Source organism: Serratia fonticola, from assembly GCF_001006005.1.
In the GTDB taxonomy this organism is placed as follows: Bacteria; Pseudomonadota; Gammaproteobacteria; order Enterobacterales; family Enterobacteriaceae; genus Chania; species Chania fonticola.
This window is the reverse complement of sequence record NZ_CP011254.1, coordinates 5,468,043-5,583,385: the sequence shown is the minus strand read 5'-3', so window position 1 is coordinate 5,583,385 and position 115,343 is coordinate 5,468,043. Positions and strand designations below refer to the sequence as shown.

95 protein-coding genes, 4 tRNA genes and 4 pseudogenes (2 of these 103 cut by a window edge) are annotated in these 115,343 nt (G+C 53.4%); 57 read left to right on the top strand and 46 right to left on the bottom strand.

Going from position 1 to position 115,343, the window contains the following annotated elements:
• Positions 1–459, top strand: partial view of a GMC oxidoreductase gene (locus WN53_RS24830; RefSeq protein WP_244887732.1) — the final stretch only. It extends 576 nt beyond the left edge of the window; the window shows 459 of its 1,035 coding nt (coding positions 577–1,035); the start codon falls outside the window, past its left edge; the stop codon is at positions 457–459.
• Between the two features lie 62 nt (positions 460–521).
• On the top strand, positions 522–1,868 hold the full coding sequence (locus WN53_RS24825) for a cytochrome c (RefSeq protein WP_244887731.1): 1,347 nt from the start codon (positions 522–524) through the stop codon (positions 1,866–1,868).
• Positions 1,869–1,922: 54 nt separating this feature from the next.
• Here the strand turns inward: WN53_RS24825 and WN53_RS24820 are convergent, their stop codons facing one another.
• Positions 1,923–2,231 (bottom strand): monooxygenase, encoded by a 309-nt coding sequence (locus tag WN53_RS24820; protein ID WP_024487099.1) that lies wholly within the window; start codon positions 2,229–2,231, stop codon positions 1,923–1,925.
• Positions 2,232–2,274: 43 nt separating this feature from the next.
• Positions 2,275–3,018 (bottom strand): DsbA family protein, encoded by a 744-nt coding sequence (locus WN53_RS24815; RefSeq protein ID WP_024487100.1) that lies wholly within the window; start codon positions 3,016–3,018, stop codon positions 2,275–2,277.
• Positions 3,019–3,123: 105 nt separating this feature from the next.
• On the opposite strand from WN53_RS24815, the gene WN53_RS24810 reads away from it, so the two are divergent.
• Positions 3,124–4,062, top strand: coding sequence for a LysR family transcriptional regulator (locus WN53_RS24810; RefSeq protein ID WP_046808364.1), 939 nt, complete (start codon positions 3,124–3,126; stop codon positions 4,060–4,062).
• Positions 4,063–4,137: 75 nt separating this feature from the next.
• On the opposite strand, the gene gadC is transcribed toward WN53_RS24810, so the two are convergent.
• Both gadC and gad read right to left on the bottom strand, forming a co-directional pair.
• The gene (gene gadC, locus WN53_RS24805; protein WP_024485172.1) at positions 4,138–5,676 is read right to left on the bottom strand and encodes a glutamate/gamma-aminobutyrate antiporter; all 1,539 of its coding nucleotides are present in this window, start codon (positions 5,674–5,676) and stop codon (positions 4,138–4,140) included.
• Positions 5,677–5,776: 100 nt separating this feature from the next.
• Positions 5,777–7,177 (bottom strand): glutamate decarboxylase, encoded by a 1,401-nt coding sequence (gad, locus tag WN53_RS24800; RefSeq protein ID WP_024485171.1) that lies wholly within the window; start codon positions 7,175–7,177, stop codon positions 5,777–5,779.
• 490 nt (positions 7,178–7,667) lie between these two features.
• Between gad and WN53_RS24795 the strand changes: the two genes are divergently transcribed.
• The 6 genes from WN53_RS24795 to WN53_RS24770 all read left to right on the top strand — a co-directional run bounded on the left by WN53_RS24795 (position 7,668) and on the right by WN53_RS24770 (position 14,610).
• A complete protein-coding gene (locus tag WN53_RS24795) occupies positions 7,668–9,134 on the top strand; it encodes a metal-dependent hydrolase family protein (protein WP_024485170.1) in 1,467 nt (488 codons plus the stop codon).
• 107 nt (positions 9,135–9,241) lie between these two features.
• Positions 9,242–9,487 (top strand): YtcA family lipoprotein, encoded by a 246-nt coding sequence (locus WN53_RS24790; protein ID WP_037375583.1) that lies wholly within the window; start codon positions 9,242–9,244, stop codon positions 9,485–9,487.
• A gap of 11 nt (positions 9,488–9,498) precedes the next feature.
• Positions 9,499–10,548 (top strand): multidrug transporter subunit MdtN, encoded by a 1,050-nt coding sequence (gene mdtN / locus WN53_RS24785; RefSeq protein WP_024485168.1) that lies wholly within the window; start codon positions 9,499–9,501, stop codon positions 10,546–10,548.
• On the top strand, positions 10,538–12,409 hold the full coding sequence (locus tag WN53_RS24780) for an FUSC family protein (RefSeq protein WP_037412484.1): 1,872 nt from the start codon (positions 10,538–10,540) through the stop codon (positions 12,407–12,409). Before mdtN ends, WN53_RS24780 begins: the two co-directional genes overlap by 11 nt.
• Positions 12,406–13,887, top strand: a complete 1,482-nt coding sequence (locus WN53_RS24775; RefSeq protein WP_024485166.1) for a TolC family protein — start codon at positions 12,406–12,408, stop codon at positions 13,885–13,887. Before WN53_RS24780 ends, WN53_RS24775 begins: the two co-directional genes overlap by 4 nt.
• Positions 13,888–13,932: 45 nt before the next feature.
• Positions 13,933–14,610, top strand: coding sequence for an SDR family oxidoreductase (locus tag WN53_RS24770; protein WP_024485165.1), 678 nt, complete (start codon positions 13,933–13,935; stop codon positions 14,608–14,610).
• Between the two features lie 111 nt (positions 14,611–14,721).
• Here WN53_RS24770 and WN53_RS24765 read toward each other — a convergent pair whose 3' ends face one another.
• Together WN53_RS24765 and WN53_RS24760 are read right to left on the bottom strand one after the other, a co-directional pair.
• Complete coding sequence (locus WN53_RS24765; RefSeq protein ID WP_024485164.1) at positions 14,722–16,044, bottom strand: 6-phospho-alpha-glucosidase; 1,323 nt, start codon at positions 16,042–16,044, stop codon at positions 14,722–14,724.
• Entirely contained in the window at positions 16,041–17,663 is a 1,623-nt protein-coding gene (locus WN53_RS24760) for an alpha-glucoside-specific PTS transporter subunit IIBC (protein WP_024485163.1), read from the bottom strand. The genes WN53_RS24765 and WN53_RS24760 overlap by 4 nt, the downstream gene beginning before the upstream one ends.
• Positions 17,664–17,958: 295 nt before the next feature.
• Here WN53_RS24760 and WN53_RS24755 point away from each other — a divergent pair, with 295 nt between their 5' ends.
• From WN53_RS24755 to WN53_RS24745, 3 genes are all read left to right on the top strand, one after another.
• Positions 17,959–18,672: a GntR family transcriptional regulator gene (locus WN53_RS24755; RefSeq protein WP_037412480.1), complete on the top strand. Its 714-nt coding sequence runs from the start codon at positions 17,959–17,961 to the stop codon at positions 18,670–18,672.
• A 696-nt stretch (positions 18,673–19,368) separates the two neighbouring features.
• Positions 19,369–21,600, top strand: coding sequence for an AAA family ATPase (locus tag WN53_RS24750; RefSeq protein ID WP_046808362.1), 2,232 nt, complete (start codon positions 19,369–19,371; stop codon positions 21,598–21,600).
• Positions 21,582–23,480 (top strand): UvrD-helicase domain-containing protein, encoded by a 1,899-nt coding sequence (locus WN53_RS24745; RefSeq protein WP_046808361.1) that lies wholly within the window; start codon positions 21,582–21,584, stop codon positions 23,478–23,480. Before WN53_RS24750 ends, WN53_RS24745 begins: the two co-directional genes overlap by 19 nt.
• Before the next feature lie 791 nt (positions 23,481–24,271).
• Here the strand turns inward: WN53_RS24745 and WN53_RS24740 are convergent.
• The 4 genes and pseudogenes from WN53_RS24740 to WN53_RS29005 form a co-directional block, all read right to left on the bottom strand.
• The gene (locus tag WN53_RS24740; protein WP_046808360.1) at positions 24,272–24,922 is read right to left on the bottom strand and encodes a hypothetical protein; all 651 of its coding nucleotides are present in this window, start codon (positions 24,920–24,922) and stop codon (positions 24,272–24,274) included.
• Positions 24,923–24,972: 50 nt separating this feature from the next.
• Positions 24,973–25,233, bottom strand: a pseudogene (locus WN53_RS28075) (tyrosine-type recombinase/integrase); the annotation flags it as partial.
• Positions 25,234–25,321: 88 nt separating this feature from the next.
• Positions 25,322–25,661: pseudogene (locus tag WN53_RS29010) on the bottom strand (integrase); the annotation flags it as partial.
• A 2-nt stretch (positions 25,662–25,663) separates the two neighbouring features.
• Positions 25,664–25,798, bottom strand: a pseudogene (locus WN53_RS29005) (Arm DNA-binding domain-containing protein); the annotation flags it as partial.
• On the opposite strand from WN53_RS29005, the gene WN53_RS28755 reads away from it, so the two are divergent.
• A complete protein-coding gene (locus tag WN53_RS28755; RefSeq protein ID WP_158645295.1) occupies positions 25,792–25,968 on the top strand; it encodes a hypothetical protein in 177 nt (58 codons plus the stop codon). The pseudogene WN53_RS29005 and the gene WN53_RS28755 sit on opposite strands and share 7 nt — an antisense overlap.
• Positions 25,969–25,971: 3 nt before the next feature.
• On the opposite strand, the gene WN53_RS24735 is transcribed toward WN53_RS28755, so the two are convergent.
• Positions 25,972–26,047: transfer RNA gene (locus WN53_RS24735), tRNA-Asn, on the bottom strand.
• A 666-nt stretch (positions 26,048–26,713) separates the two neighbouring features.
• Between WN53_RS24735 and WN53_RS24730 the strand changes: the two genes are divergently transcribed.
• Positions 26,714–27,130 carry a hypothetical protein gene (locus tag WN53_RS24730; protein WP_024485160.1) on the top strand — a complete coding sequence of 139 codons (417 nt, stop codon included), beginning with the start codon at positions 26,714–26,716 and terminating at the stop codon, positions 27,128–27,130.
• Positions 27,131–27,439: 309 nt separating this feature from the next.
• On the opposite strand, the gene WN53_RS28750 is transcribed toward WN53_RS24730, so the two are convergent.
• Positions 27,440–27,586, bottom strand: coding sequence for a hypothetical protein (locus WN53_RS28750; protein ID WP_099049941.1), 147 nt, complete (start codon positions 27,584–27,586; stop codon positions 27,440–27,442).
• 102 nt (positions 27,587–27,688) lie between these two features.
• Here WN53_RS28750 and WN53_RS24725 point away from each other — a divergent pair, with 102 nt between their 5' ends.
• From WN53_RS24725 to fucO, 11 genes are all read left to right on the top strand, one after another.
• Positions 27,689–28,807 (top strand): branched-chain amino acid ABC transporter substrate-binding protein, encoded by a 1,119-nt coding sequence (locus tag WN53_RS24725; RefSeq protein ID WP_024485159.1) that lies wholly within the window; start codon positions 27,689–27,691, stop codon positions 28,805–28,807.
• Between the two features lie 105 nt (positions 28,808–28,912).
• Complete coding sequence (locus tag WN53_RS24720) at positions 28,913–29,827, top strand: ABC transporter permease subunit (RefSeq protein WP_021180268.1); 915 nt, start codon at positions 28,913–28,915, stop codon at positions 29,825–29,827.
• Between the two features lie 8 nt (positions 29,828–29,835).
• Positions 29,836–31,122, top strand: coding sequence for a high-affinity branched-chain amino acid ABC transporter permease LivM (gene livM, locus WN53_RS24715; RefSeq protein ID WP_024485158.1), 1,287 nt, complete (start codon positions 29,836–29,838; stop codon positions 31,120–31,122).
• The gene (locus WN53_RS24710) at positions 31,119–31,994 is read left to right on the top strand and encodes an ABC transporter ATP-binding protein (protein WP_024485157.1); all 876 of its coding nucleotides are present in this window, start codon (positions 31,119–31,121) and stop codon (positions 31,992–31,994) included. Before livM ends, WN53_RS24710 begins: the two co-directional genes overlap by 4 nt.
• Complete coding sequence (locus tag WN53_RS24705; protein WP_024485156.1) at positions 31,991–32,707, top strand: ABC transporter ATP-binding protein; 717 nt, start codon at positions 31,991–31,993, stop codon at positions 32,705–32,707. The genes WN53_RS24710 and WN53_RS24705 overlap by 4 nt, the downstream gene beginning before the upstream one ends.
• A gap of 375 nt (positions 32,708–33,082) precedes the next feature.
• Positions 33,083–33,937: an amidohydrolase family protein gene (locus WN53_RS24700; RefSeq protein ID WP_037412474.1), complete on the top strand. Its 855-nt coding sequence runs from the start codon at positions 33,083–33,085 to the stop codon at positions 33,935–33,937.
• Between the two features lie 12 nt (positions 33,938–33,949).
• A complete protein-coding gene (locus tag WN53_RS24695; RefSeq protein WP_024485154.1) occupies positions 33,950–35,329 on the top strand; it encodes a PTS transporter subunit IIC in 1,380 nt (459 codons plus the stop codon).
• 27 nt (positions 35,330–35,356) lie between these two features.
• Complete coding sequence (locus tag WN53_RS24690) at positions 35,357–36,352, top strand: aldo/keto reductase (protein WP_051346316.1); 996 nt, start codon at positions 35,357–35,359, stop codon at positions 36,350–36,352.
• 48 nt (positions 36,353–36,400) lie between these two features.
• Positions 36,401–37,501 (top strand): mandelate racemase/muconate lactonizing enzyme family protein, encoded by a 1,101-nt coding sequence (locus WN53_RS24685; RefSeq protein WP_024485152.1) that lies wholly within the window; start codon positions 36,401–36,403, stop codon positions 37,499–37,501.
• 65 nt (positions 37,502–37,566) lie between these two features.
• Positions 37,567–38,457, top strand: a complete 891-nt coding sequence (locus WN53_RS24680) for a dihydrodipicolinate synthase family protein (RefSeq protein WP_024485151.1) — start codon at positions 37,567–37,569, stop codon at positions 38,455–38,457.
• 109 nt (positions 38,458–38,566) lie between these two features.
• On the top strand, positions 38,567–39,718 hold the full coding sequence (gene fucO, locus WN53_RS24675; protein WP_046808359.1) for a lactaldehyde reductase: 1,152 nt from the start codon (positions 38,567–38,569) through the stop codon (positions 39,716–39,718).
• 52 nt (positions 39,719–39,770) lie between these two features.
• Here the strand turns inward: fucO and WN53_RS24670 are convergent, their stop codons facing one another.
• Complete coding sequence (locus WN53_RS24670; protein ID WP_024485150.1) at positions 39,771–40,382, bottom strand: GntR family transcriptional regulator; 612 nt, start codon at positions 40,380–40,382, stop codon at positions 39,771–39,773.
• A gap of 321 nt (positions 40,383–40,703) precedes the next feature.
• On the opposite strand from WN53_RS24670, the gene WN53_RS24665 reads away from it, so the two are divergent.
• The 5 genes from WN53_RS24665 to WN53_RS24645 all read left to right on the top strand — a co-directional run bounded on the left by WN53_RS24665 (position 40,704) and on the right by WN53_RS24645 (position 45,274).
• Entirely contained in the window at positions 40,704–41,891 is a 1,188-nt protein-coding gene (locus WN53_RS24665) for a sugar transporter (RefSeq protein WP_024486064.1), read from the top strand.
• 257 nt (positions 41,892–42,148) lie between these two features.
• Positions 42,149–42,502: a type II toxin-antitoxin system RelE/ParE family toxin gene (locus WN53_RS24660; RefSeq protein ID WP_024486065.1), complete on the top strand. Its 354-nt coding sequence runs from the start codon at positions 42,149–42,151 to the stop codon at positions 42,500–42,502.
• A gap of 3 nt (positions 42,503–42,505) precedes the next feature.
• A complete protein-coding gene (locus tag WN53_RS24655; RefSeq protein WP_024486066.1) occupies positions 42,506–42,808 on the top strand; it encodes a helix-turn-helix domain-containing protein in 303 nt (100 codons plus the stop codon).
• A 143-nt stretch (positions 42,809–42,951) separates the two neighbouring features.
• Positions 42,952–43,812: an aldo/keto reductase family oxidoreductase gene (locus tag WN53_RS24650; protein WP_024486067.1), complete on the top strand. Its 861-nt coding sequence runs from the start codon at positions 42,952–42,954 to the stop codon at positions 43,810–43,812.
• Positions 43,813–44,071: 259 nt separating this feature from the next.
• Entirely contained in the window at positions 44,072–45,274 is a 1,203-nt protein-coding gene (locus WN53_RS24645) for a Bcr/CflA family multidrug efflux MFS transporter (RefSeq protein WP_024486068.1), read from the top strand.
• A 72-nt stretch (positions 45,275–45,346) separates the two neighbouring features.
• Here WN53_RS24645 and WN53_RS24640 read toward each other — a convergent pair whose 3' ends face one another.
• The gene (locus WN53_RS24640; protein ID WP_024486069.1) at positions 45,347–46,291 is read right to left on the bottom strand and encodes a p-hydroxyphenylacetate 3-hydroxylase reductase component; all 945 of its coding nucleotides are present in this window, start codon (positions 46,289–46,291) and stop codon (positions 45,347–45,349) included.
• 20 nt (positions 46,292–46,311) lie between these two features.
• Positions 46,312–47,481 carry a p-hydroxyphenylacetate 3-hydroxylase oxygenase component gene (locus tag WN53_RS24635; protein ID WP_046808358.1) on the bottom strand — a complete coding sequence of 390 codons (1,170 nt, stop codon included), beginning with the start codon at positions 47,479–47,481 and terminating at the stop codon, positions 46,312–46,314.
• A gap of 259 nt (positions 47,482–47,740) precedes the next feature.
• On the opposite strand from WN53_RS24635, the gene WN53_RS24630 reads away from it, so the two are divergent.
• The gene (locus WN53_RS24630; RefSeq protein WP_024486070.1) at positions 47,741–48,373 is read left to right on the top strand and encodes a TetR/AcrR family transcriptional regulator; all 633 of its coding nucleotides are present in this window, start codon (positions 47,741–47,743) and stop codon (positions 48,371–48,373) included.
• An 882-nt stretch (positions 48,374–49,255) separates the two neighbouring features.
• Here the strand turns inward: WN53_RS24630 and WN53_RS24625 are convergent.
• From WN53_RS24625 to WN53_RS24595, 7 genes are all read right to left on the bottom strand, one after another.
• A tRNA-Asn gene (locus tag WN53_RS24625) sits at positions 49,256–49,331 on the bottom strand.
• 284 nt (positions 49,332–49,615) lie between these two features.
• Positions 49,616–50,674: a ferric ABC transporter ATP-binding protein gene (fbpC, locus tag WN53_RS24620; RefSeq protein WP_037412998.1), complete on the bottom strand. Its 1,059-nt coding sequence runs from the start codon at positions 50,672–50,674 to the stop codon at positions 49,616–49,618.
• A gap of 25 nt (positions 50,675–50,699) precedes the next feature.
• Positions 50,700–52,778: an ABC transporter permease gene (locus tag WN53_RS24615; RefSeq protein ID WP_024486072.1), complete on the bottom strand. Its 2,079-nt coding sequence runs from the start codon at positions 52,776–52,778 to the stop codon at positions 50,700–50,702.
• A gap of 74 nt (positions 52,779–52,852) precedes the next feature.
• The gene (locus WN53_RS24610; protein ID WP_024486073.1) at positions 52,853–53,884 is read right to left on the bottom strand and encodes an ABC transporter substrate-binding protein; all 1,032 of its coding nucleotides are present in this window, start codon (positions 53,882–53,884) and stop codon (positions 52,853–52,855) included.
• 201 nt (positions 53,885–54,085) lie between these two features.
• Positions 54,086–55,378: an MFS transporter family glucose-6-phosphate receptor UhpC gene (gene uhpC / locus WN53_RS24605; RefSeq protein WP_024486074.1), complete on the bottom strand. Its 1,293-nt coding sequence runs from the start codon at positions 55,376–55,378 to the stop codon at positions 54,086–54,088.
• 88 nt (positions 55,379–55,466) lie between these two features.
• Entirely contained in the window at positions 55,467–56,999 is a 1,533-nt protein-coding gene (locus WN53_RS24600; protein ID WP_046808357.1) for an MASE1 domain-containing sensor histidine kinase, read from the bottom strand.
• 12 nt (positions 57,000–57,011) lie between these two features.
• Positions 57,012–57,641, bottom strand: coding sequence for a response regulator transcription factor (locus WN53_RS24595; protein WP_024486492.1), 630 nt, complete (start codon positions 57,639–57,641; stop codon positions 57,012–57,014).
• 485 nt (positions 57,642–58,126) lie between these two features.
• Here WN53_RS24595 and WN53_RS24585 point away from each other — a divergent pair, with 485 nt between their 5' ends.
• The 4 genes from WN53_RS24585 to WN53_RS24570 all read left to right on the top strand — a co-directional run bounded on the left by WN53_RS24585 (position 58,127) and on the right by WN53_RS24570 (position 62,619).
• Positions 58,127–59,062: an autoinducer 2 ABC transporter substrate-binding protein gene (locus tag WN53_RS24585; protein WP_235167058.1), complete on the top strand. Its 936-nt coding sequence runs from the start codon at positions 58,127–58,129 to the stop codon at positions 59,060–59,062.
• Positions 59,063–59,136: 74 nt separating this feature from the next.
• Positions 59,137–60,618 (top strand): sugar ABC transporter ATP-binding protein, encoded by a 1,482-nt coding sequence (locus WN53_RS24580; RefSeq protein ID WP_024486489.1) that lies wholly within the window; start codon positions 59,137–59,139, stop codon positions 60,616–60,618.
• Between the two features lie 76 nt (positions 60,619–60,694).
• The gene (locus WN53_RS24575; protein ID WP_037413257.1) at positions 60,695–61,633 is read left to right on the top strand and encodes an ABC transporter permease; all 939 of its coding nucleotides are present in this window, start codon (positions 60,695–60,697) and stop codon (positions 61,631–61,633) included.
• A gap of 2 nt (positions 61,634–61,635) precedes the next feature.
• Positions 61,636–62,619: an ABC transporter permease gene (locus WN53_RS24570; RefSeq protein ID WP_024486487.1), complete on the top strand. Its 984-nt coding sequence runs from the start codon at positions 61,636–61,638 to the stop codon at positions 62,617–62,619.
• A gap of 76 nt (positions 62,620–62,695) precedes the next feature.
• Here the strand turns inward: WN53_RS24570 and dpiA are convergent, their stop codons facing one another.
• On the bottom strand, positions 62,696–63,382 hold the full coding sequence (dpiA, locus tag WN53_RS24565; RefSeq protein WP_024486486.1) for a two-component response regulator DpiA: 687 nt from the start codon (positions 63,380–63,382) through the stop codon (positions 62,696–62,698).
• Positions 63,383–63,705: 323 nt separating this feature from the next.
• Here dpiA and citC point away from each other — a divergent pair, with 323 nt between their 5' ends.
• The 9 genes from citC (at position 63,706) to WN53_RS24520 (ending at position 72,568) form a co-directional block, all read left to right on the top strand.
• Positions 63,706–64,776 (top strand): [citrate (pro-3S)-lyase] ligase, encoded by a 1,071-nt coding sequence (gene citC, locus WN53_RS24560; protein ID WP_024486485.1) that lies wholly within the window; start codon positions 63,706–63,708, stop codon positions 64,774–64,776.
• Complete coding sequence (gene citD / locus WN53_RS24555; RefSeq protein WP_021180301.1) at positions 64,776–65,084, top strand: citrate lyase acyl carrier protein; 309 nt, start codon at positions 64,776–64,778, stop codon at positions 65,082–65,084. The genes citC and citD overlap by 1 nt, the downstream gene beginning before the upstream one ends.
• Before the next feature lie 7 nt (positions 65,085–65,091).
• A complete protein-coding gene (citE, locus tag WN53_RS24550) occupies positions 65,092–65,985 on the top strand; it encodes a citrate (pro-3S)-lyase subunit beta (protein ID WP_046808519.1) in 894 nt (297 codons plus the stop codon).
• A complete protein-coding gene (gene citF, locus WN53_RS24545; RefSeq protein ID WP_021180303.1) occupies positions 65,985–67,490 on the top strand; it encodes a citrate lyase subunit alpha in 1,506 nt (501 codons plus the stop codon). Before citE ends, citF begins: the two co-directional genes overlap by 1 nt.
• 4 nt (positions 67,491–67,494) lie before the next feature.
• A complete protein-coding gene (gene citX, locus WN53_RS24540; protein ID WP_046808355.1) occupies positions 67,495–68,043 on the top strand; it encodes a citrate lyase holo-[acyl-carrier protein] synthase in 549 nt (182 codons plus the stop codon).
• Positions 68,024–68,917 (top strand): triphosphoribosyl-dephospho-CoA synthase CitG, encoded by an 894-nt coding sequence (citG, locus tag WN53_RS24535; RefSeq protein ID WP_046808354.1) that lies wholly within the window; start codon positions 68,024–68,026, stop codon positions 68,915–68,917. Before citX ends, citG begins: the two co-directional genes overlap by 20 nt.
• 31 nt (positions 68,918–68,948) lie before the next feature.
• A complete protein-coding gene (locus WN53_RS24530) occupies positions 68,949–70,412 on the top strand; it encodes an anion permease (RefSeq protein WP_046808353.1) in 1,464 nt (487 codons plus the stop codon).
• A 144-nt stretch (positions 70,413–70,556) separates the two neighbouring features.
• Positions 70,557–71,789: a bifunctional glucose-1-phosphatase/inositol phosphatase gene (gene agp / locus WN53_RS24525; RefSeq protein WP_024486905.1), complete on the top strand. Its 1,233-nt coding sequence runs from the start codon at positions 70,557–70,559 to the stop codon at positions 71,787–71,789.
• An 83-nt stretch (positions 71,790–71,872) separates the two neighbouring features.
• Complete coding sequence (locus WN53_RS24520) at positions 71,873–72,568, top strand: 4'-phosphopantetheinyl transferase family protein (RefSeq protein ID WP_046808352.1); 696 nt, start codon at positions 71,873–71,875, stop codon at positions 72,566–72,568.
• Between the two features lie 106 nt (positions 72,569–72,674).
• Here the strand turns inward: WN53_RS24520 and rarD are convergent, their stop codons facing one another.
• Positions 72,675–73,553 (bottom strand): EamA family transporter RarD, encoded by an 879-nt coding sequence (rarD, locus tag WN53_RS24515; RefSeq protein WP_024486904.1) that lies wholly within the window; start codon positions 73,551–73,553, stop codon positions 72,675–72,677.
• Positions 73,554–73,813: 260 nt separating this feature from the next.
• Between rarD and alkB the strand changes: the two genes are divergently transcribed.
• Positions 73,814–74,461, top strand: coding sequence for a DNA oxidative demethylase AlkB (gene alkB / locus WN53_RS24510; protein ID WP_046808351.1), 648 nt, complete (start codon positions 73,814–73,816; stop codon positions 74,459–74,461).
• On the opposite strand, the gene WN53_RS24505 is transcribed toward alkB, so the two are convergent.
• Complete coding sequence (locus WN53_RS24505; protein ID WP_218918944.1) at positions 74,423–75,379, bottom strand: LysR family transcriptional regulator; 957 nt, start codon at positions 75,377–75,379, stop codon at positions 74,423–74,425. The genes alkB and WN53_RS24505 overlap by 39 nt on opposite strands.
• A gap of 84 nt (positions 75,380–75,463) precedes the next feature.
• Here WN53_RS24505 and WN53_RS24500 point away from each other — a divergent pair, with 84 nt between their 5' ends.
• From WN53_RS24500 to WN53_RS24470, 7 genes are all read left to right on the top strand, one after another.
• The gene (locus WN53_RS24500; protein ID WP_024486268.1) at positions 75,464–76,093 is read left to right on the top strand and encodes an alanyl-tRNA editing protein; all 630 of its coding nucleotides are present in this window, start codon (positions 75,464–75,466) and stop codon (positions 76,091–76,093) included.
• Positions 76,094–76,230: 137 nt separating this feature from the next.
• Positions 76,231–77,856 (top strand): TIGR04028 family ABC transporter substrate-binding protein, encoded by a 1,626-nt coding sequence (locus WN53_RS24495; RefSeq protein ID WP_024486267.1) that lies wholly within the window; start codon positions 76,231–76,233, stop codon positions 77,854–77,856.
• 208 nt (positions 77,857–78,064) lie between these two features.
• Positions 78,065–79,009 carry an ABC transporter permease gene (locus tag WN53_RS24490; RefSeq protein ID WP_024486266.1) on the top strand — a complete coding sequence of 315 codons (945 nt, stop codon included), beginning with the start codon at positions 78,065–78,067 and terminating at the stop codon, positions 79,007–79,009.
• Positions 79,006–79,896 carry an ABC transporter permease gene (locus tag WN53_RS24485; RefSeq protein WP_024486265.1) on the top strand — a complete coding sequence of 297 codons (891 nt, stop codon included), beginning with the start codon at positions 79,006–79,008 and terminating at the stop codon, positions 79,894–79,896. Before WN53_RS24490 ends, WN53_RS24485 begins: the two co-directional genes overlap by 4 nt.
• The gene (locus tag WN53_RS24480) at positions 79,893–81,536 is read left to right on the top strand and encodes a dipeptide ABC transporter ATP-binding protein (RefSeq protein WP_024486264.1); all 1,644 of its coding nucleotides are present in this window, start codon (positions 79,893–79,895) and stop codon (positions 81,534–81,536) included. Before WN53_RS24485 ends, WN53_RS24480 begins: the two co-directional genes overlap by 4 nt.
• Positions 81,533–82,579: a putative FMN-dependent luciferase-like monooxygenase gene (locus tag WN53_RS24475; protein ID WP_024486263.1), complete on the top strand. Its 1,047-nt coding sequence runs from the start codon at positions 81,533–81,535 to the stop codon at positions 82,577–82,579. Before WN53_RS24480 ends, WN53_RS24475 begins: the two co-directional genes overlap by 4 nt.
• Positions 82,576–83,676: an alkylhydroperoxidase domain protein gene (locus tag WN53_RS24470; RefSeq protein WP_024486262.1), complete on the top strand. Its 1,101-nt coding sequence runs from the start codon at positions 82,576–82,578 to the stop codon at positions 83,674–83,676. Before WN53_RS24475 ends, WN53_RS24470 begins: the two co-directional genes overlap by 4 nt.
• A gap of 60 nt (positions 83,677–83,736) precedes the next feature.
• Here the strand turns inward: WN53_RS24470 and WN53_RS24465 are convergent.
• A tRNA-Asn gene (locus WN53_RS24465) sits at positions 83,737–83,812 on the bottom strand.
• Between the two features lie 1,030 nt (positions 83,813–84,842).
• Here WN53_RS24465 and WN53_RS26960 point away from each other — a divergent pair.
• The 3 genes from WN53_RS26960 (at position 84,843) to nac (ending at position 91,027) form a co-directional block, all read left to right on the top strand.
• Positions 84,843–85,283, top strand: coding sequence for a hypothetical protein (locus tag WN53_RS26960; RefSeq protein ID WP_024486261.1), 441 nt, complete (start codon positions 84,843–84,845; stop codon positions 85,281–85,283).
• A complete protein-coding gene (locus tag WN53_RS26955) occupies positions 85,280–89,860 on the top strand; it encodes an FKBP-type peptidyl-prolyl cis-trans isomerase N-terminal domain-containing protein (protein WP_080949253.1) in 4,581 nt (1,526 codons plus the stop codon). Before WN53_RS26960 ends, WN53_RS26955 begins: the two co-directional genes overlap by 4 nt.
• Before the next feature lie 243 nt (positions 89,861–90,103).
• Positions 90,104–91,027 (top strand): nitrogen assimilation transcriptional regulator NAC, encoded by a 924-nt coding sequence (nac, locus tag WN53_RS24445; protein ID WP_024486211.1) that lies wholly within the window; start codon positions 90,104–90,106, stop codon positions 91,025–91,027.
• 30 nt (positions 91,028–91,057) lie between these two features.
• On the opposite strand, the gene WN53_RS24440 is transcribed toward nac, so the two are convergent.
• The 11 genes and pseudogenes from WN53_RS24440 to WN53_RS24385 all read right to left on the bottom strand — a co-directional run bounded on the left by WN53_RS24440 (position 91,058) and on the right by WN53_RS24385 (position 103,230).
• Positions 91,058–92,515, bottom strand: coding sequence for an AMP nucleosidase (locus tag WN53_RS24440; RefSeq protein ID WP_024486210.1), 1,458 nt, complete (start codon positions 92,513–92,515; stop codon positions 91,058–91,060).
• Positions 92,516–92,641: 126 nt separating this feature from the next.
• Positions 92,642–93,211, bottom strand: a complete 570-nt coding sequence (pagP, locus tag WN53_RS24435) for a lipid IV(A) palmitoyltransferase PagP (protein ID WP_024486209.1) — start codon at positions 93,209–93,211, stop codon at positions 92,642–92,644.
• A 227-nt stretch (positions 93,212–93,438) separates the two neighbouring features.
• The gene (gene gap, locus WN53_RS24430) at positions 93,439–94,449 is read right to left on the bottom strand and encodes a type I glyceraldehyde-3-phosphate dehydrogenase (RefSeq protein ID WP_024486208.1); all 1,011 of its coding nucleotides are present in this window, start codon (positions 94,447–94,449) and stop codon (positions 93,439–93,441) included.
• 77 nt (positions 94,450–94,526) lie between these two features.
• Positions 94,527–95,507, bottom strand: a complete 981-nt coding sequence (locus tag WN53_RS24425) for a GlxA family transcriptional regulator (RefSeq protein WP_024486207.1) — start codon at positions 95,505–95,507, stop codon at positions 94,527–94,529.
• 116 nt (positions 95,508–95,623) lie between these two features.
• Positions 95,624–96,517 carry a transporter substrate-binding domain-containing protein gene (locus tag WN53_RS24420; RefSeq protein ID WP_024486206.1) on the bottom strand — a complete coding sequence of 298 codons (894 nt, stop codon included), beginning with the start codon at positions 96,515–96,517 and terminating at the stop codon, positions 95,624–95,626.
• A gap of 8 nt (positions 96,518–96,525) precedes the next feature.
• The gene (locus WN53_RS24415; protein WP_024486205.1) at positions 96,526–97,305 is read right to left on the bottom strand and encodes an amino acid ABC transporter ATP-binding protein; all 780 of its coding nucleotides are present in this window, start codon (positions 97,303–97,305) and stop codon (positions 96,526–96,528) included.
• Entirely contained in the window at positions 97,289–98,215 is a 927-nt protein-coding gene (locus WN53_RS24410) for an amino acid ABC transporter permease (protein ID WP_024486204.1), read from the bottom strand. The genes WN53_RS24415 and WN53_RS24410 overlap by 17 nt, the downstream gene beginning before the upstream one ends.
• Positions 98,216–98,226: 11 nt before the next feature.
• Positions 98,227–98,736 carry a GNAT family N-acetyltransferase gene (locus WN53_RS24405; protein ID WP_024486203.1) on the bottom strand — a complete coding sequence of 170 codons (510 nt, stop codon included), beginning with the start codon at positions 98,734–98,736 and terminating at the stop codon, positions 98,227–98,229.
• 10 nt (positions 98,737–98,746) lie between these two features.
• Positions 98,747–101,017, bottom strand: a pseudogene (locus WN53_RS29000) (NtaA/DmoA family FMN-dependent monooxygenase).
• Between the two features lie 67 nt (positions 101,018–101,084).
• Entirely contained in the window at positions 101,085–102,206 is a 1,122-nt protein-coding gene (locus WN53_RS24390) for an amidohydrolase (protein WP_046808348.1), read from the bottom strand.
• Between the two features lie 10 nt (positions 102,207–102,216).
• Positions 102,217–103,230 carry an LLM class flavin-dependent oxidoreductase gene (locus tag WN53_RS24385; protein ID WP_046808347.1) on the bottom strand — a complete coding sequence of 338 codons (1,014 nt, stop codon included), beginning with the start codon at positions 103,228–103,230 and terminating at the stop codon, positions 102,217–102,219.
• A 701-nt stretch (positions 103,231–103,931) separates the two neighbouring features.
• Between WN53_RS24385 and WN53_RS24380 the strand changes: the two genes are divergently transcribed.
• Both WN53_RS24380 and arcA read left to right on the top strand, forming a co-directional pair.
• Positions 103,932–105,452: an amino acid permease gene (locus WN53_RS24380; protein ID WP_046808346.1), complete on the top strand. Its 1,521-nt coding sequence runs from the start codon at positions 103,932–103,934 to the stop codon at positions 105,450–105,452.
• Positions 105,453–105,468: 16 nt separating this feature from the next.
• Positions 105,469–106,743 (top strand): arginine deiminase, encoded by a 1,275-nt coding sequence (gene arcA / locus WN53_RS24375; RefSeq protein ID WP_046808345.1) that lies wholly within the window; start codon positions 105,469–105,471, stop codon positions 106,741–106,743.
• 257 nt (positions 106,744–107,000) lie between these two features.
• Here the strand turns inward: arcA and WN53_RS24370 are convergent.
• From WN53_RS24370 to WN53_RS24330, 9 genes are all read right to left on the bottom strand, one after another.
• A tRNA-Asn gene (locus WN53_RS24370) sits at positions 107,001–107,076 on the bottom strand.
• A gap of 93 nt (positions 107,077–107,169) precedes the next feature.
• The gene (gene mtfA, locus WN53_RS24365) at positions 107,170–107,958 is read right to left on the bottom strand and encodes a DgsA anti-repressor MtfA (protein WP_024486222.1); all 789 of its coding nucleotides are present in this window, start codon (positions 107,956–107,958) and stop codon (positions 107,170–107,172) included.
• A 335-nt stretch (positions 107,959–108,293) separates the two neighbouring features.
• The gene (locus tag WN53_RS29090; RefSeq protein ID WP_315902241.1) at positions 108,294–108,950 is read right to left on the bottom strand and encodes a sugar phosphotransferase; all 657 of its coding nucleotides are present in this window, start codon (positions 108,948–108,950) and stop codon (positions 108,294–108,296) included.
• Positions 108,951–109,605: 655 nt separating this feature from the next.
• Complete coding sequence (locus WN53_RS24355) at positions 109,606–110,721, bottom strand: hypothetical protein (RefSeq protein ID WP_024486220.1); 1,116 nt, start codon at positions 110,719–110,721, stop codon at positions 109,606–109,608.
• Positions 110,722–110,840: 119 nt separating this feature from the next.
• Complete coding sequence (locus tag WN53_RS24350; protein WP_024486219.1) at positions 110,841–111,776, bottom strand: MTP-1 family protein; 936 nt, start codon at positions 111,774–111,776, stop codon at positions 110,841–110,843.
• A 16-nt stretch (positions 111,777–111,792) separates the two neighbouring features.
• Positions 111,793–112,848 (bottom strand): glycoside hydrolase family 130 protein, encoded by a 1,056-nt coding sequence (locus WN53_RS24345; protein WP_024486218.1) that lies wholly within the window; start codon positions 112,846–112,848, stop codon positions 111,793–111,795.
• On the bottom strand, positions 112,841–114,424 hold the full coding sequence (locus WN53_RS24340) for an alpha-glucosidase (RefSeq protein WP_024486217.1): 1,584 nt from the start codon (positions 114,422–114,424) through the stop codon (positions 112,841–112,843). The genes WN53_RS24345 and WN53_RS24340 overlap by 8 nt, the downstream gene beginning before the upstream one ends.
• Positions 114,425–114,435: 11 nt before the next feature.
• Positions 114,436–115,260 (bottom strand): carbohydrate ABC transporter permease, encoded by an 825-nt coding sequence (locus tag WN53_RS24335; RefSeq protein WP_024486216.1) that lies wholly within the window; start codon positions 115,258–115,260, stop codon positions 114,436–114,438.
• Positions 115,261–115,343, bottom strand: partial view of a carbohydrate ABC transporter permease gene (locus WN53_RS24330; protein ID WP_046808344.1) — the 3' end only. It continues 793 nt past the right edge of the window; only the last 83 of its 876 coding nucleotides appear in the window; its start codon lies off the right edge, out of view; the stop codon is at positions 115,261–115,263.

Here is a 115,343-nt window from a genome sequence, read left to right as displayed (position 1 = left end):
GAACTGGACAAACAGATCCGCCATCAGGCGGCACGCTGGGTCGATATCTCCACGGTGTTTGAAACCCTCCCCCAGGCAAGCAACACCGTACGCCCAAGTACCACACGCAAAGATGCATTGGGCATTCCGATGCTGACGGTGAATTACGAAGTCGATGACTATGTCAAAGCGGCAAAACCCGTGGTGGAGGCGGATTACAAAAGATTCGTCGCTCTGATGGGGGGCACCGTCATTAATGACAATACTGGCTGGCAAAACCGTGACCATTTAATGGGGACCGTCATCATGGGCGATAACCCAAAAGATTCAGTGGTAAACCACGAGTGCCGGTGCTGGGATCATAGCAACCTGTTTCTCGCGACGACTGGGGTAATCCCCGCTTCGGGAGTCGTCAATCCCACGTTGACGGGCGTAGCTCTGAGTATTCGCGCAGCTGAAATCATTGAGCGTGAGATTTGAATATGAAGATACTTTTCAGGTTTCTCGCTATAACCGTGTTGTTTATTGGGTTTAGCCACTCTTTGGCTGTACTTGCCGCCGATAAAGCGTTGGTTGAGCGTGGCAGATATATTGCGATCGCTGCTGATTGTGGTGCCTGCCATCGCCAGGCTCTCAATAATGGCGTTCCCTTTGCTGGGGGATACGCGATCGAGTCACCGATGGGGCGTATCATCGCCAGTAATATTACCCCCTCGAAGCAGTACGGCATCGGTAATTATAGCGAACAGCAGTTTGCCAAGGCTGTGCGTGAGGGTATCGCCGCTGATGGCAAGAATCTCTATCCAGCTATGCCATACACGTCATACCGTGATATGACTACGGCGGATGTACAGGCGCTTTATGCCTACTTTATGCAGGGGGTTGAACCCGCAGATATTCCCCCTTCGGCACGTACCGATCTGAGTTTCCCGTTTAATATCCGGCAGATTATGTGGGGTTGGAATCTGTTGTATCTCAGCGGCGCTTCTGCTGATAAGGCAGAGGCGCTTACTGGTTCATTGGATCGCGGTAAGTATTTGGTTGAGGTGTTGGCGCATTGCAGTGCCTGCCATACCCCACGCAATATCATGATGGCAGAGCAGAGTAGCCTTAACCTTGCCGGTAGCCCGCTTGGTGGCTGGTACGCCCCTAATATTACCCCTGATAAGAGTGGCATTGGCGATTGGAGCCAGCGGGATCTGGTCACCTACCTGAAAACCGGGCATCTGGTTGGCAAGGCACAGGCGGCAGGTGCGATGGCGGAGGCCGTCGAAAATAGCTTCAGCTTAATGACGGATGATGATTTGAATGCGATCGCTTCATGGGTTAAGCAGGTGCCAGCCATTCCTACGGCGGTAGCCAACATTGGGCTTCAATCGCCACGGGGTGGGGTTGATATCAATAGCGTTCTCACCGGGCAGGGAACCCTGACAGACAGCTCAACAACGGACGGAGCTAAACTTTATGAAAATGCTTGCGCTAGTTGCCATGGTCATGACGGTCAGGGAACCGACGATAGCTTTTATCCCGCATTAACTCGCAACCGCGCGGTTTCCGCATTCGGTCCGCAGAATTTGGTGATGGTCATCGTGGAAGGTATCCAACGTAAAACCAGTAACACCGATATCAGCATGCCCGCATTTGCTGAACAGTTAAACAACGCGCAAATTGCCTCAGTCAGTAACTATGTCCGCAGTCGTTTTGCCGGTATTGACGATAAAGTGACTGCGCAGGATGTACAGACCCTTCGTGATGGTGGGGAGCCTCCGTTTATAATGCGATACATAAACTGGCTAATGACCGCAGGGATATTGGTGATGGTGTGTTTGTTGGGCGGCTTTTGGTATTGGCGAAAAATAAGGCGTTCAGGCAGACAGCAAATTCGCTGACTCTATCAGTGTCACCCCCTTCCAAAAGGAAGGGGGAACGGATGTAGCGCAAAATTAATCACAGCGCCCATGGTTGATTTTGGTCAGGGGAAGGTTGATGTCGAATATTTTCAGATGAATATTTTTAGCCCCCATCGCCTCAGCCCTTTTGACGTGGTGTTCGGCATATTTTTCGGCAAACACTCGGTTTTCGAAAAAGTATATCCCGCCCGCCTCGCCGGTGTGCTCATTCTCAGTCCAGATCTTGGAGATGAAACCAGGTTCTTGATTGATGCTTTCGGCCAGCGATTGCGCATTTTTGGACAGGGTTGCACCAAGCTGGTCGGCTGGGAAACTAAAATCAATCTGTAAAATGACACTCATATCGTGATCCTTTTGGTGGCTGGTGGTTTTATAGCAAACAGGGTTATTCCGTGGTGTGTTCTGCAACAGGGGGTAACTGTGCGCTGAGACGGTTAAGTAATGTCTCTGAGTCCACATAACCCGTAGAGAGCAGGGATATTTCCCCATGGCGTTCTAGCAACAGGGTGGGGAAAGAGCGAACGCCCCATTGGCGGCACAGCGCAAAGTCTTGGCTAACCGCCACTCTGGCCCGTTGTGACGTAAAGGTTTGGCTGAATTCGTCAAATGGCAGGCCAACCCGATCGCAGATGTCATGATAAAACGCCTCGGTTTTAGGATCCTGCCCATCGACATAGAATTTGTACTGGGTTGCTGCGAGAAACGGCAACGCTGCAGAGGAAGGTAAACCTCGTTCAGCCAACAACAGGGAAGCCGTTGTGACTGCCCGGCAGGCCGGCTCGGTATCGTAGTTGAATTGTGCTGCTTCCAGCAGGCTGAAACCAAACGGTTGGTCGGTTTTTTTCTGGATGTGGCTCCACTCCTGCCTTAAGAAGGCTTTGAATGCCAAATTCCAAGGATCGCCGCCGCCAGCGCGCAAACCCCCCATGGTCATCACAAAACTCAGGCCATGTTGATCGCAATACTCCGCCAGTTGCTTCACCGCAGGTGAAATACCCCAGCACCAAGAGCACATCGGATCGCCGACGTAACGAATGACGATATCGCTGGACGTGGTTGTCTGCCGTTGAGTACCAGGGGACTCATCGGGCAGAAGACAACTGCCGGTGGTGGGATCGCATTGCATCATGATGGAGACTCCAAGCTGGGTTGATATCGCGATAGTCATGATATTTGACAGCAAAAATTAATAAATAGACTATAAAAGCTAACTCTGTTCAACATTTGTGAACAAATGGACAAACTTGCAGCCATGGCCACTTTTGTCAAAGTGGTTGAAACCGGAAGTTTCACTCGCGCGGCTATCGCCATGGGGCTTCCCAAAGCGCGGATCTCCCAGCGGATTAGCGATCTTGAGCGCGCCCTGAGCGTGCGCCTGTTGCATCGAACGACCCGGGCGTTGAGCCTGACGGAGGATGGCAGCGCCTATTTTGAGCGCTGCCAGCAAATTCTCGCGGAAATCGATGAATTGGAAGGGGGGCTCAGCGGCGGGGTAACAACGCCGAGCGGCAAGATCCGTATCGAGGCTTTGGCCTCGATTGCGCGTTGGATCCTTGCACCTCAGTTGCATGACTTTCAGGCGCGTTTTCCAGAGATCGTGGTGCGGCTTGCCAGCAGCGATCGCATCAGCAATTTGTTTGAGGAGGGTATCGACTGCGCTATCCGTGGCGGCATACTGGAGGACTCAACGCTGGTGGCCAGGCACGTTTGCGACGTGCAGATGGGCTTGTATGCTTCAGTGGATTACCTCCGTTCAGCGCGGGCTATCAGGCAGCCTGAAGATCTTCAGCATCATCGATGGGTTGGGGGTTTTGGCATTCAGCGCGGTAAGCAGCTTACCTGGCATCTGCAATCGGCAAACCGGAGCATTGCGGTAGTAGGCAACAGCAGTTTGCTGATCGAAGATCCTGATGTGGCTATGAGTGCCTGTCTTACCGGGGCAGGCATCTGCTCCGGAGCCCCCTTCGCGGTGGAAAGCTATGTGAAGAGTGGGCTCTTGCAGCCGGTGTTACCCGAGTGGCACTTTGCTCCACGGCCAATTCATATCATCTATCCCACCGGCAAGCATTTGTCGGTTCGGGTGAGAAGCTTTGTGGATTGGTCATTTGAGCTGATGAAAACCCATCCGCTGTTGGCGATGACGCCTCTAGCGCTGGCAAAATCACGGAATTGAGCCGCTTGCCGAGCTAATTAACCGGGGTGTAAAGAGGTGGATGGCGTTGCCGCACATCCACCCAATAATCGAGGATTAGTGAACCTTTTTACCATCGACAATGATGTGATGCGGGCTGCGAGCCTTCGGATGGATGAAGAAATGCCCTTCCTGAGCGCTATCCGTGCTGATTGGCACCAGCGTGATATTTTTCGCTCCGGCAGCTTTATTATGCAGTGCATAAATAATGAAGGGGATTACCAGCACCACCAGGAAGCACACGACCAGTAAACCGGCATAGACGTCGTTAGCTTCCCCACCCGGTAGCCCCGAAGGAGGGAAGAAGGAGACGACAAAGGCTACCAGAGAGGTCAGCAACCCAATGACCGCCACTGCAATTTTAACCCCATTGCCACCCGGTATATTAAAGGTGCGCTTGTTATTCGGCTGCTTGCGGATCAACTGGATATAAGCCAGGAATAACAGGAAATAGCTGCAAAGATAAATTACCACCGTCAGCGCCAGTGCAATCAGGAACGACATGTTATTGCCACCCCCGGTATTGGTCAGCACAATCAGTGCCACCGAGGTGATGAGTAACTGGGAAATGACCAGCACCACCGGGACGCCGTTTTTGTTCATTTTGGCAAAGCGGGCAGGCAGGATCCCTTGTTGTGCCGTCACTAACATCCCGCGGGAAGGCCCGACAATCCATGCAGCGATCTCAGCCAGCACTCCGAGGAGCAACAGCGCAGCGATACCGCGGATAGCCCATTCGAAACCCGTCCCCAAATGATTGATCAGCACCGTGAAGGTTTGCATCACGCCTGCAGAGAGGTTGATTTGCTCATGGGGTATTACGGCGGCAATGGACAACCCGCCGATTGAACTCAGGCAAATTGCCGCAAACATCAACAGCAGCATGGCGAGCGGATAATCGCGGCCCGGGTTTTTCATCTCATTGACGTGGGTAGCGGAGGCTTCCACCCCCATATAGCTCAGGATGAAGGCCACAAACACCACTAACGTGCTCATGCTGGTGAAGTCCGGCAAGAAGGTTTCGGCATTCATTTCAATCGCAATGGGAGCACCAGAGCGCAGATAAGTGACGGCCAGGATCACCAGAATTGCGGCTGGCAGCAGAATACCGGCAAAAAAACCAATCTTGGCGATGCGAGCGGTATTCTTGGTGCCACCAAACTGAGTCAAGGCCAGACCCCATAAAATAATCAGTGCGGCGACGGTCTTAACTATCGGATCGTTATTGAGTTCGGGCCAGTTAAGAATATAGGACAGCGCCCCTAGCACGAAGTAGAGCATCGGGATAAAGCCTATCGCGATTTGCAAATAGCCAAACGAAATAGCGGCAAACCCCCATTTCTCACCGAGGGTTTTAGAAACCCAGGTAAACACGCCACCTTCCTGCCAACCCTCAACCGTTGCCATTTCTGCGGCACACAATCCTACCGGAATGAACCACAGCAAGCCGCCAAGGATCAGGAAGAAGGTCAGTGAAAAACCAGAGGTTGCAAACGTTGGGTATTCGTAAACCGCCATCACCATTGATGCCGTTATGGCAAAAAAGCCCAACAGCGTGAGTTGTTTTGGCGCAGCGATGATTTGAGTGCTAGCCATGGCAATTCTCCTGGGACAAGCGAAGATGCTTGCCAGTTAATTTTTATGGTTAACAGGAGTGGCGAAGAGCAGGCCACTCCATTAACAGATCAGATGTGGATCAGCCGTGGTTAAAACCGGCCGCTTCATCTTCCGTAAGTGGATTAACGACCGGATGACTTTCGAAATGCTCAAGTGCTCGCTTCAGATCGTCAAGCAACAGGCTACCCAGGTCAAAACTCACGCCGTGGCGTACTAGAATACGCTGGATCACCAGATCTTCCCGATTAGCTGGCATGGAGTACGCAGGTACCTGCCAGCCGCGTGAGCGTAATTTATCGGCGAGGTCATACAACGTGTAGCCACCGATATTGGCGTCTTCTTTCAGTTTCCAGGCCAGCGCCGGGATGCCTTTACCACTGTCGCCATCAAACAGGATTTCAAACGGACCGAGCTTACCGATCTCGTCGGCAAGATACTGGGCCGTGGCATAGCAGGCGTTATGGACTTTGGCGTAGCCTTCGCGGCCAAGGCGTAAGAAGTTGTAGTACTGAGCGATGATCTGCCCACCAGGGCGTGAGAAGTTGAGCGCAAAGGTAGGCATATTGCCGCCAAGATAGTTGACGTTGAAAATAAGCTCTTCGGGCAAGTCTGCCGCTTCACGCCATACCACCCAGCCTGCACCCAGAGGGGCCAGCCCAAACTTGTGGCCTGAGGTATTGATGGATTTTACGCGGGGCAGGCGGAAATCCCATTCCAGATCGGGGGCACAGAATGGGGCAAGAAAGCCGCCGCTGGCACCGTCGACATGAATAGGAATATCCAGCCCGGTGTCTTGTTGCAGCTTATCGAGTGCGTCGCTGACCGCTTTTACCGGCTCGTACTGGCAGGTAAAGGTCACTCCGAGGGTGGGGACTACACCTATGGTATTCTCATCGACTCGTTTCAGTACCTCTTCCGGGCTCATGATCAGACGATCGCCTTCCAGAGGGATTTCTCGCAATTCTACATCGAAATAACGCGCGAATTTGTGCCAGCAAATTTGCACTGGTCCGCAGATCATATTGGGTTTATCGGTTGTCAGGCCCTGCGCGGCACGCTTTTTGCGCCATTGCCATTTCAGCGCTAACCCACCCAACATAGCGGCTTCTGACGAGCCAATGGTGGAGCAGCCCAGCGTAGTGCCCGGCGACGGTGATTTCCACAGGTCGGCCAACATGCGTACGCAGCGGGCTTCAATTTCGGCCGTTTGTGGATACTCGTCTTTATCAATCATATTTTTGTCGATGGACAGATCCATCAGGTCGCGAATTTCTTCATCAACCCAGGTCTGGCAGAATGTCGCCAGGTTTTGCCGTGAGTTACCGTCTAACATTAATTCATCGCGGATAGCACTAAATACGTGGCGAGGATTTCGCTCTGCGTCTGGAAACCCCGATTTCGGTAGTGAAATGGCCAAATCTATCGAGGAATAAACATCATCATTAACATTGCTGTTATTTTTCTGGTTGCTGTTACTCATAAAAACCCTCTTGATTTTTATATGTCAATATACTCGGCAGGATCACGTAAATCCGTCCCCTGTGCTCTACTAACGCCATCAAGTCTTGGCGTTAATTCTAGAACATTTTTTGAAAAAGACAGGGAATCATCATAAATATAATATTTAACCAGTAAAATCAGTAGGAAAGTGGCTTTTCTTGTTGGGCGTTTTGCCAATATTTTTTAAGCGGGAGTGTGGTAATTCATAGGGGTAGTTGCACTCGGATTTTTATGTCAGTAATTTAATCATTGTTACGTCATGGTTATAATAACATTAAATCTGTTAATGAGACTTTTCTCTCAATTGACAAGGTAATTCCCATGTTATCCACTGCAATCTAATGGTTTATTAATGAGGATATAAAATTATCGAAAAATAAAGCATTGTGAGGATTACGTTCTACAATTACTCTAAACAAAACCTGCAGTTACCCGCGAAGTCGGTTTGATTTGATAAGGAGTGATGTGTCATGCAGCAAAATCTCATGTTTCAGCCTGCCTGCGAACATTCTGAGGCATGCCTATGCCACAGCCCGGCATTTGTACGCATTAATACGGTATTAACCCGACAGGCGGCGAAAGCGCCGCCGATAACGACAGCCACGGTCGCAGCAGCAATACCTGCAGGACAATCCACGCATTCCAATGCCACCGCAAGCGCTACGCAGTTGAAAGCGTTTATCAACGTACGGATTTTTGACGGGGTTTCTGACCAACTGCGCGAGGGCATGCAGGTTATCGTTGAAGGCAACAAAATCAAATCGATTGAACCTGCTGATACGCCTCCGCCAGCGGAAGCAACGATTATAGACGGCAAAGGTGGCGTGCTGATGCCCGGCCTGATTGATGCGCACTGGCATGCCATCATGGCTCGCCCTTCCATGATGACGGCGATGACGGCCGATTTTAACTATATCCAGGCGCTGGCGATTGCCGAAGCACAGGCAACGCTGCTGCGTGGGTTCACCACGGTCCGCGATATGGGCGGGCCGGTGTTTGGTCTGAAACGTGCGATTGATGAGCAGATTACGGTTGGCCCGCGCATTTACCCGTCCGGGGCGTTCATTTCCCAGACCGGCGGCCACGGTGATTTTCGCATGCTCAGCGAAGTCCCACGCGCACCCGCGGATTCTCTGAGCTATATCGAACGGGTAGGGATAACTGCCATTGCCGATGGCGCCGACCAGGTGTTGTTGCGTGCCAGAGAACAACTGATGAGGGGGGCATCCCAGATCAAATTTATGGCCGGTGGCGGTGTCGCCTCGCTCTATGACGGCATCGACGTAACTGAAGGCTCCGTGCCCGAAATCCAGGCGGCGGTGACCGCTGCGGAAAATTGGGGTACCTACGTGACCGTTCACGCCTATACGGCCCGCGCTGTCACCATGGCAATCAAAGGCGGCGTGAAATGTATCGAACACGGCCAGTTGGTGGATGAGCAGACCGTGGAGCTCATGGCGCAAGAAAACCTATGGTGGTGCCTGCAACCTTTCCTGGACGATGAAGATGCCGTACCGATGGCGAATCCGGCTTCACGCGCCAAGCAACTGGTGATGTCCGCCGGAACCGATAACGCTTACCAACTGGCGAAAAAGCATCACATTAAGACCGCCTGGGGTACCGACACACTGTTCGACGCCCGGCTTGCCACACGTCAAGGAGCCCAGCTTGCCAAGCTGATCCGCTGGTATACGCCTCTTGAAATTCTTAAAATGGCTACCAGCGTCAATGCCGAACTTTGCGCGCTCTCCGGCCCGCGTAACCCTTATCCCGAGAAGCTCGGGGTGATAGAAGCAGGCGCTCTGGCCGATATGATCATTGTCGACGGCGATCCGCTAACGGATATTCAACTGCTGGCCCAGCCTGAGGAAGCATTTCAGATGATCATGAAAAATGGGCAAATTTATAAAAATACGCTGGAAAACAGCGCGGTTTAGTACAGCGCCGCAATGCGGTTTTGGGAGATAAAATGGCAAGCGCACACTCTTTTCGTCAGCGTAGGGGGCCTGTGTTTTTTCGTTCTGGCCATACGCGTTATGGAGCGTTGGCCTTATTGCTGGTCAGCACCTTTAGCCTCATCGGGTGTCGTGACTTTGGTGCGCCAGCATTTTCCTTGCTCGGCTCTTATTTCCCCGCCTGGCTAGCCTGTGCTGGGATTGGCCTCGTGGTGGCGATAGGGGCGCGCGTTCTGCTGATTTTTGCGGGAATTGACGAAGTTCTGCCGTGGCGGTTATTCGTCTATACCTGCCTGGCGCTCGCCGTAGCCTTTATGTCATCGCTTTTATTCTAAGTGCGCTAAAAATGAACACCTTAAAACAACAGGGCAATAAACGTCGTATAGCGATCGTCATTGGGGTGGTTATCGTTATTGCTGCCGCTATTTCAGGGTGGCTGACGCTGCGTCAAAACTCGTTAAATCCTACGTCGCAAGATACGGTCATCGGTGCCAGCGTGGTGAATGTCAGCAGCTCCGTACCTGGGCGTATTCAGTCCATTAATGTGACAGAAAACGGCAAGGTTCAGCGGGGTGAGGTGATGTTCACCCTCGATCCCACGATTTATCGTTTGCGGGTCGAGCAGGCGCGGGCGGAACTGCAGATGGCGCAAGCCGCCTGGGATACTCAGCACCGCACGATGATCGCAGAACAATCTAATGCAGCGATCACCGACGAGCAGGTTAACCGGGCGCGGGCCAACCTTAAGCTGGCAACTCAGACGCTGGCACGTATTCAGCCGCTGCTGGGCAAGGGCTATGTCACCGCCCAGCAGGTGGATGATGCCCAGACCGCCAAACACGATGCGGAAATCAGCCTGAAACAGGCGCTGAAGCAAACCGTCGCTTCGCAGGCATTAATCAGCAGCGCTGCGGAGTCTGAGGCTCTGCTCAGTGCACGCCGCGCCGCATTGGCCATTGCCGAACAAGAGCTGGAAAATACCCAGATACGAGCGCCGCACAATGGCCTGGTGGTGGGGCTGAATGTTTCGGCGGGGGAGTTTGTGATGCCGGACCAGGCGGTATTTACGCTGATTAATAGCGACCACTGGCACGCTTCGGCATACTTTCGCGAAACGGAGCTGGCGCACATCAAACCGGGGGACTGCGCCACGGTATATGTCATGGCCGATCGCCAGCGTGCGATTCAGGGCAGAGTGGAGGGCATTGGCTGGGGGATCAGCTCCGAGGAGCAGTTTAACATTCCACGTAATCTGCCCTATGTCCCGAAATCGCTGAACTGGGTGCGGGTCGAACAGCGTTTCCCGGTGCGGATCAACCTTAAAGATCCGCCGGCGGAGTTGATGCGAATTGGTGCCAGCGCGGTAGCAATAGTACGAGACGACCATGGTTGCTGACCGCCCCTGGGGCAGAATGTTGCGCCAGGTGAAGCGCGATTTGGCCTATTTCCCTGGCCGATTGGCGATGGCCTGGCGGGTCGGTGCGCTTTGCGCGCTAATGACGCTGGTGGCCATGCTGTACGGTATCCCCGAATCAGCGATTAGCTGCTATCTGATTTTGTTCGTGATGAAACCAGACGCCGCCGAAAGTATGGCGATGGCCATTGCGGTGACCTTGCTCGTTTCCATAGTGGTGGGGCTGATCTTGCTGATCCTGCCTTATACCCTGGAGTCTGCGCCTTTACGCATGGCGGTGCTGGTGCTTAGCTCGTTTGCCTTTCTCTGGCTAGGCTCGGCGAGCAAGCTCGGGCCGGTGGGCAGCATTATTGCGCTGGTGATCGCTTTTATAATGTCGCTGCTTGGCGATGCGCCGAATGGAGAGTTAGCGGTGCGCGCGGTGCTGTATGCCTGGCTGATGGCCGCATCACCGATGCTGCTACTGGTAGCCTTTAATCTTTTCATCGGGCGGCCACCCTGGAAACTGCTACGCGCAAGTCTGGCAGAGCGCTTAGAGGTTGCCGGTGCGGCATTACGCCACCCGGATGCCCCCAGCCTGCATAAAGTAGAGGAGCTGCTGCGGGAAGGGCAGAGCGAGCATCAACAGCGGGCTATGCTCGTGCGCATTTTCCATCTGCGTCCCGCCGCAGAGGCCGCCTGGTTAACCGCCGCCGTCAACAGCAGCTATCGGTTACTGTTGGCCATTTCAGCCGTCAATAAAACCGTACCGGCGTTAATTCGCCCTGAATTGGCCGACTGGTGCAGTTCTGCAGCCGAGGCTATTACCGCAGGGCGGATGATTGAACCCCCTGCGTTTAATCAGAGTGGGAAAAATGACGAAGTCACCCGCGCGCTGGTGCAACTTGCAACGCCAGATAACGCGGTAGACACCAGTGCGCCAAAAGCCTCGTTTTTAGCCGCAGACGCCTTTACCAATCCCGTCCATCAGCAATTTGCCTTAAAGACCACGGCGGCCAGCGTAATCTGTTATCTCGCCTATACCGCACTGGACTGGCAGGACATTCATACCGCCATGATCACTTGTTATGTCGCCGCGCTAGGCACGGCGGGGGAGACGGTGCACAAGCTGACGTTACGCATTGTTGGCTGCCTGATAGGCGCATTGATGGGCGTGCTTTCGCTGATTTTTATTGTGCCGTCGCTGAGCGATATCGGCCAGTTAATGGCGCTAGTGTTCGGCGCGCTGCTGCTCAGTGCCTGGGTATCGAGCGGCAATGAGCGAATTGCTTATGCGGGCATACAAATCGGACTGGCATTTTTACTGACCGTGTTACATGGTTTTGGGCCGAGTACGGATTTGGGCGTCGCGCTCGACAGGGTGCTGGGGATCCTGCTGGGGAATCTGGTGGTGTATTTGATATTCACTTACGTGTGGCCCGTCGCCATTGCTGATTTTGTCCGCACTCGCATCCGCAGCCTGGTCGCAGAGTTAAGCAATCTGGCCGCATTGGCGCCAACAGAACGCCCGGCAGCGATAAGACAGGCGGCAGAGGTTGAAGAAGAACTGACTACGGCACGGGAGGCGCTAAGACTGGTTCCTTTTGAGCCAAGATCGCTACGCCCCTCTCCCGAAGAATACCGGCGTCTGCAAGCGATCCTTGGCGAAATGGAAAACCTCTGTCCGGCGCTGTTTTTGCCCTTTGAAAAATCCTCCTCCGATGTGGAACGGCTTAGGCGACTTTCCTCGAGCAGTGGAGTGATTAATCCCTCAGTGCCGACAGGCAGCAATAACGGTTTGCCACCCGCCGTTGAACTTGAGATCCAACAAAGCATCAGGCGACTTGAGGAACTTCTTGGATGAAGCCGCGCACTCAGATTTTCAAAATACGAACTCTCAGCACGGCAGTGGGGCTGTGTCTGTTAGCAGGCTGTGCCACGGACCAACTGGCGTTGGCCCCGGCTAGCCCTTCCTCTCCCTGGACACCTGACGGCATTAACAGTCATGAATTTGCTGTTCCGGCTAATCCGGCGGTAGCGGAGCTCCCTGCACCGCCTGCGATCAACCAGCAGCAGGTCTACCAGTTACCCGAGCTTATCGACATCGCCCAGATGCAAAACCCGGATACCCGCATCGCCTGGCAGCAGGCGCGGCAGGCTGCGCTGGGTGTCGGCATGGCTGAAGCGACATTTTTGCCAATGATTTCAGCCAGCGTCATCGGTGGTTATCAAAGAACGCACACGCCGTTGCCCTATGACATTGACGGCCAACACGATGTGGATACCTCCGGCAGCGCGGTAGTACCGGCACTGGCGTTACAGTGGTTAATCTTCGATTTTGGCCAGCGTAGCGCTTTGCAACAGGCGGCCAAGCACACCTCCTATGCCGCCAACGTCGCCTTTAACGGCATGCATCAAAAGATTATTTATGATGTTACGCGCAGCTATTACCAATACGGTGCGGCCCAATCGCGCCGCAAAATAGCGCAGGAGACGCTGCGCAATAGCCAGAAAATCCTCGATGCTGCCCTGGCGCGTAACAAAAATGGTGTCGCGACAACGGTGGAAGTCGCGCAGGCACGCCAGCAGGTCGCGCAGTCGGAACTGAATCGCGTTGTGGCGCAGGGAACGGAACGTGACGCATGGCAGGCCTTACTGGCGGCCATGGGCATTTCTGCCTCATCGCAAATCAAAGTGGGCTATGCCGAGGATAAACCTTTGCCGCAGACGGCCAGTGCGCCAACCCAGCAGATGATTAAGCTGGCGCTCTCCCAGCGGCCAGACGTATTGGCAACTTATGCTGCTGCCCAGGCCGCAACCGCAGGCATCAAGGCGGCAGAGGCGGACTTTCTGCCTAAGGTCTATCTTGCCAGCGCGGTCGCGGGTGGTGATGGGCGCTTTGATATGCAGGGATTGCCGCCCATTGGTCAGCAAACGTCCTCCTCTAGCATTCTGTTAGGCGTTACCGTACCGCTTTACGATGGTGGCATACGAGCTGCCCGCGTGAAAGAGGCCGAATCACGTGCCGCCGTGGCAAATGAGACCTTCCAAAAGACGCAGGAGGCTGCAGTTCGTGAAATTATCGTGGCGGCAGATACGTTGCAATCCGCGCTAGAAGCCAACCAGGCAGCCTTGAACCTGGTAAAAACCGCGTTCATTACCTACGACGCCGCGCTGGAGTCTTATCGCAACGGCGTGGGGACCATCACCGTAGCCAACGAGGCTGCCAATGGTCTGCTCTATGCGCAACAGGCGAGCACCGATGCTCATGCGGCAGCATTGATCGCGGCGGCTAATTTAGCCTTTGTGATGGGCAAAATGACTCACGTTGACCAGGAGTAATTCAGGGGTGGTCAACCAACAGCTATCGACATAAGGAAGAAAAGCATGACATCTCCATTCTCGGCACTGATCATCGGTGCGTCACGCGGAATAGGTTTAGGCATTGTCAGGCAGCTATCCATGCAGGGCTGGCAGGTAGTTGCAACCTGTCGCGGCGCGGTGCCTGCCGATAGCCCGGCTGACACGCAATGGCTGAAGTTAGATATCAATCAACAGGATGAAAGGATTGCCCTGAAAGAACGGCTGTTGTCACAACAATTCGATCTTATCTTTATCAACGCAGGTGTTTACGGGCCTGCCCATCAGGACGTTGCCCAGGCGAATGATGATGAGATCGTTGAACTGTTTATGACCAATACCTTTTCCCCGGTTCGCTGTGCGGCAGCGTTAATACCGCTGGTGAAACCGCAAACCGGCGTGATGGCGTTGATGACCTCGGAGTTGGGCAGTTTAAACGAGAACGATGCGGCGACCTATCCGCTGTATGCCGCCAGCAAGGCTGCTCTGAATATGTTAACGCGCGGATTGCGTGATACCACCGCACAGCGGGAGGTGACTTTGCTGTCGGTGCATCCGGGCTGGGTACAAACGGATATGGGCGGAGCTAATGCCACGCTGACTGTCGAACAAAGCTGCTCTGGCATTGTGAGCCAGGTTCTGGCCTGGCGCGGAAAAGGAGGGCATCACTTTATTGACTATGCAGGCAACGTGTTACGTTGGTAAAACACGTTTTTGTAGGGCGCAGTATGCTGCGCCCATTTAACTCCGGTGCCAATCTTCCCCTCCTCGGCCTGTACAGGGATTAAGGGAGGGGAAAGTGGTAACGCTATCCTCTTACTTCAATTCAGGCCAGTAGTCCTTGTTCGCCTCGATCAAGTCATCAAGTATTGCTTTGGCAACTGATGCGCTAGGCACGGTTTTCGACAGCGTAATGGCTTGCCACAGTTTCTGATAAGAACGCTGTTCCCAGGCATCGACCACCAGTTTTTCTACCGCCACCTGCTGGCTCATCAGCCCTTTCTGGAATTGCGGGATATTGCCAACCACCAGCGGTTGCGGGCCACTTTTGCCAACCAGGCAGGGGATCTCGACCATGGCTTCCGGATCGAAGTTATTAATAGCGCCGTTGTTTGGCACAATCAACAGCATGCGCTCCTGGGTGTTGAAGGCGATGGCAGTTGCCAGATCGACGATGTAGGAGGCATGCTCGTCGATTTCCAACTCACCTGCCGAGGATTTCCCCGCCTGGATAATGGCATTGCAGGAGCCGAAAACGTGCTTCTCGCGGTGATCCATGACCTCGTTAGCGCGGGTACGCTCCGGGTTGGAATGCTCCACTACGTAGTCCGGGAACAGATAGTATTTCAGATAAGTATTTGGGAAAGTTTCTGGATCCAACGCCCAGACATCTTTCGCTTTGGCAAAGGTGTCATTCCAACTAGCCTCTGTACCATGTTCATCTGATGGCGGAACGTAGCCAAATTTAGCCACGTATTCGCGGATTTTAGGCATCAAGTCGTTGCCCTGAAGATCCTCAATAGACGTCCACCAGCCGAAGTGGTTCAGCCCGTAGTAACGCACGCGCATCTCTTTGCGGTCTTTCAGGCCAGCAATTTGCGCCATGCGGCTTTCAATGCCGATGGGCATATCGCAGATGTTGAGGATTTTCGCCGTTGGGCGCAGACGACGGGTTGCTTCTGCCACAATCGCCGCCGGGTTGGAATAGTTCAGCATCCAGGCGTTTGGCGAGTATTGCTCCATGTAGTCGGCAATTTCCAGCACGCCGCCGATGGAGCGCATGCCGTAAGCAATTCCACCTGGCCCGCAGGTTTCCTGGCCAAGCACGCCGTGGCGCAGAGGGATTTTTTCGTCTTTTTCACGCATCGGGTATTTGCCCACGCGGATGTGTGCCATCACGAAATCCACATCGGTAAATGCCACTTCGGGGTCGGTGGTGTAGCTGAATTCGATGTCTGGTGCCTGCTCTTTCAGGATAATTTTGCACGCTTCGGCAATGGTTTCCTGGCGCGCACCATCGTTATCATAGAATTTCAAGGCACGCAGCGGGAAACGATGCTGGTTTGCCAGTAACATCAGTACGATACCAGGAGTGAAGGTGCTGCCACCGCCAGCTACAACTACAGAGAATTTATTCATGATACTGCCTCCGTCATGGATTTAAGTTCGCTCGAAGAAGCGTCTTTCATCAGGTTTTCGATCTGGTCGCGGACCTGCGGGACGTTCAGCCCCACAATCACCTGTATACCGTTGCCGCGTCGCACCACACCGTGGGCACCCAGCGCTTTAAAAATGTCGTCGCTTTGCGTCAGCGACATATCCACCAGGGCAATACGCAGGCGGGTCGCACAGTTGTTAACGCTCAGGATGTTGCTTGCTCCGCCAAGTGCTTCGAGAAAACCGGCAGCCTGGCCTTGTTTGGTTTCTTTCGCTGCCGCTGCCGTAGTTTGCTGGCGGGATGCTTGATAGTCCGCCTTGCTGTAGAGCTTGATTTCAGCCTCTTCGCGGCCCGGCGTTTTCAGATTGAAACGTAGAATCAAGGTGCGGAACACCAGGAAGTAGATCCCGGTAAAGGCAAGTCCAATGCCAATCTGAATAAACATCATTGATGCGTGGTTGTGGAACATCGGGATCCAGTTTTGCGGCAGGAACTGGTCAAGCAGACCACCGCCCATGTTGCCCACCACGCCGCACATATACATGACCGTCGCCATGGTAGCGGCCAGAAATGCGTGGACGACAAACAGTACCGGTGAGATAAACAGGAAGGTAAATTCCAGTGGCTCGGTAATGCCGACCAGCATCGCCGTTAACGTGGCGGGGATCAGCAGGCCTGCTACCTTCACTCGATTTTCAGGTGCCGTGGTGGCGTAGAGAGCCAGCGCAATCCCCAGACAGCCAAACACCTTCGAGTTACCGTGCAGCGCAAAGCCGCCTTCTGGGAACAGCGTTTTCAGCGGCAGCGTGCTCTGACTGAACTCCTGCAAATGCTGCGCCCAATAAACCTGAATGCCTCCTTCCACGACTGCCGGACCATAGACAAATGGGCCGTAGATGAAGTGATGAAGCCCTGTCGGGATCAGGATGCGCTCAAGGAAGGTGTAAACCCACACCCCGAGCGAGCCAGCGCTGCGCAGGAATTCCTGCAGTGATTCAATCCCCATCTGTACTTTTGGCCAGCCGAACAGGGTTAGCCACGCGCAAGGGATCATGACGAAGAAGGCAACAATGACGACGAATGAACTGCCTTGGAAAATACCGAGGAAAACGGGAAGTTGTTTATCGAAATAGCGGTTGTGGATAGCGGTGACCAATCCGGAAATCACAATCGCCCCGATAATACTGGTATCGAGAGTTTTGATGCCGGCAATCATCGTGAGCCCGGTTCCCGCCACCGGGTCGACGTTAAAATCAACGCCAAAGTACTGGCCCCAGGTCATTCCCATTGCGTTAATGAAGTAGTTCCAGGTCATGAAACTGACTAGCACGGCCAGGCAGGCACGGCCCTGAGCCTGCTTTGCCAGGCCAATCGGTAAACCCACGGCGAAAATCAGTGGCATATTACGAAATACCGTCCAACCGCCTTCTTCAATAATGTGGACGATTTGCGCAAATAAGTTATCGGGTGCAGTGAGCGCTTCGCCGACAAACATCGGGTTACGCAGCATAATGGCGATACCGACCACAATCCCGGCAAACGGGAACAGCAGGACTGGGGTAAACATTGCGCCACCAAAACGTTGTATTTGACTGAGCATTTTAAATCCTCATGTAACAACCTGTAGGGGAAGTGACCTTATTCTTTAACGCGGGTCTGAGAAGCAGAGTAGGGAGTACGTGAGGGGTTATCTTTGTCCGTCGCACCGATTCGTGATCGCATTCATGGTTTTTGTTTGCACCAAGTTGTCTACTTTTCGTCATAAAACTGTACACGACGATTTCGCTTGGAATTTTCACTTGATGAGGGTGTTTGCAACCTCAATAAAAACAGCCTATTAATTTATAGGGTGTGGATTATTTAAGCGCAGCGCGAAACTCCAGAGAGGTCTATCAGTGATCTACAAATCCATAGCCGACAGGCTACGCATTCGGCTCAATTCCGCCGATTATCATATTGGCAGCCCATTGCCTGCTGAGGTTCGCCTGGCGGAAGAGTTTGGCGTCTCCCGCATGACCCTTCGCAAGGCGATAGATTTGCTGGTGGGATGGGGATTGGTGGAGCGCCGCCACGGTAGCGGCACGTATGTCGCGAAGAAAGATGTGCATCATGAAACCACCAACCTGACCGGATTTATCGAGGTGATGCGCAATCAGGGTAAGGAAGTGGTAAGCGACGTGCTGGAGTTTACTATTATGCCCGCGCCACCCGCTATCGCCAGCCAGCTGCGCATCAAGATTGATGAACGGATCTACTACTCGCGACGGGTTCGTTCGGTGGACGGCAAGCCTCTGATGGTAGAAGACAGTTATATGCCCGCGAAGCTCTATCGCAATTTGTCCGTTGCCCACCTGGAGGGATCAAAATTCAGCTATATCGAAGATGAATGCCACATCATCGTGCGCGGCAATTATGAGAGCCTGACGCCTGTACTGGCCGATAAAAAGATGGCGAAGCTGCTGAATGTCGATGAACAGACACCTATTTTGCGCATCACCTCGCTGTCATACAGCGACAGCGGCGATTTCGTGAATTACTCGGTGATGTTCAGAAATGCCAGCGAGTACCAGGTGGATTACCATTTACGGCGGGAGCATGTGAAAGTATAGGTAATAGGGGCGAGCAACGATGAGTTTTGGGCAAAACAGACGGTAACGAGGAAACTAAGCGACGATTTTGGGAATGTTCGAAGGTATACGGATTGGATGACTATAGAACTTAAGTTTGGCTCCTCTGGTTGGACTTGATGCGTATTTTAATTCTTTGATAAATAAGTATTATTCATAATTAAATGGCGATTGAAGTACCGGCATAAGCCCCTAAAAAATGATATTGCAATAATTTCGATGCTGGTCTCATTTATACATGACTGTATCGTCTGAGAAAACGTAATAGGGTTACCCAATCATGTATAAAGTGTGAAGGACTCTGACCGTTTAAATGGGAGAACAGGTTCGAATCAGATATAGCTCATGACAGGGTCTACCGGCGATAATTACAATGCATACTGTGAAATCGTTGGTTAAAATGGATGTAGGTCCTAGCAAATCTTGCAATCAAAAATCTTGACGTACAACTCAGAGTACGATTGCTTTGCCAGACTGAACAACATGGCTGTTCGTTGGGATATGAAGATCAGACTTGTGAAGGCCAGCTAGCCATCCCACGCCGAGTGTTCAAGGCGTATGACACAGGTTATACTTCTACTTACCTAGATCTTCAGAACAAAGATGAATAATGAGTAGTGCGCGGCTTTGGTGAGATCTATATACTTGGGGCATTAAAAGACGATTGCGAGTAAAACTGTGAAGCTGATCAAACTACAAATCAAAAATTTTAGATCACTAAAGAGTTTACAAGTTGATATCGAGGAATACTTGTCGATCATTATTGGCAAGAATAATTCTGGTAAAACGTCGCTTCTACTGGCACTTGAGCGTTTTCTAGTAAGCGCGAATCCACGGTTTGAGCTGGACGATTTCAATATTAGTTTTCAAAAATACCTTATTAATTTAATCAAGAATAAGGAACAACCAGTCGATCCCTTCCCATTCTGTGGTATCTCGCTTAGACTGTTCATCGAATATGGCAGTGATGATGATCTAGCCAACGTCGGTAACAAAGTCATCATGGATCTTGACCCTGAGAATCGCTGGATCGTATTGGATTTTCTATACCATCTATCTTCAGAGAATCTTGACCTGCTGAAACGTGACTATAAGGTTCACTGTGATAAGAAAGGGCTTAAAGCCAAAGATGCGCTTTCGTTCCTTCAGGAAAATCATAACCACTACTTTAGGCTCGCACGCCGAAGCGTTCAGTTCGACCATTTGACGAAAAAGGTACAAGAGGATACGTACGTCGATCTTATCAAAGAGGGCGTTCGGGTCGAAGAGATCATTTCCTTCAAGCGGATCAATGCTCGCAGATCTGTTTCAAACAGAGATTCGGATCGAAGTTTGTCAATGATGTCTGCGAAAATATATTCAGCGATGTCAGCTGACGTGGGTGAGGAAGAGGTTTTTGACAGTTTTAAGGAAGCTTTGAGTAACACCGATGTTCAACTCGATGGTATTTATGCCGGCCTTTTCAAAGATGTAATTTCCGATGTTCAGAAATTCGGCGGCCTAAAGGAAGGGGATGCTCAAATCCAGATCAGGTCGACTTTACAGCATCGTGAACTGCTGGAGGAAAACACCACTGTGATGTACGGGCAGGGAATCGAAGCTCACGTTTTACCTGAAAATTACAATGGGTTAGGTTATCTAAACCTGATCAGTATTATCTTCGATATCAAAATCATTCTTAATGAGTTCAAGCGGGGAACGTCGCCGAAGCCTGCAGATATAAACCTGCTGTTTATTGAAGAACCTGAGGCCCATACACATCCTCAGATGCAGGCAATATTCATTAAAAATATCAAAAGTCTAGTCGGTAGAGCTATAACTAATGCCAATGGTATCACTAGACCACTGCAGACAATATTATCGACGCACTCAGCCCATATTGTAGCGGAATCCGATTTCGATGATATAAAATACTTCAAGAGAAGTGATGGCGAAACTCAAGCTAAAAACCTTAGGGACTTAGCGGTTCTTTATAAAGCAGTTGGGCGTAACGGACATTATAAATTCTTGAGGCAGTATTTGACGCTTCATAGATCGCAGCTTTTCTTTGCAGATAAAGCGATTTTGGTTGAGGGGGATACTGAGCGTATTTTGTTATCAGCAATGATGAGGAAAAAAGATCAGCTTGACGAAGCGAAGGCATGGGAAACAGGCTCTCAACTCCCGATCCCATTGCTTTCACAAAACATCTCGGTGATAGAGGTTGGTGCCCATTCGCATATTTTTGAAATATTTTTGGACTTTATCGGAATAAAGACGCTCATTATCACAGATATAGATTCAGCGATTGAAGTACCTCGTCTTAATGACAATGGGCAGCCGAAACTTAATAAGGATGGTGAGCCAATTAAAGATCCCCATTCTCATGCGGTTACGAATGCGACACACACGACAAACCATGCGCTTAAGTTTTTTTTCGGCGTAGGGTCAGAACTCGCCTATTTCCTTGGTCTTACTATTGGGCAAAAGACTGTTCGCAAGAACGAAGTATCTCACTCTTGGGAGGTAAATCCTGATGGTCAGGTAATGTGCGTATACCAAGTTTCGGAGAACGATGCTGATGGCAACGAGTATCATGCACGTAGTTTTGAAGATGCGTTTTTTCACACTAACCGTTCATTTATGCAGAATGCTTGTAACGATGACGGTGAAGTTGAAACGATAAAATTTCCGAGCTTGGTTGTGAAATATCTCAAGCAGTATATTAAAGGTGGATCTTCTTTTGATATGGCCGAGAAAGGAATTTCAAAAAAGCCGTCGTTCGCGATCGAAATCCTTCTCAATAGTCAGTCGGAGAAGTTGACGAAGTCGAATATGACTGGTGAGACGAAGGAGTTTGTCGTTGAATGCAACAATTGGTGCACGCCGCAATATATTGAGGAGGGGCTCACATGGATCAAGGCGGACTGAAATTGGAACCGGAAGTTGTTGACGTACTCAAGCACGTCAGCGATGGGAAGAGTTTTCTGCTCAGCGGAGGGGCGGGAAGTGGTAAAACTTATTCTTTAGTCCAGATCATAGGTGAACTCCTAAGGACTGATCCTAGCGCTTTCATCGCATGTATCACATATACTAATGCTGCTGTTAGAGAGATCGAATCCCGTATTTCCAACGAGAGGCTTTCAGTCAGCACAATTCATGATTTTTTGTGGAGCGCGATCAGCCCCTATCAGGCCGCTCTACGTACAGTTTTGATCGAGTTGATGGGTTGTGAGCCACCCAAGATTAATCCTGGTAGTACTGTTGTGTCCGACGATATGTTTTCTGGGAAAACCATTGAATATAAAGAGTATAGAATTCTAGATCAGGGGATTATTTCTCATGATGAAATTATTATTCTAGCTCGAGGCATTTTTGAAAAATATCCAAAAATTCGAGACATAATGCGTGATAAGTTTCGATACATATTGGTTGATGAATACCAAGATACTGCTCCCGATGTTGTGACTATTTTGCTCGATCATCTTTCTCAAAGTTCGCGCAAAGGAGTCTGCGGTTTTTTTGGCGATACAATGCAATCTATTTATGATGAAGGAGTTGGTTCGATCCAAAGTTACGTCGATAGTAAAATGGTGGCAGAGGTTAAGAAGAGACAGAACCGCCGCAATCCGCGCTTAGTTTATGAGTTAGCGAATCAACTTCGAACCGATGGTTTGCTACAGCATGCGTCAGAAGATGAAAATGCCCCTAACATGAATGGGTCTACTGCCAAAGAGGGGACTATTCATTTCTATTACTCTTTTGGTGAGACCGATAAACTGGGTGAGGTTCGCAAGATTCTGAAATGGAACTTCGATGAGGTATTGGAAACTAAGGAACTTAATCTGACCCACAATCTTATTGCGCCCCAAGCTGGCTTCAGTAACCTAATGGAAATATATGACAAGGATGGAGTCCTGGCTTTTAGAGACCGACTAGTGAGTTTCATCAAAAAGTATGATGATTTAGAGTGTTACGACGGCTTTACATTTGGAGAGGTTGTAACAGCCCTTCAGAAGAACAAAGCTGGGAAAGAGCTGGCATCTGTCAGTCCTACATCACAAATGCAAAAGTTTATTGATACCCATCCAGGTTTACTTGATGAAGCAAAGGAGCATGATTTCAATGTGTTCCGACGCATGTACGTTGATAAAGACCTGCTCATCGATGACAAGAAGCAAAGCGAGGAAGATATTGCACGGAAAGGGTCTCAACGATGCGACTTCATCAAACATGTATTCAAGATACAGACCGTAGTTCATCTTTATGAGCAACGACGATACAACGAATTCTTAAGAAGAACAGAATTTCAGCTTAATCGCGTTGATGACAAAGTGCGGCTGAAGAGATGCATTGAGACGATTGGTGCGATGAGAAATAGTCCAATCATAGATGTTATTGATTTTGCCCATGAGCACGGCTTATGCGTCAAAGACGACCGGTTCCACGAATTTCGTCAACGAAAGGGTTACCTTTTTAACAGACTCGTTGGTGTGGAATATTTAGCTTATAAAAATCTTTATGAGTATCTGGAAGGACGAACGGCGTACTCGACTCAGCATAAAATTAAAGGTCGAGAATTTGACCGTGTACTAGTTGTTTTAGATTCAGGAGGCTGGAATAAGTACAACTTCAATTACCTTTTCGAAAGTAATGGCACAGATACGGTTCGTGAACGGACACGAAAATTATTTTATGTATGTTGCACGCGTGCGAAAGACACTTTAGCCGTTTATTTCCGTAACCCATCAGTTGCAACCCTTGTCCAAGCAAGGGCATGGTTTGGTGCTGACAATGTCATTGAGGTATGAGCAATGTTTGAATAAATCTTAGGTCTATCACAATAGGCTGAACCTGGACCGCGGACTACACCATAATTTAATTTAAAATTAGTGTCTAGGAAAACGGCAAATGATACTGGCTATAGCCGTTAACACGAATGCGTTTATCACTTACCATCTAAATGATGGTGATGCAGACTCATATAGGAAATTCAGATGCAGTAGATAGATGAGAAGGATCTTGCGGTCTTGGCTAAACGCACTGACACGCATGCATTGTTCGTCGATATGGTTGCCGATCTCATACGCGCAATTATGTCGGATGCAAATCGTTATCGCATTAGGTTAGCAGGGATCAGAGAATGACAGTTCACCAGTAGTGACATGTTCTAATATGTAAGAATCTGACCGATGCGAGTCCTGAACGGAGCCCCAAAGTACGCTAGCTGTTAGTAGATTTACATTGAGCAGAGTGTAATTTGATTTGCGAAAGGGGGATTTTAAATTTATACGCCATGGGCAGCAGTAGCTTTCCATTGCGTTAAATTTGACTCCTCTGACTGGGCTCGAACCACGAACGCTCTGTTCATCAGCGCGTTGCTCCTTTGCCCCAGGACGATTCCATTTAGCGCGGTGGATACGACAGATTAGTTTTCAATGAAACCTTTGGTTGCCCATATATGGGGAATTGTTTACAGCCCAATGGGCTGATTTGGTTGCCTCGAATGTGGGGGAATGCACTCTACCCAATAGATAGTTCCCTCAACGGGATGAGAAAGGGTCTTTTGGCCCCTTATATACAATCACAGAATATAGCGATATCATCTATTTTCCATGCATAGTAGGCTCTCACACGGAAGATCATCAACAGACGATTTAGGTGTATAATTTTCATATCGACTCGTTAATTTATCTGACAACTCAAATATTCTCATGTAAACATCATTTAATTCATATTCTGCATAATCGACTTGTTTTTTTGTAATTTTTTTATTTAAAGTTAGTGTTGTCTCGGATATTCTATTCTTCAGGTTAGTTAAGGTGCTATAGTAATCCATAATTAATGAAACTTCATCTGGGCTAAGTATATCTATTTTATCATTGTAAATTTTGAATACTTTGTCATCAATAGAAGATAAAAATGATAATTTTATTTTTGCATATTTGTCTAAATAAATAGGATGTTCTTCCGTATCTTCTCCATCATCTGTTGGATACTCTCTTATGTTTCTAACTTTATATATTAACTCAATTGATTTTTTGTTATTGTAAATTTCGTATGCTAGCACAGTCCTTATGTTGGAAAGTTTGTTCTCTTTTTCTATATGAGTTTGTATGAAAGACCAGCCTATATTAGCCATAAATAGAAACATCGCCATCACTACCGAAATGGTTTGCAAAGTTAATTGTTTTTTCTCGAATGTAGATGAAGAACTTTTTTTTGTGTGGCGGTGATTTTTTCTTTTTGACATTGTAAGTACCAGTTAAAATAAATATAAACTATTCTTGTTTATTAATATCATTATTTCTGTGAAAAATCAAAGGGCCTAACTATATTTTTAGCATTGGCATCCAGATAATTAGCCCACCACTGGAGCATTAAGCGACGTTGGTCAAGATGTTTAGCCTTGATGGTATAGACTTCACGAACACCGTTGCTTTCCTTGTGGTTTATCTGAGGTTCTAAAGCGTTTTCTGACCAAAAACAGGATTCAATTAAGGCACTATAGACCAGGGTGCGGGAGCCATGATTACAAATGTGCTGCTGGGTATCATAGCCCATTTAACACAGACCTTGTTGGAATAGTAGGATCACATTACTATCACATAGCATTAGTCTTATATTTCTGTACTTAAATTTAATCACTCCACTATTGCATAAGTGTTGCTCGCTCTGCCAGATACTCGGCACGATTATAATTAGCTATAATCTCGATTTTTTGGTATAGGCCAAAGCCGATTCAAGAACTTCTATCTTAAACTTACTGCATTCCTCAGCAGCAGTCCTTGCGATAGGCCGCATACCGTGTGCTACCAGTTCACCACCTAAACCCCATACGGATTAACGCTGCGTGGTCTGTTTGCTCGGATAAATGGAGTTTTATGCCGGGAAATACCTATTTATGAAGGCTGCTGATAGCCTGAATGTATTTCAAGAAAACGCAACGTTTCCTTACTATGAGGGGCTTTGTGAGGACGTTTCATCTTCATAATTTGCCTTCAAAGCGATTACTCAACTGCCAATATTTGGAACCGTTGGGATGCACCAGCAGATAGAGGCCGAATCCGTCAGTGGGCTTAACCACTTTTTCTGAAGGATTGTTAAGTATCAGTAAGTGACATGACAGGTTCGCGCCTGTTGCTGGTAAAACGAAATCGAATCAGCTTTACCGGTATTTTTAACAGCAAAAGAGTATGGCTTCGAGTGGTTTTAGTGAACGGGGGTGAACCTGAAGATGGAGATAACCAACTGATAGAAATGCAGAAAGCAGACCTTATTGAAGGTCTGCTTTCTTAAATATGGCTCCTCTGACTGGACTCGAACCAGTGACATACGGATTAACAGTCCGCCGTTCTACCGACTGAACTACAGAGGAATCGTGTGAACGAGGCGAATAATAGCGAGGCATATTGGGTTTGTCAAAGTACTAAAGTGAGGGAAAAGTGCGTTTGCTGCCAGATTGAGCATATTGGCTCGTTTTTCGGCACTTTGCTTTGGTGAACAACGCGAAAAAATGCGGATCCATAGGGATGACAAAGATTAACGGGTTCAACATACAGCTAAATGGGCGCAGTATGCAGCCCCCACAAAGTGAGCTGTTTGCCCATTTCGCCATTCCCCTGCCATGACAGAATGTTAAGTAGCACCGTCATAAAGCGATCCCACTAAAATACTACTCATCGAATATAAATTAATCAGGAAGGATCTTAGCGCCATCTGAATGGGGCCACTGGCGAAAACCCAAAATATCTGCTTATTTTTTTACCAAACTGTGATCGAGATTGTTTTTTTATTTTTCAGCTGTCGGATGCTTGGTTTTTTCAAAAAGTTGATGTAAATCAAAATAGTAAGTCTGTATAACTGGCGATAAGTGATTTTTTTTAAGATTTTTCTATGTTACTCTGGCGGGCATTCTATGCTGATAGCAGTAATGGGGCCCTCGCAGATCTTGTCAATGCTTGCTTTATTACTCTATGCTACGCCAAGCCATTTTTATAGCGGTAAACTACGCCGTTCCTTTGTTTCCCGGAGTTTTTTAGTAATGAAAAAAACAATCGCCATAGCCGCATTGTGTGTGTTGCTGGCAGGGTGCCAGACTGCGAAAACCAAACCTGCCACCGCCGCCGGTGTCCCTGCGCCAACCCCAGTTACACCAAGCGCTACCGTTACGCAGCCAGCTCAGCCGATGGCTTCTGTCGGTACCGATGACATCATGTATCCCTGCATGAAAGAGCTGAATGCTCTGCAACAGGTTAGCCCGCGGTTGTATCAAACCCGCAGCGTAGAATTGAACGATATTGTTGCGCAGGCCAAGCTTTACATGCGCATTCGTGACAATGTCAGCACCGACATCCATCAAATCATGGATGCCGCCTATCAGTTCCGCATTGCCAAAACCTGTAACCGTATCAGCACCGACCTGACCAATGCCTTGATCGAGCGAGTGACTGGCGCCTAACGCGCATACCCCGTATTCAGATATTCCGGGAATACATGGTGTTGTACCAGAAACGCTCTCTTAGGGAGCGTTTTTGTTTTCTGCTCATCCAAAATGCCCTCCAGTTGCACCAGCAAGGTGCGCCAACAAATTCCCCTTGTTCTTTTCTAACGCTCGTTGCCTGCCAAAACCAGTGAGCCTCCTCATTTTTACGGCTGAGAGCGCCAGCAAATCGGCTCTATTTTTGTATGCGCCGTCACAATGGCTAGATTTTTGCTTGGATAAACGCGGGTAAATCGGTTGCGCTCTCGCGCAAATTATTTTCCCCGACTACACATAAAGTGACTGCTCCACGTCATTTACCCGTCGTCTTTCAAGCTGCAGCGTTGTTACCTGCGCTTGCTCACCCCAGTCACTTACAAAAGTAAGCTCCTGGGGATGAGCAAGCTTGTCGCCTAGCTGCAACTTGAAATCCATAGGGTATACACCTGTCGTCCTGCAACTGCCGCCGTTATTGGCCGCAATTTGCAACTGGCCGGGTCTACGGTCTTTCGCTAAAACAGTGCTGAGGAATGCAAAATGTCATTGAGATTGCTAAAAACCCCGCTTGCTGCTCTGCTTATTGGTTGTTTTAGTACGGCTTTTTCTGCACATGCCGATATCGTGATTGGCGTCGCCGGGCCATTCTCCGGCCCAAATGCCACCTATGGGGATCAATACTGGCGTGGGGCCTCGCAGGCTGCCGCAGACATCAATGCGGCCGGGGGAATTAAAGGGGAAAAAATCAAGCTGGTGCAAGGCGATGATGCTTGTGAACCTAAGCAGGCAGTCTCGGTAGCTAACCGCCTGGTCGATCAGGATCACGTCGCTGCGGTGGTGGGGCACTTCTGCTCGTCTTCCACCATGCCCGCTTCGGAGGTGTATGACGAAGCCGGGATTATTGCCATCACTCCCGGCTCCACCAACCCGCAAATCACCGAACGTGGCATGAATAACATGTTCCGCATGTGCGGCCGCGACGATCAGCAAGGGGTCATCGCCACCAATTACATGCTGGATACCCTGAAGGCGAAAAAGATTGCCGTCATCCATGATAAGGACACTTACGGTCAGGGGCTGGCAGATGCCGCCAAGGCAGAAATGAACAAACGTGGCGTGAAGGAAGTGATGTACGAAGGGCTGTCGCGCGGTGAGAAAGACTTTAACGCCCTGGTGACCAAAATCGCTTCGGTTAATCCAGACGTGGTGTACTTCGGCGGCTGCCATCCAGAGGCGGGTCCGCTGGTGCGCCAGATGCGTGAGCAAGGGGTGAAAGCCAAATTCTTCTCCGGCGACTGTATTGTTACCGAGGAGCTGGTAACGGCGGCCGGTGGGCCACAGTACACCACTGGCGTGCTGATGACCTTCGGTAACGATCCGCGTCAGATCCCAGAAGGGAAAGCGGTGATCGCCAAGTTCCGCGAGAGTGGATTTGAGCCAGAAGGGTACACGCTGTACTCCTACGCATCGATCCAGGCCATCGCTGCAGCGTTCAATGCCACCGGCGGTAAAGACAGTGCCAAAGCCAGCGAGTGGTTGAAATCTCACGATGTGGATACCGTGATGGGGAAAAAAGCCTGGGATAAAAAAGGTGACCTGAAGGTATCAGACTACGTGGTCTACCAATGGGATGACAAAGGCAAATATCACCAGCTCTGATGTAAAGATCAACGGATCCGTGCGTATGGCGGATCCGTTCCTTAACCCCCTTTGGGCCGCGTGGTGCTGAACTTGCGGCTCGCCCATCAGGTGAGATTGCTTATTATGGATGTATTCTTCCTGCAACAGCTGATTAACGGCCTGACCCTTGGCGCGGTGTATGGCCTGATCGCCATCGGCTACACCATGGTGTACGGCATTATTGGCATGATCAACTTCGCCCACGGCGAGGTGTATATGATTTCTGCCTATCTGTGTGCGATTGGCCTGGCGCTGCTCTCCTTCTTTGGTCTCCACTCTTTCCCGCTGTTGATCCTAGGCACCCTGGTTTTCACCATCGTGGTCACCGGCGTTTATGGTTGGGTGATTGAACGTATCGCTTATAAACCACTGCGTAACTCCACGCGTCTGGCTCCGCTGATTTCCGCTATCGGTATGTCACTGATCTTGCAGAACTACGCGCAAATTAGTCAGGGGCCGCGCCAGCAGGGGATCCCCACGCTGCTGGACGGCGTTTTTCGGCTCAATTTTGATGGCGGTGTGATCCAGATTACCTACACCAAGGTATTTATTCTGGTAGCTGCACTATTAGGTATGGCGGTGCTTACCTACGTGATCCAACGCACGCGCCTGGGACGTATCTGCCGGGCTACCCAACAAGATCGCAAGATGGCATCAATACTCGGCATCAATACCGATCGGGTGATCTCGCTGGTGTTTGTGATTGGCGCGGCGATGGCCGGGCTGGCCGGGGTGCTGGTCACCATGAACTACGGCACCTTCGATTTTTACGTGGGCTTTATTATCGGCGTCAAAGCCTTCACCGCAGCGGTGCTGGGGGGCATTGGCTCATTGCCCGGCGCGATGCTCGGAGGCTTGCTGCTTGGGGTGGCAGAGGCACAGTTCGCCGGCATGGTGAACTCGGATTACAAGGATGTGTTTTCATTCGGTCTGCTGGTGGTGATCCTGATTTTCCGCCCTCAGGGCCTGCTGGGGCGGCCAATGGTCGCTAAGGTGTGAGGGAAACTATGTCTCAATCCACAGTTCATCAAGGGCTGAGTATTAAACGCAGCCTGTTGGATGCCGTTCTCGCGGGCCTGATCGCGCTAATTGTGTTTGGCCCGATCGTCGGCATCGTGCTGGACGGCTACAGTTTCAACTTTGAGCCCCGTCGCCTGGTGGTGATTATTGCGGTAGTCATGGTGGGGCGCTTGTTACTCAGCCTGTTTTTGCAAACGCCGTTGGGGCGCAGGGTGTCGGCGCGTTTTGAAGGGGGCAATGACGGCGTTTATGTTCGGCCAGTCGGAGCTAGAACGAGCCTGCGTTGGATCCTGCCACTACTGGTGGTGTTGGCATTGCTGTTCCCGTTTATGGCGACCAAATATCTGCTGACCGTGGCAATCCTCGGCCTGATTTATGTGTTGTTAGGGCTAGGATTGAACATTGTGGTGGGGCTGGCCGGGCTGCTCGATCTGGGTTACGTGGCGTTTTATGCCATTGGTGCTTACGGCCTGGCGCTGGGCTATCAGTATTTGGGCCTGGGCTTTTGGGCGATGTTGCCGCTGGGGGCGCTAATGGCGGCGCTGGCCGGGGCATTGCTGGGGTTCCCGGTGCTGCGTATGCACGGTGACTATCTGGCGATAGTGACGCTGGGCTTTGGTGAAATCATTCGCCTGGTGCTGAATAACTGGGTGTCGTTAACCGGTGGGCCAAACGGCGTTTCGGTTCCTGCTCCGACCCTGTTCGGCCTGGAGTTCGGCCGCCGAGCCAAGGAAGGGGGAGTACCGATCCACGAGTTCCTCGGTATTACCTATAACCCCAACCTGAAGTTTATCTTCATCTATGTGGTGTTGTGTCTGGTGGTGTTGCTGGTGCTGTTCGTCAAACACCGGCTGACGCGGATGCCGATAGGGCGGGCATGGGAAGCGTTACGGGAGGATGAAATTGCTTGCCGTTCTCTCGGGCTTAATCATGTGCTGGTCAAACTCTCGGCGTTTATGATGGGAGCTTCCACCGCGGGTATCGCTGGGGTGTTTTTTGCTACCTATCAAGGGTTCGTCAATCCAACGTCGTTTACCTTCTTTGAATCGGCGCTGATCCTGGCGATCGTGGTATTGGGGGGAATGGGATCGACTATCGGCGTCGTGCTGGCAGCCTTTGTGCTGACGGTGGCCCCGGAACTGCTGCGCAGCTTTGCCGAATATCGAGTGTTGCTGTTTGGCGTACTGATGGTGTTGATGATGATCTGGCGGCCACGCGGCCTGGTGCGTATCAGCCGTAGCAGCTTTACGCCACGCAAGGGGGTAGCACCATGAGCGATGCCATTTTGCGCGTTGAACATTTGATGATGCACTTCGGCGGCATCAAAGCGTTGAACGATGTAAATCTCGAGGTGGAGCGTGGGTCGATCACCGCGTTGATCGGCCCGAACGGCGCGGGGAAAACCACGGTGTTCAACTGCCTGACGGGTTTTTACCGTGCCAGCGGCGGGGCGATCCTGCTCAATACCCACAAACGGCCCATTGATGTGATCCGTATCCTCGGCCAGAAATTCCGTGCAGGGGACTGGATTAACCCCGCGCAACTGGGTTCCCGCCTGTACTACAAAATGTTTGGTGGCACACATCTGGTGAACCGTGCCGGATTGGCCCGCACCTTCCAGAATATCCGCCTGTTCCGTGAGATGTCGGTGGTGGAGAACCTGCTGGTGGCGCAACACCGTTTGAGTAACCGCAACCTGATTGCTGGTGTGCTCAATACGCCTGCCTATCGCCGGGCAGAAAATGAAGCGCTGGACCGCGCATTTTACTGGCTGGAGGTGGTCGAGTTGGTGGACTGTGCTAACCGACTGGCGGGGGAGATGTCCTACGGCCAGCAGCGGCGGCTGGAGATCGCCCGCGCGATGTGCACCACCCCGGAAATGATCTGTCTGGACGAACCCGCCGCCGGGTTGAACCCGGTGGAAACCGCGACCCTGAGCCGGATTATCCGCTTTCTGCGCCAGCATCATGATATTACGGTGCTGCTGATCGAACATGATATGGGAATGGTGATGGAGATTTCCGACCGGGTGATCGTACTGGACCACGGCAATGTGATCGCCGAGGGAACACCGCAGGAGATCCAACACAATGACAGCGTGATCGCCGCTTATCTGGGCGCAGACGAAGAGGAGCTGGCGGGATGAGCGAGGTGATGCTGGAATTTCGCGAGGTAGATGTCCATTACGGCCCGATCCAGGCGCTGCAACAGGTGTCATTGCAGGTCAGGCAAGGGGAAACCGTAGCGTTGATCGGGGCCAACGGGGCGGGGAAATCCACCTTGCTGATGTCAATCTTTGGCCAACCTCGCATCAGCGGTGGACAGATCCTGTTTCAGGGGACGGATATCAGCCAGCGGTCGACGCATTTTGTGGCCAGTAGCGGCATTGCCCAGGCCCCGGAAGGGCGGCGGATCTTCCCTGACATGAGCGTGGAAGAAAATCTGCTGATGGGCACGATTACCCTCGGCAACCATTATGCTGCTGAAGATATGCAGCGTATGTATGAGTTGTTTCCACGCCTGAAAGAGCGGCGTAACCAGCGGGCGATGACTATGTCCGGCGGTGAGCAGCAAATGTTGGCGATAGCCCGTGCGCTGATGAGCCGGCCAAAACTGCTGTTGCTGGATGAGCCGAGTCTGGGGCTGGCACCGATCATCGTCAAACAGATCTTCAGCATTCTGCGCGAACTGGCCAACGGCGGCATGACAATTTTCCTGGTGGAGCAAAACGCCAACCATGCGCTGAAGCTGTCCGATCGGGGTTATGTGATGGTCAATGGGCAAATCCGCCTGAGCGGCAGCGGTGCAGAACTGCTTAGCAATCAGGAGGTGAGGAAGGCTTATCTGGGCGGCGCATAAAAGAGCCCTCACCCTAACCCACAGGGAGAGGGGAAAAAACGTGCCACAACATGAATACGGTACTTGTCTTCTACATCACCCCTGCAACAGATTAACTTCTACACCTGAAAACAGCGCTGGACGGCTCCCTCTCCCTGTGGGAGAGGGTTGGGGGGACTGCTAGATTTTAAAATAATCAATCAATTAGCTCAAAGCAATACTCGTTCGATGCTATCCGCGCCTTTCCTGCCTCTGTGCAAAACCCACAACGCCCCTCTGAGTTATTCTGCTCAAAATTGTGACTTCATGCTCATAAAACCAACTTGTCGGTTGTATTCTCATCGCGACGGCTTATTGTATTCACATTGTATACAATAAGAATACACAGGAGGGGCAATGCGTATTATCGATACCCATAACCACATTTGGCACTGCAAGGGCGAGCATTTCAGCTGGATCACGGAGGATCTGGCCAGCATTCGCCGTGATTTCCTGATCGAAGATCTATTGGCGGTGCTCGATGAGCATCAGGTTGCAGGGGGCATGCTGGTGCAAGCCGTGCCGACGCTGGCTGAAAGCGAATGGCTGCTGGCAATGGCAGAGCAGACCGACAAAATCAACGGGGTGATTGGCTGGGCCGATATCACCAAAGGGCAGGCGGTAACCGCTGATTTACGGCGGCTGATGGGGAAATCAAACCGCCTGAAAGGCATCCGTTATATGTCACAAGGGTTGCCTGGCGGACATCTGGTGACACCGGAGTTTATTGAGGGAGTTCGCTGCGTCGGGGAGCAGGGGTTGGTGTACGAACTGCTGGTCACCGCACAACAATTGGATGATGTCGATCGGCTGATCGCCGCCTGTCCAGACGTGGTCTTTGTCATTGAGCACATAGCGAAACCAGCAATCAGGGCAGGGGAAATGGAGCCGTGGCGCAGCAAGCTGCGGCAGATTGCTCAGCGCCATCCCAACGTTTTTTGCAAGCTGTCTGGCATGACCACCGAAGCGGATTATCAGCGCTGGAGCGGTTTGGACCAGGCTTACCAGGAAATTGAACCTTATATCGCCGCGGTATTTTCTGCTTTTGGTGAAGACCGTGTGATGTTTGCTTCCGACTGGCCGGTTTCACTGCTGGCCTTGCCTTACGCTGGCGTACTTTCTCTATGCCAGCGCTACCTGCAAGACAACTCGGCGCTATCAGCCGACAAGCTTTTTCATCTCGTGGCCGAAAATGTTTACTCATTAAAATAACAGGGGGCACTAATGGAAGTCGTTAAATACATATTGGGGTTTGGCCCGGCGGTGGTCATCCCCATGATCATGTTTCTCTTTGCGGTGATCTTTGGTGCCAAACTGGCGGATGCGGCCAAGAATGCCATGACGGTCGGCATTGGTTTTCTGGGGTTGTCGCTGCTGATTGGTTTTATGGTCAGCTCGCTGAGCAGCTCCACGGAGGCGATGGTCAAAAACCTGAATCTTCATTATGAAGTGCTGGATCTGGGGTGGCCGCTAATCAGTGCGTTCAGCCTGGCTGCGCTGTCGCTGCCCGTGGTGTACGCGCTGTGCTTTATCACCAACCTGATCATGATCTCGACCAATACCACCAAGACGCTGAACGTGGACTTCTGGAATTATTGGCATTTCGTATTTGCCGGTATCATTGTTGAACAGGTCACCGGTTCGTTCTGGATTGGCATCTTCGCCAGTTGGATCACCTTTATCATCACCCTGAAAATTGCCGATTATATTGCTCCGCACGTACAAAAATTCTGTGATACTCCAAATGTCACCATCACCCAAGCCGAGATCGTGGCCTGGGCGCCGCTGGCATTCCTGATGGATCGGATTATCGATCGTATCCCGGTGATTAATAAGATCGACCTCAACCTGAGCAAGATTGAGGCAAAACTGGGGTTCTTCGGCAGCCCTTTGGCAATGGGGGCGATCCTCGGGGTGATTATTGGCATGCTGGGGGCGTTGCCTTTCAGTGAAATCATTAAAAGTGGGATGAACTTTGCCGCCGTGATGGTGCTATTGCCAACGATGGCTGGCGTATTGGTAAGCGGCCTGGTGCCGATTACCGAGATCGCTTCCGAATGGGTCAAAAAGCGTTTCCCTAGCAAATCCCTTTATTTTGGTATCAGCGGTGAAATTGCCTTTAAAAACCCGGCGGTATTATCGGTAGGTATTCTGATGGTGCCACTGACCATTCTGATCAGCACTATTTTACCGTTTAATACCATGATGCCGTTCGCCGATATTCCTTATCTGCCGATCTTTGTGGTGTTTGGCACCGTGGCCTGTAACGGCAATATGTTCCGTGGGTTGATTAACGGGATCGTGATTGTCTGCGGCATCCTGTGGTTTGGCTCCGATTTGGCAGTGGTATCTCAGGCGTTGGCAGAGCAGGCCCATCTGAACGTACCGAAGGAGATGATGGCCTCCTCTATCGATGGTGGCTCTCACGCGATTTCCTACATTTTCTACAAGATGTTTGAAGTCTTTAATACTCTCCATCCGTTGGTGTTATGCGGCTTGGCGCTGGCCACCACCGGGATCATTATTATTGTGCTGAGATTGATTTTCAATATTAAACAACAGCCAGCGGCAACCGTCATGCTGGCAGAAAATAAACAAGATTAATTAGCAACTCTATTATTGGAGAACATCATGATCACCATGAATACGATAAAAAGCGTAGGCCTGACCGTTCCCAGCTTGACCTTTGGTGCAGCCAGCCTGGCCAACTTATTTAAATCACTGAGCAACACAGAAGCGATGGCGATTGTCGATAAAGCCATTCAGGTCGGCTGGCGCTATTTTGATACGGCACCGCATTATGGCAGCGGCCTTTCCGAGTTGCGCCTGGGGATGGGGTTGCGCGGTTTGGAGCGTAGCGATTATGTGCTATCCACCAAAGTAGGGCGTTTGTTGCAATCGAGAAAACAACAACCGGGTCTGGAAGCGGGGGAGTTTTTCTTCGACGAAAACCCCTTCAACCGCCACGCTGATTATTCCTACGCGGGCATCATGCGCTCGTATGAGGATTCAATTCAGCGTCTGGGAACCCGCTATATCGACATCCTGTATGTTCACGATATTGGCACCTATACCTACGGCCAGACGCCGCTGGAGCGCAAGCATTTCAAAGACTTCTGTGACTCTGGGCAACAGGCACTGGACGAGCTGAAGCGCAATGGCGATATCAAAGCCTGGGGCGTGGGGGCTAATGAAGAGGCGATCCTGATGGAAGTGATGGATCACGCCGCGCCGGATATTTTTATGCTGGCCAACCGCTACAACCTGTTGGAAACGGATCGTCAGGCGTTCTTTGCCAAATGTGAGCAGCAGGGTGTCTCGGTCGCCATTGCCGCGCCATTTGCCACCGGTGTATTGGTCGCCAAAGATAAATCCTCTTCCCTCTATGAATACGGTGCGGTGCCGCCCTCCGTGATCGAAAAAATCAACTATATCGAAGCCGTGTGCAACAGACACGATGTTCCGCTTGGCGCGGCGGCATTGCAGTTCCCGTTAAGAAACAAAAACGTCGTCACCGTCACCTGCGGCGTGCAGTCCGTCGAGCAGGCGGTGACCAACTATGAATGGGCTAACTGGGAGATCCCTGCGGCATTGTGGGATGAGTTGGCCGGTTTAGGCATTAAATAATCACTGTGTGCGTCATGCCCAGGAAACAGCTTTTACATTGAGGATGCTATGAAAATTATTAAAGCCGAAATCTTTATGGTGGATTTGAAACCAAAGGTTAAACGCGTGGACGCGATCCAGTCTTTTGTCTCGCAGGAAACGCCGATCGTTCGGTTAACGACAGCAAGCGGCGCGGTGGGTGAAGGCTACACCTATACCATTGGTACCGGCGGGTCTTCGGTGGTTGCACTGTTACGCGATCACCTGTTACCTAAGCTGATTGGGCGTGATGCGACGATGATCGAGGCCATTTGGGAGTCGCTGTTATTCTCAACCCATGCGACATCCGTGGGGGCTATCACTTCGCTGGCACTAGCGGCTATTGATACTGCTCTGTGGGATCTGAAGTGCAAACAGATGAACTTGCCGTTGTACAAAGTGGCGGGTGGTGCCAAAGCCCGCATGAAGTTGTACACCACGGAAGGGGGCTGGCTGCATTTGAGCACTCAGGAACTGGTTGATGATGCGCTGGCCGTCAAGGCGCAAGGCTTTTGTGGTTCGAAGATCAAGATTGGCTCAGAAAGCCCGGTGCGGGACATCGAACGCCTGGAGGCGGTACGTAAAGCCGTTGGCGATGAGTATGTGATCATGACCGATTGCAACCAGTCGTTCAAATTCTCGGAGGGTAAGCAACGGGCCGCATTATTGGAACATGTGAACCTGTCATGGATTGAGGAGCCTTTCCTGGCGCAAGACGTCGATTCGCATAAAAAGCTGTGCGAATCGACCACTATCCCCGTCGCCGTTGGGGAATCCATCTATTCGATCCAGCATTTCAAAGAGTATTTGCAGAATAATGCCGCCGATATTATCCAGGTCGACGTGGCTCGCATCGGTGGCATTACCCCTTGGTTGAAAGTGGCGCATATGGCCGAGTGCTTCAATAAAATCGTCTGCCCGCACTTCTTGATGGAACTGCATATCTCGCTGTGCTGCGCCATCACCAACAGCCGCTGGCTGGAATATATTCCGCAGTTGGACAGTATTACTCTCAGCAAGGTGAACATCACCGGGGGTTTCGCTTATCCACCAGAAACGCCTGGGCTGGGCATTCACTGGGATTGGCAGAAAATCAACCAGCAGACGTTGGTGCACCACATTATTGAATAACCGCTGTGTACAACGGTAGGGTGCAATTCACTGCGCCCTCAACCATCTTTTAGGGAGATTTTGTTATGGCTAACACCATTTTTAACGGTGCCTGGTGTCCGTCGATTACGCCTTTTGATACGCAGGGGAAGATCGATCTCCCTGCGTTAAGCCAGCATATGCAGCGCCTGACAGCGGCACAAACCAGCGTCCTCCTGCTGATGGGCAGCATTGGTGAGTTCACTTCGCTGACGATGGCCGAACGCCTGATGCTGATCCGCGAGGCACGCGGCATGTCGCCTTTGCCGATGGTGGCGAACATCTCCACCACCTGCATGGCAGATATGTTCACCTTGGCGGAAGAAGCGTATGCCTGCGGTTATCAGGCGGTGATGATCCTGCCCCATTACTATTTCCAGCAAACCCGCCAGCAACTATTGGCGTATTACCGCGAACTGGGTCAACGGTTGAGCGGCCAGTGGTTTGCCTATAACTTCCCGGCCCGCACCGGTTGCGATCTGGATGCAGAACTGGTGACACAGTTGGCGTCGGAGTTCCCTAACTTTGCCGGGATCAAAGATACCGTCGATTGCCTTTCCCATACGCGATCTATTATTCAGGCGGTTGCCCCGGTTCGTTCCGATTTTGCCGTACTCTCGGGCTTTGATGAGTATCTGATCCCCAACCTGTTGGCCGGTGGTGCCGGGGTTATTTCTGGCTTAAACAATATCAGCCCTGAGTTATTTGTGCAGGCCATTCAGGCTTGGCGGGGAAATGATGTGAGCCAACTCAATAATATTCAACGCGAGATCAGCAAACTTTCGGCCATTTACACCATCGGCAATGATTTTGTGACCACAATAAAAACGACGGTAGCGCGTAAGTATCAATACAGTACGCCAACCTCACGCAACTTTGCCGGGCAATTGAATGAGTCGCAATGTGCCGCGATTGATCGGTTATTTGATATTAAATAATAAACGCCTGCCGGATATCGCCGAAGATGTTGGAATCAGGCATCTCCTCTGTTGAGGGCGCATATATTCGCCTTGAGATACGTATGGCAAAAATCCAAAGGAGCATGAAATGGCTTATAGAATGATTTTAAACGAGACCTCGTATTTTGGGGCCGGTTCGATTAGTTGTATTGTCGATGAGGTGAAAAAACGTGGCTTTCAAAAAGCCCTGATCGTGACCGATGGCGATCTGATCCGTTTCAAGGTTGCCACCAAGGTGTTCGATATCCTGGAAACGGCCGGGCTAGCTTACAGCGTCTTCGATAAGGTTATCCCCAACCCGACCATTGAAGTGGTGCAGCAGGGCGTCGAAGCCTTCAAGCAGTCAGGGGCAGATTACCTGATCGCCATCGGTGGCGGCTCGCCACAGGATACCTGCAAGGCGGTTGGTATCATCATCAACAACCCAGAGTTTGCTGATGTGCGTAGCCTGGAAGGGGGCGCAGCAACCAAAAACGCCGCCGTGCCGATGATCGCCATCCCAACCACCGCAGGCACCGCGGCAGAAGTGACAATCAACTACGTCATTACCGATGTGCAAAACCGCCGTAAGTTTGTCTGTTATGACCCGCACGATATTCCAATTGTGGCGATTATCGATGCTGAGATGATGGCCAGCATGCCTGCGAGCCTGAAGGCGGCGACCGGCGTGGATGCGCTCACGCATGCTATTGAAGGCTACATCACTAAAGGTGCATGGGAACTTACCGACATGCTGCACCTGAAGGCTATCGAAATTATTGGCCGTTCGCTGCGTGCTTCTGTGCAGGGCAATGCCGAAGGAGCCGAGGGCATGGCGCTGGGGCAATATATTGCCGGGATGGGATTCTCCAACGTCGGGCTGGGCTTGGTACACGGTATGGCACATCCGTTGGGGGCGTTCTACGGCACGCCGCACGGGGTCGCCAATGCGGTGCTGCTGCCACATCTGATGGCATACAACGCCGAGTTCACCGGTGAGAAGTACCGCGATATTGCCGTTGCGTTAGGTAACAAGCAGGCGGCAACCTTGCCTATTGCTCAGGCCCGGCAGGCTGCGATTGATGCTGTCGCTCAACTGAATCAGGACGTCAACATCCCGGCCAGGCTGCGTGACGTTGGGATGAAAGAAGATGATATCGATGCGTTGGCGGCTGCCGCCTTGGCTGATGTCTGCACCGGTGGCAACCCACGTGACACCAACCTCGAAGAGATCAAGGCGCTGTATCGCCAGATTTACTAAGCGAGCACCTGTGAGCCGTGGCCGGTGGTAACACTGGTCACGGAATTATCGGCTATTTAAAGCTGGAGAACAGGCGGTTATATGAGTTGCCGACGTGCAGGGCGATCGCTTCCCGGGTTTGCTCGATATTGCGGGCAATGATGGCATCGCAAATTTTCAGATGCTCGGCGGAAGAGTCGATGATTGAGTCATTCTTCATCTTGTCGGAGCGCAGCATGCGTAGCCGATCATAAATAAAAGACAGCGTTTTGGTCACAATGGCGTTATGGCAATCCGACAACAGTTGCTCATGCAGTTCATTATCGGCCTCCACCAGCAGCGTTTGGTTTTTATCGCTAAACCCGGCTTCGATTTTATCCCTGATCGCCGCGTAGAGCTGCGGGTTCTGATTATCCCATGACAGGTTCAACACCATGATCTCAATGTCTTTGCGGATCTGGAAAATATCGCGGATCTCACTGAGCGTGATGGGTTTGATCATTTTGGTTTTGTTTTTAGACGGTTCGATCCAGCCTTCGGTCATTAAACGAAAGATAGCCTCCCTCAGCGGCGTGCGGCTGACGCTCAGTTCCTGACATAATTCATTTTCAGATACGGCCCCCACCAATTCATTGGCGATGATCTTGGCCTTAAGCTGATGATAAGTCTTTTCACTGATGTTCATAGGTTGGGTTCAACGATGGCAACTATCGTAATTAATTCCCTACAAAGTATCCGCTTGGCTCCATGAAATCAATGGGTAACAGCGGGGCTGAACATTGACATCGACTCCACGCAGTTTCTTCGCCCTGTGCGTGGTTGAGGGGTTGACTTCTGTACCTGACATCGGCTCCGTACAACTCCCTCTCCCTGTGGGAGAGGGTTGGGGTGAGGGGTTACTACTGTTGAAAAAAACAGCACCACAAAAACGTGATCTAGGTCGCATTCTGGTTACGGGTTAGTTAAAATGGCGCCACTGCCAGCCCCTATTCCGGAACACCTTACAATGGATGAAATCAGCACTTCCCGCTCGACCGCCTGGATGCGCGTGGTCGTCTTGGCCATTTCGGCATTTATCTTTAATACCACCGAATTTATCCCAGTCGGGTTATTGAGTGATATTGCCCAAAGCTTTGGGATGCAAACCGAGCAGGTGGGGCTGATCATCACGATTTATGCCTGGATCGTTGCCACGATGTCGCTGGTCTGTATGTTGCTGACCAGCAAGATTGAGCGGCGCAAGCTGCTGATCGGGGTATTTATCCTGTTTATTGCCAGCCATGTGCTCACCGCGGTGGCCTGGAACTTTACCACCTTGGTGATCTCGCGTGCCGGTGTGGCGCTGGCGCACTCGGTGTTCTGGTCGATCACCGCGTCATTGGCCATTCGTGTCGCGCCAGCAGGCAAGAAGGCGCAAGCGCTTAGCATGCTGGCGGGGGGAACCGCGCTGGCGATGGTGCTGGGCTTACCGTTAGGGCGAGTGGTGGGGCAGCTACTCGGTTGGCGTATGACGTTTATTGGCATTGCCGTGTGCGCCACCTTGGCGCTGGTGATGCTGTGGCGCTTGCTGCCGGTGCTGAAAAGCGAGCATTCCGGTTCCCTGGCCAGCGTTCCCCTGCTGTTCAAACGCCCGGAGCTGGTCAGCCTGTATATGTTGACCATCATTGTGGTGACGGCGCACTTTACTGCCTACAGCTACATCGAGCCCTTTATCCAGACCGTGGCCGGGTTATCCGCTAACTTTACCACCTTGATGCTGTTACTGTTTGGTGCTGCGGGCATTGTCGGCAGCCTGCTATTCAGCCGCTACAGCGAACGTTTCCCGTCGGGTTTCTTTATGGGGGCAATTGGTCTGCTGGCCCTCAGCCTGTTATTGCTGTTGCCTGCCTCCGGTAATGAAACGACCTTGACGTTGCTGTGTGTGATCTGGGGCATGGCCATCATGGCGATTGGCCTTTCTATGCAGGCGAAGGTGCTCAGTCTGGCACCGGATGCGACCGATGTCTCGATGGCGATATTCTCCGGTTTGTATAACTTTGGGATCGGCGGCGGGGCGTTGCTGGGCAACCAGGTCAGCCTGCATCTGGGAATGCCAAACATTGGCTTCGTCGGCGCGCCGTTGGCACTGATCGCCCTCGGCTGGTGTGTATTGAGTTTCTACCGCAGCGAACGCTTGCAGCACCATCGGGCTTAATCCACGTTCCCTTGATTGCCGCGCCCGGTAATCAAGGGTCTCCTAAGACCTATCCTCTCTTTAGCTCCCATCTTGCCGCCATGTTTTGCTACCCGATACGCAAAATATCAACGCTCATGTTTCATCTTCATCGAAATGCTGGGATCGGCCCCCAGCTTCATCATTGTGGCCGATGCCTCTCGTCCCAAGCTCCGACATAATGCAATTTATAGGTTTACACCTATATAGCTTTTGACCTATATTGCTAAGGGGCACATGTGTGGGAAATTAAAACAACGGATACGTTTGACGAGTGGTTCAGCCGGCTGGAGGACACTGACAGAGCTTCTGTGCTGGCGTCACTCATTGTACTACGTGAAAAAGGCCCTCAGTTGCCCAGACCTTATGCCGACACGGTAAAGGGATCGCGCTACAGCAACATGAAGGAACTACGCGTGCAAAGCCGAGGTATACCGATACGGGCATTCTTTGCCTTTGATCCACGCCGTCGCGGTATTTTACTTTGTGCTGGTAGCAAGGCCGGTAATGAGAAGCGTTTTTACGAGGTGATGATCCCGATTGCCGATCGGGAGTTTACCCAATTTCTGAATACAGCAGAGAACAAGGAGTAGGCCATGGGCAGAACACTGGAACAAATCCTGGCGGAAGAAAAACCCGAGGTAGTGGCCAGCGCTGAGCACATTGCGGCGGAAACGCTGCTCAATATTCACTTGGCCGAGCTACGTGAGCGGGTGCAGAAAACCCAGGTTGAAATGGCGCAGGCACTTGGCATCAAACAACCCACCGTCGCGGGTATGGAAAAGCCTGGCCGCGATCTGAAGCTCTCCTCGCTCAAGCGCTATATCGAGGCTGCGGGGGGCAAGCTGCGTCTGGATATCGAGCTGCCAGATGGTTCGCACTACGGGTTTGTTATTTAATCAACTGACTCGATGATTCAACCCTAAATCTGTCGTGGATAGGTTTGAACGCTGTAGCTTGCCAGGCGACGGGTATATATTGTTTGCCTATCGTTGGTAATAGCAGCGTCTGAACTTTGCGCCATCTTATTAGGAGTTTGATTATGTCCAGCACTCATCTGTCAGGTACCTTTACGCTCGGCACGCATACCGTCAAGCGGCTCGGTTATGGCGCCATGCAGCTCGCCGGGCCTGGGGTTTTCGGTCCGCCGAAGGATCCTGAAACGGCCACCGCGGTTCTGCGTGAAGTGGTTGCCAGCGGGGTCAACCATATCGATACCAGCGATTTTTATGGCCCGCATTACACCAATCAAATTATTCGCCAGGCACTGCATCCTTATGCCGACGATCTGGTCATTGTCACCAAGATCGGCGCGCGCCGCGATGAGCAAGGCGCATGGTTGCCTGCGTTTTCTCCGGCTGAACTGACCCAGGCCGTGCATGACAACCTGCGTAATCTGGGGTTGGATGTGCTTGATGTGGTCAATCTGCGCTGCATGTTTGATGCACATGGCCCGGCAGAAGGGTCGATTGAAGAGCCACTCTCCGTGCTAGCCGAGCTACAACAGCAGGGGCTGGTCCGCCATATCGGGCTGAGTAATGTCACCTCGGCTCAGGTTGCGCAAGGGCAGAAGATTTGTGAGATTGTCTGCGTACAGAATAATTACAACCTGGCACACCGGGATGACGACGTACTGATCGACGAACTGGCTGGCAAGGGCATTGCCTATGTGCCGTTCTTCCCGCTGGGTGGATTCACGCCGTTGCAGTCTACGACGTTGTCAGAAGTTGCGCAGCAGGTGGGAGCCTCGCCTATGCAAGTGGCACTTGCCTGGTTGCTGCAGCGTTCACCAAACATTCTGCTGATCCCAGGGACATCTTCCCTTGCGCATCTGAAAGAGAATCTTGCCGTAGCCCAGCTCAAACTGCCGAGCGATGCTGTTGCGAAGTTGAATGCGATGTAAGGCAACCCGGCAACCATAACCTCTGCGGGAGCTCTGGGTTCCCGCTAAAAATACATCTTCCCAGCATTCTCAGCCCTCTGCGTATCAACGCCAGTCCTCTTTTCTTTAATGTATTAACAAAATCCATTCTCTTCTGGAATGACACAAATGTTGTCTTAAATGTGTCCATTTCATCAGATGATTGTTAATATATTAACGAATAATCACCAAGACTCACGCCCACAACCGCTGAGGCGTTATTGATGATAAAGGAGCCGCTATGCCACCTGCCTTTACTAACCGGCCGCCACGTTGGTTGATCCCGCTACTGGGATCGCTGGTGGCTTTTGGCCCACTGTCGATTGATATGTATCTACCTGCGTTACCCGCTATGGGGCAGCAACTGCATGCCACACAGGGGCAAATGCAGCACTCATTAGGGGCATTCTTTGCCGGTTTTTGCATCGGCATGTTGCTGTACGGGCCGCTTAGCGATCGGTTAGGCAGGCGAAAGCTGTTGCTGAGCGGCATGCTGCTGTTTGTGATTGCCAGCGTGCTATGCACGCAGGTCACCCAGATTGAGCAACTGGTGGTACTGCGGGCGTTACAGGCATTTGGCAGCGGGGCCGCCGTGGTGATGGCGCGGGCTATCGCCAGAGATGTTTATACCTCAGATGAACTGCCCCGAGTGTTATCGCTCATGACTTTGGTTACCATGATTGCTCCGTTGCTGGCGCCGCTGTTGGGCGGAGCTTTGCTGACGGTCTTCGACTGGCAAGCCATCTTCATGTTGCTGGCGGTGGTGGGCTGTATCAGCGGCTTATTGGTGTTCTGGGTACTTCCGGAGACGTTAAAGACCTCTCCAGGGCAAACGGGCAGCATCCTGAAGGCGTTTCACAACTATTGCCTGTTGGTCCGTGACAGAGAAGCAATGGGCATTATTGCTACCTTGGCGTTTTCCTTCGCGGGCATGTTTGCCTTTATCAGCGGTTCTCCCTTTGTCTACATCAGCTACTTCCAGGTGCCCGCTCAGTATTACGGGCTGCTGTTTGGTTGCAACGTCATTGGTATGATCGCCGTGCTGCTGCTGAACGTGCGGATGCTGAAGGTCTACAGCCTGCCGCGCCTATTGATGATACAAAGCAGCGCCCAGGTGTTGTTTGGGTTGTTGCTACTGGTGTTCCATCAGCAGAGCCTATCCATCCTGGTGATTCTGGTGGTGTTGTTTATGTCGCTGGTGAATGCTATTGGCACCAACAGCCTGTCGCTATTGTTGCAACAGCGTGGCCAACAGGCTGGGAGTGCCAGCGCGCTCGCTATCTCATTGCAGTTTGGCATGGGGGCGTTGGCAAGCCTGGCCGTTTCCTGGTTGCAGGATGACACGCCGTTTGCCATGACGTTGGTGATGGCCGTCTGCGCGGCGCTAGGTTGGGTAGGGCAGAGAATGTCTGTGGCGCGTATTGGTTCACGGCTGCATGAATAGGTAGGATGCGGTGGTGAGGTTTTCATGCGCATTGCCGTTGCCGACAATGCGCATGAGGTTTACCGATTTAAATCACTGACTATTGGCAATAATACCGCGCAACAGCTTCTTCAAAATGCCCACTTCGTCTGCTGTGAAGGCGGACAGGACCTGTTCTTGCTGTTTGGCGGCAATATCTCTCAGCACGCTGGCCTGGCGTTCACCTGCCTCGGTCAAGTGATGGCCATTCTCGGTGCTGGATACCAAGCCTTTACGGTACAACGCTTCCTGCGCCTCTTCGATTTCTCTGGTTGGCATCGCCATTTCCGCCAGCAGGCAGGCCTTATCAAGGCAGGCGTCGCTATCTAATACCAACAGCATTCTGGCCTCGCTGGCCCGCAACCCGGTGGAGAGCTGCTTGGGCTGGTAGCTACTTTGATAGCTGCGCAGCGCCTGGGTGAGCAAATAGAACACGTTGTTATTCAGGCGCTCCTGCCTGGCGCTGCCTACTGCATTCTGTGCAACGCGCTCCGCCACCTGTGGGTAGGGTAGCACCATGGAATAGGATCCCTGATGATACACCAGCGGTGCGCGGCCCAGGTCGTCAAACGCCACCACTTTACCAATCAGGATCCAATGGTCACCGCCGTCAACCTGCTGATATTTCTCACACTGAAAGCGTGCGGCACAGTCGGTAAGCAAAGGCGTGTCACTTGCGCCGACCTCCACCTCAATCCCGGCAAATTTATCCTCGCTGGGGCGGGCGAAACGATTGGAAATATCCATCTGATCGGCGGCCAGCACGTTAATGGCGAAGTGGCTGGCTTGTTCAAAGATCGCGTAGCTGCCGGAGCGTTTATCAATGCTCCACAATACCAACGGCGGATCCAGTGATACCGAGTTAAAGCTATTGGCCGTGACTCCCACGCGGGTGCCATCTGCGGTTGCTGCCGTCACTACCGTCACGCCGGTGGCGAAGTTGCCCAGCGCACGCCGGAATGCGCGTGGATCCAGAGCAGGTTCTGTGTGATGTGTCATTAAATAGGTTCTCCTGCTCGTTATACCATCGTCGGATCGGGTTCTAACCCCATCAACTCGCGACCTAATATCTGTGCACAGACATCGTAATCGGTATAGGCGTGTGCCCCGGTCATGTGTGAGTCGCGGAACAATCGCTGGATCTCATTGCTCTCCATCCAACTGGTTGCCCCTGCAGCGCTGAACAAGCGATCGACCGATTCGATACACATTTTGACCGCGTAGGCCTGGTTGGTACGCCAGAACGTCAAAGTCTCGTGGGAAGGATATTGGTGCCGACGACCGTGTTCGGCATGTTCTTGCCAGGTTTTTTCCAAAAAGGCGCGGGCGGCAGCAACCTGATGGGTGGACTCCGCCAGACGCATCAGCGCCGGGGTGGCCGTCCCCACGCTGGCTCCGGTATAGGCTCGCACGCGGTTTTGGGTTTTTTCTTTAAAGGCGACTAGCATGCGCTCCGCAACGCCAAGGCTGATGGCGGCAAAACCGCAGGCGAAATAGGGGCGATAGGGCGAGTAGAAAATATTACTGTCTGGGTAAAGGCCGAAACCCGCAGATCGCCCGTGCATCATATCCTGAGCGGCTTCGATGCGGTGGTTTGGCACGAAGGCATTTTTTATCACCAGCGTTTTGGAACCGCTGCCGCGCATGCCAACCGCAAACCAGTCATCACGAATTTCGTAATCGCTACGTGGGATCACGCCAAAGCTGTAGATCAACTCACCGTCGGCGTTTTTGCGGCGAAAGCCGACAATCGCCCATTCGGCGTGGTCACAACCGCTGCTCCAGCCCATCTCACCGCTCAGATAAACACCCCCTTCGGTTTCCTCAATACGGCCAAACGGGGCAATACTGCTGCTGGCGGTGGCGTCTGGATTATCTCCCCAGACCTCTTGTTGTAGTTTGGGGGAAAACATCGCTATCTGATGGCTGTGGGTACACAGCAGGCTGAAAGCCCAGGCCGTTCCGCCACAGGCGCCAGCCAGCGCGGCGACACAATCGGTGAATTCTGGTAGGGAGATTTCCAGGCCACCGAATTTTTTCGGTTGGAACACCCGGTGCATACCTATGCTTTTTAACAAACGGATATTCTCATCAGGTACTTTTCGTTCGCTTTCCGCCTGTGCGGCGTTGGCAGCGATAAGTGGCAGAATGGGCAGTAATTTTTCCAGCATCGGGTTGCTAGTTTTCATCAGTTGGTTCCCTCGGTAGGGGTGGGCGTGGGATGAGTATGGGGGAAGGGTATTTTAATGGAATGTAACATTCAGGTAAAAAATTGTACTTTTCATGTTAAATGTTGAGGGTGTGATCTGGAGGCGGGTTCTGAGGGGCTGGGTGTGAGGCTCTAGGTTAGTTAGCTGCCGTCGGCTGATGTATTTATTGACTTGTAGAATGATCAATCTACAATCAGTGCAGAACTAATAGCGTTAAATGCAATAAATAGCAAGCAACATGAAAAAAAATCTTGGTAGACCTCGAGAGTTTCACCCGCAGGATTTTCTTGATGCTGCGCTTAGCGTGTTTTGGATGAAAGGTTTTCACGCCACATCAATGGCTGATTTAATGCAGGTATCGGGTTTAGCCAGCGCGAGCATCTACAAACTATATCCGGATAAAAGGTCCATTTTTCTGGCTGCGCTAACGCAGTATATGGATGATGGTTTGCGGAGAATGGAAAAACGCGCAGGTGAGCTGGATCCTGAAAACGCCCTGAGAGAAACGCTGGATTACTGTGCTTTACTTTCTACCGACGCAGATGGCATACGAGGGTGCTTCACCATTGCAACTGCAAGTGAGTTGCTCCCAGGCGACAAGGATATCTACGAAAAAGTCAGTTATATGTTCAGCGGAATTAAAAAAAACCTGATGAGTATAATTAGGCAGGGCCAAGAACAGGGTCTATTCAGGCTGGATGTTAAGGCAGAGATTATGGCTGAAAGCATTTTTATGATGCTTGAAGGAATGCGTGTTTATGGCAAGGTCAAGCCTGACTTTGTCCACCTCAAGCAGGCAAACGAATTTATCATGATGAGTGTATTAAAGACGGAGCAGATTGATAGCTCGGTCTCACCCGGAGGCGTTTAATGTTTATGCCTGGGATGCTTGTACGCCTACGTACACGGCCTGAAATTATGGTCGTCAGTGGAACCACTTCTGATAAGCGATGGGTGCATTGCTGTTGGTATGAGCGAGGTGAGTTAAAGCGGCAGAGTTTTAGTGCAGGAGAGTTAACAGTTATTGAAGCAGGCTATAATTATCTCAGTTTTACCTGAATGCAGTGAAACGTGATTTTTTCTCGTTCATCAATATGATTGGGTGATGAGGGGGCGTCTAGGAATAAGCTCGAATCCCACAGATAGAGTAAAGGTATTATCAAGCCGGGCCGACTAGAACCCGGTTTTATATAGTGTATTTCACAGTCTAAATAGTGGTGTCTCGTTGTGTTACATGGGGATTAAATCAGTAGCTGACTGTTTTGTTAATCCGTTAGTTCAACGATGCTTTGAATCTTCTTGGTTAAGCCTTGATCTCAATTTTCTAAAGAATGATCGTATTCTGTATAGAGCAAATCGAATGCACTGGTACCCAGCCCAACAAGTGGAAATGTCAGAAGCAGATATTTGCCATCACACATAACGGTGTTGTTTACTTCCCTGGCTACGGGCTTGACCGGGATATAGGCCACGCAAGGCATTGAAACCTGTGCTTGACGTTCTCGGTGAACATAAATATAGCTGGGGGCCTTGCATACAGGTTCCTCCAGCCAACGGTTTCTTGGGTGGAAAGCGCTCACAGGATATGTTGGCTAGCGAATCAGAACGCGACATTGCTGCTGCTAAAGATGAGGCGGTGGGGATCTCGCAGGGTAGTCATATTCACTTATGTAAGGCATGCCACAGTAATCAGATTGCCAATTCGAAAAGCAAAAAGCCCGCCTAAGTTTCCTTAAGCGGGCTTCTCTAAATATGGCTCCTCTGACTGGACTCGAACCAGTGACATACGGATTAACAGTCCGCCGTTCTACCGACTGAACTACAGAGGAATCGTGTGAACGGGCGGAATGATAACGGGGTGCCGGGGGGATGTCAAAGGGGATTACGCATTCTGCGTTTGTTTGCTTACAGAATGCGCAACCCGTTGAGCTTTTAGCAGATTTACCCCATAGATGCTCATGTTAAGCTCAACCGATAGTGATAATGCCCGACGGCGGCGAGAAACAAAGCGAGATCACATCAGTGCCGTAAATGCAGTGATATCGAGATGGGAGTAGGGAATGGGCATCGAAAAATACCCCGCCCGGAACCACAAGCGGGGTTTAATTCAGGCTTACTCGTCGGCGAGTACGAACATGCCGAACGGATGGATTTGCAGGAAATAGCTGTCGCCCGGCTCGGGTTGCAACTGCGTAGCGTTTACCTGCAGCAGCAGCGACTGATCGTGCCAGTTCACCAGCACCTCATACTGTGGCCCCATGTAAGCCACCTTACTGATGGTGCAACGCTGGCTAGGTTCCCCATGTTGGCTGAGGGTAATGGCTTCCGGGCGCACGCCCACGGTACATTGCTGCAAACCAGGGGCAAAGCCTTGCGGGCGCGGTACCGGGTAGCCAAAGATCTCTACGCCACTGCTGGTCACCTTGGCCGGGAAGATGTTGGCATCCCCCATAAATCCGGCCATAAAGCGCGAGGCCGGGTAGCGGTACAGCGTTTGCGGTGCGCCAATCTGCATGATTTCCCCTTTGTTCATCACCAGCACGGTGTCGGAAACCGCAAAGGCTTCGCTCTGATCGTGGGTGACGTAGAGTGAAGTGATGTTGAACTGCTGCTGCAACTCGCGGATTTTCTCACGCATGCTGCGGCGCAGGTTGGCATCCAGGTTGCTCAGAGGTTCATCGAACAGCAGCACCTTGGGCTTGAGGATTAACGCACGCGCCAGGGCGACACGTTGCTGCTGGCCGCCAGAGATCTGATCGACATAGCGCTCCTCAAAACCTTCCAGATCGACCAGCATCAGGGCTTCACGGACCCGATCGCGGATCTCCGTCTTGGGCCTTCCCAGCATTTTCAGGCCATAGCCGATGTTATCCCCCAGCGACATATGGGGGAACAGCGCGTAGGACTGAAACACCATACAGATGTCCCGCTGCTGAATGGAGCGATCGGTCACGTCCTCGCCGTCGATGAAGATCTGCCCGCCACTGGGTTTCTCCAGCCCGGCGACCAGGCGCAGGACCGTGGTTTTGCCGCAGCCGGAAGGGCCAAGCAGCGTCACCATATCCCCACGGGGGATCGCCAGGCTCAGGTTTTCAATCACGGTGTTGTTGCCAAACCGCTTGGCGACGTTTTTCAGTTCAACAAAGTGCTTTTTATCTTGAATGTCAGACATGTTGTTCATCCTTCTCAGCCGGGTATCAGGCCGCATTCCGGGCTTTGGAACGCGCGACCCGCGCTTCGCCAACCAGGGCATCAAACAGGAAAATAATCGCCAGCATCACTACGATCAGGATCGAGCCGTAGGCGATGGCCACGCCATACTCGCCGTCCTCGACCCGGTTAAGGATGTAGGACGTCGCGACGCGCGTATCTGGCGTAACCAGGAAAACAATGGCGCTCACGGTGGTCATGGCACGGACAAAGCTGTAGACCAACGCCGAGAGGATCGCCGGGCGTAGCAAGGGCAGCAGGATATACACTATGGTGCGTAGCGAACCGGCCCGCAGGCTGAGGGAGGCCTCATCCAGCGACTTATCCAGTTGCCCCAAACCGGCGATACCCGCGCGGATCCCCACTGGCACGTTGCGCATCACCATTGAAATGATCACGATGGCTGCCGTCCCGGTCAGGTAAACCGGTGCACTGTTAAACGCCAGAATGTAGGAAACACCGGCGACGGTTCCTGGCACCGCGAAGCACAGCATGGTGCTGAACTCGATCACCTTCTTACCCTGGAACTGCTGGCGTACTACGATGTAGGCAACCAGCAGGCCGAAGATGGCGGTGATCGGTGCGGCAATCCCGGCATACAGCAAGGTATCGATCAGGGAAGGCCATGCGCCGTCGCTGAAGCCTTGGCCGAACAGTTTGCTGAAGTTGTCCAGCGTCAGCGTGTAGTCCACGCCCCAGTTAACGGTAAAGCTGCCGTAGAAAATGCTGCCGTACAGCAGGATGTTGAAGGCGATCCAGACATACAGCATCAGCGAGACGCCCCACACCAGCGTCACCGGCAGCGGCTGAACGTCGCCGTGGTTGGACTTGCCGGAAATGGTCACGTAGGAACGCTTGCCGATCCACATGTACTGCACGCAGAACACCAGTAACGAGAACATCAGCAGCACCACGCCCAGCGTACTGGCTGCCTGATAATCAAGCTGCGCACCGGTAATGTAGAAGTAGATCTGCGTGGCCAATACGTCGAAGTTGCCGCCGAGGACCAACGGGTTACTGAAGTCCGCCAACGACTGAACAATGACGATCAGGAACGAGTTGGCCAATGCCGGTTTCAGCAGCGGCATAAACACCTGGGTAAAGGTCTGGAAGCGGTTGGCGCGCAACGTGTAGGACGCTTCTTCCAGCGATGGGTGGATGGTCTTGATTGCCCCATCGAGGATCATAAATGACATCGGGGTAAAGGCCAGCACCTGGGCCAACCAGATCCCGGTAAAGCCGTAGAGCCAGTTGGTATTGGTCAGGCCAAACCAGGTTACCATCAGCTCGGTGATGTAGCCGGAGCGGCCCATCATCAAGGTGACGCCCAAGCCAACCACAAACGGCGGTGTGACGATCGGCAGGATCGAGAAGATGCGGCCAATCACCGCCGAACGGCGGGCGATACGCGTGGTATAAATCGCCAGCACCATGCCGAAGAAGGTACAGCCAATCCCGACGGCCACGGACAGCAGGAAGGAGTTCCAGATCACCTGCAGGATATGTGCCTGCCCGAGCGTTTGCATAAACGCCAACGGGGCGAAGGCACCGGCCTCGTCGGTGAACATTGGGATAAAGATGGCGATGCTGGGATAAATGATAAACAGCACGATCAAGGCGATCACCGCCACCAGCGAGCCGAGCACGAAGCGATCGCCACCCAGCCATTCCAGCCTTGAGAGTGCAATGGTGATCACTGCGCCCATTGCCACCAGTAGCGGCAAGGTAGCGAACCCCATCCCGGTACCGGTCGCGGCGGCGCTGATAAATACCAATAGCCCACAGGCCAGGGCATAACCGGCATCAAACAGGTGGCGGTTGCGTTGCTCGCGACCAGTGGCAATCTGCGGGCGTACAACCAGCAGCATCGGGGCGGCAAACCACAGCATGGCCAAGCCTGCATGTGACCATCCGTAGGCCGCCAGCAGCTCTTCGCTGGTCGCCTCCAGCAGCCCGTAGTCCAGGCTGTAGGAAGGCAGTAGGGCGAAACCTGCCAGCGCCAGCAGCAACCAGTAGAAAATGGGATCCCGCCCCTGCGCCGTGCGCAAGGTGATGGTTTCAGACATGATATTCCCCGGAATAAACGAAAATGAAGCGGGCATAGTCAGCAGTCACTACGCCCGATAGATGCGGGATGGGATCAGTGGCCCATCTTCACGTCGTTAACCCATTTGGTGATCAGCTTTTTACGCATGTCGGAAGCGCCGTAGGTATCCATGTCGTAATCGATCAGTTTCAATTGATCCAGCTTCAGCGAGTTAGGGGAAGTCTCAGCCGTGGTATTGGTCAGGATCTGGTAAGACTGACCCTTCTTCCAGGAAAGCTCCTGAGCCTCTTTTGACAGTGCCCAATCCACGAACAGCTTGGCGTTTTCCATATTGCGGGCGTTTTTCAGGATGCTGATACCACCGATTTCATAGCCAGAACCTTCGCATGGGGAAACCAGCGTCAGAGGTGCACCTTTCTCTTTTTCCAGCGAATAGTCGTGTAGGAAGCCAATGCCGATCGTGGTTTCACCGCGCGCGGCGTTGCGGGCTGGGGCAATGCCGGACTTGGTGTACTGCGAGATATTGCCGTTGAGCTGCTTCAGGTAATCAAAGGCGGCTTCTTCGCCCCACAGCTGCGCAAAGGTGGCCAGTGCGGTGTAGGCCGTGCCGGAGCTTTGTGGATCGGCGATTTGGATCTCCCCTTTGTAGATCGGGTTGGTCAAATCCTTCCAGCATTTGGGTTCAGGCAGGTTTTTCTCTTTAAGACGATCGGTGTTGACGCCAAAGCCGAGAATGCCGATATACACCGCAGAGGAGTAGTTGCCTTTACGTTTGGCCGGATCGCGGAACTGCGGCATGATTTGCTCCAGGTTCGGCGAGGCGTAAGGCTCCAGCAGGTCCATTTCACCGGCCTGCGATTGCGGATCCAGCGTGCCGCCGTACCAGACGTCAGCCTGTGGGTTTTTCTTCTCCGCGTCTACCTTGGCCAGGGTGCTGCCAGAGCCGTTGCGGATAAAGCTGGTCTTGACGTCGTATTTTTCCCCGAAGACTTTGGCTTCTTCTTCGCACATGGCGTTGGTGGCGCTGCAATAGATCACCAGACGGCCTTTGGCCTGCACGGTTCCGGCCAGGGCAGTCAGCGCCAGCGTGGTGGCCAGCAGGGTGTTGAGAGGTGTCAATTTCATAGAGTCATCCTTTTTTGTTGTTGTCTTTGTAGGGTAAAGCAAACCAATTTCTTTTCTGGTGATTAAGGAAACGGCAGCGAATGCTATCTCCCTCATACCAACCCAATCCTCTCCCCAAGGAGAGGGAGCGAGTCCGGTGTAGTGGTCAGGTACAGCCCTCTCACTCATCGTAGGGGCGCCGCATGCTGCGCCCGTTGCACCTTACTCTTGCCGTATCTGCCCGGCCATCAGCAACGGCATCAACAGCAGACCGACGCAGGTGGCCGCCAGTGCCAACAGGGCAAAGAACCCATACCAGCCGTAATGCTGTAACACCTGCGCCAGCGGCCAACCGGCCAGCGCGGCCCCCAGGTAGGCGAACAGGCCAAGAAACCCGGTCACGGTACCGGCCGCATCTTTATGGCAGTGTTCCGTGGCGGCCAGCCCGATCAGCATCTGCGGCCCAAATACAAAAAAGCCGAGGCCGAAAAAGCAGGCCGAAAGCAGCCCGTAATGGTGCAGCGGGGCCAGCCACAGGGCGGTCGTCGTCACAAAGAGTCCGATGGAAAACAGTAGGATCATCGGTGCTCGCAGGCCGCGAAACAGCAGATCCGATCCCCACCCGGCAAACAGCGCGCCAAACAGTCCACCCAGTTCAAACAGTGACAACGTGGCGTTGGCCTTCATCAGGTTGACGCCATGGCTCTCCGCCAGCCAGATGTTGCCCCAATCGTTCAGCGCAATGCGTATCAGGTACACCAGGATGTAAGACACGCCTAGCAGCCAGATGGTCGGATTGCGCAAAATGGTGTCAAACAGCATCCGCCGCATCGGCATCGCCGGGCTTTGCTGCTCTTGCCACAGCTCCAGCGGATCGCGCCGCCAGTGGCCCACGCTGGGTAATCCTTGCTGCTGCGGTTTGCCGCACAGTTGCCAGCACAGCCACAGCCCGATCAGCATCCCGATGGCTCCCGGCAGCAGCAGCGCAGCCTGCCAACCGTAGTGCGAAGCCATATATCCGGACAGCAATGGCACGGCCGCACCGCCCAGGCTGATCGACGTATTCCAGGTACCCCACCAGAAGCCACGCTCGTTGCGCGAATACCAACTAGTGAGCATCTTGGCGCAGGGCGGCCAGCCCCAGCCCTGAAAGAAACCGTTTAACGTCCAGACCACCAGCAGCGCCGTCAGCGAATGGCAAAAGGCGAACACGATGTTCAGCACACCGGTGATAAACAGCCCGACGCCCATAAACCAGCGGGCCTGGCTGCGATCGCTGACGATGCCGGAGACAAACTTCGAGCCGCCATAGGCCAGGTAAAACAGCGTACCCAGCAGGCCGATATCCCCTTTGTCCAACCCCAGTTCGAGCTGCATCACCGGCATCGCATAGCTGACGCTCTTGCGTGTCAGATAAAATGCGCCGTAGCCGACGATCATCGAAAACATCAGGCGTGGTCGCCAGTAGCGGTAGCGAGCGCTGATTTGCTCTGCGGTTAACGTGGCCGATGCCATGGGGTCCTCCAGACAGTGAGAGCAGTGTAGGGTGCTGAAAACAGGATTGGATGAGACAAGGTTTTAGGCACCTAAGACTTAGTCTTAGTCAGACGGGGTTTTTGTTCAGTTTTGTGGGCAGGTTAACAATTATGCGCGTGCCATTACGCCGGTGAAGCCGCCAATCCCCCCCCAATGCGCGCACCCGCTCTTCAATACCGCGCAGGCCAAAACCGCTGGTGGGTTGCAACGGCATGCCCTGGCCGTCGTCACGCACTTCCAGAGTGATCGTCTGGTGGGTTTGCGTCAGGCTTAAATGCACATGGCTGGCACAGGCGTGTTTGCTGATGTTATTGAGCAGCTCCTGTGCCACCCGGTAGAGGGTAAATACCAGGGTTTCATCATCTGGCGTGGCTGGCAGGCGGTAATCCAGCTGGAAGCTGATCCCCTGTTCGGCAAAGGAAAACTCGTCGGCCAGGTGATGCAGGGCCTTGTCCAGTTCCATCTCTTCCAACACCGGTGGACGCAGTTGCCGTAGCAGGGTGCGGGTGGTGTGGTGGATGCGTTGCGACAACGAATCGATTTGCTCTGCGGCCAGGCGGGTGGCCGGGGCGGTGGCGCTGCGGTTCACCAGCATTGCCTGGATCTGAATAGCGGTAATATTCTGGCCGATCTCGTCATGCAATTCGCGAGCTATGGCCTTGCGCACCTCTTCTTCAGTGCCCACCAGCCGCTCCATCAGATGACGTTTGGCCACCAACTCTTGCTCCAACTGTTGGCGATAGCGCTGTAGCTTTTGCGCCAATTGCTGCTGACGGCTGATGGCAATCCCCAGCCCAATCCCCAACAGCGCCTGGGTAGAAAGGAATAGCTCCAACTCTTGCAGATCCTGAAACGCGCCACCGGCCTGGCGGGTGAGGGTGATCATCACGCTGCCAAACAGCGCTGCCAGCACGCCCCCTTGCCAGCCAAAGCGATAAGCCATAAACACGTTGGGCAGAAAGATAAAGATCAGCAGCAGCCGCTCCATCTCCGGGGCGATCGCCAGTTGTACGCAAATCCCCATGGTGAGAAACAGCGAACACCATAGCAGTAGCGAGGTGCGTAATTGTGGTGTTGAGGGGCGCGGAACGGGCATCGACGTCACCAGTTGCTGGCGCAGGTAGGTATAAATCAGATAGACGAAAGGCACCAGCAGCACGCCGCCGGTAAAGCTGGTCAGCAAGGTTTGACTGATACTGGATGGCAGCCAGACTCCCGCCAATAACCCACACAGCAGCGCATTGGCAGCGATGGCAGCCAGCAATAGCGACAGCCGTTGCCAATACAGGTGATAGCGATACCACAGCCGCTGAGTGCCCCAGGCTGGTAGCAGGCTTAACAACGGCAGCAACAGCACCGAGCGGTCGCTCAGCAATTGCTGGTCATGCAGCCATAGCAGCGTGGCGGCTTCCGCCAGTAACAGCGTGAGCCAGTAACGCCGGGGTAGCAGGATCAGTAGCGCCAGCAGCAGCCCTTGGGGAAACAGCAGCACGGCCTGTTGGCCGTCATGGCTCAGGTGCAGGCTAATGGTCCACAGGGCCAGCCAACTGAGGGTGAAAAACAGCGCCAGAAACAGCGAAAGCGCCAGGCGGCGCACCATTGGCGGCACCGGCTAACTCCCGGCAAGCAGTTGATGTTGCAGGGCGAAATGCACTAGTTCCACGGTAGTGTCGCAATGCAGTTTGCCGAGAATATTGGCGCGGTGCACCTGCACGGTCTTATGGCTTAAGGTCAACTGTTGGGCGATGGTTTTCACACTCAGGCCGTTGACCAGCAGATCGAAGATCTCTTTCTCGCGCGGGGTGAGTACCTGCAATTCTTTCGGTGGCTGCGGAGTATGGCGCAGCGCGCGCAAGGCATCCGCGCACAGGTAAAGCCCGCCGCTGCTGACAGCGCGAACCGCCTGCACCAATTCGTGGGGGCCGCAGCGTTTGGTGAGATAACCACCGGCCCCGGCATCAATCGCGCTTTGCACGAAGGCATTGGTGTCATAGATGCTGAGAATGATGGCGCGAAAGGTGGGACGCTGTTGGCGTAAACGCTGGAGCAGGCTAAGGCCACTTTCGTTCGGCATGGCGATATCCAGCACCGCCACGTCGATCGGATCGCGCAGCAAGTGTGGCCATGCCTGTGCTGCCGAGTCGAACTGGCCGACGATACGGATATCCTCTTCCAACGACAGTAACTGGGCAAACCCGGAACGAACCACCACGTGGTCGTCTATCAGCGCAACGTTAATCATAGGCCTGTAACAAAGTGTGAGATTTTCCGCATCATGCGCAGGAAAACACTGGCTGGCAACTGTTGCGCTGCAAAATGGAAGGGAGTTAACAGATTGGCATTAAAATGGCCTGCCGCATCGACCCAGAGTATCCCTGTAACCAGCGCTGTTATTGCCTTCCTGACGGTTATTTTTACGCATTTCGCCTCGTTTATCCCCTCAGGAGCATGACCCCCGTCGCAAACCGGGAAGGTTGCAAGTTTGTCCATATAAATAGCATTCAAAGATATGGGGGAAATCGCTATCGAGGCTGTAGAGTCCCTCTACGGGAATGTTGTGCAGATGTAAAATCGGCATCCCCGGAAATCGTCACTAACAATAAAATATAAATAATACCAATGTGTTATCTCGCTATTTGGCGGTTATGCCTCAACCTACATTAGATCCGGGAGTGTTAGATGAAAAAATTGAGTGTGAAAACGTTATTGGCGGCCAGCCTGTTCAGCATGCTGGTGGGCTCGGGCGGTGCATTGGCGCAAGAAGTGGAAGTCGTCAATATTTCGAAAATCGCCGGAATGCCCTGGTTCAACCGCATGGGTGAAGGTGTGGAACGTGCCGGTAAAGACCTGGGTATCAAAGCCTACCAAGTTGGCCCATCCAGTACCGACGCCCCACAACAGGTTAAAATTATTGAAGATTTGATCGCCAAGAAAGTCAGTGCCATCAGTATCGTGCCGAACGATGCCGATGTGCTGGAACCCGTATTCAAGAAAGCGCGTGACGCCGGTATTGTGGTATTAACCAATGAATCACCAGGGCAGCCTAGCGCTAACTGGGATATTGAAATCATCGATAACGCCAAATTTGCCGCCGACAACGTGGAAGAAATGGCAAAAGCGATGGGCGGCAAAGGAGGGTATGTCATTTATGTCGGTAGCCTGACCGTGCCACAACATAACCTGTGGGCAGATTTATTTGTTAAATACCAGAAAGAGCATTATCCGGAAATGTTTGAAGTGACCAGCCGTATGCCTGTCGCCGAGAGCATTGATGACTCACGCCGCACCACACTGGATCTGATGAAAGCACATAGCGACCTGAAAGGTATTGTGGCCTTCGGTTCACAAGGCCCAATTGGTGCAGGTCGCGCAGTGAAAGAGAAACGGGCGAAAAACAATGTCCACGTATTCGGCATGATGATCCCTTCTCAGGCAGCCTCGCTGATTAAAAGTGGTGATATCGCCATGGGTGTCACTTATGACCCAGGTTCTGCTGGATATGCACTGACTGCCGTTGCGGACAAAGTGCTTAAAGGTGAGAAGATCGAAACAGGCATGGAGATCCCAGGGGTGGGTAAAGCGGAGGTTGATCAGGATAAACACCTGATTCAGTTCCACAATGTGCTGCGAGTTACCAAAGATAACGTGGATTCCCTGTATTAATTCCCCCGCATGACCGCAGAGCCGGATACCTTGTTCGGCTCTGTAAACAATGCCCGCCTGGAGTAAGAGGATGTATGCAGCCATTTATTACCCTGGAAAATATCAGTAAAACCTTCTATGGCGTCAAGGCGCTGAATAAGGTGGCTATGACCCTGTTGCCGGGTGAGGTACATTGCCTCGCTGGGCAGAACGGTTGTGGCAAATCAACACTGATCAAGATTATCTCCGGTGTTTACCAACCCGATAGAGATGCCGCCATTATTATTGATGGCAAAACCTATTCAACCCTGACCCCTATTGAGTCTGTCCGCCTGGGGATCCAGGTCATTTATCAGGATTTATCCTTATTCCCGAATCTGACCGTGGCTGAGAATATCGCCATGAACCATTATCACCATCAGATGTGGGTGAATAAACGTCAGATGCGGGAGACCGCCGAGCGCGTTATTAACAGCATTGATGCCCACCTTAATCTGGACGAATTGGTTGAGAATTTATCCATCGCCCAGAAACAATTAGTCGCTATCTGCCGTGCACTGGCACAAGATGCTCGCCTCATTGTGATGGATGAACCAACCGCGTCGCTGACACGGCAAGAAGTTAACGGCTTGCTACGGGTGGTGCATGAGCTGAAATCACGCAATATCTGCGTGGTATTTGTGAGCCACCGGTTGAGCGAAGTGCTGGAGATTTCAGACCGTATTACCGTCCTGAAAGATGGCCAGTGGGTTGGAACCTACCCCGCTGCTGAAGTGGATAATCAACGGCTGGCCTGGCTGATGACGGATATGAAATTTGATTTTCAGGTGCTACCGCCTTACAGCGAAGCACGCCCGGTCGTGATGGCAGTGGAAGCGCTTTCCCGCGGCAACGAATATCAGGATATCTCACTGGCTTTGCATCCTGGCGAAATTGTCGCTCTGGTTGGTTTGCTGGGGTCTGGCCGCACAGAGCTGTGCCTCAGTCTATTTGGTTTAACCAAACCCGAGTCGGGCAGCATTCGAATCAATGATAAGCCAATGCGGTTCGCCAGTAACCGCGATGCCATTGCCGCTGGTGTGGGCTATGTCTCGGAAGACAGAATGAGCACTGGGCTGATTATGGAGCAATCAATCCGCGACAATATCAGTGCCACGGTATTACACCGGCTTAAAAATGCCTTTCACCTGATGCGGGCCGAGCGAGTCGACACACTGGTCGAAGACATGGTGAAACATCTGTCGATCAAAATCGGTAATAGCGACCTGCCGGTCAATACGTTATCCGGTGGAAATGCCCAGCGTATTGCCATCGCCAAATGGCTGGCAACCGACCCGCAAATACTGATCCTCGACTCGCCGACCGTCGGGGTCGACATCGCCAACAAGGCAGGCATTTATAATATTATCAATGCATTGGCGGCGCGGGGGATTGCGGTATTAATGGTTTGTGATGAGATTGATGAAGCTTACTTTAACAGCCACCGTATTCTGGTTATGCGGTCCGGGCGGCTGGTGCAGGAGTTCTTGCCGAGTAACTGCAGCGAAGCTGCCATTGCGGAGGTAGTCAATGGCTAATCCCCATGCACTCAATAAGCCTGATGTAGGCAAAACAGGTTTATTTAATAAAGAGCATCTGAAACGCCACGAAGTTATGTTGGCTTTTACCATATTGATTATTTCGACTTATCTTGCTTTCACCAGCCCAGAATTTCTGACGCTCGCCAATATTTATGATTTGATAAATAACTACGCCATGCTGACCATTTTGGCTTGTGGTTTTTTTATCGTTTTGATTTCTGGCGGCATTGACATTTCATTCCCGGCGATGACCATTATCTCGCAATATGTCATGGTGACATTCATTGTGAAGTTTGGTGGTAATTTCCCGGTGGCTTTCGCGTTGGCAGGAGGCATCGGCTTGTTGCTGGGGTTGATCAATGCGCTATTGGTTAATCGCCTGCGGGTGCCGTCCATCATTATTACCATTTCCACGCTGAATATCTTCTACGGGTTGCTGCTGTATCTCAGCCGGGGTGTCTGGCTGTATACCTATCCGGAATGGTTCGAACATGGGCCAATGCTGTTCTCCTTCACCGCCGCTGACGGCTATGACTATGGCCTTTCGCTGCCCATTTTGACCTTGCTGGCGACGATTATTGTCACTGCTTTGGTGATGACACGCACCAGCATTGGCCGGCAAATTTATGCGTTGGGCGGTAATCAGGAAGCGGCATCCCGTATGGGGTTCAGCATTGTAAAGCTGCAACTGTTTGTTTATGGCTATATGGGGTTTTTATCCGGTATCGCCGGTGTGGTGCAGTCCTATACCGTCTTGACGGTGGCACCGGACTCGTTGCTCGGTTATGAACTCACCGTGCTGGCGGCGGTGGTGTTGGGCGGAACCAGTATTGTCGGTGGGCGGGGAACCCTAACCGGCACTCTGCTCGGAGTGATCTTGCTGGCAATATTGCAAAATGGTTTGAATTTACTGGGTATTTCGTCTTACTGGCATAGCGTGGTGATCGGTCTGGTGATAGTCATCAGTATCAGTGTGACTGCCTGGGGCCAACGTCATAAGGTAGGGATATAACCATGTCGAAAACAACTCAACGCGATCATACCGAGCGCTGGTTGGTGGCACTGCTGGTGCTGGTAGCGGGCGTGTTCAGTGTGCTGATCCCACAGGTATTCTGGTCTGCGGCCAATTTCCAATCCATCGCCTCACAAATCCCCGTCGCGGGGATATTGACGTTGGCAATGGCGATCACCATGCTGACCGGTGGCATCAACTTATCCATCATTGCCACTGCGAACGCCAGTGCGCTGGTGATGGCCTGGGTGTGTACCCATCTTGAGCCAACGTTCAGTTCATTGATAGTGATGCTGTTGGCGGGGGTTTCGGTTGCCTTGGTGGTGGGGATCATCAATGGGGTGCTTATCTCGGTGGTTCGGGTGTCCCCAATTCTGGCGACACTGGGCATCATGACCTTGCTCAAAGGGATAAATGTGCTGATCTCCAAAGGCTCGGCGATTTCTAACTTTCCGAGCTATGTACTGGCATTGGACCGCAGCTATTTTCTCGGGGTTCCAGTCCCGCTTTACCTGTTTGCCGTGGTGGCATTGCTGCTTTGGCTTATGTTGGCCAAGACCCCGCTGGGTCGTCAGATATACCTGTCCGGCTCCAACGAGAAAGCCACCTTTTACTCTGGGATTAACACCCGCCGCACGCTGATTTGGGTCTATGTCATTTCCTCGTTACTGTGCGCCGTCGCGGCGTTGCTGATGATGTCGAAGCTCAACTCGGCCAAAGCCTCTTACGGCGAGTCACTGTTGCTTATCACTATCCTGGCGACGGTATTAGGCGGGGTAAATCCTGATGGTGGATTTGGTAAGGTGTTCGGCATTGTGCTAGCGCTGTTCCTGTTGCAAATGCTGGAGAGCGGGCTAAATATCATGGGAGTCAGTAGCTATATCACCATGGCACTGTGGGGATCGTTACTGCTGGCGTTTATCTTTGTCAAAGGTGCAAAAGTCCCGGCATTGCGTTTCTTACGGCAGAACAAGCCGTTGCAGTGATAGTGCAAGTTCACCAAACAGGTTCGACAGCCTCCAGGAGCAGTCCACTACATCACTGTATGTTGGGCGCTCCTATTTAGCCATTGCTTGCAGAACGATAGATCCGCTGGGGTCTGCCCACTTTGCCGTAAATAATCTCTGCAACTAATTGATCGTTGGCGCTGAAAAACTCCAGATAACGCCGGGCGGTGGTGCGGCTCAGTCCAATCTGTTGTGCCACGCTTTCCGCCGTATGACGCACCTGCGGATCTTCGAACAAATCGCGGATCTTCATCAGCGTCAGCTCATCAATGCCGGTGGGCAACGCGGTCTGATCGCCGCCGCGGGCGTAGGTGTTGAACATTTCATCAATGCGGCGTTGGTTGACCCGCGCCTTGTCTTTCAGCGCTTCGCGCCGTTGGCTAAAGCGCTGCAGGGTTTGCGCCAGCCGGTCATAGGCCAGGGGTTTGATCAGGTAATCGAACACGCCATAGCGCAGCGCTTCGGCCACGGTGTCCATATCGCTGGCGGCGGTGATAAACACAATGCCACCGCCGTAGCCTTGTAGCGTCAGCTCGCGCAGCAGTTCTATGCCCTGGCCATCCGGCAGGAAATTATCCAACAGGATCAGGTCGGGTTTGAAACGCTCGGTCATCGTGCGTGCCTGTGCCAGGGTGCCCGCCAGCCAAATCTGCCGGCATCCGCCATTCTGCTTGATGAATTCCGCATGCATTTCTGCCAACGGCGTTTCATCCTCAACAATCAGAATATTTAGCCACTCCATGTTAATTCCCCGTTGCTTAATTATGCTGCTAATTAAATCTCAGCGAGATGGTTATTTAATTAAACACTATGTCGCTAATAAAAACTATAAAAATAATTAAGTAAATAAAAACCATTAAACAACTTATTTACTGCGGGTAGATTGTGAAATAGGTCAATAATCAGGGCGTTATTTGTGTTTAACATGGCGCCATTAAATACCCCGTTCGCGTTATAGACCATTTCAACTCGATGGTTTTTAAGGTTTTTATTACACCTTAATGTTAACCCTAATGGGATTTTGTATTTCAAATGTTATTGATAAGTTATTTTAGAGAGACTGACATGTTGGGCGATACCGTATTTAATCGGGTGAAGAGATCGGATCACAAAAATATAGCGGCAATTAATGCTTTTTTGCGTAGTAACGATCTGAATATTGATACCACGGTCGAAGTTTTTATCACCGTGACCCAGGGCGAGCAATTGGTTGCCTGCGGAGGTATCGCCGAAAATATTATCAAATGCGTGGCCATCAGCCCGCAAATGCGCGGTGAAGGCTTGGCGTTATCATTGGCGACCGAACTGGTGAATCTGGCCTATGAGCGCCATCACACCCAGCTGTTTATCTATACCAAAGTGCAGAATGAGGCGCTGTTTCGCCAGTGTGGCTTTTACCCGATTGCCAGCGTGCCCGGCATCGTGGTGCTGATGGAGAACAGCCCGTGCCGCCTGAAGCGTTACGCTGCGCAACTGGCCAGCGAGCGCCAGCCGGGAGACACCATTGGCAGCATCGTGATGAATGCCAACCCCTTTACCCGTGGCCATCAATATCTGGTGCGGGAAGCCGCCGCCCGCTGTGACTGGCTGCATCTGTTCCTAGTGAAAGAAAACACCTCGCGCTTCCCGTATGACGATCGCCGCGATCTGGTACTGAAGGGCACCGAGGGGATCACCAATCTGACGGTGCATGAGGGGTCACAATACGTGATCTCCCGTGCCACTTTCCCTTGCTACTTCATTAAAGAGCAGGGGGTTGCCGACGACTGTTACACCGAAATCGATCTGAAAATCTTCCGCCAGTATCTGGCTCCCGCGTTGGGCATCACGCATCGATTTGTCGGCAACGAACCGTTCTGCGCCGTAACGGCGAAATACAACCGCGACATGCGTTATTGGCTGGAAACTCCGGCGCTGCCTAGCCCACCGATCGATCTGGTGGAAATTGAGCGCTTGCAGTACCAGGGCACGGCGATCTCTGCCTCCTGGGTGCGCAAGTTGCTGGCTGCGGGAGACTTCCACGCCGCCGCGCCTCTGGTGCCGAAAGACACGCTGTACTACCTGCAGGATCTGCAGGCACAGCGCCGGGCCAAGCCAGTACCGCAAGAATTTGAGTCCGCACAATCAGGTGAATGATGAAAATAATCCGAGAAGCAATGGCCGGCACGCTGGAATCCAGCGATGTCATGGTCCGTATCGCGCCAGCAGAAGGCCCGGAACACGATCTGCTGATTGCCAGCAGCGTGGAAAAACAGTTCGGCGATGCCATCCGCCACACCTTGTTGCAGGTTTTGCAGCAGTACGACGTGCCGCCGGTGCAGGTGATTGTCGACGATAAAGGCGCACTGGACTGTGTGCTGCGTGCACGGCTGGAAACCGCGCTGATGCGTGCCAGCGAAACCGCCGCGCTGCCTTGGGAGGAACGCCGTGAAAACGCTGAATAAACACCGCATGCGCCGCAGCATGCTATTCGTGCCGGGGGCGAATGCCGCCATGGTCAGCAACGCCTTTATCTATCAGGCCGATGCGTTGATGTTCGATCTGGAAGACTCGGTGATCCTGCGGGAGAAAGACGCGGCCCGTCGCCTGGTGTATCACGCGCTGCAACACCCGCTGTATCAGGAAGTAGAAACCATTGTGCGCGTCAACGCCCTGGACTCGGCCTATGGTCTGGCGGATCTGCAAGCGGTAGTGCGTGGCGGAGCGGATATCGTCCGTCTGCCAAAAACCGACACCGCGCAGGACGTAGTGGATATGGAGCGTGAAATCGCCGCCATTGAACGAACCTGTGGTCGCCCGGTCGGCAGCACTGGCCTGCTGGCGGCGATCGAGTCCGCACAGGGCATCACCAACGCGGTGGCGATTGCGCAGGCTTCCCCAAGGTTGATCGGGATTGCGCTGGGTGCCGAAGACTATGTGCGCAATCTGCGTACCGAGCGCTCGCCGGAAGGCATTGAACTGCTGTTTGCCCGTTGTTCACTGTTGCAGGCCGCCCGCTCAGCCGGGATCCAGGCGTTCGATACCGTCTATTCCGATGCCAACAACGAAGCGGGTTTCCTACAGGAAGCGGCGCTGATCAAACAGCTGGGCTTTGACGGTAAATCTCTGATTAACCCACGCCAGATCGAGCTGCTGCACAACCTGTACGCACCAACCGCCAAAGAAGTGGCCCATGCCCAGCGAGTGGTTGATGCGGCAGAAGCGGCAGAAAAAGAGGGGCGCGGCGTGGTTTCGCTGAACGGCAAGATGGTCGATAGCCCGGTGATTGAACGGGCCCGTCTAGTACTGCAACGCGCAGCGCTCTCCGGCGTGCGTGAAGAACCGAACCACAGCGAGGAAGCATGATGAAACGCCAACAACGCCTGATGACCTTGAACAATCACGCCGAGATGCGGCTTTATCAGGAAGCCTCCAAGGCCAACCTGCAGGCGCGTAAACCGCGCGACATCAAACGCTGTGAGTCGCTGGAAGTGGCGATCCGCCGCAGCGGTCTACAGGACGGTATGACCATCTCTTTCCACCACGCATTCCGTGGCGGCGATCTGGCACTCAACCAGGTGATGGATGTGCTGGCGAAGATGGGCTTCCGCAACCTGACGCTGGCCTCCAGTTCATTGACCGATTGCCATGCGCCGCTGGTCGGCCATATTCGCAACGGGGTGGTGAGCCGCATTTATACCTCCGGCTTACGTGGGCCGTTGGCGGACGCCATTTCGCGCGGCTTGCTGAAAGAGCCAGTGCAGGTTCACTCGCACGGTGGCCGGGTCAACCTGGTCGAGTCGGGTGAATTGCAGATCGACGTTGCCTTCCTTGGGGTGCCGACCTGCGATGAGTTCGGCAATGCCAACGGTTATACCGGCGATGCCTGCTGCGGTTCGCTTGGTTACGCCAAAGTGGATGCCGCTGCGGCCCGGAGCGTGGTGCTGCTGACCGAGGCGATCGTGCCTTATCCGCATCATCCCGCCAGCCTGGCACAGGATCAGGTCGATCTGATCGTGCAACTGGAGCGCGTAGGGGATGCGGACAAGATCGGGGCCGATGCCACGCGTATGACCTCCAACCCGCGTGAGCTGCTGATTGCCCGCCGTGCTGCCGAGGTGATCGTTGATTCCGGCTACTTCACCGAAGGCTTCTCCTTACAGACCGGCACCGGTGGCGCTTCGTTGGCCGTAACCCGCTTCCTGGAAGACAAGATGCGTGCCCGTGGCGTCCGCGCCGGTTTTGCACTGGGCGGCATCACCTCCACCATGGTGGATCTGCATGAGAAAGGCCTGATCGGCAAACTGCTGGACGTGCAGAGCTTTGACCGTGCTGCGGCCATGTCATTGGCTCGCAACCCAAATCATATCGAGATCAGCGCTAATCAGTACGCCAACTTCAGCTCCAAGGGCGCATCGGTTGACCGCCTGGACGTGGTCGTGCTGAGCGCCCTGGAAATTGACACCGGCTTTAACGTTAACGTGCTGACCGGGTCTGACGGGGTGATCCGTGGTGCTTCCGGTGGACACTGTGATACTGCAGCGGCGGCACGGTTGGCGATTATTGTCGCGCCGTTGGTGCGTGGCCGCATTCCTACGCTGGTTGAGCAGGTGACCACCTGCGTTACGCCGGGCTCCAGCATCGACATTCTGGTGACCGACCACGGTATTGCCGTTAACCCGGCCCGCCCAGAGCTGGCGCAGAGATTACGCGATGCCGGGTTGCAGGTGGTCACCATCGAATGGCTGCGTGAGCGTGCGCTGGTACTGACCGGCGAACCGAAACCGATCGCCTTTACCGACAACGTGGTGGCCGTGGTGCGCTATCGCGACGGTTCGGTGATTGACGTCGTACATCAGGTCGCGGAGTAACGCCATGGCTTACATCTCCCCCGAATTGGCCGCCAGCCGCGCCGTAAGTTTGCCCGAACTGCTTTCCAGCCGTGAATGCCGGCAGGCACGGCAACAGGCGTGGCTGGCGCGCCATCCTACCGCCACGCTGGTGGTGCTCACTCTGGTGGTGCCGGGGGCGGTGAAAGACAGCCCCATGACGCGGCGCGTGTTCAACCTGGGCAGGCAGGCTCTGCAGCAGATGTATCGCCAGCAAGGCTGGCTTTGTTTGCAGCAGAAGACCCTGGCGCTGCCCACCGGCTGCGAAGGCTATCTGGCGCTGCAAGCCGATGCTCGCGCGGTGAAAGAGGCTGCCATCCAACTGGAAATCCAGCAGCCGATTGGCCGCCTGTGGGATATCGATGTGCTGACCCCGCAAGGAAAGATCTTGTCGCGGCGCGAACTTGGTCTGCCTGAACGCAACTGTCTGCTGTGCAATCAGCCAGCCAAGATTTGCGCCCGCCAGCAGAGCCACAGCACCGAACAACTGCTCAATGCTATGGAAAGGATGCTCAATGATGCACTCCCAGCCTGATTGGCAGCCGACGGTTACAGATCTTTCGCACAGCCAGCGCTTTGCCCGCGACGCCTATCGGGCGCTGTTGGTGGAGGTCAACCTGACGCCGAAACCGGGGTTGGTCGATCGCCACAACAACGGCGCGCATCGCGACATGGATATTGGCCATTTCTATCGCAGCTCAAGGGCGATTGGCCGGTGGCTACCCTATTTTATCCGCCAGGGTATGGCCGACGCCGTTTTGCCTGCCGAGCAGCAGCTTGCACGCCTGCGCCCATTGGGCATGGCCTGCGAAGAACAGATGTTCCGCGCCACTGGCGGCATCAACACCCATAAAGGCAGCGTGTTCTCGCTAGGGCTGTTGTGCTGCGCCCTTGGCCGCTTACAGCAACAACAACGGCAGATAGACGCCCAAAGCCTGTGTGATGAAGTGGCCCAGATGTGCCGTGGGTTGGTTAGCCGAGAGCTGCAACGCAACAACGCAGGCCAGACGGCAGGGCAACGGTTATTTGCCGAGTTTGGCCTGAGCGGTGCCCGTGGTGAGGCTGAATCCGGCTTTCAGCGGGTGATTGGTGGCTCGTTGCCGCTGTATCGCCAGAGGATCGCCAGTGGTTGTGGCGAACAGGTCGCGCTGCTGGACAGCCTACTGTGGCTGATGGCGCATAACGATGATACCAACGTCGCCTCGCGGGGCGGCATCAAAGGGCTGCGCTGGTTACAACACTACGCCAGCCAGTTATTGGCACAGGGAGGGGCAGGGACGGCACAAGGAATTGCCCGTTTACGGCAGTTCGACATTGCGTGCATCGCCCGCAATCTCAGCCCCGGCGGTAGTGCCGATTTATTGATAGTCACCTGGCTGTTGGCGCAGTTGCCGCAGACGGGGGCTTAAAAAAATAACGAAGCCTTCAGGAGAAGTGTCCATGTCCGAAACCAAAGAGAAAGTCTGGAAAGCGATCGCCCCGTTGGTGGTGCTTGCCGTCCTGTTAATGATACCCACGCCGGAGGGCATGCCACCGCAAGCCTGGCGTTACTTTGCCATCTTTGTGGCGATGATCGTCGGTATGATCCTGGAGCCGATCCCGGCCACGGCGATCAGCTTTATTGCCGTGACCGTCAGCGTGCTCAGTTCCAACTGGGTGCTGTTTGGTGCCGAAGAGCTGGCCAATCCCAGCTTTAAAGCCGGTAAAGAGGCGCTCAAATGGGGGCTGGCCGGGTTCTCCAGTACCACCGTTTGGTTGGTGTTTGGGGCCTTTATCTTTGCGCTGGGCTATGAAGCCACCGGGTTAGGGCGCCGCATCGCGCTGTTCCTGGTGAAGTTCATGGGCAAACGCACCCTGACGCTGGGCTACGCGGTGGTGATCATCGATATCCTGTTAGCCCCGTTTACCCCATCCAACACCGCGCGTACCGGGGGCACCGTGTTCCCGGTGGTGAAAAACCTGCCGCCGCTGTTTGACTCTTTCCCGAACGATCCTTCGTCACGCCGCATCGGTGGTTACCTGATGTGGATGATGGTGGTAGGGACCAGCATCAGTTCCTCCATGTTTGTGACCGGCGCGGCACCTAACGTGCTGGGTATTGAGTTCGTCCACAAGATTGCCGGGATCAACATCAGCTGGATGCAATGGTTCCTGGCCTTCCTGCCGGTTGGGCTGCTGTTGCTGATCGTTGCGCCGTTGATTTCCTACTACCTGTATAAGCCAGGTGTTACCCACAGCGATGAAGTGGCTGGTTGGGCCAATACGGCACTGGGGGAAATGGGGAAACTGACCCGCAAAGAATATACCTTGATCGGCCTGGTGTTACTCAGCCTGTGCCTGTGGGTGTTCGGCGGTAAAATCGTGGATGCGACTACGGTGTGTTTGCTGGCGGTATCGCTGATGCTTGCCCTGCACGTGGTCAGTTGGAAAGACATCACCAAATACTCCAGCGCCTGGAATACCCTGGTTAACCTGGCAACCTTGGTGGTGATGGCCAGCGGCCTGAGCCGTTCCGGCTTTATCGACTGGTTTGCCACCACCATGAGCACCCATCTGGATGGTTTCTCACCGAAGATGACGGTCGTCCTGCTGGTACTGGTGTTCTACTACGCGCACTACCTGTTTGCCAGCCTGTCGGCCCACACCGCGACCATGCTGCCGATGATCCTGGCGGTAGGTAAAGGCTTGCCGGGCGTGCCGATGGAGCACCTTTCCATCCTGCTGGTGTTGTCTATCGGTATCATGGGGGTATTGACCCCGTATGCCACTGGCCCAGGGGTAATCATCTACGGCTGCGGCTATGTGAAGTCGAAAGACTACTGGCGTCTTGGCGGTATCCTCGGCGTGGTGTATATCGCGGCGCTGCTGTTGATCGGCTGGCCAATTCTTAGCCTGTGGTATTAAGTTAATCGGCGGCCATCCACGGATGGCCGCTGTTGCATTCCCTTCCCCCGTGACGCCCGTCACACACTTTCATGTCGAACGCCGTCATTATACAAATCCAACGTTAACCTATTCAAAATAATCATATTTAGGGAGCCTCTGCGGATGAGAAAAAAAACGTTATTACTTTGCCTGCCTTTGCTGTTTAGCGGCACCGCCTTTGCCGAGAACGACGGTTATCAACTGGAACAGGTGCTGGTAATGAGCCGCCATAACCTGCGCGCACCGTTGGCGAACAACGGCAGCGTGTTAGCCCAGTCCACGCCGAAAGCCTGGCCACAGTGGGATACGCCAGGTGGCTTGCTGACCACCAAGGGCGGCGTGCTGGAAGTGTATATGGGCCACTATTTCAACGCGTGGCTCAAGCAGGCGGGCATTTTGCCGCAGGAAGGTTGCCCGGCCGCTGACAGCGTTTACGTGTATGCCAACAGCCTGCAACGCACCGTAGCCACCGCGCAGTTCTTTACCAACGGCGCGTTCCCTGGCTGTGATATCAGCGTGCATCATCAGGAGAAAATGGGGGAGATGGATCCTACCTTCAACCCGATTATCACCGACAACAGCGAAGCCTTTAACCAGCAGGCGCTGAGCGCCATGAATGCCGAGCTGGCATCGCTGAAGCTGGACGCCTCCTACAAACAGCTCGAGCAGATCATCGACTACAAAGACTCTCCTGCCTGCAAGACTGACAAGCAGTGCAACCTGGCCACTGAACCGAACAAAATGAGCGCGGTGCCGGGGAAAGAGCCAGGCGTTTCTGGCCCGCTGAAAGTGGGTAACTCGCTGGTGGATGCCTTTATGCTGCAATATTACGAAGGCTTCCCGATGAAAGACGTGGCCTGGGGCAAGATAGTGACGCCGCACCAGTGGCAGCAGTTGGCCAAGCTGAAAGATGGCTATCAGGATTCGCTGTTCACCTCGTCGGTCGTTGCCCAGAACGTTGCCAAGCCGCTGCTGACCTACATCAATTCGGCGCTGATCAGTGAGCGCAAGGCAGATTCTCCGAAGCTGACCGTGCTGGTGGGGCATGATTCCAACATCGCCTCCTTACTATCAGCGATGAAGTTCAAGCCGTATGAATTGCCGAAGCAGTATGAGAAGACCCCGATTGGCGGCAAGCTGGTGTTCCAACGCTGGCATGATGGCAAAGGCGATCGCGATCTGTTGAAGATTGAGTATGTCTATCAATCAACCGAGCAGTTGCGTAATGCCGAACCGCTGACGCTAAGCACCCCGCCGCAGCGCGTCACCCTGGCGCTGGAAGGCTGCCCGGTAGATAAAGACGGCTTCTGCGCCTGGAGCGACTTTGAAAAAACCATGAAGGACGTCTTGCATTAACCGTGCTGCCGGGGCGAACCGTTTCGCCCCGGCCTGCCGCGCGGTATATACTGTCTCAACGGACCCCTTATCACGGATGAAACGTGCTCTCTTCTTTTATTCTCAATGCTGAATTATTGCCGGTTGACGGCTTTGCTGGCCTGATCGCGCAGTGTCACTTCTCTGTCGCGGATTATCACGACGATCTGTTTGCTGCCGCCGGTATCGATTTCCCTGAACATGTCGCACCCGCAGTCGCCAAACGTAAGGCGGAATATCTGGCCGGGCGCTATCTGGCGCGCTGGGTGCTGGCAGAGTTGGGGCATCAGAATTTCACCTTATTACGTGGGGAGAAGCGTGAACCGCTCTGGCCCGCCGGGATTGCCGGGGCGATCAGCCACAATAATGATACGGCGCTGTGTGCCGCTCAGCATGAGAGTGGGGCAGGTGGCGTGGGCATTGATGTGGAAACGCAGATCCCGCCAGCTCGAGCAGAAGAGTTGTGGAGCGGCATCGTCAATGAGGACGAATGCCAGTGGTTACGACAACATCCACAGCCTTTTAACCTGCTGTTGACGCTGGTGTTTTCCGCCAAGGAAAGCCTGTTTAAGGCGCTTTACCCGCAGGTGCGCTGCTACTTTGATTTTATGGATGCGCGGGTGACCAAGCTGGATATGCAGGCACAGACGTTTGAGCTGGAATTGCAAAAAACGCTGACGCCGCTTTGCCATTCAGGCCGCCGCTTTGGCGGGCGTTTTTGGTTGCAAGGTGACGCCGTCACAACATTGATTTATTTTTAAAATCAATGAATTGTCGGGGGGGGGAGATGCTCGGCCGTAGGGGCGCCGCATGCTGCGCCCATTGAGTTGCAAGCCTCGCCCTACGTAATGAGCCCAATTTTCAGCATTACATTCTTCTGCGTAGCAGATGGTGCGCACCTTCCAGCACCAGCAACATGACCGCCAGCCAGATTGGGATATAGGTCAGCCATTGGTTAGCGTTAATGGTTTCACCCAATAGCAGCGCGACGATCACCAGCAACACCGGTTCTACATAGCTCAGCAGGCCAAATAGGCTGAAGGGGAGCAGGCGGCTGGCCAGGATATAGCACACCAGCGCCAGCGCGCTGATAATGCCCAACAGCGGGATCTGCAAATACAGCAGCGGTTTGGCCGTCAGCGCCGCCAGCGGTTCTGAGCCACCAAGGGCAAACAGCGCGGCGACCGGCAGCATCAGCGTCAGCTCACACCACAGCCCGCCCAGATGATCGGTGCCCAAGCGGCGGCGCAGAATAAAGTAAACGGGATAGCCTAACGCGACAACCAGCGTCGACCAGGAAACCCCGCCCACCAGTATCAGCTCATTACCCACGCCAACCAAGGCACATAGGGCCGCCAGCTTTTGCAGCACAGACAGGCGATCGCGGAAAAACACTCGCCCTGCCAACACCATGGTCAGCGGCAGCAGGAAATAGCCGAGTGAGACATCCAGCGCCATGCCGTGCAGCGGTGCCCAGAGGAATAGCCACAGCTGAACTCCCAGTATGGAGGTGGTGAGCAGCAGCAACAGCACGCGTTGCGGGCGCTGCCGTAGCCAGTGCAGCATTTCTTTCACCCGCGCCCAGTCGCCGGAAAACAGCATAAACAGCGTCAGAAACGGCAGCGTCAGCAGGGTGCGCCAGCCATAGATTTCCTCGCCGTCGAGTGGGGTTAGCATTGAGGTGTAGTAATACATCACGCCGAACAGCAGAGAAGCGACGACGGAAAGTATGATGCCTTTGATCACCAGCGTTCCTGATTATTTACCCGTCGTCTTTCAAACTACAGCGTTGTTGACTGCGCTTGCTCACCCTAGTCACTTACTAAAAGTAAGCTCCTAGGGATGAGCAAGCTGGCCGCCTAGCTGAAGCTTGAAATCAGGGTATAGATTAAGATCCAGCGGTTACTCTAAGGTTATTTAGCTCTAACAACAATGAATTACGCCGGGCTGGACAACAACGGCCAAGCGGTTAGAATTATACCTGTGTATTTATCCAGGTAAAGGCGATGACAATCGATCTGTTTGAAGATGCGCTGCCGCCGCCCTGGCGTGAGGAAATCGCGCCGGGGGCGGTGGTGTTGCACGGTTTTGTTCGCGAGCACGGGCCGGAACTGCTGGCGGCGGTCAACGACGTAGTGGCACAGGTGCCTTGGCGGCATATGACTACGCCGGGCGGTTTCACCATGTCGGTGGCCATGAGCTGGTGCGGCAACGGCTGGAACAGCGATAGTAATGGCTACCGCTATTCGCAACGCGATCCCGGAACCGGCAAAAGTTGGCCAGAAATCCCGGGAATTTTGCTGGCATTGGCTGATGAAGCGGCCTTGCAGGCCGGGTTCGGTCATTACGTCCCGGACTCCTGCCTGATGAACCGCTACGATCCGGGCAGTAAGCTTTCACTGCATCAGGATAAAGATGAGCATGATTTTACGGCGCCGATCGTTTCGGTATCGCTGGGGTTACCGGCCGTTTTTCAGTTTGGTGGCCTGCAACGCAGCGACAGAACGCGGCGCATCCCGCTGGCCCACGGTGACGTGGTGGTCTGGGGCGGCCCGTCACGGTTATGCTTCCACGGCATCATGCCGGTGAAAGAGGGCTATCATTCGCTGGTGGGGTCACACCGCATCAATATCACCCTGCGCAAGGCGCTTTAACGCGGGTTCCTGGCCTAAACTGGCCACCAGATAATCAATAAACACTCTCAGCTTGGGGGGCAGATGCTGAGTTGGGGCATACAGCAGCCACAGATCGCCATGATAGCTGCTGAGGAAATCCCACTCTGGCAACACCTGCACAATCTCACCGCTGGCCAGCGCCTGGTGGGCGGTAAAGTAGGGCAGGCTGCCGATACCGATATGCTGTTTCACCGCGTCCAACCGAACTCCGGTATGGTTGGCGGCATAGCGCCCCCGGACATTGACCGAAACCGTCTTGCCGTTGCGGCGAAAACGCCAGCGCGCGTCGCTGGGCGTCTCCCCCAGGTAAATACAGCTATGCTCCGTCAGATCTCGCGGGTGACGCGGCGTGCCCTGTTGGGCCAGGTAATGCGGAGTGGCGCATAGCAAATGTTCGATGGTCATCAACGGGCGGCCGATCAAGCCCGGTGACGGGCGGTCGGTGATGCGCAGCGCCAGATCGACCCGATCGTCGATCAGATCCATGTAACGGTCCTCCAGCCGCAGATGGACATCCACCTGCGGGTAGCGCCGTAAGAACTCTGGCATGTGAGGGTGCAGGACAAAGTGCCCGACGGCCTTCGGTACGCTGACGCTGATTGTGCCTTCCGGCTCTGAGCTGCTCTGGCCGCTGATGGTCAACACTGAGTTGGCGGCATCCAGCATGCTGCGGCAGCGCTGAAACACGGCCTCGCCTTGCTCACTCAGGCGCAGTTTGCGGGTGGTGCGGTGCAACAGCCGTACGTTCAGCGCTTGTTCCAACCTGGCAACGCTGCGGCTGGTGGCAGAAGGCGAGCTGCCTAACTGGCGCGCGGCGGCGGAGAAGCTGCCGCTTTCCACCACCTGAACAAAAACAGCCATTTCAACCAGCAGTGCGGTGGAAAGATTTGTGCTCACGGCGCAAAGGTCCATTGTAATGAAGACGGATTATCAGCCGATTATGGCACGAATATAATAACGGCGATAACCAGGAGAAAGCCCATGACCGAACGACTTTATTATTATCACGATGATTTGCAGCTCCAGGCTCAGGTACTGGCCTGCACGGCGCAAGAGGATGGCAGCTACGCGGTGCAGTTGGATGCCACGCTGTTTCACCCTCAGGGCGGCGGGCAGCCGAGCGATAGCGGCACGATCGGCGGTGTAGCGGTATTACGTGTTGCCGCGCAGGGCGATCAACTGCTCCATTATCTGGCCGAGCCGTTGCCTTGTGGCCCGGTCACGCTAGAGATTGATGGGGAACAACGGCACCTGCATACCCGCTGGCATTCTGCCGGGCATCTGATTGGCTGGCTGGGGGAAGGCCAAGGCTGGCAGCCGGTGAAAGCGCACCACTGGCCGGGGGAAGGGCGCATTACCTTTGCTCCGGGTGCACAGGCAACACAACTGCAACCAGACTATTTGCAACAACGGCTGACGGACTTGATCGCCGCCGACTTGCCACGCAGGCAACAGGAACAGCAAGGCGTCCGTCAGGTTGGTTTTGGCGATCTGCCTGCTTATGGCTGCGGAGGCACCCATGTGCGTTCGCTGGCGGAGTTGGGCAAGGTGCAAATTACCGCCGTTAAGATGAAGAAAGGGCAGTTGATTGTGCAGTATCAGGTGGATTGACGGGGCGTGCCCAGCCACTGCTTGGCGCGTTACTGCTTTTTTCATCATTAGTTAGCTAAATTAGTTCGTTCAACTCCGTGCCGTTTTGGTTTGTTATCTAACCCATAACAAACCGACATAAAGAAGGCACGGCACCCATGTTTAATTTTCCTTTCAAGACGTTAACCAGCGGACTGGCAGTGGTATTAGGCGCTGCGGCTGCGGCGAGCCCGGCCATCGCGGCGGTGCAGGGCGGCACTCTGATCTACCTGGAGCAGCAGGCTCATACCAACCTGTATCCCCCTTCCGGCGGGTTTTATCCCAACGGCGGTATCCTTAACCAGATCACCGACAAGCTGACCTACCAGAACCCGAAAACGCTGGAGATCGAACCCTGGATCGCCGAGTCCTGGTCCAGCAACCCCGATAAAACGGTATACACTTTTAAACTGCGCCCCGGTGTGACCTTCTCCGACGGGACACCGCTGGATGCCAACGCGGTAGCCAAGAACTTTGATACCTATGGTCTAGGCAATAAAGCGCTGCGCTTGCCGGTTTCCGAGGTGATCAATAACTATGACCACAGCGAGGTCATCGATCCGCTGACGGTGAAATTCTATTTCAAACGCTCGTCCCCAGGCTTCCTGCAAGGTACGGCGACCATCGGCTCTGGGCTAGTATCGCTCAGTACGCTGAACCGCCAATACGATGAACTGGGTGATGCGCGCCATATTATCGGCTCTGGTCCGTTTGTGGTGAGCGGTGAAACCCTGGGGCGCGAGGTCGATCTCAGCGTACGCCAAGACTATCGTTGGGGACCAGCCAAGCTGGCTCAACAAGGGCGGGCCAATCTGGATGCCATCAAGGTGATCGTCACCCCGGAAGACAGCGTGCGGATTGGCGCGTTGCAGGCCGGGCAGGCGGACTTTATTCGCCAGATCCAGGCTTACGATGAGAAGCAAACCCAGGATCAGGGCTTTACGATCTATGCCGCGCCAACCCGTGGCGTCAACGACAGCATTGCCTTCCGACCAGATAATCCGCTGGTGGCCGACATTCGCGTGCGGCAAGCGCTGCTGCATGCCACCGACAGCAAACAGATCGTCGATACGCTGTTCTCCGCCAACTATCCACAAGCCAAATCGGTGATCGCCTCCTCGGCAGCCGGTTTTGTCGATCTCTCCGATAAATTGACCTTCGATCTGGCGAAGGCCAACCGCCTGCTGGATGACGCCGGTTGGCAAAAGGGCAGCGATGGTCTGCGCCAGAAAGACGGTAAAAAGTTGTTGTTAACGGTGTATGAGTCGCTGCCGCAACCGCAAAACAAGGCGGTGCTGCAATTGGTCTCGCAACAGTGGGGCAAGGTGGGTGCGCGGCTGAATATTCTGGCAGGCGATGCGGGCAGCCGGGTGGCGGATAACCTCGATCCACAAAAGACCCCGGCTTCGGTGGTCGAAGTGGGCCGTGCCGATCCCGATGTGATTAAAAGCCAGTTTTATCCCACCAATCGTGATGGCCTGTTGCAGCAGGGTGGCACCAGCCAGAACAGTAAATTTATCGACAACTCGCTGAACCAACTGCTGCTGGGGATCGCCTCTGAGGTGGATCCGGCCAAGCGCTTGCAGATCGCCGGTGAGGCTCAAAAGTATCTGCTGGATCAGGCCTATGTGATCCCGTTCTTTGAAGAGCCGCAGGTCTTTGCCGGTGCTCCCTATCTGAAAGGCGTCAACTTTGAAGCGGTGGGTCGGCCAAGCTTCTATGGCGCGTGGTTAGAGAAACGCTAAGCCCGAGCTGCTTGCACCCCTCACCCCAACCCTCTCCCCAAAAAGGAGAGGGAGCCAGTTCAGCGTGGTGGTCAGGTGCGGACGTTGGTTTGTAGCGCGTTAGTTTCCGTCCGCTAGTTCGAAGCCAAAGTCAGGCACGGATTGTCCCCTCTCCCTGTGGGAGAGGGTTAGGGTGAGGGGCCACAACGCCATATTCGAGGAGATAAAGATGCTGAAATACCTGAGTGGCCGAACCGGGCAGGCGTTGCTGGTGCTGTGGGCGGCATTCACCCTGTCGTTTATCTTGCTGCAGGTGCTGCCCGGTGACGCGATCCTGATTAAATTCCAGAATCCGGATATGGGGCTTAGCCCGGCTCAGATCGCCGACATGCGCGCCGCCTACGGTGCCGATGTGCCCCTGTGGCAGCAATATCTGCATACGTTGGGGAATTTCCTGCGCGGTGATTTGGGCTATTCGATCCAGAACGGCGTGCCGGTAAGTGCCTTGCTGGCTGCCAACCTGCCCGCCACTCTGCAATTAGCGGTGCTGGGTTTCACCCTGGCCTTGCTGTTGGCGCTGGTCATTGCGTTTGTCTCCAATCTGATTGGTTTTGGCTGGCTGAAGTCGGCGCTGCAATCGCTGCCCGCGCTGTTTGTATCGGTACCAACCTTCTGGCTTGGCATCGTGTTAATCCAGATCTTTTCATTCCGGCTGAAACTGGTGCCGATCATCAATCCTGGGGAGTGGGTTGGCCTGCTGTTGCCGATCGCCACCTTGGCAATCCCAATCTCTGCCCCGCTGGCGCAGATCCTGATCCGCAGCATCGATAGCGTACAAACTCAGCCGTTTGTGGCGGTGGCGCGTGCCAAAGGGGCTAGCCGTAGCGGAGTGCTGTGGCGGCATGTGGCACGTAACGCGATGCTGCCGGTGCTGACCATTGCGGGCATTCTGTTTGGCGAACTGATCGCCGGGGCATTGATCACAGAAACCGTATTTGGCCGCAGTGGCCTGGGGCAACTGACGCAGCAGGCGGTCGTGAACCAGGACGTGGCGGTGTTACAGGCGGTGGTGATGATCTCTGCCGCCGCCTTTGTCTTCCTCAATCTGTTGGTCGATCTGCTGTTCCCGCTGCTCGATCCCAGACTGAAAACCTATGCAGGAGCGACCCGATGAGCAGTATTCCGTTGGAAAAATCCGTGATGCCGGAACGCGATCTGTCCGGTGGGGAAACCGAAGGTAGTTTACCCACCGCCAGGCGCGCTCAGCGGCGTTATCCGCTCAGCCTGTGGCTGGCCTGGATCGTGCTGGGTATCGCTGTGCTATGGGCGATCGCCCCGGAGATCTTTACTGCGTACAGCGGCACGGAAGGGATTGCCGGAGCACAGCGTCTGGCACCGGGTGGTGAACATTGGTTGGGCACCGATCCGCTGGGGCGCGATCTCTACGCTCGGATCGTGTATGGCGCATCGCACACTTTATCCGCAGCGTTAGTTGCCGTGGCGTTGGGCCTGGTTGTGGGCACGTCGTTGGGCGTGGTCGCCGGGGCTTTGGGCGGCATCGTTGATGATGTTGTGATGCGTCTGGTTGATGTTTTGCTGTCGATCCCTGGGCTGCTGCTTTCCTTGAGCGTGATCATTCTGCTGGGCTTCGGCACGGTGAATGCGGCGCTGGCGGTGGGGATCTCGTCGGTGACCAACTTTGCACGCCTGGCTCGCGCGGAAGTGCTGCGGGTACGGCACAGCGACTACGTTGAGGCAGCCTACGGCAGCGGCGGGCACTTTTGGGCGGTGCTATGGCGCCATATTCTGCCTAATTCGCTGACCTCGGTGATTGCATTCTCTGCCCTACAGTTTGGCAATGCCATTCTGGCGATCGCCACCCTGAGTTTCCTGGGATACGGCACGCCACCGCCCACGCCGGAGTGGGGCTTACTGATCGCCGAAGGGCGTAATTACATCTCAACGGCCTGGTGGCTGACTACCTTCCCCGGCCTGATGGTGGTTGCCGTGGTGCTGGCTGCCAACCGTATCAGCCATGCATTAGGGAGCGCGCGCCGATGAACCTACAGACAACCGTCTCACCTGCGCCACTGCTGGAACTGGATAACGTTTCTATCGCCTATCAGCAGGGCACCAGTAGCCAGCGGGTGGTGCACAACGTTTCTTTTACCATTCAGCCAGGGGAAGTCGTTGCCCTGGTTGGGGAATCGGGATCGGGTAAAACCACCACGGCCCAGGCGATTATCGGCCTGCTGGCGGAAAATGGCCGCCTGGAGCAGGGGGCGATCCGGCTTAATGGCACCGATATTGCGCACTGGTCTACGCGCCAGTTGGATGCGGTGCGTGGCGCGCAGATAAGCCTGATCCCGCAAGACCCCGCCAGTTCGCTGAACCCGGTTAAAACCATCGGTGAGCAGGTTGCCGAGATCATCAACATTCACCAACGCCTGCCACGCAAGCTGGTACAGCTTCGGGTCGTAGAGTTACTCACTCGCGTGGGGTTGACTCACCCGGAATTACGGGCGCGCCAGTATCCGCATGAACTTTCCGGCGGCATGAAACAGCGAGTGCTGATTGCCATCGCCATTGCGTTACGGCCCGCGTTGATTATCGCCGACGAGCCGACCAGCGCGCTGGACGTGACGGTGCAAAAACGCATCCTCGATCTGATCGAAGAACTGCGTCAGGAGTTTGGCACGGCGGTGCTGTTCGTCACTCACGATTTGGGCGTGGCGGCGGAACGGGCCGACCGGCTACTGGTGTTTCGTCAGGGCAGGGTGCAGGAGCAGGGGCAAACAGCGGCGGTATTGCAGGCCCCGGCGCATGAGTATACCCGCCGCTTGTTTGCCGATGTGCCTTCGTTGGCCTCCATCGCTCCGCCAGCGATCGTCCGCAAGGCGGAACCGGCGATCGTCGTCAACGAACTGGTGAAGGATTTCCGTTTTGCTGGCAGAGGCGGGCAGGCGTTCAGGGCGTTGGATCGGGTGTCGTTCAGCGTGCAGCGCGGCACCACGCATGCGTTGGTCGGCGAGTCCGGCTCCGGCAAAACCACCTTGGCCCGTTGCCTGCTGGGGTTTCAGCGGCCGGATGCTGGGCAAATCATTATCGACGGCGTCGATTTTACCCGGCTGAAGGGTGAGGCGCTGCGCCAGTTTCGGCGGCGTATCCAACTGGTCTATCAAAACCCCTTTGCTTCGCTCGATCCGGCGCAAACCTTGTATCAGGCGATCGAAGAGCCGTTACTCAACTTTGAGCCTGTCGCCAAAGCAGAGCGTTATCGGCGGGTGCGGGAATTGTTCGAACGAGTCGCTCTGCCTGCCGAACTCCTGGCGCGCAAACCGCGTGAGCTTTCAGGGGGCCAGCGCCAACGGGTTGCCATCGCTCGTGCTCTGATACTGCAACCTCGGGTGCTGGTATTGGATGAAGCTACCTCGGCGCTGGACGTAACCGTGCAGGCACAAATCCTGCGCTTATTAGAGCAGCTACAGCGTGAGTTAGGGCTGACCTACCTGTTTATCTCACACGATCTGGCGACGGTGCGGCAAATCTCGCACAGCGTCTCGGTGCTGTGTCGTGGGCAGCAGGTAGATGCGGGCACTACCGCTGAGGTATTTGCCCGGCCGGGCAGTGACTATACCCGCCAATTGATTGCGGCCATTCCTGGCCGTGCGATGTACCAAACTTTGAAGGATGCCTCATGAGCGCTAAACGTCTCGGCTTTTTTACCCGCCTGCTGGATAACGGCAGTGCTCAGGAACGTTACCGGCTGGCCACCGAGCAGATTGTTCATGCCGAACGCGCCGGGTTCGACACCGCTTGGGTAGCGCAGCACCATTTTCATCAGGATGAGGGCGGCTTGCCTTCACCTCTGGTTTTTTTGGCTCAGGCCGCAGTGCATACCCGGCATATTCGTTTGGGGACTGGAGTGATCACCTTGCCGATGGAGTCTGCCGTGCGCGTGGCGGAAGATACGGCGGTGTTGGATCTGCTTTCCGGTGGCCGGTTGGAAGTGGGGCTGGCGGCGGGCGGAACCCCGTCTTCGTTTAGCGCTTTTGGTATTGATGCCGAGCGGCGCAATGCGGCGTTTAACGATAATTTACGCATTCTGCTGGACGCCTGGGGTGGCGAGGCGCTCGGCAACGCCGCCAACCGTCTATATCCGGCTGCCCCCCAACTGAAAAAACGCGTCTGGCAAGCCACCTTCTCGGTTGAAGGTGGGATCCGAGCCGGTAAGGCTGGGGATGGGCTGATGTTGTCACGCACTCAACCCAGGCCGTCAGATGCACCGGATACGGCACTCGATGAGCTGCAAAATCCGATTATTGATGCCTATCTCGCCGCGCTGCCGCCTGGGGTAGAGCCCCGGATCATGGGATCGCGCACCGCTTTTGTAACCGAAGATCAGAACCGTGCACGTGATTTTGCTGCACAAGGGCTTAGCCGTGGATTGGAACGTTTACGCGCCAGTGGGCATCAGGTACAGGATGAGTCGCTCGACGGCCTGATCCGCGCTTTTGACGTGCATCTCGGTACGCCAGAGCAGGTGATCGCTTCGTTGCAACGGGATAGCGCGCTGGCCCGCGTCACCGATTTGGCATTTCAGGTGCACTCTATCGATCCGCCACACGCCTATATTTTGCGCTCCATTGAGCTGATAGCTCGCGACGTTGCACCAGCACTGGGCTGGCAGCGGCGCAATCCTGCCACGTTGGCTTATTCACATCACGCAGAGGAAAACGTATGACCGACACCCAGGATCACCTGACCAGACTAGCTGAAATCGCCCCAGACTCTCCTTTGGCACAGGCCAGAGCAACACGTCAGGCGGCAACCGACGGGATTGAGGCCAGCTATCAGAGACTGTTTGCGCCACAGGAGGTGGGCGGTTTCACCATTGCGGAGCGCCTGCTGTTGGCGCAGCGTATCAGTGAATGGCACGGCGATCGGCAGTTGGCGGCGCATTATGCCCAATTGCAGCAGACTCAGCCCGCAGACGGACCACGTTTGCAGGCTGCCTTGGATCACGCAGAACGCTTGGCCTTCAAACCCGCCGGGGCAGAGGCCAAACACTTGCAGGCCTTGCAACAGGCGGGGTGGTCATTGGATGACATCGTCACGCTTTCACAGCTGATCGCTTTTGTCAGTTTCCAGAGCCGTCTGCTGTACGGCTACCGCTTGCTGGCAGGGTTGCCGGTAGCGACCAGTGGCCGTGCTCCCGTTCGAGCTTCCGCCTGGCGCACCGCGAGCCATACAGCCAGTGGCCGCCATGCACCGCCTGCGTTCACCAGCCAGGAGTTGGGATGGGAGCCCTGGATTGCGGCTAAACCCTTGGCGGCGTTTGACGAACCGGGAAAAGCCTTGCTGACCAAGTTCGGTCACGCGGATTCTGACTATTTCCGTTTGTTGGCGCGTGATCATGCGGTGCTGGAACAGCGAACCATCACGGATAGGGCCATTTTCTACACCGCAGGTGGTCTGGCCCGCCAGGATCGGGAGTTGGCTGCGGCGGTGGCCAGCAAGGTGAACGGCTGTATTTACTGTGCCTCGGTGCATGCGCGTAAAGCGGCGCAGTTATCCAAAAGGGCAGAAGAGGTGCAGCGCTTGCTGGATATCGCGCCGGGAGGGATCTTGAGCGAGGGGCAGGGTGAGGATTGGCGTACGCAAATAGACTTTGCCGCAGCGCTTTCGGCCACGCCACCGCAGGCCAATGCGGCTCAGCTGATTGCGTTACGCCAACAAGGGTTGGGCGAACTGGAGTTGTTGGACCTGGTGCAGGCGACGGCCTTCTTTGCCTGGGCCAACCGGTTGATGCTTACGCTCGGCGAGCCTTATGACGATTGAGTCACCCGGTGTTAAACAGCAAAAATCCCGCTTAGTTGCCTAAGCGGGCTTTTCTAAATATGGCTCCTCTGACTGGACTCGAACCAGTGACATACGGATTAACAGTCCGCCGTTCTACCGACTGAACTACAGAGGAATCGTGTGAACGGGGCGAATAATAGCGGTGCCGATGGGGCTTGTAAAGCATGAAAATGCACAAATGTTCCGTTTGTCGAGGTTGTGAGCAAATTGGCTTATTTTCCAGCTGGTTAAACTTTAGCACCGGCAGGCAGGCCGCTATCATTGCAGATCGAGCACATTTTGTGAGTTAATGCCGAATTTTGCGGGGTGTTAATATTTTAAAGAGCAAACCCAAGAAAATTCTTATTTATAAGGTGGGGAAATGAGATCTTTTGCTAAGGTATTTCCTGTAATTTGCATGGATTGTTCCTAATAATCGGTGGGGAAGTCAGCTTAAGGATTATCATCAAGCCCTGTATTTTTGACACGACAATCCGAGTGCCTCGGATAAATCTTTAGATTGCGCTGTCGCTCTAGAAAATCACCCGGATGCGAGTGGAGTAAATCGCCAAAAAATGCGTTTTTAATAATATAAACATCTATTTTTAATCATGGGTAATAGTCATTTCCATTCGGAAAAATGGTGGGGGCGATGATAGCGGTGAACATCGTCAGTTATTCATTTATGTTATTGTTTTAAATCTATTTTATTTTATTTTTTTACGGTTTCTTGTACCAAAAAATCAGAATGAATGCTGTCGTATGCGGGAGAGTGTCTTTGTCCTTCCTGGCGGCAAGCGCCGTTTTTGCCCCGTAACTCGGCGTTCAGGCTCGCTTGCAGAGTTGCTGGATATAAAAAATACCAGTATTATTTTGCACTTCACAAACGTCGTGGGCATGTTAAATCGCGGGCAAGTTGCAGGCGCATTATGCGCTATGCAGGTCACCGGTGATGCCCGGTTAAGTATTCGTTTAGTTAATAGGCCATGGCGAACGTTGCAAGAGTAGGGGCAATGAGCGGCCATAGTATAGCTCCAGTGAATGTTTGCTACTAAAGAGCCACCCCTATATCATTGCTGAAAAATGCACATATTATTTATCCAGGATATAGCCGATCTTGTCTGAGTTGACCTATCGGTAACGGAATTTTTTGAAAGGAATTTTCAATGATAATCACCCAAAAGAACCTCTGTTTAGGCGTAATACTGTGCAGTGGTTTGTTGCTGGCAGGATGCCAGAAAACCTCACAGACCCGTTGGCAAGAACACCCACCAGCGACCACCGTACAAGCTCCCCCTCAGCAGATCAGTGTGTCCCCGCCGCCAGAACCGGCTGCCCCAGAAACCAAAACCAGCAAAATTGGCCTTTGCCAAAGCGAGTTGGCGTCACTCAAACAGGTTAATCCGAAGGCTTACGCGATCAAGCAGGCCAACTTTAACCGTCTGGTGAACAATGCCTCGGTATATAGCGCGGTACGCGGCGATGTGAGTTCGACAACCAAAGACACTCTTGATGCGTTGTACAAATACAAGACCAATCAGTTATGTGCCGAGATCGAACGTGACGTCCTGCAAGGCTTGATCCAGAGAGGGGAAGGCGTGAAATGAAACGCAGGATATATTGCGGTGCCTTGTTGACGTTGGCGTTGCCGCTAGGAGTCGTAAGGGCTGAGGAGGCAGTGACTCCCGATGCCCATGCGTTGAATTCACTGGAAGCGATCACGCGCCAGGTGGATGAGGCTCCGGCACTCCTGTTTCTGACGCCTTCACAACTGGATACAGCAGAACCTGCAAGACCCAAAAGTAGTAAACCTGCCAGCAGCAAACCTAACGCACTGGCAAAGTCGGCGGATGAGAGGGGCAGTGAGCGTATTCGCGAGATGAAGACGCTGCAGGCAACCATCAATCAGCTGAAAGCCAAAGTCACCAGCCAGGAAGCGGCTCTTGAGCAGTTGCGTAAAGCGCAATCTCGGTCAGCGGGCTCTTCTGCAGAGTTGGCGCGTCTGCAACAGGCCATTGAGCAAAGCCAGCGGGAAAATGCGCGGCTGCAGCAACAGCTTGCCGTACAGGCCAAGGAAAGCGAGCGGCAGATGCAGCAAATGAAGCTGCAACAGCAGGAGCAACGTAACAGCTCGCAATTGCAGCAACAGTTGGCAGCGCAAACCAAAGATAACGAACAAAAAGCGCAACAGATCAAGCAACTGCAGCAAACGTTACAGCAAAATCAGCAGGCCATAGCCCAACTGCAGGATCAGCTGTCAGCGCGTAGCAAAGAGAATGAACAGAAGTCCCAGCAGGCGATGGCGAAGCTGCAGGAGCAACTGGCTGCCCAAACCAAAGACAGCCAGCAGAAAGCCGAGCAGGTGAAACAGCTGCAGCAGGCTGGTGCCAAGTTGCAAGAGCAACTGACGGCATATGCTAAAACTAACGATGAAAAAGCCCAGCAGGCCAAGCAACTGCAGCAAAATCAGCAGGAGGTGGCGAAACTGCAAGCACAGTTGGCTGCCCAGGCCAAAGACAGTGAACAAAAAGCCTTGCAGGTAACACAGCTGCAAGATCAACTGTCAGCACGTAGCAAAGAGAATGACCAGAAGTCCCAGCAGGCGATGGCGAAACTGCAGGAGCAACTGGCTGCCCAAACCAAAGACAGCGAGCAGAAAGCCGAACAGGTGAAACAGTTGCAACAGGCTGGTGCCAAGTTGCAAGAGCAACTGAAGGCGTATGCTAAAACTAACGATGAAAAAGCCGAGCAGGCCAAGCAGCTGCAGCAAAATCAGCAGGCGTTGGCGAAGCTCCAAGAACAGTTAGCCACCCAGACCAAAGACAGTGAATACAAAGCCCAACTGGTCAAACAGCTGCAAGAACAGCTGACGACACGCAACAAAGAATCGGCGCAAAAAAACCAGCAGGCGATGGCGAAACTGCAAGAACAGCTGGCAGCCCAAACCAAAGACAGCGAGCAGAAAGCCGAACAAATTAAGCAGTTGCAGCAGGCCAGCGCCAAGCTGCAAGAGCAACAGACTGCGGCTCAAACCAAAACTAACGATGAAAAAGCACAGTTGGCTGCACAACTGCAGCAAAACCAGCAGGCGTTAGTGAAGCTACAGGAACAGTTGGCTGCCCAGACCAAAGAGCGTGAGCAAAAGGCCCTGCAGGTAACCCAGCTGCAAGATCAGCTGGCGGCGCGCAGCAAAGAGAATGAGCAAAAGACCCAACAGGCGATGGCGAAGCTGCAAGAACAGCTGGCAGCCCAAACCAAAGACAGCGAGCAGAAAGCCGAACAGGTGAAGCAGTTGCAACAGGCGAGCGCCAAGCTGCAGGAGCAATTGACGGCACAAGCCAAAGTTAACGATGAAAAAGCCCAGTTGGCGGCACAGCTACAGCAAAACCAGCAGGCATTGACGAAGCTGCAAGAAAAGTTGGCTGCCCAGACCAAAGAGCGTGAGCAAAAGGCCCTGCAGGTCACACAACTGCAAGATCAACTGGCGGCGCGCAGCAAAGAGCACGATCAGAAGACCCAACAGGCGATGGCGAAGCTGCAAGAACAGCTGGCTGCCCAAACCAAAGACAGCGAGCAGAAAGCCGAACAGGTGAAGCAGTTGCAACAGGCGAGCACCAAGTTGCAGGAGCAGTTGACGGCACAAGCCAAAGTTAACGATGAAAAAGCCCAGTTGGCTACACAGCTACAGCAAAACCAGCAGGCGTTGGCGAAGTTGCAGGAACAGTTGGCTGCCCAGACCAAAGAGCGTGAGCAAAAGGCCCTGCAGGTAACCCAGCTGCAAGATCAGTTGGCGGCGCGCAGCAAAGAGAACGAGCAAAAGACCCAACAGGCGATGGCGAAGCTGCAAGAACAGCTGGCTGCCCAAACCAAAGACAGCGAGCAGAAAACCGAACAGGTTAAGCAGTTGCAACAGGCGAGCGCCAAGTTGCAGGAGCAACTGACCGCGCAAACCCAGGGTCTTGAAGAAAAAGCCCAGCAGTTGAAACAACTGCAGCAAAACCAACTGTCGTTGGCAAAACTGCAAGAACAGCTGGCCGCTCAGGCCAAAGACAGTGAGTTGAAAGCCGAACAGGTGAAGCAGCTGCAGCAGACCAGCGCCAGGCTGCAGGAGCAGTTGACCGCGCAAACCAAAGATAATGAGCAGAAAGCGCAGCAAGTGATGCAACTGCAACAAAATAAGCAAACCGTCGCAGAGTTGCAGGCACAGCTAGTCATCCAGACCAAAGACAGCGAGCAAAAAGCCGAGCAGGTGAAACAGTTGCAACAGGCCAGTAGCAAGCTGCAAGAGCAACTGGCCGCCCAAACCAAAGCCAATGATGAGAAAGCGCAACAGCTGAAACAGCTGCAGCAAAACCAGCAAGAGCTGGCCAAGCTGCAGGCTCAGTTAGCGACTCAGGCCAAGGACAGCGAGCAGAAAGTGCAGCAGGTTAAACAGCTGCAGGAACAGTTGGCCGCTTCCAATAAGGATAATGAGCAGAAAGCCCTGCAGGTGAAGCAACTCCAGCAAGGCCAGCAAGAGTTGGCCAAGTTGCAGACTCAACTGGCTGCACAGGCCAAGGATAGCGAACAAAAAGCGCTACAGACCAAGCAGTTGCAGGAGCAATTGGCGCTGAATAACAAAGATTTCGTGCAACAAGCTCAACAAATGAAGAAGTTGCAGCAAGAGCTGCTGACGTTGGCGAAACTGCAAGATCAACTGACCGTGCAGACCAAAGACAGTGAACAGAAAGCGCAGCAGATAAAGCAGCTGCAAGAACAGTTGACGGTTTATGGCAAAGACAACGATCAAAAGGCTCAGCAGGTTAAACAACTCCAGCAAAGCCAGCAGGAATTGGCGAAGTTGCAGGAGCAGTTAGCCGCTCAGACCAAAGATAGTGAGCAGAAAGCACAGCAGATTGCCCAGTTGCAGCAGGCGAGTCAGCAGGAGAGTGCCAAGCTGCAAGAGCAGTTGGCCGCTCAGACTAAAGACAGCGAGCAGAAAGCGCAGCAGATCGCTCAGTTGCAGCAGGCGAGTCAGCAGGAGACAGCCAAACTGCAAGAACAATTGGCAGCTCAGACTAAAGACAGCGAGCAAAAAGCCCAGCAGATCGCTCAGTTGCAGCAGGCGAGTCAGCAGGAGAGTGCGAAGCTGCAGGAGCAGTTAGCTGCTCAGACCAAAGACAGCGAGCAGAAAGCCCAGCAGATCGCTCAGTTGCAGCAGGCTAGTCAGCAGGAGAGTGCCAAGCTGCAGGAGCAGTTAGCTGCTCAGACCAAAGACAGCGAGCAAAAAGCCCAGCAGATAGCCCAGTTGCAGCAGGCTAGTCAGCAGGAGAGTGCGAAGCTGCAGGAGCAGTTAGCTGCTCAGACCAAAGACAGCGAGCAAAAAGCCCAGCAGATCGCTCAGTTGCAGCAGACGAGTCAGCAGGAGAGTGCCAAGCTGCAAGAGCAGTTGGCGGCACAAACCAAAGACAATGAGCAGAAGGCGCAGGAACTTGCCCAGCTACAGCAAAAGCTGACTGCAGCCGAGAAAAAGCAAACGGCTGGTACGTCCGTGGTCACGGAGCCGAAAACGCAGGTGGAAAAACGCGATTATGCGATCGGTACCGCGTTGGGTAATGACATCCTGGATTTGCTCAACAGCAAAAAGACGCAGGGTGTAGACGTGAACCGCCAACTGGCGCTGGCAGGTGTGACCGATGTGATCAATGGCCAGACCAAACTGGCCAAAGAACAGATTGCCAAAGCCTTGTATGAAAGCGAGTTGGAGCTGAACGATCAGCATAAAAAGATCAAACAGCAGAACGAAAAGCAAGGCAGCAGCTATATCGATAAGTTCAAGAAGCAGCCACGTGTTGTTCAGTCTAAGCAAGGCTTCTATTACCGCATCGATTATGTTGGCGATAGCGTGATTGGTGAGGGTGATACCGTCGCCGTAGTGGTTAAAGAGAGCTTGACCGACGGTAAAGTGATCAAGGATATGGATCTGGCTGGTACTTCAATTTCGCAGCCGCTGAGCGCCTATCCACCACTGTTCCGCGAAGCGCTAGGTAAGTTGAAGAACCACGGTAACATGACGCTGGTGGTGCCGCCTGAACTGGCCTATGGCGAGAAGGGCATGGCACCGGATATCCCACCGGGCGCGACCATGGTCTACAACGTACGCATCCTGGATGTGATACCGGCCTCCGAGCAAAAAGCTCAGTAACCCTCTAACAAACCCGCCAGACGATTGGCGGGTTTTTTTATCTGAACCACGCTGGGGACTGGCAATGCCCCAGCGTGGTGCAGAACCCGGTTTTACCTCTTCATCCAATCCCGCCTTATCGTTACCTTTCATTATTTTTTAATCACTTAGGCTGATAATACACCGCTTGTTCTGCCTGGCCCGTTTCTTGCTGTAGTTGCAGTAGTTGATATTGAATGCAGTTAACCGCAGCTAGGAGCCACGATGAATTTCAGACGCTTGAAGTATTTCGTAAAGATCGTCGATATCGGCAGCCTGACTCAGGCGGCGGAGGTGTTGCATATTGCGCAGCCTGCGCTGAGCCAGCAAGTTGCCACCCTGGAAGGGGAACTGAAACAGCAATTGCTGATCCGTACCAAACGCGGAGTGATGCCCACGGAGGCTGGCAATATTCTTTATGCGCATGCGCAAACCATTCTTCAACAGTGCGAGCAGGCCCAGCAAGCGGTGATCAGCAGTGGGGAAACGCTTGCTGGGCAGGTGGCCGTCGGCCTGGTGCAAGGCAGTGCGGCCTCGCAGTTGGCGCTGCCGCTGTTGCAAGCGGTACGCGATCGGCATCCTGGGATTTTGCTGAGCCTGAATGAAAATATCGGCAATACGTTAAGCCAGCAGGTGGCGACGCAGGCTCTGGATATGGCGGTGATGTACGGGCAGAACATGCCACCGAACCTGAACGTTACGGCGTTGGCGAAAGAGGATTTGTATCTGGTCGCGGCAAGAAGCATCCCTCATCCGGGCAACAGCATCGATTTATCGGCGGTGAGCCGGTTTAATCTGTTCTTGCCACGTGAGGGGGATGTGGTGCGCGACCTGGTTGATGAGGCTATGGCGCTGCGCCAACTCACGCCGAATGTGATTGGTGAGATCGAATCACACAGCATGCTTTGCGCCGCTATCGCTAGCGGAATGGGGGCGACGATCCTGCCAGAGTCGCTTGCCAGGGCGACGATCGGCCCGGCCAAGGCCTGGATGATCCGCCTCAATGCTCCGGCGCTTTCGGTACCGCTGGCGTTAGTGGTTTGCGGCCAAAAGCCGCTCACTGCGGCGGCGGGAGCGGTGAGAGAGATCCTGCTGGAAATTACCGCCAGCCATCATCAGCCGACGCGAGTGCTGGCTTTGGCGCTGTAGGGGCGCCGTATGCGGCGCCCAGCCTTTGGATTAGCGGAACGGCGGCTCGTTGAAGGTGCGCAGTTTGCGTGAATGCAGGTGTTCACCCTCAGCCCGCAGCAGATCGATGGCACAGATGCCAATCTGCAAGTGCTCTGAAATCGCGCCTTCGTAGAAACGGTTGGCCTGGCCTGGCAGTTTAATCTCGCCGTGTAGCGGTTTATCAGACACGCACAGCAGCGTGCCATAAGGCACCCGGAAGCGATAACCTTGCGCCGCGATGGTGGCACTTTCCATATCGACGGCGACGGCGCGGCTGAGGTTAAAGCGCAGTGCGGAAGCCGAATAGCGCAGCTCCCAGTTGCGATCGTCGGTGGTGACCACAGTGCCGGTGCGTAACCGCTGTTTTACCGCTTCCCCAGGCATACCGCTTACCGTTTTGGTGGCGTCATACAGCGCGCGCTGAACTTCCGCGATGCTTGGGATTGGGATATCAGGCGGTAGCACCGAATCTAATACATGATCGTCACGCAGGTAGGCGTGGGCCAACACGTAATCACCAATTGACTGGCTTTCCCGCAGGCCGCCGCAGTGGCCAATCATCAGCCAGGCATGGGGCCGCAGCACTGCCAGGTGATCGCAGATGGTTTTGGCGTTGGAAGGGCCGACACCGATATTGACCAGCGTGATCCCCTGACCATCGTTGGCGATCAGGTGATAGGCGGGCATCTGATGGTTCTTCCAGGCCAGATCGGACACCGTCTGCTCTGGATTTGGCGTTTCTGCCGTCACAAAGTTCCCACCGGCGCAAGAAAGCGCGATATAGGGGCTGGCCGGATCGGCGATCTGGCTACACGCCCAGCGGACAAACTCATCGACATAGCGCGTGTAATTGGTAAACAACACAAAGTGCTGAAAATGTTCCACCGGCGTGCCGGTGTAGTGCCGCAGGCGTGCCAGTGAGAAATCGGTCCGCAGCGCGTCAAAATGGGAAAGTGGAAAATGGTTGGCAAAAGGAGACAGCCCGTCTGCATTTTCATCGCCAATCTGCGCCAGTTCGGTGGTGGGGAAATGCTTGGTAAGCCCGGCACTCATGGTTCGGTCCAAGGCCAGATCGGATCCGTCGATCACATAAGGGAAGGGGATCTCCTGTTGAGAGGGAACCACTTCGATCACGGCGGCATATTCACTGGCCAGCATTGCTAGCTGTTCGGCAAGATAAGGGCGGAACAGCTGCGGCCGGGTGATGGTGGTGGTGTAGTTGCCAGGCCGGGTAAAACGGCCATAGGCGCGGGTTCTTGGATGGTCTGGGTGCTCGCCATCCCAGCGCACGCGCAGTTCCGGGTAGGAAAACAGCCCCGAGGCACGGGCCTGCGCCTCTGGCAGGGTGCCATCCGCGATAAATTGTTTGATGGCAGCGCGTAAGGCGTTGACCGATGCGTCGTACAGTACTTCGAGTTGGTCGAGGGCTTGCAGGGCAGTCAGCGACTTTTTTTCAGGGGTATTCATTGTTTTTCCTCGGTTCTTGCGATACCTCAGCATAGCGTAAAGCGTTGACCGAATGCATCTATCTGCTGCTGGACTTGCGTGGAGTAGGGGCGCAGCATGTGCGCCCGCCCATATGATGGCTCCGAACTAAAAACTAAAGCGTAACCAGGCAAACAGCACGTTGCCGTTGTTGTAGGTACCAGGGATATAGGTGAACTGAACGGTCGCCTGCTTATAGCCAGCGGAGAACAGCGGCAGAATGATCGGCAATGGAATGTAGTTGCCGAAATCTTCACGTGCGGTGATCCCCGCCGTCACACCAAACCCAAGGCGGAAATCTTGGTTCTGATCCAGATACCAGCCCTTTTCCCAGCCATAGCCGACAATCGGCTGCCACTCATTGTGGGAGTCTTTAAACATCATCGCGTACAGGGCACTCCAGTCGCCTTCTTCGTTATAGCGGGAAATCCCAAAGCCACCGCCCCACGGCATCTCATTGTAATGATCCGTCTCGTCGTACATAAAACGGGCGTGCCAACTGATAAACGGCAGATAAAGATCGTGGTATTGCGGGTCCTCCCAGGTTTGCGCGACACCGCTGGTTAAAGAGTTCCACCAACCCGAGACCCGCCCGGTGCTGGGTTCCGGTTCTGCTGCACGAGTTGGCGTGGTTAGCAACAACAGCCCCGTCCAGACCACTGCAAGAAACATCCGCATAGCGTGCTCCTTTGATGAGTAATGACCCATATTATTCTGTCTACGACGCAATTTTTCTCTTTATAGGTATCACACCAGCAGTACTGCACTGATAAGTTAGAGTCTAGCCGATGGCTGGCGCTTTTCTGGTAATCGCTAAAATTCATTGGTTGGCTTGTGGCGGGTATGGAGAGGGGGAGAGGGAGCTCACAACTTAGGGCGCTGCACAGAGCGCCCGCTTAGAGAAATTACAAACCGCGTTGGTCCATCAAAACCGCCAGATCAACCAGACGGTTAGAGAAAGCCCATTCGTTGTCATACCAGGCGAGGATCTTCACCAGATTGCCGCCGATGACCAGCGTAGACAGCCCGTCGATAATTGATGACCGCGGGTCACCCTGATAGTCGCTCGATACCAAAGGTTCATCGCTGTAGCCCAAGATATCTTGCAGCGGTCCTGAGGTTGCCGCTTTGCGAAATGCCGCGTTCACTTCTTCTACCGTTACATCACGTTTGAGCGTGACGGTCAGATCAACAATAGACACCACGGGCACTGGCACGCGCAGTGAATAGCCGGTCAGGCGTCCGTCCAATTCCGGGATCACTTTACCGAGCGCTTTAGCCGCACCGCTAGAATAAGGCACGATAGAAAGCGCAGCGGCACGGGCTCCGCGCAGATCTTTTTCCGGTTGATCGTGCAGGGCCTGGCTGTTGGTATAGGCATGGGTGGTGTTCATCAAACCATGTTCAATGCCGAAGCTTTGGTGTAAGACCTGCGCTGCCGGTGCTAAACCGTTAGTCGTACAGCTGCCGTTACTGACCACTTTATGCAAGGCAGGATCGTATTTCTCATGGTTGACGCCCATCACCACCGTGATGTCATCGTCTTTACCGGGTGCAGATAAAATCACCCGTTTTGCGCCGCCTTTGGTGATGTGCACTTCGGCTTTGGCTTTGTCGGTGAAGAATCCGGTGGCTTCAATAACTAGATCAACCCCCACGCTGCTCCACGCAATTGCGCCTGGATCTCGTTCGGAGAAGACGTGGATGGTTTGGCCATCTACCAGCAACTGCCCTTCAGAGGCTTCAACACTGGCGGCCAATGTGCCTTGCAGCGAGTCGTATTTCAGAAGATGAGCCAGGGTTTTGCTGTCGGTCAGGTCATTGATTGCCACCACCTGAAAGTCATTGCGACCCAGCGCGGCGCGCAGTACGTTTCTGCCAATGCGACCAAACCCATTAATGCCTACTTTGACCATGATGTGCTCCTAGGTGAGTTATCTGGTTCCAAAATAGTGCGTGGATGATTTGGCGTAAATGACAAATAACAATCAATTTAGGACATAGTGCGAGCGTGAAAACGCTCTCGATAATCTGAGGGTGTGAGTTGTAAATTTCTTTCAAACACGCGACGCAGGTTGAGGCTGTTGCCAAAACCCGTGGCGGTGGCGATTTGTTCGAGCTTATCCGAGCTTTGTTCCAGGTGTTGCCGTGCTACGTCGAGGCGGACTTCTTCCACATACTTGGCGGGGCTGATCCCTGTTGCACGGGTGAAAACGCGGGTAAAATTCCTTGGGCTCATGGCCACGTGCTCCGCCAGCCTTTCAACGGATAAATCGCCGGACAGATTTTGCAGTATCCACGTTTGCAGATCGCGGATTGGGCCAGGCGAGCTGGCTTGGCTGAGCAGAAAACGGCTGAACTGTGATTGTCCCCCGGGACGGCGCAGGAACATCACCAAGTCTTGGGCGACATCGCGCGCTAACGTGAAGCTGTGATCGTCTTCCACTAAAGCCAGCGTGAGGTCGAAGCCCGAACTGACGCCAGCGGAGGTCCAGATATTGCCGTCCTGAAGATAAATTGGGCCTTTCTCGACGTGGACACTGGGGAATTGAGCTTGCATCGCTTCCAGTAACCGCCAGTGCGTGGTGGCACGGCGCCCATCAAGCAGACCGGCCTGAGCCAATAGCCACGCACCGCCGCAAATCGATACGATCCGCCGTGCATACGGCGCAGCCTGACGCAGCCAATTGACGACGATATCGCTTTCCTCAGCGCTCATACCTTTGCCAGTGATCATAATGGTGTCACGCGGCAGCGTGGGATCAAGGTTAGTTAGGCGGTGATCGGCCAGCAGATTTAGCCCCGACCCCCCATGGATCACGCGGTGCGTCTGGGTCGTGGCAATCGACACCTGATACGGTGGATGCGCGGCATCCGTCGGCCTCAAGCGGTTGGCTTGCATCAGGATATCGGCAATGCCCGTAGGCTCGAATAACATGCCCCCTTCGGGGACGATAATCAAAAAAGTGTGCATGTCCTTAAAATACAAATTAGACAAAATAAGTCAAGTGCGGGGTTGGGCTGGTGGAGGGGGGGGGACAACGTGGTAATGCTAATTTATAGGGGCGCCGCCTGCGGCGCCCGCTTAGCTTAGTAGGAGATCCCCGGCGGATTGACCTCAGATGCCGCAACGCCTTCCCCTTGCTCACCCCAGCGCGCCAGCACCTGTTGATACTCACCCTGTACGATCGCCGCGTCTAGCGCAGCTTGCAGCGCATAAACCAGTCCGTTGCCCTTTTTGGTGGTGGTGGCTACATAGGCTTTCTTCGGCCCCAGCCCTACCACGCGGGTTTGGCCCGTAAGTGCCGCTTTGTAGGCGGCTACCGACTGCGGGCCGAACATGACATCTGCCCGCCCAGACTGAATATAAAGATTGCCGGATGCGTCATCGGTCAGATAGATCGGCTGTGCGGGTTTCAGGCCCTCACGCTGATTTTGCTCATTCCAGCCCAGCAGAATTCTCTCCTGGTTGGTACCTGAACCGACAATCACCCGCAGCCCTGCCACATCCGCGGGCTTACTGATGGATTGAATTTCGCTGGCCGACTTTACCGAGAACGCCAGTGAGTCAGCGCGATAAGTGGCAAAATCAAATTTGGTCTTGCGCTGTTCCGTGACGGCAATGTTAACCAACGCAACGTCATAGCGGCCAGAAGTGATCCCTAGTGGCCAGTCTTCCCAGGCGGTTGGCACCAGTTTCAGCTTCAGCCCCAGACTGTCGGCGAGCAGCCGCGCGATGTCAGGATCGCTACCGATGCGCGTTTTATTGTCGCTGGCCAATAGCGCAAGCGGTGGTGAATTAAGCGCGGAGATGGCCACCGTTAGCGTCCCTGGTTCAACGAAGCGGTAATCTGCCGGGATTTTACTGACGGCCTGCGGATTTTTAGCCGTGTGCAGCGGTTGCTCATTGGCAGCCAGATCGATATTCCCTTGTGCAAAGGCTACGGAGCTGAACCATGCCAGCACCAGAAATGTATATTTCATTGTTTCCCTTAAAGGACTTTAGATAAGAATTGACGGGTGCGTGGGTGCTGCGGGCGTTTGAGCACCACCTCGCTGTGACCCTGTTCAACGATCTTGCCATCCACCATAAACACCACCTGATCGGCCACCTCCCGGGCAAAACCAATCTCGTGTGTTACCACCACCAGCGTGGTACCGGAGCGGGCAAGCTTCTTGATAACGTCCAGCACTTCCCCCACCAGTTCTGGGTCCAGTGCAGAGGTGGGTTCGTCAAACAGCATGACGCGCGGGCGCAGTGCCAGTGCACGTGCAATCGCAATGCGTTGCTGTTGGCCGCCAGACAGATGACGTGGCCAGGAATCGGCTTTATCGCGCAGGCCCACCACATCCAGCAGTTCAAGCGCTTGCTTAATGGCGTCCTGGCGATTCAGATGACCATGGGCGATAGGGGCTTCAATCAGGTTTTCCAGCACGGTGAGGTGCGGGAACAGATTGAAGTTCTGAAACACATACCCCACGTTGATGCGCTGACGCAGGATCTCTTTCTCCTTCAGTTCGTAAAGCTTGTCGCCCGACAGACGGTAGCCAATGTAGTCGCCATCAATCTGAATAAAGCCTTCATCAACGCGCTCCAGGTGGTTAATGGTGCGTAACAGCGTCGACTTTCCTGATCCGGACGGCCCGAGGATCACCGTTACCGAGCCGGGTGGAATTTCCAGAGAAACGTTATCCAGCGCCCTATGACGGCCAAAAACCTTGCTGACGCCGGTAATGGAGATGTGGCCTTGGGTGTTATGAGATAGGGACATGGATCACCTCCGGTGCAGATGGGGCTGGCTGATGCGATTGGCTCTGTTTGCCCGCTTCCTGATTAACGGCAGAGCGGCGTTCGCTACGTGCCAACCAGCGTTCCACAATGTGTTGCAGCAGCGATAACACGCTGGTGATTGCCAGATACCAGACGGCACCCACCATCAATAGGGGGATCACTTCCTGAGTGCGGTTGTAAATCATCTGGATGGTATAAAACAGCTCAGGCATGGCTAAGACGTAAACCATCGCGGTGCCTTTGGCGAGGCTGATAATTTCGTTGAAACCAGCAGGCAGAATGGTACGCAGCGCCTGAGGTAGAATAATACGCAGGGTACGCCGCCAGGCGGGTAAGCCTAGCGCAGCTGCGGCCTCATATTGACCGTGATCGACACCTAGAAAACCACCGCGAATGATCTCTGCCGTATAGGCACTTTGTACCAGCGTTAATCCCACCACCGCGGTGGAAAATTGACCGAGCACGTTGATGGTGGCAAAGCTGCCGAAAGCAATATCGGTAAAGGGAATGCCAATGGAAAGCCGTTCGTACAGGTAGGAAAAGTTGTACAGAATAATCAGCACCACGATCAGCGGCAGCGAACGGAACAGCCAGATATAGCCCCATGCCAGGCTGTTTAACAGCCAGGAGGACGATAGTCTGGACAGCGCGAGCGCACCACCGATGATCAGGCTGAGTACGGTGCCGAGCAGCGTCAGCAGCAAGGTCTGCGCTACCCCCGAGAGGATCACCGGATCAAAGAACCAGCGGGCAAAAACCGCCCACTCCCAGCGAGGATTGAAGGCGATCGACTGGACGACGATCGCCAATACAAACAGCGCCACGATGGCCCCAGCGGTGCGTAGCGGATAACGCGCCGGAACCACTTTAATGCTCGAAGATGAATTCATCAGTGGGTTCCTCAGGCAATATTGCTTTGACTGGCGAAGGTCAGCGTTTTGATAAAACGCAGGCGGCCGTCATAGGGCGGTACACTGTACTCTTCATGGTCGCGGTAAATGTCGAACTGTGGTTCGTATCCTTGCCCCAGATAAAGCTGCACGGCTTCCGGCTGGCGAAATCCGGTGGTGAGATAGACGCGGCTATAACCCGCCAGCAATGCGCGACGCTCCAATTCCCGTACCACACGGCCTGCCAGGCCCTGTTGGCGCAGTGCCGGATGTGTCCAGATACGTTTCAGTTCTGCGGTATGCGGGTCAAAAGGTTTGTAAGCACCGGTCGCAATGATTTCGCCATCACGCTCCAGCACCAGAAATAGCCCCTGCGGCGGCAGATACCATTGCACCAGCTCGACTTCGGCGTCGCGGGAGAAATAGTCGCCATAGCGGGCGGCATATTCGCCGAATAACCCGTTGATAATCGGTTGCAACTCTTTGGCTTCAGGCGAAACATCACGAAATACGTCACTCATGTGGCCCCCCTTAATCGCCTAATCCAGCCGGGTTGATCTCAGAGGCAGAAAGGCGCTCAATGCCTTCACCCCAGCGGTTAAGCACTTTTTCATAATCCCCATTGTTGATAACGCCATTCAGCGCGGTTTGTACCGGTGCGACCAGGCCACCGTCTTTTTTCAACGTCACTGCGATATGTGCTGCTTTTGGCCAGCCACCGTCCACGCTACCGGCCAGACGGGTTTTGCCGGTGAGTGCCGCCTTCCAGGCTCCCGTCACGTTCGGGCCAAAGAAGGCATCGGCGCGGCCAGACTGCAGTGCCAGCGTTTGGGCTGCGTCATCTTTGGTATAAATCGGGGTAAAAGGTTTTAGCCCTTTTTGCTGATTTGCCTGGTTCCAGGCCAGCAGAATGGCTTCCTGATTGGTGCCAGAACCGACGATAATGCGCAGCCCGGCAATGTCTTCTGCTTTCTCTATGGCTTTGATCGGGCTGTCGGACTTTACGTAAAACCCGAGTGAGTCTTTACGGTAAGTGGCGAAGTCGAATTTCTCTTTGCGCTCCTTGGTAACGGTAATATTGCTGATAGCGGCATCATATTTGCCGGAATAAACGCCAAGTGGCCAATCCTCCCAGGAAGTCGGAACGACGTTAAGTTCCAGCCCCAGGCTATCCGCTACCAGGCGGGCGATATCGACCTCGCTGCCCAACAGCGTTTTGTTATCTTCGGCAAATACGGTCAGCGGTGGTGAATTGAGTGCCGACACCGCGACGGTGAATTTACCGGGCACGGCAAAGTGATAACCTTTCGGCAATTGGGCCACCGCCTGCGGATTGATCTTGGTATTGATCGGCGCTTTGTTCGCTTCCAGGCTAACGCCCGTACCATTAATCGTCACACTTTGTGCCCAGGCTGCAGGGCTAAGCACCAGCACCAGGAGTAATAGGGTTTTCTGCATAGCGTTGTCTCTTTTATCGTTATGGGTTTATTGCGGTGCGAACTGATTAGCTGGCGATGTCAGACCCAGACTTTCACGCAGTGTCGTGCCCGGGTATTCCGTACGGAAAAGACCGCGAGCTTGTAGAACGGGCACCACTTCATCGACAAAACGCGGGAAGGTATCTGGCGTACCGCCCTGGATAATGAAACCGTCTGCCGCAAAGGTGTCGAACCAGTGTTGCAGACCATCGGCAACCTGTTGTGCCGTACCGTGAAAGCGTGGGCGGGGAGTTGCGGCTTCCAGCGCTACCTGGCGCAACGTCAGGCCACGTTCGCGGGCATTACGTTTGATTTCATCGGTGGTGCTGCGAAAGCTGTTTTGCCCGAGCTCACCCACATCGGGGAAGGGTGCATCCAGCGGGTATTGGCTGAAATCGTGGTGCTCAAAATAACGGCCAAGGTAGTTGAGTGCGTCTTTGATCGAAACCAGGGCAGCGGTCACCTGATACTGGCGTTCAACATCCTCGGCATCTTTTCCGACAATCAGGCTGACACCCTGAAAAATATGCAGTTCCTCAGAGCGGCGGCCAAAGCGCTCAAGCTGGCTTTTTACGTCACGATAAAACTCCTGTGCCGCCTCCAGCGTTTCATGGTGGGTGAAAATAGCATCGGCATGGTGTGCCGCTAATTTCTTCCCATCATCCGAAGCGCCAGCCTGAAATATAATGGGTCGACCTTGTGGCGTGCGGCTAATATTCAGCGGGCCAGCCACCTGGAAAAAGTCGCCGTGATGATCCAGCGTATGTAATTTGGCGGGATCAAAATATTGGCCGGTGGCTTTATCGCGAGTAAATGCATCTTCTTCCCAAGAATCCCAAAGCCCTTTTACTACATCCAGATATTCATCGGCGATGCGGTAACGCAATGCATGCTCAGGGTGTTTTTCGCGGGAAAAGTTCTTCGCCGATCCCTCCAGCGGTGAGGTCACCACGTTCCAGCCAGCTCTGCCGTTGCTGAGATGGTCAAGGCTGGCAAACTGACGTGCCACGGTGAAGGGTTCACTGTAGGACGTCGATACGGTGCCCACTAACCCCAAACGGCTGGTAATCACGGCGAGCGCAGATAATACCGTCAGTGGCTCAAAGCGATTCAGAAAGTGCGGTATGGATTTCTCATTAATATATAAGCCGTCAGCCACAAACAGGAAATCAAGCTTTCCCTCTTCGGCCTTGATGGCCGTGTTTTTGACGAAGTCAAAATTAATGCTGGCATCTGCCTGTGCTGCCGGGTGTCGCCATGCGGACATATTGCCAGATGCGCCGTGTAATATTGATCCCAAGCGCAATTGTCGGTTTAAAGACATGTTTAACCCTCATTTTCAGACAATGGATATCTCTAGGGATATATTCCCAAGGAATTGATTAACTCTGTCAGATAGCTTGCAGTGCTTTTTCGGCCAACGCCGAAAAATAGCGTGCGGCGTCTTCAATCATGGCTTCATCAGGGCTAAATGCCGGATGATGCAGGCCGTATTCACTGGCGCTGCCGATGCTGACAAACGCACCGGGGATCTGCTGCAGATAGGCGGCAAAATCCTCGCCCCCCATATGCAAGGCGGCGGTCTGGGTTTGATAGCCTTCTGCCTGGGCAACTTCGGTCGCAAAGGCTGCCCATTTTTCGTCGTTGATCAGCATGGTCGGCCCGGCAAACCACGTCACCTCAATCTCTGCACCGAAGGCGGCAGCCAACCCGGCTGCGATCTGGCGTATATGCCCTTCAACCTGGCGCTGTACATCGGCAGAGTGCGTGCGTATTGTGCCTTCGAGCTCAACCTTTTCGGGTAACACGTTCCAGGTATTACCACCTTGAATACGGGTAACGCTGACAATGGCGGATTCCAGCGTATTAATGTTGCGGCTGGTGATGTTCTGGAACGCCGTCACCAGTTGGCTGGCCAGCACGATCGCATCCACGCCCTCATGCGGGCGTGCCGCATGGGCTCCCTTGCCTTTTACGCCAATCACGAAGCGATCGACGTTGGCATAAAAGGGGCCTCCTCTGGAGGCAAAGGTTCCCACCGGCAGACCGGGCTCATTATGCATGCCAAAAATGGCGCTCACGCCATGCAGAACGCCAGCCTGTATCAACATCCTGGCCCCGGTGAAGTTTTCTTCCGCAGGTTGAAACAGCAACCGCACCCGACCAGCCAGTTGCGGTTCACGTGTTTTCAGCAGCAATGCCGCTCCCAGGATCACACTGCTGTGAACATCATGTCCGCAAGCATGCATGACGCCTTTATGTCGTGAACTAAAGGGGGCGCCGGTGGCTTCTTCAATCGGCAATGCATCAATATCAGCACGTAAGGCTATGACTTTTTCACCTTGGCCGACCTCGGCGACAACGCCCGTGGTCAGATCATACGGCAGTAAACGCAGCCCAGCGGATTCGAGCCAGTGGCGCAGCCGTGCGGTGGTGGCTATTTCCTGCCCGGAAAGTTCCGGGTTGCGATGCAGCTCGCGCCGCCAGTCAATGAGTTGCTGTGCAAATGTCATCTTTTACCCTTTAGGCGGATTCATTTTCGGTGGCGTAGCTCGCAATACCTTCCGCGAGCAGGTGCAATGAAGCGATCCGCGCCGATCCCTCGGCGATCGGGGTATCAATGATGAATTCGTCGATTCCAAACGCTTGCTGCAAGGCGGAAAGCTCCGCATGGACGGTTGCGGGGGTGCCTTTGATCAGCGAACGGGTACGTTGTTCAATCAGACGGGCAGGGCTACCCGCCTGGCGGGCAAAGGCCTGGGCCTGAGCCTCACTTGCCACGGTCACGCGTTGACCATTCTCAAGCTCAACCCCCCATATCTCCACCTGAGCCGCCAGCTCAGTTGCCTCGGCTTCGCTCGCGGCGACAATCACCTGCACGGCCACCAGCGTGTCGCGTTGGCTATGGTCTCGCCAGGTAGTAATGACTTCTCTCATCAGGGATTTATCGCCATTAAGATGAGCCGCGAAAACGAAGTTCCAGTCCAGCTGTGCTGCCAGCAAAGCGCTCTCGTTGCTGGCTCCTAGCAGGAAACGGTCTGCAACATGCGGCGGGATAGGGGTGGCTTGTAGCGCATCATCTCCTTCGTCTGCGGCGGGCAAGGAGAGCCAGTTATCAAGCTGCGCAAGCTGCTCGGCAAACGAACCTTTCTCTTGCTGATGAAGACCTTGTTGCAGTGCCCGTGTTGCCAATGGCAACCCGCCAGGGGCCTTGCCTACGCCAAGATCGATACGGCCAGGTGCCAATGAGGCCAGCAGGTTGAAGTTTTCAGCCACCTTATACGGGCTGTAATGCTGCAGCATCACGCCACCGGAACCCACACGGATATGGCGAGTCTGGCCAAGGATCCAGGCAATCACCAGTTCTGGTGAAGGGCTGGCGAGGTGAGGGCTATTGTGGTGCTCAGCAATCCAGAAGCGATGATAGCCCCAGGCTTCGGCCTGTTTTGCCAAGTACAGCGTGCGCTGTAAGGCATCAGACGCGGTTTCCGTTGCTGCAACCGGGCTTTTATCAAGCAGGCTGATTCGATAAGACATGTCATGCACTCGTTCCAATTAACATGGCTTCATTATTGGAACGCCGGGCAGGCTGGGGGAAACAATTTATTTACATTTGGTTAGCTAAATAGTGGCAAAGCATTAGCAATAAACCCTTATCAGGTGATGTGTAGCAAGAGGAACATGGCATGATAAGCCAAAGACATCAAACGAAACTGTTCACATAATGTACTGCTGATGTAAATTGAAATTCGTTTGTTGCAGGAGTCTATCCGGATTTTTTAATTCATCATTTGTATGAGAGACTTTTAAGGATATGTAAAAATTTTTATTTAAGATGAGAATTTAAGTTACTCCATTTCAAGATTTTCGCCAAAAATAAATCACGCCATGATAAAAATCAACGTAAGCGCTAAATAGTGTCAATTAAATATTTTTATAATCTTAAACAACAGCTAAACGTGAATGCATTTTAGAAGAGTTTTGTTTTATGTGAGATTAATCTTATCTTAAATTAAATGCCGTCTGAGGTGTAGATATTCATATATAAGTTATTGCGTTATGAGTTATAAGCTTTTGCATTTTTACAACCGCCTTAATTTAATAGGGTCGGTAGACATATCGTCGACATTGTTATAGCGGTTTTTTCTATCAAATTAGATAAATGATTTTATTCTAATTCGATTAGGGCTGGTTATTACTTTGTCTCTTAATAAAAATAGGTATCTGTAAAGAAAACCATGACGAGCTCATCAACGAATAAATTGTCCCTATGGTCTCTCACCGCTCTGGTGGTAGGGTCCATGATAGGGGCTGGGATATTTTCCTTGCCGGCGACCTTTGGACGCGCAACGGGGGGATTTGGTGCCATCATCGCTTGGTGTATTGCCGGTGGTGGGATGTTAATGCTGGCCTTTGTGTTCCAAACGCTGGCGCAACGTAAACCCGATCTCGATTCCGGCGTGTTTATCTATGCCAAAGCCGGATTCGGTGATTATCTGGGCTTTGCCGCTGCACTTGGCTTCTGGGCCGGGACCTGTATTGGTAACGTCTCTTACTTTGTGCTGATCAAATCTACTCTGGGGGCCTTCTTCCCGATATTTGGCGACGGTAATACCATTCCCGCGGTGTTGTTCGCCTCGGTTATTCTTTGGGGATTCCACATTCTGGTACTGCGCGGGGTGAAAAGCGCCGCAGCTATCAACACCATTGCCACCATCGCTAAAATCCTGCCGATCCTCATCTTTATTATTGTGCTGATCTTTGCCTTCAAAAGTGACGTGTTTGCACTCAACTTCTGGGGAACGCCAGAGACCGCAGCCTCTTTGGCTAGCGTGGGGGATTTCTCTCATCTTAACGACTACGGCTATGTGGGCCATGCGGCTGCCGCCATCGTCCCTACCGCGGAACCTGAATCCCTGTTCAGCCAGGTGCGTAGCACCATGCTGGTGACGGTATTCGTGTTCCTGGGGATTGAAGGTGCCAGCGTCTATTCCCGCTATGCCAAAGAACGCAGCCACGTGGGGATTGCCACGGTGCTGGGGTTCATCGGGGTGCTGTGCCTGTTGGTGCTGATCACCATGCTGTCTTACGGCGTGCTGCTCCGTCCCGATCTGGCGGCGTTGCGCCAACCTTCAATGGCGGGCGTGTTGGAAGCTATCGTGGGGCGCTGGGGGGCAATCTTCATCAGCGTGGGCCTGATTGTTTCGGTGCTGGGCGCTTATCTCTCCTGGTCTTTGCTGGCGGCAGAAGTGCTGTTTTCCGCCGCGAAAAGCAAGAGTATGCCGAAGGTGTTCGCCACCGAAAACAGCAATGCGGTGCCCTCTTCCGCCGTCTGGCTGACCAACATCACCATTCAGGTGTTCTTAATCCTGACGCTGTTTAGTGATTACGCCTTCCAGCTGGCGCTCGAATTGACCAGCTCCCTGACGCTGATCCCTTATCTGTTGGTGGGTGCCTATGGGCTGAAGCTGGCCCTGACCGGCGAAACCTACGAAACCGATAAACGCGATCATAAAAAGGATCTGATCTTCGCGCTGATCGCCACCTTCTACGCACTGCTGATGCTGTACGCCGGTGGTATGAAATATCTGCTGCTCTCCGCCATCATCTATGGCCCAGGTACGCTGCTCTACATTATGGCTAAACGTGAACAGCACGCAAAAGTGTTCACCCCGGCCGAGATGGGGCTCTTTGTAATCGTTATGGTCGCCGCCATTGCTGCAATCTACAGCATTGCCACTGGCGTTATCACAATCTGATCGAGGCAAGTTCATTATGTCGACTAAAGAAAACACGCAGTCCAAGTTTGGTGTTCATTCAGAAGTAGGGAAATTGCATAAAGTCATGGTCTGTGCCCCTGGCAAGGCGCATAACCGGCTGACACCCAGTAATTGTGATGAGCTGTTGTTTGATGACGTGCTGTGGGTTGAGCGCGCCAAGCGTGACCATTTTGACTTTATGACCAAGATGCGCGAACGCGGCGTAGATGTGGTGGAAATGCATAACCTGCTGGCCGAAACCCTGGCGTTGCCCGAAGCCAGAAAATGGATCCTGGATCAGCAGATTGTGCCTAATGAAGTGTCGCTGGGGATCTTGAATGAAACCCGCAGCTTCCTGGATGGCCTGGCACCACGGGCGTTAGCGGAGGTACTGATCGGTGGCCTTTCTACTACCGAACTGGCCAAAGAAGGCTACGCGGACCATGAAGAGTTGAAGCTGATCCGCGAAGCGGTGGGCATTACCGAATACCTGCTGCCACCGCTGCCGAATACCTTATATACCCGTGATACCACCTGCTGGATCTACGGCGGCGTGACCTTGAACCCACTGTATTGGCCAGCCCGTCACGAAGAGACCATTTTGACCACGGCGATCTATAAGTTCCACCCGGACTTTGGCGAAGCCAATGTTAACGTCTGGTGGGGGGACCCAACGGTGCACCACGGTACCGCCACGCTCGAAGGCGGGGACGTGATGCCGATCGGCAACAAAACCGTGCTGATTGGGATGAGTGAGCGTACTTCGCATCAGGCGATCACCCAACTGGCCGCCGCGCTGTTTGCCAACAAGCATTCCGGCGTTGAACGGGTCATGATTGCCGCCATGCCGAAACTGCGTGCCGCGATGCACCTGGATACGGTATTTACCTTCTGCGACCGTGATGTGGTGACGCTCTACCCGGCGATCGTCAATCAGATCAAAACCTTCTCACTGCGCCCGGATGATGGCCCAACCGGCATGAAGCTGAGCCGCGATAAAGGCACCTTTGTCGAGGCCATTGCCGGGGCATTGAACCTGAAAAAACTGCGGGTGGTGGAAACCGAAGGCAACGACTACGACACCGAACGCCAACAGTGGGACAGCGGCAACAACATGGTAGCGCTCTCTCCTGGTGTGGTGCTGGCTTACGACCGTAATACCAAAACCAATACTCAGCTGCGCAAAGAAGGGGTTGAGGTGATTGAGATTGTGGGGAGCGAACTGGGCCGCGGGCGAGGAGGTGGCCACTGTATGACCTGCCCGATTATTCGTGACGCCGTGGATTATTAATACGCTAGCATTTATCCAGTAAGCTCTCGAACAATCTGAAATATTCCCTGCATAACAGATTTCCCTGTCCTAACGACGAGGCCTTTTCGAAGGCCTCTGGGCTAGCGTCAGTGACGCCAGCCCCGGTTGCTGCATATTTCAATGTGACCCAGACTATGTTTGTCATTGAATGACTTGAAACACCAGAGTTTTGCATGGCTAGCAGTTACTGAAATGCAAAAAGCCCGCTTAGTTGCCTAAGCGGGCTTTTCTAAATATGGCTCCTCTGACTGGACTCGAACCAGTGACATACGGATTAACAGTCCGCCGTTCTACCGACTGAACTACAGAGGAATCGTGTGAACGGGGCGCATCATATCCAGCCGTGCAGATCGTGTCAACGCAAAATTGATTCTGGGGGTGCGACAGCTCATCATCTGAGCAAACTCAGTCCCGTTGTGGCTCGCTGTCTGCATACCAACGCTGCAAACGGGCCAGTGGGTTTTGTTTGTAGAAGCGGCAAAAGTGCTCGTACAAAGCGGGGAAGCGGTTGGCCAGCAGCTCAGGGGCGCTAAAAAAGTACTCGGAAAGCACGGCAAAGCACTCTGCCGGATCGCTGGCGGCGTAGGCATCCATGCTGGCAGCTTCTTCACCCACCATATCGATTTCGTCCTGCAGATTTTCCATCGCGGCGTGTAAATCGTATTCCCAGGCGGCGATATCGCGCAGCGGGATTGGGGGCACGCCGGTAGCGGTGCCGCCATTACGCATATCCAGCTTGTGCACCGCTTCATGGATCACCAGGTTGAAGCCGGAAAGGTCGAAGGAGTCTTGCACGTCTAGCCAGTTGAGCACGATAGGCCCCTGTTCCCAGCTTTGGCCTGCTTGCACCACCGGCCCGGAATGCACCAGACCAATATCATCCTGCCATTCATCTTCCACCACGAAGGGGGTTGGGTAGAGCAGGACCTCGTTAAAACCGTCCAGGCATTCTGCCCCCAGTTCCATCACGGGCAATGCAAACAGCAGGGCAATACGCGCCTGCATCAGGGATGTCAGTTCCAACCCTTGTAAAGGCACGATGCGTTTATTTTGCAAAATCTGGCTGGCAACCGCCACCAAACGCCGCTGCTCTTGCTCATCCAAAGGTGAGAGCAGGGGGATGGACAGGGCTTCCTGCCATTCTGCAAACGTTTCCGCCTGCGCTTGATTTGCTTTCCACGGCCATTTAATCATTGCGTTGCTCTAAGGGTCACTGGAACATTCGGCTGGGGTGATAATGTCAACATGCCGCAAAAGGGGGCACTATAGCAAGCGTTTCACGCAGAGCTGCCGGAGTGGCTGAACGCGACGGCCTTGCAAACCGTCGCAAGGCTACCCGCTATGCGGATTAAAACCTTGCTCTGCGCTACTATTCAATCACTTACGCTTAAGTTTGTCTGTGATCAAACGCCCACATAGAAAATCTAAGCGGGAGTAGACCCGTATTTTTAGCATGGGGTTTGGTAAGGTTCGCACATGTTTGGCCGTTGGGGCGCCGTATGCAGCGCCCCATGGTCAGTCGGTTGGGATTAACGCTCGATATCCAGTTTGGTTAACGCGGCATCCAGCAGACGTTTAGCCTCAGGGATGGATTCCACGATTTGCAGCGTGAGCAAGGCTTCAATGGTGGACTCTGCCCCCGAGTTTTTATTCACCTTGGTGGGGGAGTCTATACCGTCAAATGCGATCCCGGTGGCAGGGAAGTACATTTGCGCTTTTGCCGGGTTCTGCTTAAACAGCCACAGGGATAAATCGACGGCTTGCTGCAGATAAGCGGAATCGCGTGATATTTGCCAGGCCTTGACGTTGGCAAACACCATCGGGCGGATGATATAGGCTATCTGGGCAAACTTTTGTTCCTCGATCACGGTGACCTTTTCACCTTTCTGTTGAACGGTGAACCAGTTTGCCAGCCCTTTTTTGATGAGCGCGGGTTGGAAATGATCCAGTTCGTTAAACGCGGCCTTGATCATATCCCGGTCGCCCAGCTTCTCGCCCGCCGTAAGCAGAGCATAAGCCTGGTTGTTACCGTAGCCGTGCCACATATTTTGCCAGCTTAAAAACGCGCCGTTTACCGGTGAGGAGGTATCCTGAACCTGCATCAGCATGATGCCCGCCGCTAATGCGCGCATCATTTTTTCAATTTCTGGCTTGGAGCCCAGCGAGTAGGCATTACTCAGGCCCATCAACAATACGCCCGCCTGATCGCCTGCGGTCTGCGGTAACCACTCAGCGACCGCGATACCGTCTTTTTCACCGCGGGTCTGCTTGAAGTTAAAGTCTTTATAAATGACATCGGTGGTGGCGAAAATGGTTTCATGCACCTTTTTCGCCAGCGTTGCATCCGTCTTTGCCAGGGTTGGGTAAGCCTCAGTCAATGCCCATAGGGCGCGCCATGTCCACCAGTTGGGTTCCGCTACGCTGGTTTTGTAGGTTTTATTAATGGAATGGTCGGGGTAGATAAAGTTATAGAAATAGCCGTTATCCGCTCGCTGGTGGAGAATGAATTGCACCAGTGATTTAACCTTTTCCAGGTCTGCCGCAGAGCCGTTTGATTGATACTGACGCTGATAAAAGACCACAGCCCGTGCGACGTCATCGATTGCCGATACGCCCTCGATGGGATCTTTAACCCAGCGGTAATCCGGGTATTCGCTATAGATATGGATCAGGCCCAATTCCGTTTTGTTGGCTAGGGTGATCTTTTGGTATAGCGCATCCAGATGCGTTGGGTTAACCAGGGCGGCAGCGGCAGAAAATGTGGTTAATCCGATGATGCAAACCAGGGTATTTAATAATTTCATGTTGTTACCTTATTTTTATTGAGTTATTGCTTTCAACTTAGAAAACATAGTTCACACCCAGTTTGCCGAAATTGGTCTCAGTATTTTTATATGCATTCGGGTCGCGAACGTTGTGATCCCAGAATTTTTTGTCGTGCTCTACCCGGTAAAAGTACTCGGCCACCGCATAAAATCTGTCGGTGATCGGGTAGCTATAGTTAAAGATATATTTCTCGCTTCTGGAGGTTTCCTTATAGCCATCACGCCCGCCAATGCGGCGTAATTGAGGCTCCATCTTAAGCAGGAAGTTACTTTTACCCATACTCCAGGCAACCCATGGGCGAAATTCCTGTTCCAGCACGTTCGCCGTCTTGTCGCCATCATGGTTGAAGTCCTGGCCCTCTTTGCGAAACACTTCAAATCCGACGTTCACACGATCCGCTATGTGATAGTTAAAATTCACCAGCGCTTCATAAAACTGGAAACGTCCGCTATCGGCACCGCGGGCATCCTTGTCTTCTACCAGCATTTTAATATCGGTGTTGACGCTGAAGTTGTCCGATACCTGATAACGGTAGTATGGGCGGAAGCCATAACCATCACCGCCAATATTGTTGTTGCTGCCGGTGGTACGGTTCTTCTCATAGCCGGTTTTACCCAGGTAGATCCCTTCCAGCATAAACCAGTGTTTATCTATACTTTTCGCCCACGCCGGGCGAATTTCCATTTCGATCATGCGAAAATCGACTTTATGCTGGCTGTCATTGCGTGAGTCGTTGGTAAAATGCACCTGCTTGAGTACGAAACCGGTGTTCCAGCCGGTGTCACCAAAGTTGACCCGCCCATCGGCGAAGACGATTTCATGCACCGGACGGGAGTTGGTGCTGCGGCCTTCATTGCGGAAATGCTCTATTTTATACTCTGCCAACCAGTTACCGTGGAAATAAGAACGTTCATCCTTTGGTAGACGAATAATGCCAACGCTATCATCGCTGAGTTCTACTACTGTTTCCACCGTCTCGCCATTTTCTTTAATTATTCTAATCTTGTCACCGGCGAAAATAGGGCGACTTTCAGCACTTGGGGTCTTACCTTTAATTAGTGTGCTCTCCGCATGAACGGTAGAGCTGAGACCAGCCAGCAACAGCAGAGAAAAAATTTTAGAGTATTTCATTATAATCCCTTCTAAACTGGTGGTATTGCCTGGTTTTGGCAATAGCAATACCATCCAATATTATTAATATTAGTTTTTCCATTAAGCCAGTTAAAAGCGCAATTTCGATTGCTTGCGAATTAAATCCCGATAAAAGGATCCTCAATATCAATCCAGTGCGCTTGTGCGTCGCTGGCACCGACATATAACCGCCAACGATTATCGGCTAATGCGATGAGGCCGCCTGGGAAAATGACATCTACCAAGTCAGGGCGTTTAGCATCTCCTGGTAGCAGATTACTTCTTGCTGCAATTATTTTTATGGGGCTATAGTTTTTAGTGTCCGGATTGAAGATAAAGACGCCCGGGTAGTAGTGTCTCCTTTGTTGTTGATCAAAACAGGCAATATGGGCCAGTAAGCCGATAGTGCCGTCGCTCAGTAAATGCGTTTCGTTGACGCCGCCCCATTCGTCGCTGTTGAACTGCCGATCGAGTAGTTGTGCATTGGCGATAGTGTCTGGCGTGAGTTCCTCCAGGCAGCTTATCTCAACGTATCCGATGGTTCCCCTGCCGCCGATATTGCCCTGTGGCCGGGTAAATACCCCGATGCGCCCTGGCTGGATCTGGCACAGGCGGATATCTTTCATACCTGAAGGGCCGCAAGCAAAACGGTTTAATGACAGGATGTCACGCCCGCGATAAAACACGGTGTGCCAGATAAGCTGCCCTGGGTGCTCGGGATGGGGGTTGATCTCGACGCCACCAAATATCAGTTCACCAGCGATAAAGCAGAAAAAGGGATCCTGTAACGGGAACGTGGGTGCATTTTCCACCGGAGTCCATTTTCCTTGCTGCTCTTGGAAGAAAACAATGGTCGAGTGCTCAGAGTCCCTGGCTTCAACCCGCCCAGCAATGACTTGCAGCCCGGCAGAGGTAAAGGGAGCGGTAATGTTGTAAACATCCTTGTCACCTACACCGGTGAATTCGAGCCGGTCAGTGGTGAAAGTGATACCTGACGTTCGCTGGTGATAGTCGGCAATCAGTTGTGCCACGCTGGCCGGAGAATTAGTCTTCATTGCGTATTTTCCCTCATTACACCGACAGGTGTTGCCATAGTTGGGCCAGCGGCATTTCAGCCAGGCACATGCTTTCGTCAGCGGCGCCGTAGTAGACCCGCAGGGTATCGTTCTCAATCAACGCACCGCAGGTAAAGACGACGTTATCAAAGAATCCGTAAAGCTCGTAGGGCGCTTGCGGTTGCAACAAGGGAACCGGCGATTTGGCGAGAATACGGGTAGGATCGTCCAAATCGAGCAGCATGGCACCCAGGGCATAACGTTGATCCACGTCTACCCCGTGGTAAATTTGCAGCCAGCCTTTTGTCGTTTTCAACATGGGAGCGCCGCCACCCAGCTTTAACGCATCCCAGGGATCTTGCGATGTGCCCAGCAGATGCTGGTGTTGTCCCCAGTGCAGCAAATCGTTGGAGCTGGCCAGCCAAATCTCGGGTTTACCGAAGTGTTTGGGCGCCGGGCGATGCAGAGCCAGATACTTGCCGCCCACCTTTTCCGGGAACAGGCAAACGTCGCGGTTATCTGGGCAGAAAATCAATCCCAGACGCTCAACAGAGGTGAAGTCCTTGGTAACCGCCAGCGCCGTGCAGATACCCTTGGAGGAGACGGCGGAATAGTTGATATAAAAAGCCCCCTCGATCTCGGTGATGCGGGCATCCTCACAGCCAAAGGTTTCATAGCCGTTGTCCGGGAAAATCAGCGGTTGAGTATCAACGACAAAATCCACGCCATTGCCGCTTCTCGCCACCCGCAGATGAGAGAGTGAAGTCAGATAGACGATCGCCGGATCTGCTTTGTAGGTGATCAACCGTGGGTCGCTAAAATCATAGGCAGGGTCGTTATGCCAAAACTCCCGGGTAGTCACCTGCCAGCCCGCGGGAGTTTCTTGCAGCCAAGGTACCACGGTGGTGCCTTCGTTCTTGGGGATCACGCTTTCCGCAATGCGGACCAACATAATGGTTTCATCGCCAAGCCGGGTGACGCCCGCATTGAACGCGCATTCAACCTTAAATCCCGGACGACTTGGCGTTATGTCCTGGGGGGTAATTAATGGGTTACCAGAAAATCTAATCATTACTGTCCTCGATAAAAATTACGATATCATTGTGAGTCAATTGGCCGGGCACTGTGCGTGTATCAAATAAAACCTTCCCGTGGGTCGGTACCTGCAATAAATAATTTTCTCCAAAATTGATGGTGACGGTGGCGCGCTGTTGGCGATAACGGCGGCTGAATATCAGGGTGTCTTTGACCTGCTTCAATTGGTCATAGACGCCGTAGTGAAACACGGGATATTGAGCGCGCAGGGCAATGAGTTGTTGATAATCATGCCAAAGGGAATGGCACGCATTTTGCGCAGCCGCCACATTGATCTGGCGATAGTTTTCATTGACCGGCATCCACGGCTGGTGGGTACTAAAACCGGCAAAGGGGGCTGCAGACCATTGCATGGGCGAGCGTGAATTATCACGGCTTTTGGTTAACGCAAACTGAAATGCTTCCTCCGGGTTGCCACCTGCGGCCAGCTTCTGTTGATACTGTGTCCTGCCCTGAATGTCGTAAATGGCATCCGCTTCGGTGGCGACATAGTCCTGCATGCCCACCTCTTCACCGTTATAAATAAACGGCACACCATGGGCCATTAATTGCAGGCAAGCCACCGCACGCGCCCTGGCAATGTCGCCAGCGAACTCGCCGAAGCGGCTGATCATCCTGGGCATATCGTGGCTAGAGAAAAACAGTGTCGGTACATTGCCTGGCAGGTCGTTCATCAGCTTCAACTGTTCAACGATTTGCGGCAAATCGAAGGCAGGCAGGCTGCCTAGGTTAAAATTGAATACCACATCGCATAAGTCGGCGGACTGATAGCGTGCCAGTTCTTTGAGCTTGTCACTGCCCACCTCACCGACAATAAAGCAGGGGCTTTTGGCCCGCGCATGCGCGATTAAATCAGCGAGGCATGACTCGATACCAGGCTGATTAATATCGTACAGGTGCTGCTGTTCACCGTTTTCCAGCGTAGGGTTATCTGTTCGCTGGGTGCTGCATGACAGGAAGTTGATCACGTCCAGACGGAAACCATCCACCCCCAAGGCTTGCCAGAAGTCCAGTACGCCCTTGGCAAGCTCTGCGACCGCCGGGTTGGCCCAGTTCAGGTCGGCCTGCTCAATGGCAAACTTGTGGTAATAGTATTCACCGCCAGTAGCTTCAGGCTCCCATGCCGATCCACCAAAAAACGACTGCCAGTTATTGGGTTGGCGAGTGAAAATAAAATAGTCACGATATTGGCTGTGCGGATTATTCAGCGCGTCTTTAAACCACGGATGCTCGGTAGAGACGTGGTTAAGCACCATATCAATGATCACCCGAATATTACGCCGATGGGCTTCGGCGATTAACCGCTCGAAAACCGCCAGCGTGCCATACTGCGGGGCGATATTAAGATAATCGCTAATGTCATAACCGTTATCCACCAGAGGGGAAGGGTAGAAAGGGGTGATCCATAACCCGCCAATCCCCAGTTCCTGCAGGTAATCCAGCCGATCAATCAGCCCATGAAGATCGCCTATCCCATCTCCGTTGCCGTCCTGGAAACTGGGTAGATAAACCTGATAGAACACGGCCTCACGCCACCACGCTTGATCATTCATTGCACGAGTCCTTATTTCAGCGACAGGGACATGCCCTGCATAAAGTACTTACGGAATAAGATAAATAGCACGACGATCGGGATAGTCTGGAGCACGGCACCGGCGATCACTGGCCCCACATAGACGCCATAGGATTTACTGAAGGTGGCCAGCAACACTGACAGCGGCATTTTGTTTTCGTCCTGGATAACGATCAGTGGCCACAGGAAGTTGTCCCAGGTACCGACGAAGGTGAACAGCGCGACGATGGCGATAATTGCCTTGTTCAGCGGCATCATCAGGTAGATCATAATTTGCCACAGGCTGGCGTTATCGATCTTGGCCGCATGAATATAGTCGTTAGGCGTACCTTGAAAGCTTTGTGAAATCATAAAGATCCCCCAGGCGCTCATCAGGAACGGCACAATCATGGCGCTGTAAGTGTTTAACAGCCCCAGCTCCCGTACCAAAACGAATTGCGGGATGATAAACATAAATGCCGGGAACACCATTTGTAAAAACAGCAGGTTTTTAAATAATCGTTGGCCGGTAAACTGCATTTTAGCCAGCGCAAAACCGATAAACATCGAACTGAGGGTAACTGCTACCGTCACCGTTGTAGAAATAAACAACGAGTTAAGCAAGGTTTTTAAAAAGGGTTTCTCTACCCGCCCGGTGCTTTCAAACAGAAAACGATAGTTATCGAGTGAATAAGCCCCTTCAAACATCCCGTTGGTATAAATATCGGCGGTTGGTTTAAAGGAGGAAAGCACCATCCAGATATAAGGGTACAGCCACGAGAGCGCCAAAAAGAACATAACCAGATGAATAATCAGGCTGTTGATAGATTTTTTCATTTAAACGATCTCCACCTTTCTTTCCAGCAGCTTTCTGACGATCAGGATCAGGGTGAAGCTGATCAGTGCGATAAAAATAGACA

Coding starts and splice junctions, on each gene's coding strand:
- WN53_RS24820 (WP_024487099.1), bottom strand. CDS start 2,231: ATGAGTGTCATTTTACAGATTGATTTTAGTTTCCCAGCCGACCAGCTT.
- WN53_RS24815 (WP_024487100.1), bottom strand. CDS start 3,018: ATGATGCAATGCGATCCCACCACCGGCAGTTGTCTTCTGCCCGATGAG.
- WN53_RS24810 (WP_046808364.1), top strand. CDS start 3,124: ATGGACAAACTTGCAGCCATGGCCACTTTTGTCAAAGTGGTTGAAACC.
- gadC (WP_024485172.1), bottom strand. CDS start 5,676: ATGGCTAGCACTCAAATCATCGCTGCGCCAAAACAACTCACGCTGTTG.
- gad (WP_024485171.1), bottom strand. CDS start 7,177: ATGAGTAACAGCAACCAGAAAAATAACAGCAATGTTAATGATGATGTT.
- WN53_RS24795 (WP_024485170.1), top strand. CDS start 7,668: ATGCAGCAAAATCTCATGTTTCAGCCTGCCTGCGAACATTCTGAGGCA.
- mdtN (WP_024485168.1), top strand. CDS start 9,499: ATGAACACCTTAAAACAACAGGGCAATAAACGTCGTATAGCGATCGTC.
- WN53_RS24780 (WP_037412484.1), top strand. CDS start 10,538: ATGGTTGCTGACCGCCCCTGGGGCAGAATGTTGCGCCAGGTGAAGCGC.
- WN53_RS24775 (WP_024485166.1), top strand. CDS start 12,406: ATGAAGCCGCGCACTCAGATTTTCAAAATACGAACTCTCAGCACGGCA.
- WN53_RS24770 (WP_024485165.1), top strand. CDS start 13,933: ATGACATCTCCATTCTCGGCACTGATCATCGGTGCGTCACGCGGAATA.
- WN53_RS24765 (WP_024485164.1), bottom strand. CDS start 16,044: ATGAATAAATTCTCTGTAGTTGTAGCTGGCGGTGGCAGCACCTTCACT.
- WN53_RS24760 (WP_024485163.1), bottom strand. CDS start 17,663: ATGCTCAGTCAAATACAACGTTTTGGTGGCGCAATGTTTACCCCAGTC.
- WN53_RS24745 (WP_046808361.1), top strand. CDS start 21,582: ATGGATCAAGGCGGACTGAAATTGGAACCGGAAGTTGTTGACGTACTC.
- WN53_RS24740 (WP_046808360.1), bottom strand. CDS start 24,922: ATGTCAAAAAGAAAAAATCACCGCCACACAAAAAAAAGTTCTTCATCT.
- WN53_RS28755 (WP_158645295.1), top strand. CDS start 25,792: ATGACAGGTTCGCGCCTGTTGCTGGTAAAACGAAATCGAATCAGCTTT.
- WN53_RS24730 (WP_024485160.1), top strand. CDS start 26,714: ATGAAAAAAACAATCGCCATAGCCGCATTGTGTGTGTTGCTGGCAGGG.
- WN53_RS28750 (WP_099049941.1), bottom strand. CDS start 27,586: ATGGATTTCAAGTTGCAGCTAGGCGACAAGCTTGCTCATCCCCAGGAG.
- WN53_RS24725 (WP_024485159.1), top strand. CDS start 27,689: ATGTCATTGAGATTGCTAAAAACCCCGCTTGCTGCTCTGCTTATTGGT.
- WN53_RS24720 (WP_021180268.1), top strand. CDS start 28,913: ATGGATGTATTCTTCCTGCAACAGCTGATTAACGGCCTGACCCTTGGC.
- livM (WP_024485158.1), top strand. CDS start 29,836: ATGTCTCAATCCACAGTTCATCAAGGGCTGAGTATTAAACGCAGCCTG.
- WN53_RS24710 (WP_024485157.1), top strand. CDS start 31,119: ATGAGCGATGCCATTTTGCGCGTTGAACATTTGATGATGCACTTCGGC.
- WN53_RS24705 (WP_024485156.1), top strand. CDS start 31,991: ATGAGCGAGGTGATGCTGGAATTTCGCGAGGTAGATGTCCATTACGGC.
- WN53_RS24700 (WP_037412474.1), top strand. CDS start 33,083: ATGCGTATTATCGATACCCATAACCACATTTGGCACTGCAAGGGCGAG.
- WN53_RS24695 (WP_024485154.1), top strand. CDS start 33,950: ATGGAAGTCGTTAAATACATATTGGGGTTTGGCCCGGCGGTGGTCATC.
- WN53_RS24690 (WP_051346316.1), top strand. CDS start 35,357: ATGATCACCATGAATACGATAAAAAGCGTAGGCCTGACCGTTCCCAGC.
- WN53_RS24685 (WP_024485152.1), top strand. CDS start 36,401: ATGAAAATTATTAAAGCCGAAATCTTTATGGTGGATTTGAAACCAAAG.
- WN53_RS24680 (WP_024485151.1), top strand. CDS start 37,567: ATGGCTAACACCATTTTTAACGGTGCCTGGTGTCCGTCGATTACGCCT.
- fucO (WP_046808359.1), top strand. CDS start 38,567: ATGGCTTATAGAATGATTTTAAACGAGACCTCGTATTTTGGGGCCGGT.
- WN53_RS24670 (WP_024485150.1), bottom strand. CDS start 40,382: ATGAACATCAGTGAAAAGACTTATCATCAGCTTAAGGCCAAGATCATC.
- WN53_RS24665 (WP_024486064.1), top strand. CDS start 40,704: ATGGATGAAATCAGCACTTCCCGCTCGACCGCCTGGATGCGCGTGGTC.
- WN53_RS24655 (WP_024486066.1), top strand. CDS start 42,506: ATGGGCAGAACACTGGAACAAATCCTGGCGGAAGAAAAACCCGAGGTA.
- WN53_RS24650 (WP_024486067.1), top strand. CDS start 42,952: ATGTCCAGCACTCATCTGTCAGGTACCTTTACGCTCGGCACGCATACC.
- WN53_RS24645 (WP_024486068.1), top strand. CDS start 44,072: ATGCCACCTGCCTTTACTAACCGGCCGCCACGTTGGTTGATCCCGCTA.
- WN53_RS24640 (WP_024486069.1), bottom strand. CDS start 46,291: ATGACACATCACACAGAACCTGCTCTGGATCCACGCGCATTCCGGCGT.
- WN53_RS24635 (WP_046808358.1), bottom strand. CDS start 47,481: ATGAAAACTAGCAACCCGATGCTGGAAAAATTACTGCCCATTCTGCCA.
- WN53_RS24630 (WP_024486070.1), top strand. CDS start 47,741: ATGAAAAAAAATCTTGGTAGACCTCGAGAGTTTCACCCGCAGGATTTT.
- fbpC (WP_037412998.1), bottom strand. CDS start 50,674: ATGTCTGACATTCAAGATAAAAAGCACTTTGTTGAACTGAAAAACGTC.
- WN53_RS24615 (WP_024486072.1), bottom strand. CDS start 52,778: ATGTCTGAAACCATCACCTTGCGCACGGCGCAGGGGCGGGATCCCATT.
- WN53_RS24610 (WP_024486073.1), bottom strand. CDS start 53,884: ATGAAATTGACACCTCTCAACACCCTGCTGGCCACCACGCTGGCGCTG.
- uhpC (WP_024486074.1), bottom strand. CDS start 55,378: ATGGCATCGGCCACGTTAACCGCAGAGCAAATCAGCGCTCGCTACCGC.
- WN53_RS24600 (WP_046808357.1), bottom strand. CDS start 56,999: ATGGTGCGCCGCCTGGCGCTTTCGCTGTTTCTGGCGCTGTTTTTCACC.
- WN53_RS24595 (WP_024486492.1), bottom strand. CDS start 57,641: ATGATTAACGTTGCGCTGATAGACGACCACGTGGTGGTTCGTTCCGGG.
- WN53_RS24585 (WP_235167058.1), top strand. CDS start 58,127: ATGCTGGTGGGCTCGGGCGGTGCATTGGCGCAAGAAGTGGAAGTCGTC.
- WN53_RS24580 (WP_024486489.1), top strand. CDS start 59,137: ATGCAGCCATTTATTACCCTGGAAAATATCAGTAAAACCTTCTATGGC.
- WN53_RS24575 (WP_037413257.1), top strand. CDS start 60,695: ATGTTGGCTTTTACCATATTGATTATTTCGACTTATCTTGCTTTCACC.
- WN53_RS24570 (WP_024486487.1), top strand. CDS start 61,636: ATGTCGAAAACAACTCAACGCGATCATACCGAGCGCTGGTTGGTGGCA.
- dpiA (WP_024486486.1), bottom strand. CDS start 63,382: ATGGAGTGGCTAAATATTCTGATTGTTGAGGATGAAACGCCGTTGGCA.
- citC (WP_024486485.1), top strand. CDS start 63,706: ATGTTGGGCGATACCGTATTTAATCGGGTGAAGAGATCGGATCACAAA.
- citD (WP_021180301.1), top strand. CDS start 64,776: ATGAAAATAATCCGAGAAGCAATGGCCGGCACGCTGGAATCCAGCGAT.
- citE (WP_046808519.1), top strand. CDS start 65,092: ATGCGCCGCAGCATGCTATTCGTGCCGGGGGCGAATGCCGCCATGGTC.
- citF (WP_021180303.1), top strand. CDS start 65,985: ATGAAACGCCAACAACGCCTGATGACCTTGAACAATCACGCCGAGATG.
- citX (WP_046808355.1), top strand. CDS start 67,495: ATGGCTTACATCTCCCCCGAATTGGCCGCCAGCCGCGCCGTAAGTTTG.
- citG (WP_046808354.1), top strand. CDS start 68,024: ATGATGCACTCCCAGCCTGATTGGCAGCCGACGGTTACAGATCTTTCG.
- WN53_RS24530 (WP_046808353.1), top strand. CDS start 68,949: ATGTCCGAAACCAAAGAGAAAGTCTGGAAAGCGATCGCCCCGTTGGTG.
- agp (WP_024486905.1), top strand. CDS start 70,557: ATGAGAAAAAAAACGTTATTACTTTGCCTGCCTTTGCTGTTTAGCGGC.
- alkB (WP_046808351.1), top strand. CDS start 73,814: ATGACAATCGATCTGTTTGAAGATGCGCTGCCGCCGCCCTGGCGTGAG.
- WN53_RS24500 (WP_024486268.1), top strand. CDS start 75,464: ATGACCGAACGACTTTATTATTATCACGATGATTTGCAGCTCCAGGCT.
- WN53_RS24495 (WP_024486267.1), top strand. CDS start 76,231: ATGTTTAATTTTCCTTTCAAGACGTTAACCAGCGGACTGGCAGTGGTA.
- WN53_RS24490 (WP_024486266.1), top strand. CDS start 78,065: ATGCTGAAATACCTGAGTGGCCGAACCGGGCAGGCGTTGCTGGTGCTG.
- WN53_RS24485 (WP_024486265.1), top strand. CDS start 79,006: ATGAGCAGTATTCCGTTGGAAAAATCCGTGATGCCGGAACGCGATCTG.
- WN53_RS24480 (WP_024486264.1), top strand. CDS start 79,893: ATGAACCTACAGACAACCGTCTCACCTGCGCCACTGCTGGAACTGGAT.
- WN53_RS24475 (WP_024486263.1), top strand. CDS start 81,533: ATGAGCGCTAAACGTCTCGGCTTTTTTACCCGCCTGCTGGATAACGGC.
- WN53_RS24470 (WP_024486262.1), top strand. CDS start 82,576: ATGACCGACACCCAGGATCACCTGACCAGACTAGCTGAAATCGCCCCA.
- WN53_RS26960 (WP_024486261.1), top strand. CDS start 84,843: ATGATAATCACCCAAAAGAACCTCTGTTTAGGCGTAATACTGTGCAGT.
- WN53_RS26955 (WP_080949253.1), top strand. CDS start 85,280: ATGAAACGCAGGATATATTGCGGTGCCTTGTTGACGTTGGCGTTGCCG.
- nac (WP_024486211.1), top strand. CDS start 90,104: ATGAATTTCAGACGCTTGAAGTATTTCGTAAAGATCGTCGATATCGGC.
- WN53_RS24440 (WP_024486210.1), bottom strand. CDS start 92,515: ATGAATACCCCTGAAAAAAAGTCGCTGACTGCCCTGCAAGCCCTCGAC.
- pagP (WP_024486209.1), bottom strand. CDS start 93,211: ATGCGGATGTTTCTTGCAGTGGTCTGGACGGGGCTGTTGTTGCTAACC.
- gap (WP_024486208.1), bottom strand. CDS start 94,449: ATGGTCAAAGTAGGCATTAATGGGTTTGGTCGCATTGGCAGAAACGTA.
- WN53_RS24425 (WP_024486207.1), bottom strand. CDS start 95,507: ATGCACACTTTTTTGATTATCGTCCCCGAAGGGGGCATGTTATTCGAG.
- WN53_RS24420 (WP_024486206.1), bottom strand. CDS start 96,517: ATGAAATATACATTTCTGGTGCTGGCATGGTTCAGCTCCGTAGCCTTT.
- WN53_RS24415 (WP_024486205.1), bottom strand. CDS start 97,305: ATGTCCCTATCTCATAACACCCAAGGCCACATCTCCATTACCGGCGTC.
- WN53_RS24410 (WP_024486204.1), bottom strand. CDS start 98,215: ATGAATTCATCTTCGAGCATTAAAGTGGTTCCGGCGCGTTATCCGCTA.
- WN53_RS24405 (WP_024486203.1), bottom strand. CDS start 98,736: ATGAGTGACGTATTTCGTGATGTTTCGCCTGAAGCCAAAGAGTTGCAA.
- WN53_RS24390 (WP_046808348.1), bottom strand. CDS start 102,206: ATGACATTTGCACAGCAACTCATTGACTGGCGGCGCGAGCTGCATCGC.
- WN53_RS24385 (WP_046808347.1), bottom strand. CDS start 103,230: ATGTCTTATCGAATCAGCCTGCTTGATAAAAGCCCGGTTGCAGCAACG.
- WN53_RS24380 (WP_046808346.1), top strand. CDS start 103,932: ATGACGAGCTCATCAACGAATAAATTGTCCCTATGGTCTCTCACCGCT.
- arcA (WP_046808345.1), top strand. CDS start 105,469: ATGTCGACTAAAGAAAACACGCAGTCCAAGTTTGGTGTTCATTCAGAA.
- mtfA (WP_024486222.1), bottom strand. CDS start 107,958: ATGATTAAATGGCCGTGGAAAGCAAATCAAGCGCAGGCGGAAACGTTT.
- WN53_RS29090 (WP_315902241.1), bottom strand. CDS start 108,950: ATGGGCCTGAGTAATGCCTACTCGCTGGGCTCCAAGCCAGAAATTGAA.
- WN53_RS24355 (WP_024486220.1), bottom strand. CDS start 110,721: ATGAAATACTCTAAAATTTTTTCTCTGCTGTTGCTGGCTGGTCTCAGC.
- WN53_RS24350 (WP_024486219.1), bottom strand. CDS start 111,776: ATGAAGACTAATTCTCCGGCCAGCGTGGCACAACTGATTGCCGACTAT.
- WN53_RS24345 (WP_024486218.1), bottom strand. CDS start 112,848: ATGATTAGATTTTCTGGTAACCCATTAATTACCCCCCAGGACATAACG.
- WN53_RS24340 (WP_024486217.1), bottom strand. CDS start 114,424: ATGAATGATCAAGCGTGGTGGCGTGAGGCCGTGTTCTATCAGGTTTAT.
- WN53_RS24335 (WP_024486216.1), bottom strand. CDS start 115,260: ATGAAAAAATCTATCAACAGCCTGATTATTCATCTGGTTATGTTCTTT.